This window comes from Actinomycetota bacterium (genome assembly GCA_030018275.1).
GTDB lineage: Bacteria > Actinomycetota > Aquicultoria > Subteraquimicrobiales > Subteraquimicrobiaceae > Subteraquimicrobium.
This window is the reverse complement of the sequence record JASEGB010000006.1, coordinates 1-93,129: the sequence shown is the minus strand read 5'-3', so window position 1 is coordinate 93,129 and position 93,129 is coordinate 1. Positions and strand designations below refer to the sequence as shown.

General features: G+C 47.5%; 97 protein-coding genes, 10 tRNA genes and 2 pseudogenes. 12 read left to right on the top strand and 97 right to left on the bottom strand.

Going from position 1 to position 93,129, the window contains the following annotated elements:
* Positions 1–197: 197 nt before the first annotated feature.
* From coaBC to pyrF, 6 genes are all read right to left on the bottom strand, one after another.
* Positions 198–1,400 (bottom strand): bifunctional phosphopantothenoylcysteine decarboxylase/phosphopantothenate--cysteine ligase CoaBC, encoded by a 1,203-nt coding sequence (coaBC, locus tag QMD66_03905; protein MDI6821998.1) that lies wholly within the window; start codon positions 1,398–1,400, stop codon positions 198–200.
* A 113-nt stretch (positions 1,401–1,513) separates the two neighbouring features.
* Positions 1,514–1,762, bottom strand: a complete 249-nt coding sequence (gene rpoZ / locus QMD66_03900; protein ID MDI6821997.1) for a DNA-directed RNA polymerase subunit omega — start codon at positions 1,760–1,762, stop codon at positions 1,514–1,516.
* The gene (gene gmk / locus QMD66_03895) at positions 1,737–2,330 is read right to left on the bottom strand and encodes a guanylate kinase (GenBank protein MDI6821996.1); all 594 of its coding nucleotides are present in this window, start codon (positions 2,328–2,330) and stop codon (positions 1,737–1,739) included. The genes rpoZ and gmk overlap by 26 nt, the downstream gene beginning before the upstream one ends.
* Positions 2,331–2,342: 12 nt before the next feature.
* A complete protein-coding gene (gene mihF, locus QMD66_03890; GenBank protein ID MDI6821995.1) occupies positions 2,343–2,651 on the bottom strand; it encodes an integration host factor, actinobacterial type in 309 nt (102 codons plus the stop codon).
* 97 nt (positions 2,652–2,748) lie between these two features.
* On the bottom strand, positions 2,749–3,324 hold the full coding sequence (gene pyrE, locus QMD66_03885; GenBank protein MDI6821994.1) for an orotate phosphoribosyltransferase: 576 nt from the start codon (positions 3,322–3,324) through the stop codon (positions 2,749–2,751).
* Positions 3,321–4,061, bottom strand: coding sequence for an orotidine-5'-phosphate decarboxylase (gene pyrF, locus QMD66_03880; GenBank protein ID MDI6821993.1), 741 nt, complete (start codon positions 4,059–4,061; stop codon positions 3,321–3,323). The genes pyrE and pyrF overlap by 4 nt, the downstream gene beginning before the upstream one ends.
* A gap of 422 nt (positions 4,062–4,483) precedes the next feature.
* On the opposite strand from pyrF, the gene rodA reads away from it, so the two are divergent.
* The 6 genes from rodA to pknB all read left to right on the top strand — a co-directional run bounded on the left by rodA (position 4,484) and on the right by pknB (position 13,209).
* Positions 4,484–5,584, top strand: coding sequence for a rod shape-determining protein RodA (gene rodA / locus QMD66_03875; protein MDI6821992.1), 1,101 nt, complete (start codon positions 4,484–4,486; stop codon positions 5,582–5,584).
* Between the two features lie 23 nt (positions 5,585–5,607).
* Positions 5,608–6,462, top strand: a complete 855-nt coding sequence (locus tag QMD66_03870; protein MDI6821991.1) for a hypothetical protein — start codon at positions 5,608–5,610, stop codon at positions 6,460–6,462.
* Complete coding sequence (locus QMD66_03865; GenBank protein ID MDI6821990.1) at positions 6,459–8,372, top strand: TIGR03960 family B12-binding radical SAM protein; 1,914 nt, start codon at positions 6,459–6,461, stop codon at positions 8,370–8,372. The genes QMD66_03870 and QMD66_03865 overlap by 4 nt, the downstream gene beginning before the upstream one ends.
* On the top strand, positions 8,339–9,616 hold the full coding sequence (locus tag QMD66_03860; GenBank protein MDI6821989.1) for an FtsW/RodA/SpoVE family cell cycle protein: 1,278 nt from the start codon (positions 8,339–8,341) through the stop codon (positions 9,614–9,616). The genes QMD66_03865 and QMD66_03860 overlap by 34 nt, the downstream gene beginning before the upstream one ends.
* Positions 9,609–11,069 (top strand): penicillin-binding transpeptidase domain-containing protein, encoded by a 1,461-nt coding sequence (locus tag QMD66_03855; protein MDI6821988.1) that lies wholly within the window; start codon positions 9,609–9,611, stop codon positions 11,067–11,069. The genes QMD66_03860 and QMD66_03855 overlap by 8 nt, the downstream gene beginning before the upstream one ends.
* Before the next feature lie 337 nt (positions 11,070–11,406).
* Positions 11,407–13,209 (top strand): Stk1 family PASTA domain-containing Ser/Thr kinase, encoded by a 1,803-nt coding sequence (pknB, locus tag QMD66_03850; GenBank protein ID MDI6821987.1) that lies wholly within the window; start codon positions 11,407–11,409, stop codon positions 13,207–13,209.
* A gap of 6 nt (positions 13,210–13,215) precedes the next feature.
* On the opposite strand, the gene QMD66_03845 is transcribed toward pknB, so the two are convergent.
* Complete coding sequence (locus QMD66_03845) at positions 13,216–13,866, bottom strand: hypothetical protein (GenBank protein ID MDI6821986.1); 651 nt, start codon at positions 13,864–13,866, stop codon at positions 13,216–13,218.
* A gap of 164 nt (positions 13,867–14,030) precedes the next feature.
* Between QMD66_03845 and QMD66_03840 the strand changes: the two genes are divergently transcribed.
* Positions 14,031–15,386 carry an MBL fold metallo-hydrolase gene (locus QMD66_03840; GenBank protein MDI6821985.1) on the top strand — a complete coding sequence of 452 codons (1,356 nt, stop codon included), beginning with the start codon at positions 14,031–14,033 and terminating at the stop codon, positions 15,384–15,386.
* Positions 15,387–15,450: 64 nt separating this feature from the next.
* Here the strand turns inward: QMD66_03840 and QMD66_03835 are convergent.
* The 12 genes from QMD66_03835 to QMD66_03780 form a co-directional block, all read right to left on the bottom strand.
* Positions 15,451–15,525, bottom strand: a tRNA-Ala gene (locus QMD66_03835).
* A gap of 557 nt (positions 15,526–16,082) precedes the next feature.
* Complete coding sequence (locus QMD66_03830; GenBank protein MDI6821984.1) at positions 16,083–16,505, bottom strand: hypothetical protein; 423 nt, start codon at positions 16,503–16,505, stop codon at positions 16,083–16,085.
* 425 nt (positions 16,506–16,930) lie between these two features.
* Positions 16,931–17,374 carry a type II toxin-antitoxin system VapC family toxin gene (locus QMD66_03825; protein ID MDI6821983.1) on the bottom strand — a complete coding sequence of 148 codons (444 nt, stop codon included), beginning with the start codon at positions 17,372–17,374 and terminating at the stop codon, positions 16,931–16,933.
* Complete coding sequence (locus QMD66_03820) at positions 17,374–17,634, bottom strand: type II toxin-antitoxin system HicB family antitoxin (protein MDI6821982.1); 261 nt, start codon at positions 17,632–17,634, stop codon at positions 17,374–17,376. Before QMD66_03820 ends, QMD66_03825 begins: the two co-directional genes overlap by 1 nt.
* Before the next feature lie 99 nt (positions 17,635–17,733).
* Positions 17,734–18,033 (bottom strand): MTH1187 family thiamine-binding protein, encoded by a 300-nt coding sequence (locus QMD66_03815; protein ID MDI6821981.1) that lies wholly within the window; start codon positions 18,031–18,033, stop codon positions 17,734–17,736.
* Positions 18,034–18,100: 67 nt separating this feature from the next.
* Positions 18,101–18,544 carry a hypothetical protein gene (locus QMD66_03810; GenBank protein ID MDI6821980.1) on the bottom strand — a complete coding sequence of 148 codons (444 nt, stop codon included), beginning with the start codon at positions 18,542–18,544 and terminating at the stop codon, positions 18,101–18,103.
* 176 nt (positions 18,545–18,720) lie between these two features.
* Positions 18,721–19,002 carry an HD domain-containing phosphohydrolase gene (locus QMD66_03805; protein ID MDI6821979.1) on the bottom strand — a complete coding sequence of 94 codons (282 nt, stop codon included), beginning with the start codon at positions 19,000–19,002 and terminating at the stop codon, positions 18,721–18,723.
* A 247-nt stretch (positions 19,003–19,249) separates the two neighbouring features.
* Positions 19,250–19,627, bottom strand: a complete 378-nt coding sequence (gene rsfS / locus QMD66_03800) for a ribosome silencing factor (protein ID MDI6821978.1) — start codon at positions 19,625–19,627, stop codon at positions 19,250–19,252.
* A gap of 58 nt (positions 19,628–19,685) precedes the next feature.
* Positions 19,686–20,720, bottom strand: coding sequence for an LCP family protein (locus QMD66_03795; GenBank protein MDI6821977.1), 1,035 nt, complete (start codon positions 20,718–20,720; stop codon positions 19,686–19,688).
* Between the two features lie 19 nt (positions 20,721–20,739).
* The gene (gene nadD, locus QMD66_03790) at positions 20,740–21,396 is read right to left on the bottom strand and encodes a nicotinate-nucleotide adenylyltransferase (GenBank protein MDI6821976.1); all 657 of its coding nucleotides are present in this window, start codon (positions 21,394–21,396) and stop codon (positions 20,740–20,742) included.
* Entirely contained in the window at positions 21,389–21,754 is a 366-nt protein-coding gene (locus QMD66_03785; protein MDI6821975.1) for a hypothetical protein, read from the bottom strand. The genes nadD and QMD66_03785 overlap by 8 nt, the downstream gene beginning before the upstream one ends.
* A gap of 36 nt (positions 21,755–21,790) precedes the next feature.
* Positions 21,791–22,093, bottom strand: a complete 303-nt coding sequence (locus QMD66_03780) for a hypothetical protein (GenBank protein MDI6821974.1) — start codon at positions 22,091–22,093, stop codon at positions 21,791–21,793.
* Positions 22,094–22,156: 63 nt separating this feature from the next.
* Between QMD66_03780 and QMD66_03775 the strand changes: the two genes are divergently transcribed.
* Positions 22,157–22,360, top strand: a complete 204-nt coding sequence (locus tag QMD66_03775) for a M28 family peptidase (GenBank protein ID MDI6821973.1) — start codon at positions 22,157–22,159, stop codon at positions 22,358–22,360.
* A 5-nt stretch (positions 22,361–22,365) separates the two neighbouring features.
* Here the strand turns inward: QMD66_03775 and QMD66_03770 are convergent, their stop codons facing one another.
* The 62 genes and pseudogenes from QMD66_03770 to QMD66_03465 form a co-directional block, all read right to left on the bottom strand.
* Complete coding sequence (locus tag QMD66_03770; GenBank protein MDI6821972.1) at positions 22,366–23,613, bottom strand: glutamate-5-semialdehyde dehydrogenase; 1,248 nt, start codon at positions 23,611–23,613, stop codon at positions 22,366–22,368.
* Positions 23,614–23,702: 89 nt separating this feature from the next.
* Positions 23,703–24,818, bottom strand: coding sequence for a glutamate 5-kinase (gene proB, locus QMD66_03765; protein ID MDI6821971.1), 1,116 nt, complete (start codon positions 24,816–24,818; stop codon positions 23,703–23,705).
* Positions 24,819–24,924: 106 nt separating this feature from the next.
* Complete coding sequence (gene obgE / locus QMD66_03760) at positions 24,925–26,205, bottom strand: GTPase ObgE (GenBank protein ID MDI6821970.1); 1,281 nt, start codon at positions 26,203–26,205, stop codon at positions 24,925–24,927.
* Positions 26,206–26,326: 121 nt separating this feature from the next.
* Positions 26,327–26,581 (bottom strand): 50S ribosomal protein L27, encoded by a 255-nt coding sequence (gene rpmA, locus QMD66_03755; GenBank protein MDI6821969.1) that lies wholly within the window; start codon positions 26,579–26,581, stop codon positions 26,327–26,329.
* A 30-nt stretch (positions 26,582–26,611) separates the two neighbouring features.
* Entirely contained in the window at positions 26,612–26,932 is a 321-nt protein-coding gene (rplU, locus tag QMD66_03750) for a 50S ribosomal protein L21 (GenBank protein MDI6821968.1), read from the bottom strand.
* Positions 26,933–27,108: 176 nt separating this feature from the next.
* Positions 27,109–28,617, bottom strand: coding sequence for an Rne/Rng family ribonuclease (locus QMD66_03745; protein ID MDI6821967.1), 1,509 nt, complete (start codon positions 28,615–28,617; stop codon positions 27,109–27,111).
* A 381-nt stretch (positions 28,618–28,998) separates the two neighbouring features.
* Positions 28,999–29,697, bottom strand: coding sequence for a TIGR03936 family radical SAM-associated protein (locus QMD66_03740; protein ID MDI6821966.1), 699 nt, complete (start codon positions 29,695–29,697; stop codon positions 28,999–29,001).
* 380 nt (positions 29,698–30,077) lie between these two features.
* A complete protein-coding gene (gene mreD / locus QMD66_03735; GenBank protein MDI6821965.1) occupies positions 30,078–30,557 on the bottom strand; it encodes a rod shape-determining protein MreD in 480 nt (159 codons plus the stop codon).
* A 2-nt stretch (positions 30,558–30,559) separates the two neighbouring features.
* A complete protein-coding gene (mreC, locus tag QMD66_03730; protein ID MDI6821964.1) occupies positions 30,560–31,408 on the bottom strand; it encodes a rod shape-determining protein MreC in 849 nt (282 codons plus the stop codon).
* Positions 31,409–31,508: 100 nt separating this feature from the next.
* Complete coding sequence (locus tag QMD66_03725; GenBank protein ID MDI6821963.1) at positions 31,509–32,525, bottom strand: rod shape-determining protein; 1,017 nt, start codon at positions 32,523–32,525, stop codon at positions 31,509–31,511.
* A gap of 49 nt (positions 32,526–32,574) precedes the next feature.
* Positions 32,575–33,270 (bottom strand): DNA repair protein RadC, encoded by a 696-nt coding sequence (radC, locus tag QMD66_03720; protein MDI6821962.1) that lies wholly within the window; start codon positions 33,268–33,270, stop codon positions 32,575–32,577.
* A 7-nt stretch (positions 33,271–33,277) separates the two neighbouring features.
* Positions 33,278–33,844 carry a Gx transporter family protein gene (locus QMD66_03715; protein ID MDI6821961.1) on the bottom strand — a complete coding sequence of 189 codons (567 nt, stop codon included), beginning with the start codon at positions 33,842–33,844 and terminating at the stop codon, positions 33,278–33,280.
* A complete protein-coding gene (locus QMD66_03710) occupies positions 33,828–34,202 on the bottom strand; it encodes a NusG domain II-containing protein (GenBank protein MDI6821960.1) in 375 nt (124 codons plus the stop codon). The genes QMD66_03715 and QMD66_03710 overlap by 17 nt, the downstream gene beginning before the upstream one ends.
* Positions 34,203–34,326: 124 nt before the next feature.
* A complete protein-coding gene (locus QMD66_03705; GenBank protein ID MDI6821959.1) occupies positions 34,327–35,133 on the bottom strand; it encodes an RnfABCDGE type electron transport complex subunit B in 807 nt (268 codons plus the stop codon).
* Between the two features lie 120 nt (positions 35,134–35,253).
* Positions 35,254–35,874 carry an Rnf-Nqr domain containing protein gene (locus tag QMD66_03700; GenBank protein ID MDI6821958.1) on the bottom strand — a complete coding sequence of 207 codons (621 nt, stop codon included), beginning with the start codon at positions 35,872–35,874 and terminating at the stop codon, positions 35,254–35,256.
* Entirely contained in the window at positions 35,874–36,485 is a 612-nt protein-coding gene (gene rsxE, locus QMD66_03695; GenBank protein MDI6821957.1) for an electron transport complex subunit RsxE, read from the bottom strand. The genes QMD66_03700 and rsxE overlap by 1 nt, the downstream gene beginning before the upstream one ends.
* Before the next feature lie 219 nt (positions 36,486–36,704).
* The gene (locus QMD66_03690) at positions 36,705–37,262 is read right to left on the bottom strand and encodes an RnfABCDGE type electron transport complex subunit G (protein MDI6821956.1); all 558 of its coding nucleotides are present in this window, start codon (positions 37,260–37,262) and stop codon (positions 36,705–36,707) included.
* Complete coding sequence (locus QMD66_03685) at positions 37,259–38,218, bottom strand: RnfABCDGE type electron transport complex subunit D (protein ID MDI6821955.1); 960 nt, start codon at positions 38,216–38,218, stop codon at positions 37,259–37,261. The genes QMD66_03690 and QMD66_03685 overlap by 4 nt, the downstream gene beginning before the upstream one ends.
* Positions 38,219–38,234: 16 nt before the next feature.
* Positions 38,235–39,548 carry an electron transport complex subunit RsxC gene (gene rsxC, locus QMD66_03680; GenBank protein ID MDI6821954.1) on the bottom strand — a complete coding sequence of 438 codons (1,314 nt, stop codon included), beginning with the start codon at positions 39,546–39,548 and terminating at the stop codon, positions 38,235–38,237.
* A 92-nt stretch (positions 39,549–39,640) separates the two neighbouring features.
* On the bottom strand, positions 39,641–40,705 hold the full coding sequence (locus QMD66_03675; protein MDI6821953.1) for a radical SAM protein: 1,065 nt from the start codon (positions 40,703–40,705) through the stop codon (positions 39,641–39,643).
* A gap of 93 nt (positions 40,706–40,798) precedes the next feature.
* Positions 40,799–41,728: a radical SAM protein gene (locus QMD66_03670; GenBank protein MDI6821952.1), complete on the bottom strand. Its 930-nt coding sequence runs from the start codon at positions 41,726–41,728 to the stop codon at positions 40,799–40,801.
* Positions 41,718–42,878, bottom strand: a complete 1,161-nt coding sequence (locus QMD66_03665; GenBank protein MDI6821951.1) for a geranylgeranyl reductase family protein — start codon at positions 42,876–42,878, stop codon at positions 41,718–41,720. The genes QMD66_03670 and QMD66_03665 overlap by 11 nt, the downstream gene beginning before the upstream one ends.
* A gap of 4 nt (positions 42,879–42,882) precedes the next feature.
* A complete protein-coding gene (locus QMD66_03660) occupies positions 42,883–44,457 on the bottom strand; it encodes a DUF116 domain-containing protein (GenBank protein ID MDI6821950.1) in 1,575 nt (524 codons plus the stop codon).
* Positions 44,458–44,592: 135 nt separating this feature from the next.
* The gene (locus QMD66_03655; protein MDI6821949.1) at positions 44,593–45,396 is read right to left on the bottom strand and encodes a hypothetical protein; all 804 of its coding nucleotides are present in this window, start codon (positions 45,394–45,396) and stop codon (positions 44,593–44,595) included.
* A gap of 2 nt (positions 45,397–45,398) precedes the next feature.
* The gene (locus QMD66_03650) at positions 45,399–46,505 is read right to left on the bottom strand and encodes a (Fe-S)-binding protein (protein MDI6821948.1); all 1,107 of its coding nucleotides are present in this window, start codon (positions 46,503–46,505) and stop codon (positions 45,399–45,401) included.
* A complete protein-coding gene (locus QMD66_03645) occupies positions 46,502–47,974 on the bottom strand; it encodes an FAD-binding oxidoreductase (GenBank protein MDI6821947.1) in 1,473 nt (490 codons plus the stop codon). The genes QMD66_03650 and QMD66_03645 overlap by 4 nt, the downstream gene beginning before the upstream one ends.
* 15 nt (positions 47,975–47,989) lie before the next feature.
* Entirely contained in the window at positions 47,990–48,445 is a 456-nt protein-coding gene (gene gcvH / locus QMD66_03640) for a glycine cleavage system protein GcvH (protein MDI6821946.1), read from the bottom strand.
* A gap of 75 nt (positions 48,446–48,520) precedes the next feature.
* Positions 48,521–48,778 (bottom strand): hypothetical protein, encoded by a 258-nt coding sequence (locus tag QMD66_03635; protein MDI6821945.1) that lies wholly within the window; start codon positions 48,776–48,778, stop codon positions 48,521–48,523.
* Between the two features lie 21 nt (positions 48,779–48,799).
* Positions 48,800–49,750: a Coenzyme F420 hydrogenase/dehydrogenase, beta subunit C-terminal domain gene (locus QMD66_03630; protein ID MDI6821944.1), complete on the bottom strand. Its 951-nt coding sequence runs from the start codon at positions 49,748–49,750 to the stop codon at positions 48,800–48,802.
* A gap of 31 nt (positions 49,751–49,781) precedes the next feature.
* Positions 49,782–50,072 (bottom strand): annotated as a pseudogene (locus tag QMD66_03625) (hydrogenase iron-sulfur subunit).
* 10 nt (positions 50,073–50,082) lie between these two features.
* Positions 50,083–50,415, bottom strand: a pseudogene (locus QMD66_03620) (disulfide reductase).
* Positions 50,416–50,429: 14 nt separating this feature from the next.
* Positions 50,430–51,011, bottom strand: a complete 582-nt coding sequence (locus QMD66_03615; GenBank protein MDI6821943.1) for a CoB--CoM heterodisulfide reductase iron-sulfur subunit B family protein — start codon at positions 51,009–51,011, stop codon at positions 50,430–50,432.
* Positions 50,999–51,328, bottom strand: coding sequence for a heterodisulfide reductase-related iron-sulfur binding cluster (locus QMD66_03610; protein MDI6821942.1), 330 nt, complete (start codon positions 51,326–51,328; stop codon positions 50,999–51,001). The genes QMD66_03615 and QMD66_03610 overlap by 13 nt, the downstream gene beginning before the upstream one ends.
* A 9-nt stretch (positions 51,329–51,337) precedes the next feature.
* Positions 51,338–51,685: a hypothetical protein gene (locus QMD66_03605; protein MDI6821941.1), complete on the bottom strand. Its 348-nt coding sequence runs from the start codon at positions 51,683–51,685 to the stop codon at positions 51,338–51,340.
* Between the two features lie 5 nt (positions 51,686–51,690).
* Positions 51,691–51,867: a hypothetical protein gene (locus tag QMD66_03600; protein MDI6821940.1), complete on the bottom strand. Its 177-nt coding sequence runs from the start codon at positions 51,865–51,867 to the stop codon at positions 51,691–51,693.
* Positions 51,868–52,059: 192 nt separating this feature from the next.
* Entirely contained in the window at positions 52,060–52,488 is a 429-nt protein-coding gene (gene ndk, locus QMD66_03595; GenBank protein ID MDI6821939.1) for a nucleoside-diphosphate kinase, read from the bottom strand.
* An 86-nt stretch (positions 52,489–52,574) separates the two neighbouring features.
* Positions 52,575–53,015 (bottom strand): zinc ribbon domain-containing protein, encoded by a 441-nt coding sequence (locus QMD66_03590; protein ID MDI6821938.1) that lies wholly within the window; start codon positions 53,013–53,015, stop codon positions 52,575–52,577.
* A gap of 48 nt (positions 53,016–53,063) precedes the next feature.
* Entirely contained in the window at positions 53,064–54,374 is a 1,311-nt protein-coding gene (locus QMD66_03585; protein MDI6821937.1) for a folylpolyglutamate synthase/dihydrofolate synthase family protein, read from the bottom strand.
* 51 nt (positions 54,375–54,425) lie between these two features.
* Positions 54,426–57,095, bottom strand: coding sequence for a valine--tRNA ligase (locus QMD66_03580; GenBank protein MDI6821936.1), 2,670 nt, complete (start codon positions 57,093–57,095; stop codon positions 54,426–54,428).
* A 527-nt stretch (positions 57,096–57,622) separates the two neighbouring features.
* A complete protein-coding gene (locus tag QMD66_03575) occupies positions 57,623–59,299 on the bottom strand; it encodes a carbamoyltransferase (GenBank protein MDI6821935.1) in 1,677 nt (558 codons plus the stop codon).
* Between the two features lie 84 nt (positions 59,300–59,383).
* Positions 59,384–59,623: a hypothetical protein gene (locus tag QMD66_03570; protein MDI6821934.1), complete on the bottom strand. Its 240-nt coding sequence runs from the start codon at positions 59,621–59,623 to the stop codon at positions 59,384–59,386.
* Between the two features lie 194 nt (positions 59,624–59,817).
* The gene (clpX, locus tag QMD66_03565; protein ID MDI6821933.1) at positions 59,818–61,083 is read right to left on the bottom strand and encodes an ATP-dependent Clp protease ATP-binding subunit ClpX; all 1,266 of its coding nucleotides are present in this window, start codon (positions 61,081–61,083) and stop codon (positions 59,818–59,820) included.
* 11 nt (positions 61,084–61,094) lie between these two features.
* A complete protein-coding gene (gene clpP / locus QMD66_03560; GenBank protein MDI6821932.1) occupies positions 61,095–61,691 on the bottom strand; it encodes an ATP-dependent Clp endopeptidase proteolytic subunit ClpP in 597 nt (198 codons plus the stop codon).
* On the bottom strand, positions 61,651–62,997 hold the full coding sequence (gene tig / locus QMD66_03555; GenBank protein MDI6821931.1) for a trigger factor: 1,347 nt from the start codon (positions 62,995–62,997) through the stop codon (positions 61,651–61,653). The genes clpP and tig overlap by 41 nt, the downstream gene beginning before the upstream one ends.
* A gap of 109 nt (positions 62,998–63,106) precedes the next feature.
* A tRNA-Leu gene (locus QMD66_03550) sits at positions 63,107–63,188 on the bottom strand.
* Between the two features lie 66 nt (positions 63,189–63,254).
* A tRNA-Lys gene (locus QMD66_03545) sits at positions 63,255–63,327 on the bottom strand.
* Between the two features lie 44 nt (positions 63,328–63,371).
* A tRNA-Arg gene (locus QMD66_03540) sits at positions 63,372–63,447 on the bottom strand.
* 108 nt (positions 63,448–63,555) lie between these two features.
* A tRNA-His gene (locus tag QMD66_03535) sits at positions 63,556–63,632 on the bottom strand.
* Between the two features lie 46 nt (positions 63,633–63,678).
* A tRNA-Arg gene (locus QMD66_03530) sits at positions 63,679–63,752 on the bottom strand.
* A gap of 143 nt (positions 63,753–63,895) precedes the next feature.
* Positions 63,896–63,971: transfer RNA gene (locus tag QMD66_03525), tRNA-Gly, on the bottom strand.
* A gap of 270 nt (positions 63,972–64,241) precedes the next feature.
* Positions 64,242–64,319, bottom strand: a tRNA-Pro gene (locus QMD66_03520).
* Between the two features lie 54 nt (positions 64,320–64,373).
* A complete protein-coding gene (locus QMD66_03515) occupies positions 64,374–64,979 on the bottom strand; it encodes an XTP/dITP diphosphatase (GenBank protein ID MDI6821930.1) in 606 nt (201 codons plus the stop codon).
* Complete coding sequence (gene rph / locus QMD66_03510) at positions 64,972–65,709, bottom strand: ribonuclease PH (protein ID MDI6821929.1); 738 nt, start codon at positions 65,707–65,709, stop codon at positions 64,972–64,974. The genes QMD66_03515 and rph overlap by 8 nt, the downstream gene beginning before the upstream one ends.
* Before the next feature lie 119 nt (positions 65,710–65,828).
* Entirely contained in the window at positions 65,829–66,572 is a 744-nt protein-coding gene (locus QMD66_03505; GenBank protein MDI6821928.1) for an MBL fold metallo-hydrolase, read from the bottom strand.
* A gap of 10 nt (positions 66,573–66,582) precedes the next feature.
* On the bottom strand, positions 66,583–67,122 hold the full coding sequence (locus QMD66_03500; protein MDI6821927.1) for a QueT transporter family protein: 540 nt from the start codon (positions 67,120–67,122) through the stop codon (positions 66,583–66,585).
* Positions 67,123–67,126: 4 nt separating this feature from the next.
* Positions 67,127–67,954 (bottom strand): glutamate racemase, encoded by an 828-nt coding sequence (gene murI, locus QMD66_03495; GenBank protein MDI6821926.1) that lies wholly within the window; start codon positions 67,952–67,954, stop codon positions 67,127–67,129.
* 45 nt (positions 67,955–67,999) lie between these two features.
* Positions 68,000–69,412: a protoporphyrinogen oxidase gene (hemG, locus tag QMD66_03490; GenBank protein MDI6821925.1), complete on the bottom strand. Its 1,413-nt coding sequence runs from the start codon at positions 69,410–69,412 to the stop codon at positions 68,000–68,002.
* A 46-nt stretch (positions 69,413–69,458) separates the two neighbouring features.
* Complete coding sequence (locus QMD66_03485) at positions 69,459–70,394, bottom strand: radical SAM protein (protein MDI6821924.1); 936 nt, start codon at positions 70,392–70,394, stop codon at positions 69,459–69,461.
* A 7-nt stretch (positions 70,395–70,401) separates the two neighbouring features.
* Positions 70,402–71,364, bottom strand: a complete 963-nt coding sequence (hemH, locus tag QMD66_03480; protein MDI6821923.1) for a ferrochelatase — start codon at positions 71,362–71,364, stop codon at positions 70,402–70,404.
* Between the two features lie 9 nt (positions 71,365–71,373).
* Positions 71,374–72,417: a uroporphyrinogen decarboxylase gene (gene hemE, locus QMD66_03475; protein MDI6821922.1), complete on the bottom strand. Its 1,044-nt coding sequence runs from the start codon at positions 72,415–72,417 to the stop codon at positions 71,374–71,376.
* 522 nt (positions 72,418–72,939) lie between these two features.
* Positions 72,940–74,670: an S-layer homology domain-containing protein gene (locus tag QMD66_03470; protein MDI6821921.1), complete on the bottom strand. Its 1,731-nt coding sequence runs from the start codon at positions 74,668–74,670 to the stop codon at positions 72,940–72,942.
* Positions 74,671–74,831: 161 nt separating this feature from the next.
* Positions 74,832–75,008, bottom strand: a complete 177-nt coding sequence (locus QMD66_03465) for a hypothetical protein (GenBank protein MDI6821920.1) — start codon at positions 75,006–75,008, stop codon at positions 74,832–74,834.
* 566 nt (positions 75,009–75,574) lie between these two features.
* Here QMD66_03465 and QMD66_03460 point away from each other — a divergent pair.
* Together QMD66_03460 and QMD66_03455 are read left to right on the top strand one after the other, a co-directional pair.
* Entirely contained in the window at positions 75,575–76,111 is a 537-nt protein-coding gene (locus QMD66_03460; GenBank protein ID MDI6821919.1) for a site-specific integrase, read from the top strand.
* Positions 76,074–76,562, top strand: a complete 489-nt coding sequence (locus tag QMD66_03455) for a site-specific integrase (protein MDI6821918.1) — start codon at positions 76,074–76,076, stop codon at positions 76,560–76,562. Before QMD66_03460 ends, QMD66_03455 begins: the two co-directional genes overlap by 38 nt.
* Positions 76,563–76,565: 3 nt before the next feature.
* Here the strand turns inward: QMD66_03455 and QMD66_03450 are convergent.
* The 5 genes from QMD66_03450 to QMD66_03430 all read right to left on the bottom strand — a co-directional run bounded on the left by QMD66_03450 (position 76,566) and on the right by QMD66_03430 (position 78,716).
* Positions 76,566–76,638, bottom strand: a tRNA-Ala gene (locus tag QMD66_03450).
* A 211-nt stretch (positions 76,639–76,849) separates the two neighbouring features.
* On the bottom strand, positions 76,850–77,407 hold the full coding sequence (locus QMD66_03445) for a hypothetical protein (protein MDI6821917.1): 558 nt from the start codon (positions 77,405–77,407) through the stop codon (positions 76,850–76,852).
* A gap of 295 nt (positions 77,408–77,702) precedes the next feature.
* Positions 77,703–78,128, bottom strand: coding sequence for a phosphate-starvation-inducible PsiE family protein (locus QMD66_03440; GenBank protein ID MDI6821916.1), 426 nt, complete (start codon positions 78,126–78,128; stop codon positions 77,703–77,705).
* 134 nt (positions 78,129–78,262) lie between these two features.
* Positions 78,263–78,523, bottom strand: a complete 261-nt coding sequence (locus QMD66_03435; protein MDI6821915.1) for a stage V sporulation protein S — start codon at positions 78,521–78,523, stop codon at positions 78,263–78,265.
* 119 nt (positions 78,524–78,642) lie between these two features.
* Positions 78,643–78,716, bottom strand: a tRNA-Ile gene (locus tag QMD66_03430).
* Positions 78,717–78,925: 209 nt separating this feature from the next.
* On the opposite strand from QMD66_03430, the gene QMD66_03425 reads away from it, so the two are divergent.
* Together QMD66_03425 and nfi are read left to right on the top strand one after the other, a co-directional pair.
* Positions 78,926–79,390 carry a bifunctional nuclease family protein gene (locus tag QMD66_03425; GenBank protein MDI6821914.1) on the top strand — a complete coding sequence of 155 codons (465 nt, stop codon included), beginning with the start codon at positions 78,926–78,928 and terminating at the stop codon, positions 79,388–79,390.
* 74 nt (positions 79,391–79,464) lie between these two features.
* Positions 79,465–80,172, top strand: a complete 708-nt coding sequence (gene nfi / locus QMD66_03420) for a deoxyribonuclease V (protein ID MDI6821913.1) — start codon at positions 79,465–79,467, stop codon at positions 80,170–80,172.
* Here the strand turns inward: nfi and QMD66_03415 are convergent.
* From QMD66_03415 to QMD66_03365, 11 genes are all read right to left on the bottom strand, one after another.
* Entirely contained in the window at positions 80,164–80,673 is a 510-nt protein-coding gene (locus QMD66_03415; GenBank protein ID MDI6821912.1) for a hypothetical protein, read from the bottom strand. The genes nfi and QMD66_03415 overlap by 9 nt on opposite strands.
* Positions 80,674–80,692: 19 nt before the next feature.
* The gene (locus QMD66_03410; GenBank protein MDI6821911.1) at positions 80,693–82,138 is read right to left on the bottom strand and encodes an RtcB family protein; all 1,446 of its coding nucleotides are present in this window, start codon (positions 82,136–82,138) and stop codon (positions 80,693–80,695) included.
* 42 nt (positions 82,139–82,180) lie between these two features.
* Entirely contained in the window at positions 82,181–82,597 is a 417-nt protein-coding gene (locus tag QMD66_03405; GenBank protein ID MDI6821910.1) for an archease, read from the bottom strand.
* A complete protein-coding gene (gyrA, locus tag QMD66_03400) occupies positions 82,597–85,056 on the bottom strand; it encodes a DNA gyrase subunit A (protein MDI6821909.1) in 2,460 nt (819 codons plus the stop codon). The genes QMD66_03405 and gyrA overlap by 1 nt, the downstream gene beginning before the upstream one ends.
* Positions 85,057–85,265: 209 nt before the next feature.
* Positions 85,266–87,185: a DNA topoisomerase (ATP-hydrolyzing) subunit B gene (gene gyrB / locus QMD66_03395; protein MDI6821908.1), complete on the bottom strand. Its 1,920-nt coding sequence runs from the start codon at positions 87,183–87,185 to the stop codon at positions 85,266–85,268.
* 64 nt (positions 87,186–87,249) lie between these two features.
* Positions 87,250–87,759, bottom strand: a complete 510-nt coding sequence (locus QMD66_03390) for a DUF721 domain-containing protein (GenBank protein MDI6821907.1) — start codon at positions 87,757–87,759, stop codon at positions 87,250–87,252.
* Entirely contained in the window at positions 87,752–88,873 is a 1,122-nt protein-coding gene (gene recF / locus QMD66_03385; GenBank protein MDI6821906.1) for a DNA replication/repair protein RecF, read from the bottom strand. Before recF ends, QMD66_03390 begins: the two co-directional genes overlap by 8 nt.
* Before the next feature lie 13 nt (positions 88,874–88,886).
* Positions 88,887–89,105, bottom strand: a complete 219-nt coding sequence (locus tag QMD66_03380) for an RNA-binding S4 domain-containing protein (GenBank protein MDI6821905.1) — start codon at positions 89,103–89,105, stop codon at positions 88,887–88,889.
* A gap of 5 nt (positions 89,106–89,110) precedes the next feature.
* Positions 89,111–90,304 carry a DNA polymerase III subunit beta gene (gene dnaN / locus QMD66_03375; GenBank protein MDI6821904.1) on the bottom strand — a complete coding sequence of 398 codons (1,194 nt, stop codon included), beginning with the start codon at positions 90,302–90,304 and terminating at the stop codon, positions 89,111–89,113.
* Positions 90,305–90,511: 207 nt separating this feature from the next.
* Positions 90,512–91,876, bottom strand: coding sequence for a chromosomal replication initiator protein DnaA (gene dnaA / locus QMD66_03370; protein MDI6821903.1), 1,365 nt, complete (start codon positions 91,874–91,876; stop codon positions 90,512–90,514).
* Positions 91,877–91,900: 24 nt separating this feature from the next.
* A complete protein-coding gene (locus QMD66_03365; protein ID MDI6821902.1) occupies positions 91,901–92,692 on the bottom strand; it encodes an ATP-binding protein in 792 nt (263 codons plus the stop codon).
* Between the last annotated feature and the right edge of the window lie 437 nt (positions 92,693–93,129).

Here is a 93,129-nt window from a genome sequence, read left to right as displayed (position 1 = left end):
AAACCGAAAGTGTCAGAAGTGTCAGAAAGTGTCAACTTGACTTGTTAATAGTCCAGTTTAAATTTACATTTTTATTTGTGATTTTTATTTTTGATTTTTGCATTTACCACGGAAGACAAGTACTTATGCAGATAAAACTGTTATCTAGAAATTTGCCAAACTAATACACATTACATTTAATGCTTATGAAGAGGTTTTTAAGCTCTACTCTTGAGGAGGGTTATCAATCTATCTATGACCATTTCGGCTATCTTCCCTTTGAAAAGAGGCGGGAATGATTCTACTTTTCCCTCAGCGTCTATGATGATGACCTCGTTAACATCCTCTTCAAAACCTGATCCAACCTTGGTGATATCATTTGCCACGATGAAGTCCAGATTTTTCTTTTTCAACTTTTGTTTGGCATTTTCCACCAAATTCTCGGATTCGGCGGCAAACCCTATAAGAATTTGATTCCTCTTTCGTTTACCCAATTCTTCAAGGATGTCAGGATTCCCTTCCAATTCCAGAGTTATCCTTTGTCGATCCCTCTTGATTTTATGGGGATGGAAAACAGTTGGTCTAAAGTCTGTAACCGCGGCGGTTTTGATCACAGCATCCGCTCGGTCAAAATATTTCAGAACGGCTTCCTGCATCTCCATGGCGGTTCTAATATGAATCGTCTCGATTCCGCGAGGGGGTTCAAGCTGAGCAGGAGCACTAATCAGGATCACATGGGCTCCTCTCCCCCAAGCGGCTTCGGCAATGGCATAACCCATCTTACCCGAGGAACGATTTCCAATGTATCGGATGGGATCAAAGGGTTCCTGGGTCCCGCCCGCGGTCACGATAATGATTTTCCCTTGCAGATCCATCTCCTTTATCAGCTCAGACTTAACGGTATCCACGATCTTATCAATGCTGGCAAGTCTCCCGAGATCCTCTTCACCACAGGCAAGCCCTCCCCTTTCCGGTTCAATGATCCGAAACCCCCTTTTCTTAAGCAATTTTATATTCTCCTGAGTTACCGGATTGAGATACATCCTAGTATTCATGGCCGGGGCAAAAATGATGGTACAAGTGGCGGATAACAAGGTTGTGGACAACATATCATCGGCGATTCCATGGGCGGCTTTTGCCAGGATATTGGCGGTGGCAGGAGCGACCAAGATTAAATCGGCTTCCTCAGCAAGGGAAATATGATGGATCTTCCCCCTGAACTCAGGACGAAAGAGAGAGGTTATTACAGGTTGCCCGGTGATGGTTTCGAAGGTCAAGGGGTTAACGAAATGGGTAGCCGCATCGGTCATGATGACTTTAACCCTTGCTTCCTGCTTGATGAGTTCCCTTGCAATCTCAACCGATTTGTAGGCAGCAATGGAACCGGTCACGCCCAAAACAACTGTTTTGCCCTTTAACATCTTTTCCCCTAGAAATTAATGAATGTACCAACATCTGTCTCTAGTCCGCTGGGAAAATCCCATGTCTGCCGACAGGCAGGGAATCTGATTTTACCGGCGACCGGGAACGGTGACTATTTAATACCATTTACAGCGCGTTCGTAGCTGATCTTTCCTTCGGCTATTTCTCGGAGGGCAACGCTAAGGGGTTTATTGGTGATGGCTTCAATTTGAGGAGGTCTTACCCTAGTCAATTCCTGTCTGCGGATGGCATTTAGATATTCATTTATCTGCCGCGCTCTTTTGGCAGCAGTTATGGTCAGTGTGTACTTGTTATCAACCTTCTTTAATAAATCATCAATTTTGGGATAAACAAGTACCATTTGTCCCTCCCCTCTCAGACTGAATGATTTTTATCAATTCCCCTGTGGCTTTGTCCACCTCGTCATTGATTACCTCATAATCATATTTTTTAGCCTGCTTCAGCTCGCGTAAGGCATCCTGGATTCGAACTTCCATCGCTTTTTCCGTTTCCGTCTTCCTCCCTTGGAGTCTGGTTTTCAGCTCCTCAACGGAGGGAGGAGAGATGAAGATGAGAATTGAATCCGGTACCTTCTTCTTTACCTGCAAAGCTCCTTGAACATCGATCTCAAGAATCACATCTTTGCCCGCCTTTAAATTTCTTTTAATGGGTTCATATAATGTCCCGTAATAATGATCATGAACTTTAGCCCATTCTAGAAACTCATTAGATTCTATTTTCTTGAGGAATTCTTCCTCAGAGACGAAATGATAATCGATTCCAGGTAATTCACCTGAACGGGGTTTTCGCGTAGTTAAAGAAATTGAGAAATGAAGATCAGGGAGCCGTTTAAGGAGCTTCGTTACCAAAGTTCCCTTCCCGGCTCCCGATGGCCCAGAGATAACAAATAATTTACTCTTTATTTCCATTAACACCTCTAATTAGGTGAGCATATTGATCAAACGCTCACGCTGCTTAGAACCCAAACCTTGTACCCTGCGAGAAGCGCTTATACCTATCTCCTTCATGATCTTCTGGCTGCGGGCCTTTCCCACTTTGGGAAGCGACTCGATCAAACTACTAACTTTCATCCTTGCTACGACGGGATCTGAAGATTTGTTCAAAATTTCAACTAGCGTGGTTTCTCCCTGCTTCAGTTTTCTTTTGAGTTGCGCTCTTTGCTGCCTTATCACACCGGCTTTTCTCAAAGCGGCTCTTCTCTCGGCGTCGGAAAGTCTCGGTAGTGGCATTTTACTCCCCCTTTTCCAAAAAGGCTTGCAGTTCAGAAGTCATTATACAAAAGAAGACAGGTAAATGGCAACAAAAACTTCAACAAAATTTCAATTTTTATTTAATTATTCCACAGCTACCAGGTATGGAGATGGGAATTCCCCTCTTACACAGGGGACAATCTTCAGAAGAATAAGATTCAATTTTTATTCTAACGAGAGAGTGAAGGGGTTTTTCGAACACCTCGTCCTCACTTCGATCGATTAAGCTTGCCACACCTACGACTTCCCCCCCATATCCTTTGACTACATCAATTATCTCTTTAATGGTTCCTCCCGTGGTCACTACATCCTCAACCACAAGTACTTTTTCACCCGCTTTAATCGAAAAACCACGCCGAAGAGACAACTTTCTCCCCTCTCTTTCAGCGAATACCATTCGACAACCCAAAATTTGAGCCATGGCGTAACCCAGGATGATTCCACCGATGGCGGGTGTTATTACCACATCCACTTCACTCCTTTGATAGGGAATGGCGAGCTCCCTTGCAAGGGCGTTGGTTACATCGGGATATTGACATACCATGGCACACTGAAGATAAGTATCACTGTGGCGCCCCGAGGATAGTTGAAAATGACCCCTCAGGATGGCATCCTTCTCCCCCAAGATTTTGAGCACTTCTTCCGGGATCAAGAGGACAATCCCCCTATCTCCATTAGGATTTGAGATGCTGCCTGCACCGGATCGCTCGATTGAATGATTGGCCTACCCACTACGATATAGGAGGCTCCCAACTCCATGGCTTCCATGGGTGTTAGAACGCGCTTTTGGTCACCATAAACAGCCCATTTCGGACGTACACCCGGAGTTACGATGATAATATCTTCCCCAAGAGCTTTCCGAATTGCGGATATCTCAAGGGGGGATGCGACAACTCCATCAAGTCCCGCATCCTTAGCTAAGGATGCTAAACGCACGACTTGAGATGTGATTTTGTCCGATGTTCCCAGTGCTTGTAGCTCTCGCTGGTCAAGGCTCGTTAGAATGGTGACTCCTAAGATGATGGGAGCTTTTACCTCTAATTCCGTTGCCATTTTCCTGGTAACCGTGGCGGCTTCCCTCATCATTTTAAATCCGCCGAGGGTATGGAGGGTAAACATCTCCACACCCATCCGCACAATCTCTCGACAGGAGTTCGATACCTGGTTAGGGACATCAAAGAACTTAAGATCTAGGAATACCTTCCCACCCAAAGCATGGACGATGTGCACGATACCCGGTCCACAAGCTAGGAATAACTGTAAACCAACTTTAAAGATATCAACCTTATCGCTTAAAGCGTGGCAAAGTCGAATGGCCTCTTCTCTGCTGGAAACGTCAAGGGCTAATATCAATGGGTTCCTCGTTCCTCGTCCCTCGTCCCTCGTCATTGAAACCATAACCCACCTTAACCTGGTTCACCGTTCACAGTAATATATATCGAGATTAAGCTCATCTCAAATTCAAAATTCAAAGTTAAAGATGCAAAATGACAATCCAAAATTCAAAATGTTTAAACTAGTTTGGCAAAAAACTTTATTGGTTCTTTGACCAGCCTATTCTCAAATTCTTAAGAATTTGAGAACAACTCAGTTGACTAACTTAACTGACACATATATTCCAATAAAGAATAAATTTGAAAACTAAATTTGCCAAAATTTGGAGGTTTTAAAATATTTGCATTTTGATTTGTGTATTTTATTTTTTATTTTTGCATTTTGCATTGACCTGGATAAACAGCACGAAATGCTGAAGAAACTCCTGTGAACGAATTATGTCCAGGGTTAGTATTGTTATAAGAAGGTGTTTGCAGGTGGATTTGGTCAAGCTCGTGCGACGAGTCGACTTCATTTTAATACTTGCGGTAATTGCTCTGGTTTGCTATGGAACCCTCATGGTTTATAGTGCCACTTATCCCCAAGAGACACAGGATCCATATTACTATCTAAAAAGGCAGATCACCTGGGTTATCTTGGGTATTTTAGTCGTGGTGACTATATCCTGCCTGGACTATAATTGGCTACGCCCTTATACTATACCCATTTATATTCTCAACATAATTTTGCTGACCTCCCTTTTCTTCGTGGGACGTTCACCGTTGGGAGCCCAGAGGTGGATACCCATTGGTTTCTTTCTCTTCCAACCTTCGGAATTCGCCAAAGCCATGCTCATCATCACCCTATCTGCCTTCCTGGCCAGCAGAAGGGGAGAGATAACCTCAGCAAAAGACCTATCCCTGGCCTTTGCCCATATTGCACTACCACTTATCCTAATTTTTAAGCAGCCTGATTTGGGGACTGCTCTCGTTTTGGTGGCCATACTTATGGGGATGCTCCTGGTGGCGGGGACTTCACTCAGGAACTATGTGATCATTATCGCCATCGGCGTTCTCATTTGCTTCCTCATAATACACTTCAACTTACTCAAAGATTACCAAATGAAGCGTCTGATCGTATACTTGAACCCGGATATAGATCCTTTAGGCGCCGGTTATCACCTCCTCCAATCGAAAATCGCCATCGGTTCTGGGGGGTTCTTCGGTAAGGGGTTATTCTCGGGGAGTCAAACCAATTTGAGATTCGTTCCGGCACACCACACCGATTTCATCTTCGCCGTGATCGGGGAGGAACTGGGATTCCTAGGTGCGGCTATCCTTCTCGGTTTATATTCCGTCATAATCGCCAGGGGGATAAGGATCGCCACCACGGCCAGGAATCTATTTGGAACGTTGATGGCCATCGGTGTCGTTTCCATGTGGCTCTTTCAAATTCTGGTCAATGTGGGAATGAACTTGGGAATCATGCCCATCACCGGTATCCCCCTTCCCTTCATCAGTTACGGAGGGAGCTCGATGATCACCAATTTGATCGCCACCGGTCTACTTCTCAATATCTATGCCCGAAGGTTCAAGTAGCCAAAATGTTCAAGGAGGTTACTTTGGTCAAGTTACCCACCAAAACGAGAAAAATCGCCAAAGCCCTAAGGCAGGTGAGGAAGGAGGCCTCCAGGGACGTAAACATCCTTGTCGCCGGAAGGGAGGGGGTCGATGCCACCGGGCTCATCGAAGAGCTTGCACCCACCAATGAACAGAGGGCAATCTTTAAAACCTTAACACTTGATAGAAAATCGACCGAGGAACTGATAGAAGAGGCATGTGCGATAGATTTTGCCCTGATTTTGCTGGATATGACCCAGCAATTTGATGTAGATACCCTGGCTTTTGTCGTCTGCCTGGCAGAACTCAAGAAACCTTTCCTCATTGTCGTAGACGATTTCGATGCATCTGGCTTTGAAGAATTCCATGAGCGAATCAAACAATTTTTGGAAATATCACCGACGAGAATCGTCTCCATATCCATCAAAAGGGGTCTAGGGATACGAACCTTGATACAGAAGATTCTGGATCGATGCAACAAAGAAATCGCCCTGGCATCAAGACTGCCTTCCTTCAGAAAAGCGGCTATAGAGAAGGTGATCAGGGAAACAGCCGCAAAAAATGCCCTCATTGGAGGGATAACCATACTCCCGGGCTCCGATATGCCCATCCTCACCGCAAATCAGATAAGGATGGTCCTCAAAATCGCGGCCATTCATGGTGAGAAACTTACATTGGCTCGATGTAAGGAGCTGCTGGCGGTTGTGGGGGCGGGGTTTACCTTTAGAGCCTTGGCTCGACAACTCCTCGACCTCCTACCAGGTCCGGGATGGATAATCAAGGGTGGAGTGGCCTACGGAGGCACGGTGGCATTGGGGAGGCTAGCAAAGAAATATTTCGAAGGTGATCGTGGGTGAAAAGTGATTCCCTGGAGAAGATACTCCCGCTGGTTCAAAGGCCCGCAAGATATATAGATGGCGAATGGAATGCAGTGCACAAACCACACCATGAGGTCGATCTCAAGATCGCACTAATCTATCCCGACACCTATGAGGTAGGCCTACCCAACCTGGGTCTACAAATCCTTTACGAGATTTTAAATGACGAAAACGATGTGGTCGCGGAGAGAGCTTATGCACCTTGGATAGATATGGAAGAGGTTCTGCGAAAAAAGAGGATTCCCCTCTTTGCCCTTGAATCTCGCACACCTCTAATTTCCCTCGACATCCTGGGTTTCTCTCTTCAATATGAGATGACCTACACAAACATCCTCAATGTCCTCGATTTGGCGGGAATTCCCCCTTACGCAACCGATCGTGATGAAAGATATCCTCTGGTCATTGCGGGAGGTCCTTGTGCCTTCAACCCGGAACCTCTTGCTCCCTTCTTCGACCTGTTCGTGATCGGGGATGGCGAGGAGGTCATCCTTGAGCTCGTGGAGGAATATAAGAAAGGTCAAGGGTCGAGGGTCGAGGGTCGAAAGGGACAGTTGGCAGAGCGCAGGGAACTTTTGAAAAGATTGGCGGGAATTGAAGGGATTTATGTCCCCCGGTTTTATGATGTGGAATACTACCCCTCCGGTCAGGTAAAAAAAATCCAGCCCAACTGCAGAGGCATCCCCAAAAGAGTCTCAAAGCGGACGGTCAAGGATCTGAACGATGTCAAATTTCCCATGCTCCCCCTTGTCCCCTATGTGGATGTCGTCCACGATAGATGCTCCCTGGAGGTGATGAGGGGCTGCACCAGGGGATGCCGCTTCTGCCAAGCGGGCATAATCTACCGACCGGTGAGGGAGCGTTCACATAAACTCATCCTCAGGGCGGCGAATGATCTGCTGCGGGAGACGGGTTATGAGGAGATATCCTTGGTCTCCCTAAGCTCCAGCGACTATAGTCTCATCCAACCACTTTTAAGGAAGCTCATGGACAACCACTCACAAAAGGGAATCTCCATCTCCCTCCCCTCCCTTCGGTTGGATACCTTCTCCGTGGAACTAGCGAGTCAGATTCAAAGGGTAAAGAAGACGGGACTCACATTCGCCCCTGAGGCGGGAACCCAACGCCTCCGGGATGCGATAAATAAGTGCCTCACCGAGGAAGATCTCTTAGCCACCGTGAAAGATGTCTTTGAATCGGGCTGGAGGAAGTTAAAACTCTATTTCATGATAGGTCTACCCACCGAAACCCAAGGAGATCTTCAGGGAATAGTCGATCTCACCCATAAGATAGTGGACATCGGGCTCTCTGTGGTTCCCAAAAGGGAATGGAATAGGATTAAGGTCGCCTTGAGCGTAGCCTCCTTCGTTCCAAAATCGCACACGCCCTTTCAATGGGTTGCCCAGAATCCCCTCCCTGAACTCGAGAAAAAGATCGAATTCTTAAGGAAAAACCTCCAAAGCAGATACATCCTCCTGAAATGGCAGGATCCCAAATTGAGTGTTCTGGAGGCCGCTTTGGCCAGAGGTGATAGAAGATTATCCAAGGTCATCGAAAGGGCCTTTAAGATAGGCTGCAGATTTGATGCCTGGACTGAGCAATTCAACTTCGATAAATGGCTAAAAGCCTTTGAAGAGAGTGGTGTCTCCCTCAATTTTTACGCCCATAGAGAGCGCTCCCGTGACGAGGTCTTCCCCTGGGATCACATAAATTCCGTGGTGAACAAGGAATACTTATGGAATGAATATCAAAGGGCCTTGAGCCAAACTCCCACTGAGGATTGTCGAACAGGTCCGTGCTCCGAATGCGGAGTTTGCCAAACATTCAAGCTAAAACCGGTGCTCGAAAGGGAGAAATTATGCACCTTGCACAGAGAAGAAATCAAGAAATAGGCGCACTCCTCCTAACCTTTCTCCTGGTACTCGCGGGTTTCGCCTCGCTTCTCCTCTCTTGCGGAGCCGCCCCTCGAGAGGCGTTCACATTCGCCGGTGCTCTAGCCTTCATCTTCATCGCAATCCACCTGTCCGCAAGGAAATTGGTGCCCTTTGCCGATCCCATCCTCATTCCCATCATGGCGCTGTTGACCTTCACCGGGGTGACCATGATTTATAGATTGAAGCCTGGGCTTGCGGGCTTCCAATCCTTATGGGTTTTGCTTTCCGCATTCGTCTTAATTAACCTCCTCATTCTCCTCAAAGATTATAAAATGCTCAAAAATTACAAGTACTCCTGCGCTCTGTTGGGGCTAATGTTGCTCCTTTCCCCAATCTTCTTCGGATATGAGAGATATGGAGCCAGATTATGGCTTAAATTCGGTCCCCTATCCTTCCAGCCTTCAGAAATAGCCAAGATACTTTTGGCCGTCTTCTTTGCGGCTTATCTCGAGGAGAAAAGAGAGCTACTCTCGACGGGCGCCCGTCGATTTCTTCGAATGAATGTACCCGGATTCAGACATTTCGGTCCTCTGCTCATCATGTGGATAATCTCCTTGAGTATCTTGGTCTTTGAGAAGGATTTGGGCTCATCCCTTCTATTCTTGGGACTATTTTTGGGCATGCTTTATGCGGCCACGGGAAGAAAAGCCTATGTGGTCGTGGGCATACTGCTATTCATGTTGGGTGCAACGAGCTGTTACTACCTCTTCGGCCACGTACAGACAAGGATAGATATATGGCTCAATCCCTGGAAAGATATCGAGGGAAAGGGGTACCAGATAGTCCAGTCTCTCTTCGCCATCGCCAGTGGTGGAGTCTTCGGCTCTGGATTGGGATTGGGTTATCCCACCCGCATCCCCGCAGTCCACACCGATTTTATCTTCTCCGCCCTCTGTGAGGAGTTGGGGCTTGCAGGGGGATTCGGGATTATCCTGGCTTACCTCCTGTTCATCCCCAGAGGATTTAAGATCGCTTTAACCTGTGAGGATGAATTCGGTAAACTCATGGCGGCGGGATTAACACTGGTTCTTGCCCTTCAGACCCTCGTGATCATCGGAGGGGTAACGAGACTCATCCCCCTAACGGGGGTTACCCTTCCCTTCGTGAGCTATGGAGGGAGCTCCATCCTCTCAAACTTCATCTTGGTGGGACTGCTCCTCTCTATCTCCAACGAATCCAGTCGAGGGAAGAGATATGAATAAATACATTCGCCACCTCATCTTGCTTTTTTCATTGGCTTTCATAGTTCTATGTATGAACCTCACCTATCTCCAGGTCTTTGCGGCTCAGAGGATAGCCTCCCATCCCAGAAACATCCGGGGGATGGAAAGAGAGTTGGCCATAGCCAGGGGAGCAATTTTGAGCTCAGACGGTCAAGTCCTGGCGGAGAGCAAAAAGGCCCGCGTGAATCGAAGATATCAACGCATCTATCCCCAGGGGAAAATCTTCGCTCCGTTAACCGGGTATTACAGCCTGCGTTACGGAAGGAGCGGTTTGGAGGCAGCCTTCAACGACCATCTCTTGGGTAAGAAGGAAATCTCCTCCTTCCAGGATTATCTGAGCTATCTCATGGGGGAGGAAAAAGCGGGACATACGCTGATCTTGACCATCGATTCTCGCCTTCAGAATGTGACCGCCAAAGCCATGGGTGACCAAAGGGGAGCGGTGGTCGTCTTAAATCCAAAAACAGGTGAGATCCTGGCGATGGTCTCAAATCCCTCATACGATCCAAATCCCCTTGCCAGCCTAAATATTGAGAGGGAAACCCAAGCCTGGAACGAACTCATTCAAGACGAGGCAAAGCCCCTCCTCAATCGAGCTCTGCAGGAGTTGTACCCCCCAGGTTCTGCTTTTAAGCTCGTCACAGCCTCCGCGGCTCTTGAAACGGGACTGGTCGAACCATCAACCCAGTTTACGTGCACGGGTAGACTCACGCTTCCCTTGACCAGACACACCCTGCGCGACTTTGGTGGGAAATCTCATGGGAAGATCGACTTCGCCCACGCACTCGAATTATCCTGCAATAATACCTTCGGAGAGATCGGCTTGAAGCTGGGAGCAAAAAAGCTGGTGAATTACGCCGAAGGATTTGGGATAAACCTCAAGGTTCCCTTCGAATTGCCGGTGGTAGAAAGCAAAATCCCTCAGTCCGCCGAAATTGACCCGCCGGGGACGGCAATGAGCGCCATAGGTCAGAAGGATGTCCGCCTGACTCCTCTTCAAATGACCTTGGTCGCCGGGGGCATCGCCAACCAAGGTGTGATCATGAGACCATATGTCGTCAAAGAGATCAGGGACTACAGCGGAAAGATTTTGCGGCGTTTCCACGGCGAGGAGTGGCTTCGACCGATATCACCAAAGACTGCATCGACCTTGACCGAACTCATGAAGCAGGTCGTGGAATCGGGTACGGGAAGGGGAGCCAGACTTAAGGACATCTCCGTGGCGGGTAAAACAGGGACGGCACAGGTGGCTAAGGGGGCACCTCACGCTTGGTTCGTTTGCTTCGCCCCAGCCGATGATCCGCAGATCGCCGTAGCGGTGATAGTTGAAAATGGAGGGAGTTTGGGCAGTGAGGCAACCGGCGGTCGAGTCGCTGCACCCATAGCAAAGCAGATCATATCCGCAGCCCTTAAGAATAAATATGATAGATAAATAGGGTAGACATAAATGCCTGAGGCAGCTCTTTTTGCCAAAAAACGGGCGAGAGTTACGGTGAGCGGTGAACGGTGAACGAACTAACGGTGAACGGTGAACCTAATGTTTTGAAAATTTGGATTTTGAATTTGTTTAGGATTTCGAATTTAGGATTTGGGCTTAAGGTTTCAAACTACTTTCTGAAATTATACAGGGTATATACAGTATTTATTTTTATCAACGGAGTGATTATAGTGTTATCATTGAAACATAGAATTTGAACACCAAAGTAGAAACAGACCTTTAGGTCTGTAACCTTTCTCGAAAAGGCCGGATTTGCTGGGAGAGCCAGGAAATGAAGAAAGTATTCGGAGGACGATACGAGATCATCGAGAAGATTGGCAGCGGCGGGATGGCCGATGTGTACAAGGCTTATGATGGGGTACTCCACCGCACCGTTGCCTTAAAAGTCCTACACCCCCAATTCGCTCAGGAAGAAAACTTCGTGGCTCGCTTTCGAAGGGAAGCGCAAGCGGCGGCGGGTCTGAATCATCCCAACATCGTCAATGTCCATGATTGGGGAAGCGAAGACGGTACCTACTTCATCGTCATGGAGTACCTTGAGGGAAGGAGTCTCAAACAGATAATCACAGATAGAGGAGCTCTTCCCTTCGATATTGCCGTCGACATCGCCCGCCAGGTCTGCTCAGCACTCCGATTTGCCCACAAACACGATATAATCCACAGGGATATAAAGCCTCACAACATCATCATTACAACCGAGGGAGAGGTCAAGGTGACCGATTTTGGGATCGCTCGGGCGGGAACCTCCACCATGACTCAAACCGGAACCATCCTGGGAACAGCGCATTATATCTCCCCAGAGCAAGCGCATGGTGCCCCGGCCACCATAGCTTCAGATATCTACTCCCTTGGGATAGTTTTATTTGAGATGCTCACGGGCAGTGTCCCCTTCGAGGGAGAAAGCCCAGTTGCCATCGCCTTAAAACATACCCACGAGTCGCCACCCTCCCCCCGAAGTATAAATTCCGATATTCCCGAGTCCCTCGAAGCCGTGGTATTGAAAGCGTTATCGAAACATCCCAGCGATCGCTACCAGTCCGCTCAGGAGATGCGAGAGGATTTGGCGCGATGTGCCCAGGGTTTGCCGGTCAAGGCAACCGTTACCTCATCTGAAGGGGAGACCATAGTGCTGCCCCGTCCCGTCTCTCCTCCCGTGGAAAAAGAAGTGCGTAGGAGGAGATGGATCGCCTGGGCTGTCTGGATATTGGCCATATTATTGGCATTTTCCCTCGCTGCAGCCTGGGGTTTTTATGCCCTTGCGCCCAGGATCCCCGTTCCAGATCTGGAGGGCAAAACCATCTCCCAGGCCAAACAAATATTGACGAGGGAGGGTCTCAAGTTGAAGGTCGCGGAGTGGAGGTATAGCGATACCATAGCTAACGGAGGCATAATCGATCAGTATCCCCGTCCCGGTCGGAAAGTAAGGGAGGGGGAGACCATTAAGGTAATCGCGAGCAAAGGTAAAAGACTAATCTCCGTGCCCGAAGTAGTGGGGCGCACGGAGGCTCAGGCAACCTATCTTCTGGCAAAAGCGGGTTTGGAAGTTGGCAAAATCCAGAGAAGACACCATAACAAGATACCCGAAGATAAGGTCATCGATCAGGACCCCAAGGGAGATAAAAAGGTGACCAAGGGCACGAAGGTAAACCTGGTGGTGAGTCTGGGGATAGAAGAAGTCGAAGTCCCCGATGTGATAAATAGAACACAGGAGGAAGCCGCTGTACTTATAAGTCAGGCAAAATTGAAAATGACAAAGACCGAAGAATCGAGCGATGAGGTTGAAAGGGGGAGAATAATAAGACAATCGCCCCAGCCCGGAAGCGAGGTCAAAAGGGGATCGGTAGTCAAAGTGGTGGTGAGCACCGGCCCGATGATGGTTACCGTTCCCGATGTGGTGGGAAAGGATGAAAGCATCGCTGAAAGCGAGTTGGAAAACCTCGGTTTTATAGTCCTGGTCAAAGAAGGCGTCTCCAGCCCAGAGGGTTGGGGTAAGGTGGTAGCTCAAAGTCCGAAAGGTGGTGAGCGGGCGAGAAAGAGATCGACGGTCACCATCTGGGTAGGAGAGGAACCATAGGGATAATTACTCCCAATAGTCGTTATGGTCTATGTCCCCATCCTCTCGCCAGTCTATGATATGCATGCATTCATGCTGAATTATATCAGAAAGTGAAGCATGGTGGTTTGGATCGACCCAAATCTCTCCCCTTTTATACCAGCAACATCCCTGCCAACCATTGGGGCAGGGTCGGATGTGCACCGTCGAACCTTGCAAAATGGGATATTTTGCGATTAACGAAGCAAGAATGCGATTCGCTTGAGCCTGTTTCATTGCGATGGGATCGGTGACTGTACTTTGAACTGTTCGCGCACTTGCCTTTTGTCCCGAAGCTTTGGGCCCCGTCTTCCCGATAATTTTGCTCGAAGTTTTGGTAATTTCCCGCTCTTTCGCTTCTTCCGCCGTTCGTGCCTCTTCCGCCCTTCTTGCCTCTTCTGCCCTTCGGGCCTCTTCAGCTTTTCTCGCCAGATATCTCTCCACCGCCAATTCCATATCGGTTTTATAGTTTCTTTCCCTGGGAGGCTCGAAGAATGAATTTACGAGCGGATTTTGAGATGGAGAGTCGAATTTTGATTCCAGATGCTGCCCGGGGTTGGCCAGGGCAAGACTCATCCCGGTTAAAAGAACGAGTGTTAAGAACAAGGTGAACGGTCTACTCTTTCTCAGTTTCCCCATTTTTGCACCTGGGGGCGAAAAATCGTCCCCTTCAATCTCATCGACAGATGGGGCAAAAGCTTTAGGAGCAACGGGATCGATGCCCAAAATTTTGGAGCGGATTGGAAAGGCCAAATGATTTATAATGAAGAGGGCATAAAAGCTAGCTTTCAGAGGTGATTGGAGTGACCATCCTCAAATTCTATGGTGGAATTGGCGAGGTCGGGGGAAATAAAATTTTGCTCAAGGATCAAGACACGGAGATATTCTTAGACTTCGGAAAGAATTTTGAACGGGAAAGGCAATATTATGACGCACCTTACTTGGAGCCCAGGGAGGAAAAGCACCTTTTAGCCCTGGGGATTTTGCCATCCATTGAAGGTCTGTACAAAAACGATGAAGGGATGAGAGATACCGCCGGGATTCTCCTCTCCCATCCCCACATTGACCACATGGACTACACCCGATACATAAAAGACGAGATTCCCATTTATTGCGGAGAGACCACAAAGACCATCATCGTGACCAGGGAATTCACTAGTCGGACGGGGTCGAGTAATTATTGCATCGCCAATCTCACCGCGCAACGAGGAGAGGAGATTTTCAAGAAATTTGAGACCTTCAGAACCGGGGACATCGTAAATATAGGTTCCATCGAAATTGAGCCAATTCACGTCGATCACTCCGTGCCGGGTGCCTATGGCTTCATAATCCGAACCAGTGGAGGCACCATCGTGTATACCGGCGATTTTCGACTTCACGGCACGAGAGCTGATATGAGCTTCGAGTTCATAGAAAAGGCAAAGGTTTCAAAAGCCGATGCCTTGATCATCGAGGGAACCAATGTGGGTGAGGGGAAAGTTTCCTCCGAGGAAGAAGTAAAGGATAAAACCGCAGGAATAGTAGCCCAGACGAAGGCCCTGGTCATAGCAAGTTTTTCTCCTGTGGATATCGATAGATTGAGAACCTTTTACGAGGTTGCGAAGGCAAATGGGAGAAAGCTCGCCCTGTCCACAAAACAGGCATATCTCATCGAAGCCCTAAAGCACGACAGGGGTTTATCCATCTTCAATCTACACGATCCCGATATCCTCATCTTCGCCAGACAGAAAAAGAGTCCACGATTCTGGGAGAAAAGACTCCTGGAAACCTATTCAAGCGTGGTTGAAAGTGCGGATTTAAGCCAAGCTCAGGATGAAATAGTCCTCTCGGCGACCTTTTACGATATGAACGAGATGTGCGACATCCAGCCGGAGTCGGGAACCATTTTTATCCTCTCTCAGAGCGAACCCTTCAATGAGGAAATGGAGATCGATTTCAAAAAGCTCTTGAATTGGATGGAATACTACGGAATCCCCCTGTACAACATCCATGCTTCAGGGCACGCTGCACCTCTCGAGCTCAAGGAGACGATATCCCAAATAGCTCCGAAGAAGGTCTATCTCATCCACACCGAAAGACCGAAGCTTTATCAGCAGTTCATAAGGGATCTGAACATTAAGACCTTGTGCCCCGAACCCGCCCAAGAATACCAAATTTAACCAAAAATTAAGAGGAGCCCAGCAATTCTGGACTCATCTTGGAAAATAACTGTTATTATCTTATTGGTGGAGATGGCGGGACTTGAACCCGCGACCTCCTCCACGCCAAGGAGGCGCTCTCCCTCTGAGCTACATCCCCAAATATATATTGCAGCATAAATTATATAAACGACCTCGAATAAAGTCAAATTGGGGTCCATGTGATTTCCCAGCGGAATGTAGTCTGATAAAATTGTGGAGTGGCCCGAATCATCACCCCCGACTAGCCTTGTGGCTGCGAAGTAAAAATTGGAATTAAGATGTATTATTAACAAGATGGGTTAACACCATGGTCGGGGTGAAGTGCTCCGAAAATACCCCGAAGAACGCTGTCGCGTCTACGGGGCAGGCGCGGTTACGGCCGTTTACCCCGTTGGCGAGTGAAACGAGTCCTTCGGGGCCGTTCGGGTCTCGCCTCGCTACAAAAGTGTGAGTATGTTTTAAAGTTTTCATGAGCGAGGCTCCGACACTTTCTTAACACTTACCCCTCCCTTAAATATATGTGTAAACCAAACTCGTTAATAGTCCAATTAAGGATTTATCATGGCTGGTAAATTAGGGTATCAAGGTCTGACCCCAATTTGATATCGGAGTTGTGGATGTGGAAACTATGGAGCAAATCTTCACCGTGGTCATTTACGAGTAAGCCGCTCAGCTCTAGTCCTTCGCCTCGCGCTTTGCTCCCCACATTCCCAATCCCTTGCTAATCACTATCAACATAATTACTATCATGCCCAAGAGGAAAATATCTGAGAAGGATAATAACCATCCGGTGGGGGTGGCTTCATGTTCTCCCCCGTGTTCAGCTGTTCCATGTCCCGCTGTTTCGTGTTCTTCTGCTCCCTGTTCTCCGGCTTCTGGTTGTCCATGTGCCTCCTTTTTGTGTGTTTCCTCATGTTCTTCATGTGCTTCTTTTGCTTCCGGTTCATGTGTTGTTCCGGGTCCACCCTCCGTAGCACTGGCAAGAACATGTTCACGTGTGACAGCATCGATTTGCGTCTGAGCCAGCGCCCATGAGGTCGCAGCATAAATCATCACCGCGATAAGAACGATGACTAAAAAGGTATTCCTGGAGCCCATTTCTTTATTTCCTCCCTTTCAGTTTCCCTTCTAAAAAATTATAACATAACTTTCTCCGGCTCTTTTACCCAAAACCTACAAAATATACCATTCAAGCTGGGATAAAAATCGGACGATATTACCTCTAGAATACACCATCTGAAGGAGGTTAATCTTTCTCGGTGATGAAAAACTCACCATAGAATGCAACGTGTATGGAAATCCGCTTGAAAATCGGGAAACGCTGGTCTAAAGCGACTCATTCAAACGGCTTTAGAATAAATGGGGGAGGTAAAATGAAGAAATTTCTGATCATGGTCTTCATTTTGGTCATCTTTGTTGGAGTCGGAGTGGCCTGCTATTCCCCCAAAGAAGGACCCAAAGGGCCACTAAAAATACAATAAAGTAGGTCGAAACCGAAGTGGCTAGTTGGGTTCCTTCGAATTTTATTCCAGGCTTAAATCCTTCAATAAAATGGCTTGAGGCAAATCCTGAATCTTTGTAAAAAACTTGCCATCGGCTGTAATGAGTAAGCACCCTTTCTTTTGCGCTAAAGCAATATAAGAAGCATCGTAAATAGTGGTGTCTTTATTATAAGCTAATTTAATCGCTCTCTTGAGTAAATCCTCATCTGGCTTTATTAACTCAAGTTCCATCTTTAGTAGACTCAAAAGAGCGAGATTCGTATCATCCTGTTCAAAATTGGGATTATACCTTAAAGCATTTATTATCTCATAAACCAGAATATCCGGGGCGATGAGCAAGCATTCTTTCCAGAGATGAAGTTCCTGCAGTTTAAGTGCCTGTTCTATGTCCGCTTCATTTACATGGGAAAACCACTTGATCGCAACCGAGGCATCGATTACATAAAGAGTTGAGGAGGTATACATTAGTGTGCCTCTCTCCACCTTCGAATCTCGGCTACGCCATCCCACTTACCCGCTTTCTTGCGCAAGCGGCTTTGAATCTCCATGGCTTCCCTTATGTTCTGAGTTCGCTTCTTTTCGGCCTGCTTTGTCCTTTGGGATTCCCAGTATGCTTCAACAGCTTTTCTTAAAAACTCGCTTCGGCTTAGATGCTCCTCCTTGGCTGTCCTGTCTATTTTCTTTAAGAAACCAGCGGGTATGGTAATGTTTATCTTCAACATCATTTTTCGCCTCCACACACATTCTATATTTAATCCACACCATAGTCAATACTTAAATCTCTACTTAAGTAAGTATCACATTGTATCCTGTATCCTCTATCCCTATTTTATCCTCGCCATGACCGATCTTACCTTATCGCCCATTCCAACCTTCTTGTCCCTGCGATCGTCGATCTCGATGGTCGTTACCACCCTTTGGATTCCCTTCGTGAATGGTACCTCATGGAGTTCCCTGGCCAGTGTGAAGAGCTCATCCGTTCCCGCCTCGATTATCGTTCCCATATCGGTGAGTTCATACCTTGCCCCTTCTCGATCGAGTACCTTGACCACTTCCGCGATGTAATCACCGATACTTGGGGTCGGCGTCCCGATGGGAATCACACTTATCTGCATCAAAGCCATATCGCTTCCCTCCCAATGAGTTTTTTAAGAAATTTTATCCCAGATATCTTCCTCCTCGCTTCAATTCTTATTTCTTTTTGAGTGGACCAGTTCCGCGGACGGCCTCGGTCGCAGCGAGCAGGAGTGGGAAATGCCTTCGCATCATCTTACGCACCTGCTCCTCGGCCTTCCAGCCAGTCCCGGGAACGAGGAATAGAAGAAGCCGACTTAAAAAAGCACCTTCCACAAATAAGCGGTGAATTTGTGGCGGCTCACCTTTCAAAAGCTCGACGAAGAGAGAGGGACAGGCACCGACAATTTTCTCCTCTCGCAGGGCCAATACGGGCTCCTTGAATTCAGCCTCGAAATTCTCGTACCATCCGAGTTGGATCTCCTCCTGAACCTGGGGTATGGTCCTCGCCCAGAGAAGATAGCTCTTCCGACTGAAGAAGCGCAGTGAGACTTGGGGTAGCACCGAACGAAAAACATCCATCTTTCGCAGAATGAGGCGCTTGATCTCCAGTTCGTTCATCTTCTCCCCGCCCTGTAATCTAATTCTAATAACTGATCCAAAAGGATTTCTCGAAAAATATATCGGTAAAAAGTTAACTTCTTATTTATATGATAAAGCTCGGAGGAATCCTGGCTGAAAATTTAATTTGCACAAAAGAAAGGTTTTGCTGGAAGAAACTGGCTTAGGTATGGACCTTAGCCTTCAATTGTTTTCTTGATTTTCTCAATCCTTTTGCTAGACTTATCACTCTTGATTAAGTCGATGAAAGCCTCTATTATGCGTGGATCAAATTGACTACCAGCGTTATTTTTTAGCTCGGTTATAGCTCTCTCAAAGCCTAAAGCCTCTCTGTAAGGACGATCGGCGGTCATAGCCTCAAAAGCATCGGCTACAGCAAGTATCCTAGAGCCTAAGGGAATGTTATCTCCCCTCAGTCCCATGGGATAACCACTTCCATCATAATGTTCGTGGTGCACTATGGAATGCGAGAAGGCTTACTATCAGCGCTTATTTCATCCATAATGCTATCGACAATTTACTGGTTTGATTCCGAAAAACAGCAAGAAGGGCTAGTGAACAAGCAGTGGCGCTCGCCACAGCGTTTAGCCACAGGATTACCCCCATTATTAACCTTTTGTTGTTGATTGGACAAGAGGAAGAAAGGTGGTAAGTTATTGCATTGGCCATTCTTGAATTCGCGAGAATTTGAGAATGATGAGGTACTTAGGGTTTGGATGTTCTTCTTTTGGGGGATTCGTCCCAGTTGAGTTGGGGGGCGTCCTTCCACAACCTCTCCAGTTGATAATAATCCCTCTCTTTCTGGGTGAAGATATGGGCGACAACATCGCCACAGTCCAAAAGTATCCAGTAGGCTTCGCCCTGTCCTTCCACTCCCAAGGGTCTTACCGCTTTCTCATCCAATTTCCTCTGGATGTTTTCGAAGATGGTCTTCACGTGGCGCGTGGTTTTCCCACTACATATGACGAAATAATCCGTGATTATCAGGAGCTTGCCGATGTCTAAAACGATGATATCTTCAGCCTTTTTCTCTGCAGCTGCTCTTGCGATAAGTCTCGCTAACTCCCTGGATTTCAAAGGCATACCCCCGTTAGTCTGTAGTCGGGAATGGGAGCCGGTAAGTCATAATATTAAAAACTGGTTATGGACCATCGACGGGTTGCTGCTTATAATCTTTACCCACGATTATGGCTATATCCGCGAGATCCTGTGGGAGCCTTTTGGATACGATGACTCCGACACCAAGCAAATCCTTTACCCTCTCCGCGGAACTTTTATCCCCTCGATAGATTATTATCTGGGTTTTCTTGAAATCAAAGCTCTCGGCATTCTTGGTCTGAACGACCTTATACCCGTTCTCGATTAACTTCTGAGCCACCTCACCAGCCACCCCTGGCTCTCCGCATCCATTGAGGACTATGACCCTTATCGCTCTCCTTCTCTTCTCCCTTCCAAAGAGTACCTTCACCAAATGTTCTATTTCATCCTTCTGGGGCTCAAAGTAGGTTTCCTGACCAACGGAGATCGGTTTCACAGGAAGGGGAACGATGTTTATCTTGGAGCGTGGGACTTTAGCCAAAATCTTGGACCACCTTGAACACTCCATTTGATTTAAATCGCTCTCCTTCACCCTGTCAAAAGCCTTGTTAAGTCTCCCCGCCTTTACAATTCTCTCAAAATCCAGATGATCCAATTTCAGATAGTGATCAGCGCTTATGCCCAGGAAATTCCCGACCGACGCCGAAAGGATGGGGATTCCAGAGGTCAATGCCTCGGATATCTTTTCAAATCCATGACCCGGGACCTCGACGAAGGTTTCAGGTGGAATAGAAAAACCGCTTATCTTCTTTTCCTTGGGATCGAAGGACATCAATATCAAACCGAGAACCTGCTCCCCAGAATCGGTCTTTTGCGCCCCGATGATCAGAAAGGTGACCCTCACAGGTTTGGGCAAGGGAGAGACCCGAACTTTTTCTTTCCCTCGGAATAAAAGAGATAAAATGGCGGGACCCTTTAGCCAAAAGAGGGCTCCAAAGGAAATCAGAGCGAGAAAGAGGAAAATTCCAAGGACTATCTTAATCCGTCGTCTTCTTCGCCAGCCCCTCAAAAGTCTCTGGCGCGTCCTGTAGCCCATGGATTCCTCGGATTTCCTTCTGCTTCTGTAACCTATGGACATAATGGCCTCTTTGCTAAGATTACGGCTCTTTTGCCTTTCGTCCTCTATAAAATCCGCATTTTTGGATGTACCTGGCTACTCCATCGGGAACAAGGTATTTTATGGGTTTTCCTTCCCTGACCCTTCTGCGGATATCCGTAGAGGAGATGGCCAGGGCGGGAATTTCCATGAAATAGACTTTGGGCTTTTCCCTCTCCTTCTTTCCCTCCGGGATTACGTGTATCTCCTTGAATTTCTCGAGACAATAACCGGGGCGGGTGGCGGCGATGAAGCTACACAGATCGTAAAGTTTCTCCGCATCTTTCCAGGTCAATATCTCCAGGATGGCATCGGCTCCGGTGATGAAGAAGATCTCGGTATCCTCCCCATAAATCGTCCTTAACTCCTTGATGGTATCGATGGTGTAGGAGGGACCCTTCCTCTCGATTTCCATCCTGGACACGGTGAAGCGGGGGTTCGAGGCGGTGGCAATGACCGTCATCAAATATCTCTCCTCCGCGGGAATTATCTCCTCATCCCTCTTGTGGGGAGGCTGACCACAGGGCATGAAAATGATCTCATCCAATTTAAACTGCTCGAGAGCTTCCTGAGCCGTGACCAGATGTCCATGATGGATGGGGTTGAAGGTGCCACCCATAATCCCAATGTGGAGCTTCTTCCCTTTCCCCTTATTCATCCCCCACACCTTTCACGATTCTTTCCAAATTTTCCTTCAAAGATATTGAAATCCTTCCAATAAAACGATTATCTGAAAAATCCGACGAAGGACGAGACTCTACTTCGACCTCTTTCTGATAGTCTTGGCCCCGTTCGAGATAAATCTCACTGTCGCTCAAGAAATTGCCGGGATAAAGGATGCTGTGCATGTATTTTCTGCTCATGCGGATGTAGTTGTCCCCTATCCTTAGATAGTTACGTGCGATTTCTAAATGATTGCCCCCCACTCGTAGCCATTTTACCTCAAATCGGGCATAAAATAGCATCGAAAGCAGAAACAAAGCACCTATGGCCACACCTAGCCACTTTCTATCCATTCATATCTCCTGCGGTTGCTTCGCCTAAATGTCATTTTAATCTTTTCCCATCGAAAGAAAAAGTTCAATGAAATTTAATTCCCACTTTACTAAAATGCCTCGAAGAAAATATACTAGACTGGACAAAATGAAAGAGGATATCCATGTTAAATGAGTCAAACCCGAATAAAAAATCGCAAAAATTGGCTTAGTATTGGTCTTAATCCTGTGTCTGATCACCTCTTGCGGACCTAAGCCCGCCGAGAAAGTAAAACCAGCGATTAAATCGACTTCGTTGCCTTCGGCGCTGAGGAGATGATCGATCGAAATATAGATCATCATCACTATGAATCCCGCCACTTCGTAAATTTCCTCTCCCCACCGAAAGAGGTCAAATTGTGGGAATGATCTCAATAGATATGGTTGGAGTGGGACAAAAGCAAAGGGTTAAGCGATCATAAACCCTTCGAGAAGAAGGGAATTCCTTCCGCAATAGTGGAATGGGGGAAGGATCCATATTATCACACACCAAAGGATACCTTCGACAGGATAAAATCGGAAAATATCGAGATCACGGGGAAAACGCTCTTGGAATTCCTGCTAAATCTGGAGGAAGGCAAACTGTGAACCAATTATTGTCGTACTTGACCAGTACCGTAGACCACGAACTTTGTGGAGGTAAGGGCCTCTAAAGCCATGGGACCCCTGGCGTGTAGCTTTTGAGTGCTAATTCCGATCTCGGCACCCATGCCGAATTGCCCGCCGTCGGTAAATCGGGTGGAGGCATTGACGTAAACGGCAGCGGCATCTATTTCCTCGGTAAATCTCCTGGCGGCATCGTAATTTCTGGTGATGATGGCCTCAGAATGCTTGGTGCCATATTTCTGGATGTGGGCGATGGCTTCATCCAAGGAGTCCACGATCTTCACCGCGAGCTTCAGATCGAGGTACTCGGTGTGCCAATCCTCCTCGCTTGCCGCTTCCACGTCTCGGCACAGGGACTGCGTTTTAGGACAGCCATAGATAATGACTTCTCGACCTCGCAGCTCGTCGACAATTTTAGGTAGAAATTCTTCGGCTACATCCTTGTGTACCAAGAGGGTTTCCGCAGCATTGCAAACGCCTGGACGCTGACACTTGGCATTTATTACTATCTTCATGGCCATGGATAAATCGGCATCGGCATCCACGTAGATGTGGCAATTTCCCACGCCGGTTTCGATCACGGGAACGGTTGCCGTCTCGATAACCGTCCGGATGAGGGAGGCTCCACCCCTGGGAATCAACACATCCACATATTCATTGAGCTTCATGAGCTCGGTTGCCGCCTCCCGAGCGGTTGTGGATACTGATTGGATGGAATTTTCGGGCAATCCCGCAGAGGTGGAAGCGTCGGATATGATCCTCGTCAAAGCCAGATTGGAATTTATGGCCAGAGAACCGCCCCTTAAGATGACCGCATTGCCCGTTTTAATGCACAAACCCGCGGCATCCACGGTGACGTTTGGACGAGCTTCGTAGATCATGGCCACGACACCAAGTGGTACCCTAACTTGCGTTATCAAAAGACCATTGGGGACGCGCCAGCCTCGAACTATCTCTCCCACAGGATCCTTTAGCGCGGCGACATCTCTTAAGCCCTGAGCCATCTCCTCTATTCGGGATGTATTCAAAAGAAGACGATCCATCAAAGCGGAGCTGATTTTCTTCTCCTTCCCAACCTCGATATCCTTTTGGTTGGCTTCCAGAATTTTTGAGCTCTCTTTGAGTAAAGCATCAGCCATTGCGTGCAGTGCCCCATTTTTTACCTCTGTGGAAATGGAGGCGAGCTTGAAGGCGGCTTCCTTCGCCTTCTCGCCCAGTTCCTGAACCTCACTCATTAGTTAACCTCCTTACCAGTCGGGAGTTTATTAGTTGGGAGTTAGGAGTTTATGAATTTTACTACCAACTCCAAACTCCTTACTCCGAACTATTTGAGGATGACGAGGCAGTCTCGGTGGACTACCTCCTCGCTGGCATCAGGTAGTATCGCCGAGACCTCTTTGCTCTTTAGTCCTTTTATTCGATTGAGCTCCTGTAGGCTAAAATTGGTCAAACCCTTAGCGAAGACGGTTCCCTCTTTATCCACGATGTTTACAGCGTCTCCCACGCCGAAATCCCCGTCACATTTTGTGATACCGGCGGGGAGAAGGCTTTTACCCCTTTTGAGCAGGGCATCCTTCGCTCCCTCATCCACCATCACCGTGCCCCTGGCTATCCTGCCGAATGCTATCCAGAGCTTGCGGCTCTCGACCTTTTTCTTTCCCGGGACGAAGAATGTTCCCACGGGTTTATAATCCATGATATCCAGGAGCACGCGGGGTCTTTTGCCATGAGCGATTATCATTCCGCTTTGAGCGAAGGTCACTATCTTGGCTGCCTGGATTTTGGTGACCATTCCCCCGGAGCCAAACCTCGTTCCCGCTCCACCAGCAAGAGCTTCTACTTCGGGGGTGATTTCCTCAACCTCCTGCAAGAGCTTGGCCTCCGTTGTCTTATGGGGATCCCTCGTATATAGACCTTCAGTATCGGTGAGAGCTATCAGCAGATCGGCCTCGACCAAATTGGAGACGAGAGCCGCCAAGGTATCGTTATCTCCGAATTTAATCTCATCCACGGCGGTGGTGTCGTTCTCATTGATGATGGGAATGGTCTCCAGCTCCAGGAGTTTTTGCAGAGTATTTCGGGCATTAAGATAATGACGACGCTGGGTGGTATCGTACTGGGTTAAAAGGACCTGCCCCACCTTTATCCCATGTTTATCGAATAGATTGGTATATTGCTGAAGCAGGAGACCCTGCCCCACTGAAGCCGCCGCCTGGAGCTCGGGGATGGTTGTTGGTCGTGCGTCCAGACCCAAACCCTCAACGCCGGCGGCAATGGCACCGGAGGAAACCAGAAGAAGCTCATATCCCCTTTTCTTCAATTCCGCCATCTGGTCGACGAGATTCGATAGCTGAATGAAATCGAGTCTTCCCGATGGCGTGGTTATTACACTGGTCCCGACCTTGACCACGATCCTGTGAACCCTACGGAAGGTAATCATTCCTTTTCATGGTATCCACCTCATTTAGATTTGATTAGCTCCGTGGCTCAGAAGCTGAGTGTTGAATTTTTCATTAAAAAGTGTTGCTTTCCCACTAATTTATATGTTAGGAGGGACGGAAGTCAAACACCATGGAGCCGATCTTTATGGCATCGCCTTCCTTCGCCCCCGCCTTTTTGAGTGCATCCTCCAACCCGATTTCCCTGAATCTTTGCTGCAGATAAGCGACTGCTTCTTCGTTATCGAAATCGGTCATGGCCACCTGTCGCTCTATGGCCTTCCCCCTCACCAGGAAGACTCCTTCCTCCCTTGAGATCAAGAGTTCCCTTTCATCCTCTTGGAAACTCAAAACCCTATGTACAGCTGCTTTTCTTCGACGCTTGGTTCGTTTCACTTCTTCAAGCTTCTCGGCGATTGCATATAGCAGCTCCTTTATCCCTTCTCCAGTGGCGGCTGAGATGGGAAAGAATTGATATTTCTCCTTAAAATATTGGATGGCGCGGGGTAAATTTCCTTTAGCGGATGGAAGATCGAGTTTGTTTCCGGTGACTATTTGTGGACGCTTCGCGAGAGATGGCTTGTATAGTTTAAGCTCCCTTTGAACGGTTTCAAAATCCGAAATGGGATCCCTCCCCTCGATTCCCGAGAGGTCGAGAACGTGGACGAGGATTGCACTCCTGTCGATGTGCCTCAAAAATGCATGACCGAGTCCGGCACCTTTATGTGCCCCTTCAATCAATCCAGGAATGTCGGCCACAACGAAGTCCCTTCCATCGGATAAACTGACGACTCCCAGATGGGGAACCCGTGTGGTGAATGGATAGTCCGCTACCTTTGGTTTTGCAGCGGATACCCTGCCGATGATGGTGGATTTGCCCACATTGGGATAGCCAATTAACCCCACGTCAGCGAGGAGTTTTAGCTCCAAGGAAATCCAGCGTTCTCCCCCCGGTTCCCCCTTCTCGGCAAAGGATGGAGCTTGTCTTACAGAGGTTACAAATCTGGCATTGCCCCGTCCTCCCTGACCGCCCCTGGCGATGATGAACTCCTCTCCATCTTCAACCAGGTCACAAAGGACTTTCCCTTCTTCATCCTTGATCATTGTGCCTGGGGGAACCCTTAAGATTAAATCCTTCCCGCTTCGGCCATGTTTATTACTTCCTCGACCATGCCTTCCGTCCTCGGCTTTAAAATAGTGCTGGTAGTGGAAATCCATGAGCGTGCGCAGGGATCTGACGACTCTTAAAATGACATCGCCACCCCGGCCCCCATCGCCACCATCGGGACCGCCTTTGGGAGCAAACTTTTCCCTCCTGAAACTCACGCAACCATTTCCACCCTTACCACCTTTGACGAAAATTCGAGCTTCGTCGATGAAGGTCGCCACGCCTTTGAATGCCCCCTATTTTTCAGCATAAAAAATAACGACCCAGGTTATAAGAAATCAGAATGACCTTATAAAGAACCGATGGTCATACCCTGGGTCAATTCGAGATTCGTTTCTAGGCTTAAGCCTGCGCGAGCACGCTTACCTTACGCGAGTTATTGCGAGATTCGTACATCACATAGCCATCGATCAAAGCGAAAAGCGTATAATCGCGCCCAAGCCCTACATTGAGACCGGGTTTTATCCTCGTACCTCGCTGGCGAACGAGGATGCTCCCCGCCGTCACGAACTGACCACCATAACGCTTAACTCCCAAGCGCTTGGATCGACTATCTCTTCCATTTCTGGAACTTCCCATTCCCTTTTTATGAGCCATTTTATCAACCTCCGGATAGTTGGGAGTTTGTTAGCTGGGGACCTTTATATCATCTATCCTCACTTTGGTTAGGATTTGTCTGTGTCCCCTCATCCGCTTATATCCCTTCTTCGGTTCATATTTGAATACGATTATCTTTTCGCCCTTTAACTGCTCGACGATAGTGCCCTTCACCTTTACCTTGGAAAGCACCTCTTTTTGATGAATCTTTTGATCGCCATGGCTTAAGAAAATTATCTTATCGAACTTTACCTTATCACCGGGCTTGCCCTCTATTTTCTCGATGAGAACTTCTTCTCCCTTCCGAACCTTATATTGTTTGCCCCCAGATTCAATAATAGCATACGGCATGCAATAATTCCTCCCTTAACCAGCACTCTATCCTAACAAAGAAGGACTTTAGTTGTCAATTTACATAAATTATAGGTGGGTCATAAAACGCATAAACTTGCTGCTCAGGGCCTTGCAAAAGCGAGTGTGGGCTGTAAAAATTTAACTCAGCTGGGTTTTAGAACTTTCGTTTAATCTCAGGTGAGGTGAAGGATGGCATATTCCTTGCACAGCTCTTTATAGGCACGCTTTATCTTTCTGTGGGAACCCTCGCTCACGAGTTCATAGCCCTCCGGTGAGTACGTGGGGTCGCCATAAAGGTAAACATCTCTTCCCATTCTCTTGCGCAATTTGGCCCTCCTCGCCGCAAGAAAGTTGATCACCCTGGGATGAACTTTAAACAGCAAAGCCTCCGAAGATTTGGCTCGACAAAACCCTTTTATCCCTCGCCAGGCTTCAATTCCCGCCGCGGTATCGGAAAGCATCACACCCGATCCTTCGCAGCTTAAACAGGGAGCACATAAGCTTTCCAATAGTCCCTGCCAGAATTTTTTCCTGGTCATCTCCACTACACCAAATTCCGAAAATTCCCCCACATTAGTCTTTGCCCTATCCATGGCCAGGGCTTCATTTAGGGCTGAAAAAACCTTCTCCCTGTCTTTTTGATCCTCCATGTCGATGAAGTCTATCACTATGATTCCACCGATATCCCTCAAACGAATTTGATCCGCGATCTCTCGAGCCGCCTCAAGATTCGTTTTGAGGATGGTTCGTTGCAAGCTGGTCTTCCCGACATACTTGCCCGTGTTGACGTCGATGGCGGTGAGGGCTTCCGTGGTGTCAATGGTGATATATCCTCCTGACCTTAGCCAAATTCTTCTCCTGAGGGCCTTTCTCAGTTGGGAATCAACGTTGTACTTTTCGAATAGGGGGATGCTTCCCGAATAAAGCTTCACGCGGTCTTTGAGTCCCGGAGAAGTTTCACTTAAGAATGTTTGGATCTTTTTGTATTCCTTGGGAGAATCGATGACCAATTGTATAAAATCGGAAGTGAATATGTCTCTTGCGGCACGCAGTGCGAGTCCCTCTTCCCTGTAGATGGCCTTCGGTGCTTTACTCTTTTCGGCCTGGCGCTGAAGATTTCTCCAAGTCCTAATGAGATACTTGAGATCTGATTTTAACCACTCAAGTCCCACACCTTGAGCGGCCGTTCTGGCGATGAGGCCCATATCATCGGGCTTGATGCCCTCGCAAAGAATTCGCAATCTTTCCCTCTCGTCTTCGGAAAGACGGCGGGATACTCCAACGGAATCCCCGAAGGGAAGGAGGACCAGATGTCTGCCGGGTAAAGCGATCTGAGCGGTTACCCTGGCACCCTTTGTGCCCATGGGTCCCTTGGCAACCTGAACCAATATATCCTGACCCGGTTTTAAAAAGTAATGTATCTTTTGGGGTAAGGAATCCACCTCCTCGGGAAAGACGACTTCCCCTACGCACAAAAAGGCACTTTTCTCCTGGCCGATATCCACAAAGGCTGCATCCATGCCGGGCAATATGCTGCTAACGCGCCCCAGATAGATGTTGCCCATGATGGATGGAGCATCGTTTCGCTCCACGTAAATCTCGGCCAATCTCTCCTTCTCCAAAATGGCTACCCGAGCCTCAAAATCATCCACCGAGATCATTATCTCTTTTAGTTCAGCCATATTATCCCTCCATGACGAGTTGGGAGTTGGTAGTTAGGAGTCGGGAGTGAAAGATTTTACAAGATTTCTTACTTCCAATCAACAACTTCTGTATTAATCGCAGACATTGGTTACACTCTTACATGGTTCACCGTTCACGGTTCACAGTTCACAGTAATTATATCAAGATTAAGCTCATTTTTTGTGCGATGGGGTATCCTGGAGAGTGCATCTTAAGAGAACCGTTAAGCGAGCAAGGCTCGAACAGCGGCGGCAACAGTCCGACCCGGACTTATGGAGGGCGTTGCCCTTAAGAGAGTAGCGAGTAGGCTCGCAGCAGCTAGCACTCGGAGGGATGCCATCGAGCAATATAAGTGTTACCAATGTGCGCAAACATTACAACTACCCACCATATTTGAGGGGATCGATGAATTCATCGCCCACCTTTACATAAAGACCCATTCTCGTAATTTCAATTATTTCAAATGACAAGGATTTTGGAAACCGCTCAAATAGCGCTTTTATGAGATTCTCCGCTCTGATACTCTCCTTGCCCCCGACCTGAAGAGAGAACCTCAGAGTAACCTCGCCATTTTTAACTTCTTTAACCTCAAAATCCAAGAGTGATCGCCGTAAATCCACTGCTCTTTCGCGATCTTTCTTGAAAACCGAAATTCTTCCCCGAGTCAAAAGCCCATCCATGCCATCCTTGAGCTCCTCGCGGGACAGACCGGGATCAACTTTGATCAACGTTTTGTAGCTGGCTACATTGATTATGCTCATCAAAGAGGCAGAATGTAACGGAACATATTTTGCTTCCAAGATACGAATATCATGGGGCAAGGCTTTATTTAAGGAATCAATGATACTCTCAGGATTCAGGTAGTCGGTGAGGAAGAAATCAGAATACTCTGCGCAGCTACTAAAACCAACGGGAAGGGGCGGACCCCAGGAAATCTTGAGTTTGGGGCTAAAGCCCTTGGTTAAAGTGAAGGGGAGGTTTGCTCGCCTCACCGCCCTTTCAAATGCACGTACGGTTTCAAGATGCGAAAGGAATCTTAAAATGCCAGATTTTCGATATTTTACCCTAAATTTATACATTATTTCAAAAGTTATAGTGGTTCACCGGTTCACGGTATAAATAAATTATAGCCTAGACATAATTCACGCTTAATAATTCGATAAGAGTATCCTGGAAGGCGCATCTTAAGAGAACCGTTAAGCGAGCAAGGCTCGAACAGCAGCGGCAACGGCCCACCCGAACTTATGGAGGGCGTTCGCCCTGAGAGAGCCGCAGCCCCGACTTGTCGGGGCAGCAGCTAGCACCTGTAAGGATGGCTCTTAGAGATCACTCTATTTATGTCTAGGGCACAAATAAATTAGTTCCGAGCTTCCGAGCTACAGAGCTATGAGCTTTATGTAGGAGTATTTTTGACCTAAATATAGAAAAGTATTTCCTTTTCACAACGTAAAACCTTTTCTTAAGGAGTCGCCAATCTGCAAACCACCGGATAAACAAGGGGCGTGAGCAAGCTGTTATAAAAGGCAGAGGGAATAACTATGGTCATCAATACCATTAGAAATGGAACCTCATAGCCTAACAAAAAGATGACTACAGCATAAATCAGTTGATTCAATAGCGAAGCCAGGAAGATGGCAGCCATGGGTAAGAAGATGCTTTCGGCGAAGATGGTTCTCTCCACCAAGCCAGCGACGTAGCCCACAATGGTTTTACACAGGGCATGAATCCCCACGATCTGGGTTAAAACCAGATCATGTAACAAGCCTCCAAAAAAACCCGCTACTGAACCTATCGCGGGACCCTCTATGAAGGCGCAAGTGACCACCACGATGAGGATAAAATCCGGTTGAACACCCCTAATATCTATATGCGGAGCAATCGTCGTTTGTAGGATGAACGCGGCCAACAAGACCAAAAAACCCAAAAGATAGGAGGGCATATTTAACCTTCCTCCGTGGGAAAGGACGTTTTTGGTGGAGGACTGGTGATGATTAAAACTTCCTCCAACTTCGAGAAATCCACGGAAGATTTCACCTTGACCTCTTTATATAGCCCATAGGGATTGACCTTAATCTCACTTACTGTGCCCACAAAAATTCCGGGAGGGAAAACGCCTCCCAATCCCGATGTTATAACCGCATCCGCCTTCCTCACCTTGGAATCCTTAGGGATAAAGTTCAGCTTTAGCTCCCCACCTGTCTCGCCCTGTAAGATTCCACGCTCACCCGTGCTCAAGATTTGGCAAGAAACACCGCTTTTGGGATCGGTTATTAGTTGGATTTGTGCGGCATGGGAGGAGACATCGACCACCTGACCCACTAAACCCTCATCGACCACCACGGGCATGTATTTCCTCACTCCATCCGCAGATCCCTTATCCAAAATGATGATCGCCTGCCAACCGGTGGGAGATTTTCCGATGATCCGTGCCGGAAGAACCTCAAAAGTGGTTTTCTCCTTAAACCCAATGAGCCTTCGGAGGCGTTGATTTTCCTTGGCTACCACTTTGAGCGAAATCAAATCCCTCTTGAGTTCCGCCACCTCCCTTTTCAGTCTCTCATTTTCCCGCTTAAGATCGCGAATCTCCGCGAGGAAATGGATGCCATGTCGGAAGGGATCCACCATCCTGGAGACCCCAGCTTGAAGGGGGGCCATGAGACCCACCGTTATCCTCTGAACCCTATGAACCAAGCCTTCCTCGCTTTCCTTAAAGTGAAGGGTAAGGATTACTATGCTCATCATTATTAAAGCCGCGAGAATTATCCGATCACGTCTCCAGCGAAGGTACAAGGATACCCCTCCCTCAAAAATTTAAGTCGCACGACTTTAGGATGCATGTCAAAGGGTCTTAAGACATGCGGCTTGTCCTGCGACGATCTCTATCACCGCTTCAGCGTTGCGAACCGATGAGTACCTTCTTTAATACGTTTATCTCTTCCAGAGCCTTTCCAGATCCGATCACCACGCAGGTAAGAGGATTCTCGGTGATGTGCACGGGCATGCCCGTCTCTTGTCTTAATCTTTCATCCACTCCCCTGAGGAGGGCGCCTCCACCGGTGAGGACTATTCCTCTGTCCATGACATCGCTGGAAAGCTCGGGAGGGGTTTTTTCCAAAGTGCTTTTGATGGCTAAAACTAAGGCACCAATGGGTTCCTCCATAGCCGCTCGAATTTCCTCGGAGGAGAGGATGATATTCTTGGGGAGGCCGGTCAATATATCTCGACCACGGACCTCCACATCCTCCTCTTCGGGAAGCGGATAAGCCGAGCCGATTTCTATCTTGATCTCTTCGGCGGTTCTTTCTCCTATCATCACATTATATTCCCTCTTGACATGGGCGATGATCGTCTCGTCGCACTCGTCGCCGCCCACGCGGATGGACTCGCTGCATACGATCCCTCCCAGAGAGATCACAGCCACTTCGGTGGTCCCCCCGCCGATATCCACGACCATATTCCCCGTGGGGTCCTGTATAGGAAGACCCGCACCGATGGCTGCAGCCATCGGCTCTTCGATCAGATATGCGGCTCTAGCGCCCGCCTGAATGGTCGCTTCAAAAACGGCGCGCTTTTCCACCTCCGTGACCCCGGAGGGCACGCAAACCACCACCTTGGGTCGCACCGCAAACCTGCGCTTATGGACTCTCTGGATGAAATACCGGAGCATGCTTTCGGTCACATCGAAGTCGGCAATGACTCCGTCCTTGAGCGGTCTTATGGCAACGATGTTGCCGGGTGTCCTTCCCAACATCCTCTTTGCTTCCGAGCCCACGGCGAGAATCCTGCCAGCGTCCTTTTCTATGGCCACCACTGAAGGCTCCATGAGAACGAGTCCTCGTCCCTTCACATGAACCTTGGTATTCGCCGTCCCCAGATCAACCGCCATATCCCTTCCGAAAGGACCTATGAGGAAATCAAACATTTCCCTTATTCCCCTTTCCCACCATCCTTATTAATTATAGCAATCCTCGCTCTTTAAAGCTGGTAAATCTTCCATCTCCGAGAATTATGTGGTCCAGCACATCAATTCCCAAAATCTCACCCGATTTGACCAACCGCTTCGTGAGGGCAATGTCTTCGGAACTTGGAGACGCGTCTCCGCTTGGATGATTGTGGACCACGATCAGAGCTGAACCACTGTGCTTAATGGCGGTCTTAAATAACTCACGAGGATGGACGATGGATGAATTGAGGCTCCCTATGGAAATATCGACGATCCTTAGGATCTCATTTTTGGTGTTCAGTATCAACGCCTTGAAGTGTTCTTTATCCAAGTAACGCATATCGGGCATGAGCAAATCCACCACATCCTCGGGAGTGGAGATCAGCACCCTTTTGAACGGTAAAGCTAGCACCAATCTCTTTCCCAACTCGAGGGAGGCTAAAACCTTTGCCGCCTTGGCAAGGCCTACCCCATCTATCTTCGAAAGTTCCTCCAAACTGGCGCCACTTAAATTCCCCAAGCTTTCGAAGTCACTTAAAATCCTTTGGCTGAGTTGAAGGGCTGTCTGCCCCTTGCTGCCAGTCCCGATGATGATCGCCAAAAGCTCTATATTTGAGAGACTACTTGCGCTGGAGCGAAAGAGCCTCTCCCTTGGTCTGACCTCGGGGGGCAATTCTTTGATTGTAAGGTGATATCTTAACTTACTCAACTCTTCCTCACAAAATCATGTTCCCAGCGGACAATCTTTTCACCAGGTATGTAGCGATGATTCCATTGAAAGCTCCCGCCGGTATGGCGATCAGTATCAAAAATGGGGCCTGAAATAAAACACCCCAATGATGGGCAATTAAAGCACCGGCGAGGGTTAATTGTACCATATTGTGGGTGGTCGATCCGGTGAGACTCACCCCAACCAAGCTAAATTTCCCATAAAACCTGTTGAAAATAAAGATCATGATGAAGGTACTCATCAATGCACCGCCAAAACTGAGATAAAATGCTGGGGTAAGAAAGGTTCCCACAATTAAAGAGCCCAAAATGGTGCGGGCTAAAACATTGTATAAACATTCGCGCCAAGAATAAAAAATGAGGAGCACCAGTGTGACCACATTCGTTAGGCCAAGCTTGGCACCGGGTAGGGGAAAGGGGGGAAGAAAAAGCGTTTCGACCACATAGAGAACGATGCCCAAGGCCAAAAAGAGGGATAGTAGCACCAACCTTCGAGTGCATATCTCCACCGAATCCGCGGTTAAAACTTCTTTCGCCCTATTTTGATACGGCATCGATCGGTTTCCCCTCATCGCTTCCCACGATTTTCACGACAACCTCGTTGGGTGCACAGACGATGACCTCACCCGGTTTGCTTATCCACCCCCGTGCCATGCATTCCTTCCTGGGACACGGGGAAGAGAGTATCCGAACTCTGCTCCCTGAAATCTCGACCACGCTTGTCCCCAGGCATCCTTGAACCTTGACCTTTCGGCTTTGATATAAAGAATAGTGTCCCACCTCACGACCACAAGCCGAGATGGCGAATTCTGCAGCTCTTCCAATATTGGCAAAATTCACGCTCACCACGAAGGTCAAAGATGCCAAAAGGAGCAAAAAATAAATCAATGCTTTATCGTAGCGGGTAAGCATCGATTTCCCCTTACCTGCTTCAAAGTTAGCATAAGTTTAACACCCATGATATGAGTGATTCAAGTGAGGGAGTTCTTGCCTGTGCCCGATTAGAAGCTATGAATTCTGAGAGGCGCTCAGCTGCTTAAGCTTTAAGCTTAAGAAAATTGAGGCAACCTCTGGGACATTTTTCGACACATTTTCCACAACCGTTGCACTCTTCGTAATTCACAACGGCCAAATTATTCTGGACTACCACGGCATCAACCTCGCAGACCTTCTCGCAAGCCTTACAGCCGATACAACTCACGGTGCAGATATTTCGCTTGATTCTCGGTTTATCCTTCGAATTGCAAAATACAATTACTGGAACATCCTTGGGTACCAAGGAAATGATATCTCTGGGGCATGTTTTGGCACAGAGCCCGCATCCCGTGCATTTGTCCACATCCACCTGGGGCATCGAATTCCCATCCAAAGATAGGGCATCGAAGGGACAAGCCTCCACGCAATCGCCGAATCCGAGACAGCCATAGGAACACATTAGGGGTCCTGAAGCCACTTGCTGGGCCATGTTGCAGCTGGGAATACCATCATATCTATAACGATGGGAGACCTTCGATTTGCCGCCTTTGCAATGAACGAGCGATACTGTGGGCTTGTGCTTCCTTTGTACATCCTTCCCCAGGATGTGAGCTACCTGCTCTGCAATCTCGTGTCCACCGGCGACACAGGCTTCAACGGGAGCCTCTCCTTTGGCTATGGCTTCCGCTGCCCCCTCGCATCCCGCGTAACCACAGGCTCCGCAGTTCGCTCCGGGTAAAACATCCAGTATCTTTTCAACATTTGGGTCAACTTCCACAGCGAATTTCTTGTGAGCTATACCCAGTATAATTCCCAGCCCCAATCCCAATCCGGCCATGGAAAGGGCTGCCTTTAAGATAATTTCCATTGTCTCTTCTCCCCAAATTTCTATTTATTGGGTATGGCAAAATAATGTATTGTACAAACAGGTCTTTAACTGTTACCCTAACAGACCTAAAGGTCTGTTTCTACGGTTTGTTTCTGCATTTTACAATCCAAACAATCCCGCAAATCCCATGAAAGCCAGGGACATCAGGGCAGCTACAATGAAGGCGATGGGAAAGCCTCTAAAGGAGGATGGAATCGGCGCTCCCTCGATTCTCTCCCTAATCGCCGTGAACATTATGATGACAATGGTATAACCAAGGGCGACACCCAAAGTATAAATGATGGATTCAATAAAGGAAAACCCGTAGGGGATATGTAATTTCAGAAATCCGGGTTTTACGCTCTCCGTCGCCGCAGCCAAAACGGCACAATTGGTGGTGATCAGGGGAAGATAAATCCCCATGGCTCGAAAGAGCGCGGGGCTTATCTTCCTTATGACCATCTCCTCAAACTGGACCAAACTGGCGATGACCAAAATGAAAGCTGGAATATACAGGAACTCGCCCACGTGAAGGGGGACCAAAACATAATTCCAGACAACCCAGCTCACCGCACTTGCCATGGTCATCACGAAGATAACTGCCAACCCCATCCCGATGGATGTGGTCATCCGGGTTGAGACCCCGAAAAAGGAGCACAGAGCGATGAAGCGGATGAGTAGGATGTTGTAAATGAGTAAGGCTCCTAAGAATAGAAAGAATAGACGTTGCGCTTCGCCCATTAGCTTCTCCCCCTACTTTGCACGATATTGAGCAATGCCATGAGAAAACCGAAGGTCAAAAAGGCTCCCGGGAACAGAATCATGATGGATGGAGGCTCAAAGCCAGCGCCCAAATTCACCAAGATCTGCCCGAAGAGTATAATCTTGCCCGTGCCCGATAACTCCCTGATGAAGCCCATTACCAGGAGCACTAGCGTGTAGCCCGCGCCCATCCCCAGTCCATCGGCAGCGGAGCGAATGATGCTATGTTTGTAGGCAAAGGCTTCGGCTCGCCCCAAAATGATGCAATTGACTACGATTAAAGGTATCCACACTCCTAATACTTTATATACAGGATAAAAATAGGCTCTCATGACTAGATCGACGATGGTCACAAAGGAGGCGATTACCGTAATGAATATGGGAATCCTTATCTGATCGGCCGTCCATCTCCGAATGGCGGAGATGATGATATTCGAGGAAAAAAGCACAAAGCTCGCTGCGATGCCCATGAAGATACCATATTCCACACGCGTGGACACGGCTAGGGCTGAGCACAAACCGATCATCAATCGCAAGAGGGGATTTTCGGCGACGATACCGCTCTTAAAATCGTGCCAAACTTGATTCATATTCCCACACCCCTCTCGCAATTGACCTGGGCTGGCAAATTCTCCACCAGAGTTTTCCTATACGAAATTTAAAATGCAAAGATCAAAAATCAAAATTACATCTCTCAAAAGTGCTAGCCAGAACCTGCTTCAAAATAAAGCGGTAAACTCTCTCCTTGAATTCCTTTTTGAATTTTACTTTGTCATTTTGCATTTTGGTTTTTAAATTTTGAATTTGGGTTATTTTATCTTCTCGCATAACTCAAGGGCTTCTTTGACCGCATTTGTAACTGCTTTTGACGACGTGGTGGCGCCACTGATGGCATCTATATCCTCTCCCACCTCGATTGGATCACTTAGGGATTTCCCCCTGAATTGCTTTTGGAATGAGGCTTCCTCTATTTTAGCACCCAAACCCGGAGTCTCACTGTGTTCTATGACGGCGATTCCACTCGCTTTTCCGTTTAAGGTTATTCCCACGGCCAGTTTTATTGGTCCCTTATAGCCCTTTGGTATCTTTTGAGCGATGAAACCAACCCTTTCCCCCTCCACATAGCCCTCGAAGACCTTGTCCAAATCCTTGTACTCCTTCTTAAATTTGGGATACAAATCCTTTCTCTCCTTGAAATCTTTGGCGCTCGTTATCCCAGGGAGGAGCTCCATGTACGCCTTGAATTGCTCTTCCATCTTCTGCAAGGCAATTCTTTCCTTTGTAAGGCTATAAGTAGCAGCTAAACTGCCAGCCGCTATAAAGCAAACCATCATTAAAGTTATCCCCAATCTTATAATATTCCTCATTTCCCTTTCGAAACTCCAAATCTTCGCGGTTGGATATATTTATCGATCAAGGGTGTGCAGGCATTCATGAATAAAATGGCGTAGGTCACACCCTCCAGTAATATAGAGTAAGACCTCAACAATATGGTGATGACACCACAGCCTATACCGAAAAGCAATCTTCCATTTGGGGTGATGGGTGAGGTCACGTAATCGGTGGCCATGAAGAAGGCTCCCAGGATCAAGCCCCCGGCGAGAACATGAAAGATCGGATCCATCCCCAAAAGCGGACAAAGGACGGCGACACTTCCAATAAAACCCGCGGGAATGCGCCAATCGATGATCTCTCGCCAGAGGAGAATACCGCCCCCAATTAAAAGGAGCAATACCGAAACTTCGCCGATGCAACCACTGGGATTACCGAATAAGCAAATTTTGTAGAAACGAGTCAGATCCAACTGAAATAAACCCATTTTTACCTGCTTGGCAAGGAACAAGGGGCTTGCCCTGGCGATGGCGTCGACCTTCAAAGCGGTATACCAATCCTTGGTCATATGTTCAGCCCATGATAAAAGGAGCACAGCTCTAGCGACAAGGGCGGGATTGAAAATATTATAGCCCAGACCTCCGAATATCTGCTTGCCCAGAAAGATGGCGATGAACCCACCGACCACGGGAATCCACCATGGAACCTTTGGAGGCAGACATAAAGCCAGAAGAAGACCAGTAACAATGGCGCTGCCATCGTTTATGGTTACGGGCAACCTTCGGGCTTTTTGGAATAAAGCCTCCGTTGCAACCGCAGCTAAAATGGAGAGTACGATGACCTTTATTGCATAAAAGTGGAAGAAGTAAATGCCTCCAAGGGTTGCAGGCAACAAGCCTAAGATAACCCAGAACATGATCTGGAAAACTTCTTCCCTTTCACGGATATGGGGTGGAACGGATACAACAAGTTCGAGTTCTTCCGGAGCCATGTTGGACTTTCTCTCCTTAGGTTTTTCTCTCCTTAAGCAAGATGTTCTTGGCAAATCTTATATATTGAATGAAGGGTATCTCCGCTGGACAGATGAGACCACAGGCTCCACACTCTATACATTCCAGCACCCCCGCGGCATTTGCCTCATCGATCTTGTCCTCCATCACATAAGTAACGATGAAGGCGGGTATCAAAGACATCGGACACACTTTCACGCACCTACCACATCTAATGCAGGGGCGCGGGGATGAAATTTCAGCCATCTCTTTGGGCAGCACTACTATGCCCTGTGACCCCTTGACCACGGGCACATCCAAACTGAATTGGGCCTCCCCTCGCATTACCCCTCCGAAGATTATCTTCCCGGGCTCACCTTCGAAGCCTCCGCATCGCTCGATGAGATACCTGGCCACGGTGCCGATTTTCACCCTCAAATTTTTTGGATTTTTTATTCCCGGCCCGGTTACGGTGAGCACCCGTTCCATGAGAGGTTTTCCTTCCCTCACAGCTTGTGTGATGGCGATGGTGGTGGCGACGTTTTGGACCAGGACTCCAATATCCATGGGCACTCCATCCCTCGGAACCTCCCTTCCCAAAATTGCTTTGATTAAATGCCTCTCCGAACCCTGGGGATATTTGGTGTCCAGCGGCACCACTTCGATGTTTTGTTCGCGAGCCGTTAAATCCTCAATCCTCTTTATGGCCTCGGCTTTATCGACCCCGATCCCAAAGTAGCCCTTCTTTGCCCCCACAGTCATCAGGATTATTTTCAATCCAACGATCAAGGATTCCGTTGATTCGAGCATACTTCTGTAGTCGCCGGTGAGGTAGGGTTCACATTCACAGCCGTTTATGATCACACTATCGATGGGTCTCTCCTTCGGGGGCAAGAGCTTGACGTGTGTGGGAAAGACCGTTCCGCTTAAGCCCACGATGCCCGCCTCTCTAACTATGGATCGTACCCGATCTGGGGTGAGTTTATCTTGATCTGGTACTTCAAGTCTTACTTCTTCCTGCTCACCATCGGGGACTACAACCACGCTCAAAACCTCTGTGCCCATGAAATAGGGATGGGGTTCGATGGCCTTGACTTCTCCAGAGACACTGGCATGGATTGGTGCGGAAATAAAGGTATCGGTATCCCCTATTTTCTGTCCGACTAGAACCCTATTCCCCTTTTGGACCAAGGGATCACAGGGAGCACCAACGTGCTGGTGCAGGGGGATGACCACCTCCGGTGGCAAGGGGATATCCTCAATGGGCTTGTTTTGTGTAGCCTCTTTCCTCCCTAAAAGATAGATGCCTCTCTCAAAAGTCCTTGGTCTCATCTTCCTCCTTACTTCTTTAAAATAGGTGATTTATGACTTATAAACATTTATATAACGAAAATACAGATTTTGACAATTATTAAATTGGTCAATCATTTCCACAATTCCATTTTTACTCGCTCGATGTCTTCCCTCTCCAACCTAAATGGATAATTCCTTATTTCGGGACCAGGTAGTTCATTTCCATACGGCCGATTGCAAGCCACCTCTCCATCGTCACTTGGGCATCCGCTGGTCATAAAGGGAAAAGCCGTATCGATGATGCCCATCAAACTATCCTCCGATATCCCAAAATCCTTGAGTCCCTCTTCTTGATCGAAGATAAAATCCTCGAAGGTGGCTATGTCCTCATCTATGAGATATCTCGCAAGCTGGATTCTCCTGTACTGACCCATGGGTGGAGGAGATTGATTCTCAAGCCTGGAACCTGCCTCGGGATAAAAGGAGAATAAGTGGGTGCTTCCACCCAGATCATGTACCCTTTGAATGGTGGCGGTCATCTCCTTCTCGGTTTCACCCAGCCCAACGATGAGATGGACTCCCACCCTGCGGAGACCGAATATTTCCACAGCCTTCCTGAACACCTCCCAATAGGTCTCCCACCTGTGTGGACCGCGGACACCTCTTCCCCTATGCTTCTCGAAGAGCTCCGGTGTAGCGGCATCCACAGCTACACCTATCATATCCGCCCCCACTTCCTTAAATTCCACAAGGTCCTTTACCTTGAGAATTGTAGGGGTAATGAGCAAAGAGATTGGGATATCTAAATGGGCCTTGATCCTTTCTACGATTGTGATCAAATCCCTTGTGGCCCTGGGATTTGTGATCATGGAGACACAGATCCTCTTAATCCTATCCCTCCGTTCCTCGATTCGAGTTATTATCTCATCCAGCCCATAAACCGGCCAATCCACCCTGATGAAACTCTTTTGGTCAAATTCCCCTGAGCGTCCCTTAGAAAGGCCACAATATGCGCAATTGGCCGCGCATCCCTCCGAATAGGTCATCAGCAAATTGATGCAGGGTAACTTGGCGTCTCTATAGAAACGTCCGGGACGGAAACCGAGGGTTATGGCCGCAGCCATGCTCGTCCTCAAGTATTCTGGACTCTCCCTCAAGCCCTCTTCTTTTTGTTGGAGGGAACCTTGAATCTCCATGCTTCACCATTCCCTTTTCGATTAGCGATGAGCGATCAGCGGTTTGAAGATTTTTCCGAGGACCGCTAATCGTAAGTGGCTTATCGTCTTTTCTCACTCAATTGAGCAGCAGGTCTTGCGAAATTCGATTTTTAGATTATACCGCTTTGCCCTCTCCATCGCCTCTCCCGACCATAAAGCCATTCTGTTTACCCCAGCATCGATGGCCATAATCTCGATCTGGCTGCCATCCTTTCCCCTCAAACGTGCACAGCCAAGAGAAATTGGGATATTGGGCATTTTCAAGCGGGCGGTAGCTAAAATTTCGGCGATCTTTTGAGAATCGGGAGGGGAGACATCCCGCATCGGCGTCCCCGGCAATGGCATCAAAGACACTATCACCAGAGCAGATGGGTTGTAATCGGAAATCATACCTAAGGCAACGAACTCCCCTTTTACTCTGCCATAGTACAATCCAACGACGATATGGGGGGCGATGGGAATCCCCGCTGTAGTCAGGGCATCCAATGAGTCCTTTATGGCTTCAATCCCCACATCCAGATGGTATACGCGCTTGAGAGTTTCATCATCTCCTATGACATCTATAAGAGCTTGATCCACACCCGCTTCCTTGAGTCTCTGAGCGGTATCAAAATTTATCAATCCGGTATGTACGGAGATTTTTAAATTCGTTTCCTCCTTTATCCTGGCCAGGGCATCGACAAATCTAAGCCAGGGTAGGGTTCCATCCCTTAAGCTGCCTCCACTTATTAGGCAGCCGATATATCCTTGCTCCTCTAGCTTTAGGCACCTCTCCACCAATACCTCGGGCGTTGTGGCGTGGATCATGGGCCCCAATATCCGGGCACGACAGTGATCGCAATTGAGTTCGCATTCATTTCCGGTTATGGAGATCGCTGGGTACCTGCCTCGGTCTCCATTTAAGATAAACATCCCCGGCAGATAGAAGGTGATTTTCCTACCGAAATTTCGCCAGGACAGTTCCCTCGAATTTTCCAGCAGTTCCCTTATCTTAGGTTTCACGATAATAACTCCTAAATGCGGCCCAGTTCTCCCTCAAAAGTTGCGATAGTTCTTTCTCGCCGTTATCCGTCGATGAGTTAAGCGATGGCGGGCAGGGCCAATGGGTATCTAGGAATCTACGTCTTCTGAGGGCCCTATTCAGTGGTTTCTGCAGAATATCCTTCCATTCCACCTCATATTCCCCTAAAATTTCCAAATCATTCCGCTTTATGGACATGGCAGCGATTCTCCCGGCGATCTTTCCGCAAAGGATGGCAGAGAGGATTCCCGTTCCGGAGATGGGATCCGTTTGCCCCGCAGCATCTCCCACCAGAAGGATATTTCCACCCCAGGTTCTTCGCAAATACCCTCCCACGGGAACGAGCCCACCGCTCACCCTTAAAATGCTCCTCTCGATATTTCCATCCCTCTCTAGCCTCGAAACAAGATGCTCGAGTGCCTCCTTCAATGCTCGTCCCTCGTCCTTCGTCCCTCCACTCCTGACTCCTGACTTTTGACTTTTGACTCTAATGCCCACTCCCACATTTGCCCTCTCACCTTTTGGGAAAAGCCAACCGTAGCCTGCTCTATACCTGAGATCGAAGTAGACCCCCGTGGTTTCGATGCCCCGGGTTAAGGGAATCTCATATTGCAGGCAACGAACGAACTCTCGATTGACTTGACCGATCCAGCCACCAACGGTGGAGATGGGACCATCGGCACCGATTACCACCTTGGTTTCTATATTTATCTCCTCACCATCGCATCCTGCCTGTCGCCAGACAGGTCTTGCGATGACCTTTCTCCCATAGATGGAGATGGCCTTGGTTCGGAGCAGGATGTGAGCCCCCGCTTTTGCGGCTTCAAGGACCAATTGCTCATCAAAGAGGGCTCTATCCAATATGAACCCCGGAGAACTCGTCTCAATGATTTCCCCGTCGGGCATATATGTCCTCATTATGTCGACTTCCTGGGCAATACATCGCTCATCAATGTCCACTTCCCTGCAAAGGGCTTTGGGAACGAACTCGCCACATTGAACGGGTCTCCCGATACTTGCCTTTTTCTCCAACACGAGGACGCTTATACCTTCCTCAGAAGCGGCTTTTGCCGCTGAACTACCAGCTGGTCCAGCCCCAACAATGACTAAGTCGTATTTCAAGGTGGACACGCTATCACATCCTTGCCGGGGGTGAGATATTTGAAAAGATTTTCCTAAGTAAATCCAACCTCAACTGCGTTTGATTCTCAAATGTCCCAGCATAAGCTTGCTGCTCTTTGCCGAGGCCATAACAGGTATTATTATCGATGTTGATCAATATTCCGGGCAGTCCCGCCCTCTCAAAGTCCTCTCGATGTTTGGCATAAAATGCTTCACAACAGCTACCCATGAAGGCCTCGATGCCTTGAGTTTTACACATCTCAAGGGTATCCATCAGATCTTCAAAGTTGACAATGGTAGTGGGCACAATCTCTTTCCCCCTAGCGATCCCGTAAGCCTCGCCAACGCTACATTTTCCGCATTCGGTGCAATCCTTTTCGTATCTAAACTTGCAGCCCTTAAGTTTGGCACAATAGGGGAGGAGCAGGATGGGAATGTTTTTCTTAAGGATCTCCTCAAGGGTGCCGTTCACCGTGAAGATTCTGTTTGCTTCAGATAAGGATATACCATATCTCGGGTATTCTATCTTACTCAACGCTTCGGTAATTGCCTCAATGAAATCCTCCGGTGAAACGTCGAGGACTTTATGTCCTTCATTCTCGAAGAAGTGGAGAACCTTTTCTCTGACGCACTCCTCGCTGGCCTCGATGTCCTTCAAAGTCGCCTCGAGGTCAAAGATGGTCCTCCTGGGAAAGGCGAAGAAATCTCCTGTGATTAAGGCGCTCTGTATCCGCCTGGGTCTGGTGTTTACTGCCAGCGTGACCCGAATCAATCCACCCTTCACCCTACGGGTTGATTTGAGGATTTGCCTCTCGTGGATGGGATACCTCACCTTGTGAATCCACTCGTCCGAGCAGAATTCATCCATTCTCCCCCCGAATAAATTCCTTTCTTCCGCGGTTAAATCTCCCTCGAAGAATTCAACTTGGAATACCTCCTCAAAGCCTTCCCTTATGGACCTTTTGACCTCTCCCAAGCTGGGCAGGTAACCCAACTCCCGTTTTAACCAGGTGACTCTGTCCTTCACGGATTCTATCTCCTTCTCTTTAAGCTTTTCCACCGGTATTTTGAGGGTTTTTAGCATCATCTCCACATCGAAGTCCATGAGTAAGGTCCCTTGGAAGAGAAAAGCACCCCCTTCTTCAGTCCCTCCGGTACCGGAAATCTTCCTTCCATCGATTTCTATATCGTTTTTCGGGCGAAAGGAAGCATTAAGACCCAATTTTCTTAAGGCACAAATAACGGCGGAGCATACCTTCCTAAAAAATGTCTCCGAGGCAACCGAGAAATTTAAACTCTCCTTGGATCCGATGAGCTCCCAGCCCAGCTGAGAACGGTCAAAGAATATCGCTCCCCCACCGGTTATTCGTCTATTTATGTCGATGCCATTTTGGCGACAGAAATCGACTCTAACCTCCCGCTCTATGCTCTGATGATAGCCAACCAAAACGGCAGGAGGGGAGAATCGTAAAAAGCGCAAGGTGTTAGGGATGAGTTCCTTGGCTTTAGCCTCCAGTATCGCCGCATCCAGTGCCATATTTTCAGCCGCTGTGCGTATCCCTGTGTCCAGCACTCGCCACTTATTCATTGCAGGTTAAATTCTCCATCGTCGTTGAACAATTTAAAATGCAAAGATCAAAAATCAAAATTACAGATCAAAATCCAAAATTATTTTAAGTCCGAAGTCAAAAATTATAAGACCTCGACCTCGGACCCTCGGAGCTTAATTTTTGAATTTTGAATTTAATCTCGTTCGCATCGAAACTTTGGAGATCTTACCCTCAATATCTTTGAGCTTTGCCTCCTTCCCCGACATTTTTATAAACACACCCTTCTTGGTAACCAAAGCGAGGAAGAGACCCTCCACGCCCTCAAAGGACCTGAAGATCACCCCCAAACCACTGCGAAGGGTGAATACACTCAAAATCCCATGATCCTTCGGTAATCGATCCAAGAGAAATCTCTTCTCCCAAATTTCGTTCTTCAACTCCCCCTCACCCGGAAAATCTTTGGGATAAGTGGCTATCCAACCAGGGCTGTCGAGCCCGATCAATTTCGCACCAAAATCATTGAGAAAAAGGAGATTTGTCGCCGTCCTCGGGGTGAAGATTTCATCTACATCCTTGGCGATGTAACGGACTTCAATCTCTTCTCTCAAGCGAATGGGCACGGTAACTTGAATGATTTTGCCGAATTCCCTGTTGTAGATGTGGTGAGGAGATCCCTCTATAATCCTGTGAAGGGGAAAGCCCATATTATAAAGGGTCATATAGTCCATCCCATATTCAAAACTTTTAACCGGAGATGAGACCTTAAGACCGAAGACTTTCGAGCCAAAGGTGCCCTCGTTGAGGGAATTGAAACCCAATCCACCGCCCAAGATGAAATCACTAATCGCCTGCTTGGCACTCAATGGCTCCACGAAAAGCTCATGACCCTCGATTTCCCGATAGATGTCTTCAAGGGTCGTTTCCCCTTTTATCCTGATTATGTCGGTTTCCACGAACTCCACCATCTTTTGGGTCATATCTATCCCCTCTTTAAAAATTTGGGAAGGAGCATGGGGATATCCTGGATCTCCATCTCAATCTGGGCCAGTTTTGCTCCTTCCTTGAGATTAACCATGCACGTCGGGCAAGCGGTGGCGATGATCTCCGCTCCAAGTTCCTTGGCCTCTTTTGCTCGACTGGAGGCGATCTTATGTGCAAGCTCGGGGTGACTCGAGACTAAGGGTCCGCCACAACAGAGGGCTTCCTCACGAGAGTATTCGTAATCGATGAGCTTCACCCCAGGGATGGAGCGAAGAATATTCCTTGGCTCCTCATAGATGCCGCAGTGTCTCCCGATATCGCATCCATCGAAGTAAACGACCTTTTTATCGAGCTCCTTTTCAAACCCAAGTCGTCCTTCCCTCATCAACTGATCGAATAATTGGGTGACGTGGAGTACTTTAAAGTCCTTGGGATAGGAATGTGTGAGGGTCTTTAAGCACCCGGCACAGGAGACGATAACCGTTTTGACCCCCAATTCCCTGAACCTTTGCACATTCTTTTCCATCAACTCTCTAGCCCTTACAGTCTCTCCCATCCGCTCCAATGGACTGCCACAACAGGACTCCTCCTTGCCCAGAACGGTGAAATCGAATTCGATTTGATCCAGAATTTTAACGATGGACTTGGCGATCCTCGTGGATGCATAAGAAGCGGAGCAACCCGCGAAATAAAGGTATTCGCTGGATTTAGGAGTCCGATATTTACCCGGTAACCACTCTCCCCTTTCCTCAACATCCCTCCCAAAGGGGTTACCCTTCTCAATTACGTTATCTCTCAATGGAAAGAGGTAGAAAGGTAGCTTGCCTTCCCGAATGAACATCTCCTTAAGGATGGCTATATCTTCCCCAAAGTCTATGCCCGTTGGGCAAAGTTGCTTACAATTCTGGCACTGAGCACACATATAAAATGAATCCACTACTCTTTCGGTGTAGCCCAATTCCCCTTCAAGAACCCTCTTCAAGAGATACATCTTGCCACGAGCCGTGGCGCTTTCGAAGCCGATCTCCTTGTACACGGGGCAACCAAAGCGGCAGAACCCACAACTGGCGCAGGTGTAGGCATCCTCAACCAAACGCTCTCTCATCTCAATTTCCCTCCCATGAGTCTTAAGCCCGTTCGGATCAGACTCTTGGGAAGAAGATTGACCACCTTGAGAAAAGCTGAGACGAGTCTCGGAGCTGAGCCCATCACCTTGGGAACGGCGTTAAAGAGAAAAGCTGGGATCCTCATTTGGGTGGTCTTAGAGGGGTTGAGGATTCGCTTGGGATCAAAGGCATGCTTTATGTCTCGCATAACATTCAGAGAACGCCCATGTATTCTAGGCAAATAGGAAGTGTTGTAGAGCCCAATCCCGTAAATAGAACCGTGATATTTGTATCCGATCTCGGCGATATGGGAGGCAAGGGAGAATGTCCTGAAAAACTCACTCTCCTTCCTCTCATCCGTCATTATTACGGGAAGGAGGTTTATGGAGCCAAAATCGCCTCCAACCCCCTCAATGAGATATCTCTCGTTCTTGAGGAGCTCTTTCAATTCAACCAGGATATCACCTAAGAATCTTATGGGGATTCGTATCTCCTGAGAGAAAAGGGTGGGTCCCAAGCTCTTGAGGCTCAAGACGACTTTGAACCTCTCCTCCCATTCTTCGACCGCAAGAGGCTCAAGATATTTTTCACCCTGGCAGGCTTCATCGATCTTTTTTTCATACATGGCTATCTCTTCCGGAGTTCCCGAGAGGGTTACCGTCACCGTTATCTCTTTTTCCAGCAGGTCTTTCCCCTTTTGATTTAAAAATCTTATGAATTCTTTATCCAAAAAGGAATAGAAATAGGGTCTTATCCCGTTCAAAAACTGTAGGAAGTCCAGACCCTGATCCAGAGCATCGAATCCATACATTAGGTGCTTCATTTCACCCCTCGGATATATCTTCAGTACGACCTCGCAGATTACGCCGAGGGTGCCTTCGCTTCCCACGAAGAACCAAGAATCCCATGGATCGGTATCGATGATCCGGCCATCAGCCAGAACCACTTTTAGGGAGAGCAATTGGTCTCCCAATGGACCATATCGAGTTACACCAACACCTGAACCTCCTCCGGTGGCGATGAAGCCACCTATGGTCGCCGAAGGGGCACTCGTGGGATGCACGCCCACTTCAAATCCTCTGGCTTCCAGGAAATCCATCAATCTCTTCCAGACGAGTCCCGCTCCCACTCGTACATATTCATCCCCCGGGCTAAACTCGTAAATTTCATCGAGACCCGATAGATCGAGCACTATTCCTCCCTCAATGGGCAGGACTCCGCCGAGTGACCAAGTCGCCGCTCCCCAGGGAGTGATGGGGAGATTTTTCCCATTTGCATACTCAACCACTTTGGAGACCTCCGAGGTGCTCCTGGGTCTAACCACGACTTCCGGATTCAACATCCCAAAACCTTTGAGGAGCTCCTTGGGCAAGGGAGCCAAATCATGAGAATAACAAAGGAGATCGAGCACATTCCTAGAGACGTTATCTTTCCCCACAATTTGACAGAGAGCCTCATAAAGTGACACTTGATACCCCTCAGTTTACTCGGCTTGTTCCGCCTTTTCCCGGTAGCCCTCTTTCTCTGCCTTCTCTGCTTCGAGTCTCATCCAGTCCTTCACGGCATCTCCGGAGATCAAATTCCTTAATTCCGATTCCAGATTTGTGGCCTTAATTACGGCTACCCATCCCTTACCATAGGGATCTTTATTTAAAAGGGTGGCGTCGCGGTCGAGATCCTCATTTACCTCAATAATCTCGCCGCTCACGGGAGCCGCTAACTTCCCCACCCACTTACTGGATTGCACCTTTGCAAGGGTTTCTCCCTGTTCCACCTCGTCCCCCTCAAAGGGCAGATCTACATAGGTAAATTCCCCCGCTGTCTTACCCGTATAATCGTCGGCTCCTACCCTTACGTTTTCACCCTCAACCTTAGCCCAGACATGATCCCTCGTGTAGTAAAGCTCTTCATCCACCCGATAGCCTTTAATATCGATCATCTCCACCCCTCCTTGCTTTTAATATATTACACATGGTTAAGATGGATATTAACAAGTTAGGTTTGTCTTAGACATTCAAGGGAGGGGGAGAACCTCTCTCACCTTGACTTCCTCATCTTGAACATATTCCAGTATTTTCTCCGATCTCGGGAAGAAAATCTCCTTGGGAGGGATCTTACAGTTAAAATGACCAAGGGTCATCTCCCCACCGGATTGAATGGCATCGAAAAGGACATCTTGATCTCTCTTTACGGGGGCGAATACCTTATAAGCCTTGAGGAGTTCATTTAAGAAATCTACCATTTTATTTTTCTGGATCGCCTTTTCGCTCACGGTACACCTTTTTGAATCGGATTATTTTATGAAATCTTGTGGATCTTCCTCCTTAAAGGTCGCCAGAGGTGGTACCTCCTCCACGCTAAGACCCGCTTCGTAACCAAAGAGCTCCTTTACATCCTTTTCCATTTTCTTGAGCAACCACCGGTGATCGATATTCATGGGACAAGCCCTGCTGCATGCCCCACAATCGACACAACGTCCAGCCACATGGAATACTCTGAAGAGATGGAAAATCCCAACATCGGAGGGATTGTCCGTAATGCCGATCCACCTGGGTTGAGATTGATCGACAAAACACTGCTCGCAATAGCACAAGGGGCAAGCGCTCCTGCAAGCATAACACCTGATACACTCGCTGATTTCCTTCTGAAAATAGAGCCATCGCTCATCGGGAGATTCGGCTTCGAATTTCCTAACTTCAGCATACTCATCGATTTTCTCCAACTCCGGCACCCTATCTCCGATCAACAGATCGAAAACAATGGGGTTTCTGTATTTACAAACTTTACAGGAATCATAGAGAAAATCGCCTTTCTTCAATATTTCTTGGAAATCCTCCCCGCGGAGAAGAATTTCCCCATTTTCACAGGTGGCTTCCAATATCTCCTTTTCGCCCAACCTGGATTCAATTTTTCTCCCATCGATCATCCCCTCGCAGGGGATACCGATTATAAATCTCTGCTCTCTGGTAATCTGCCCCTCTTGAATCAAGCCCACGATTGAACGAACATCGCATCCTTTGGCAACGATGGCTACCTTTTCCTTTCTTCCGGGCAGATACTTGGCAAGATTGTTTTCACAGAACTCATTCCAAACGAGTCTGTCGACATCATCCACACTGGCAAGGAAGCAAGGGGTCGTTCGAAGGGCAAGGGTGCCCTTCTCATAGCCAATTACCAGCTCGACTTGCTTCCCACTGAGTAACTTTTTAACCTCTTCTTTTAGCAATTTCTCCCTTTTTTGCATGGATATACACGCCTTTCGAGAATTTTTAAAACTAATGGGGGTCGGCTTTCCTCTTCACCAGTCTCTTTGCCGGACCCAAAGCTTTAACCTGCTCCACCACATCCTCGGCAACCCTGGCGAACTTTTCACCTTCAGAGGCGGAGACCCATGAGAACTGCACTCTCCCCGGTTCAATACCCACATATTCTAGGAGATTTTTGAGGATGGCGAATCTCCTCCTGGCGATATAATTTCCGCTGATGTAATGGCAATCACCGGGGTGGCATCCCGAAACAAGGACTCCATCAGCGCCGTTCTGCAAACTCCTCATGATGAACAGGGGGCGCCTTTTCAGGCTCATCATAGTGAACCCAGGAGCATTGATCGCGGATGTTCGCCATCTCCAAGAGGTATGGATTCAGACCATTCTCCCTTAAAACTCGTTGGAAGGTTGACTCATGAAGCCTAGGGGTACAAGAAGCTACGACCACTCCCTCGAGTTTATGCCGTTTTATGTCCTCGGCTATGACTCTTTGCCCCACCTCACTACAGGTATACCTGTTATCTCGAGCGACCACGACTCCCGGTAATGTTTTTGCGTAGTCGCGAACGGCGGCGACATCGACGACACCGGCGATATTCAAACCACAGTGGCATACATATACTCCTATCCTGGGGTTCACCAATTTTTTATTGTTGTTCACGATTCGGTCTTCCCCTTTTGTAGTTTATTGATGATTTCAGTGGCTTTAACCCGATTCATTTGCAATCCCAATTCATTAGAGTCAAAACCAAGGGCTAGGCCCAAAACCTGAGGATAGTAAAGCACGGGCAAATTGTAAGAGACCCCGAATTGTGATTCGATCTTTCTTTGGTTGTCGTCATACATTATGCTGCAAAATGGGCAGATGAGACTGATTGCATCGGCACCTCGATCGCTTACATGATCCAATTTTTTCTTGGCCATGGTTAGAGAAATATCTTCGTCCACACCCAGAATGGCTCCGCCACAACAAAGCTTTTTATCCTCGTAATCGATGACCTCCGCCCCAGTGACCTTGATTAATTCATCTAACGATTTGGGATTCTCTGGGTCATCGAAATTCCCGTAGATTTCCGAGGGTTTTAAATAATGGCAGCCATAGTGGGGAGCAAATTTGATGCTTTTAAGGTTTTTCTTGACGCTACTCTTTATCTGCTCGATACCAATATCCTCGTAAAGGATTCTCGCAAAATGTTTGACCTCAACACTATCCCTGTACTTCCTCTTTATTTTGGCCAATTTCTATTCACTTTCTCCTTTAACTCACCATTCTCCTTGAGCTCTTTATTGGCCTCGGTGAGGATAGATGTACAAGCGCTACATATTGTGCATATATTGAGATTTTTCTCCTCCGCCAAACTTAAATTTCTGGCCGCCAGAAGCATGGTGGTTTCGATATCCACGGATTTTACGGGAAATCCACAGCAGGAAAAGCCCATTATATCCGCAAACTCTATCCCCAGTGCTTGTGCAACTTTCCTTGTGGAGAGTTCATAGTTTCTGGCCCTTGCCGGTACTGTACACCCCAAGAATAAAGCATATTTCATCGCTCTCACCTTCAATTTTTACTCCTTGGACTTGGATTTGCTGACGACTTTGAGTATTCTAGTAATATTGAATATCTCGCTGGCCTCGGGACATTTTGTGGCCACGGGAGGCAAGCCCACCCTCTCGCGCTTTTTGTTATCAAACTCGTCCATCTCATAAAGCCTTCCATGTGCAGCGATGAGTTCGACCTGCCGGGTGAAGGATGGGTGGATGTATCCTTCCCTTACAGCCATATTTTTCAGGACGTTCATTACCTCCGTTATTTTCACACCCTGAGGACAACGCTCATGGCAGGTATAACAGGTGGAGCAGAGCCAAATTAAGTCGCTGGATAAAACGCGATCTTTGATACCGAGAAGCGCCATTCTTATTATCCTCTCGGATTATATTTCTCATCTATCTCTCTCACCGGACATCCAGCACTACACGTACCACAAGCAAAGCAATACTTTATATTCTCTCCACCTGGTAGCCTCGAAATTTCGTATTTAAACTGGGGATCGAGTTCACCGAAACTTATATAGGCTTCGGTGCTTTTACTAAGCATCGGTTCACCTCTATTCTTTCCTGTAAATTTGATTTTTTGAGCATCGCCATTATTAATGAAAAAATTAAAGTGAAAAAGAAATCGTTGGCATTTAAGAATAAAACTTTCTAAATCCTTGTGAAAGAACTTCTTGGTGAACTGCTCCTTTCGTTTGACATAAGGTTAAAAAGAAGAGCGAGCGGGTGGAGAATTTTAACAACATTGGGATTGTACAAGTTCTTCCTCATTGAAAAAAAGTGATATCTCAAATTCGGCTCTTTCCTCGGAGTCCGCTGCATGGATGATGTTCTCCGTTATCTCCAAAGCGAAGTCACCGCGTATGGTTCCCGGCTGAGATTTGATGGGATCGGTTGCCCCCATCATCGTTCTCACAACCTCAATGGCTCGTGGCCCACTTAAGACCATGACCACCACCGGACCCGAAATCACGAAATCTACCAGCGTCCCAAAGAAGGGTTTTCCCCTATGGATAGAGTAAAGTTCCTCCGCCTTCTTCCTAGAAAGGTGAATGAGCTTTAAGCCATGTATATTGAGCCCTCTCGCCTCAAAACGTCCGATAATTTCGCCAATGAGTTTCCTTCTGACACCATCGGGTTTGATCATCACCAATGTTTTCTGCAAAAACCTCCCCCCTCCTATTTGGTTACTGGGTTATTGAGTTAATGGGTATTACCAACCAAGTTACCAAATTACCAAATTATCCTCATCTAGAGTGATGTTCTACAATATGGACACACGGTCCAGCCCATTTTGAGCGGACGACCGCAAGAGGGACAGGGCTTCTTGAGTTTCTTCATGCAGTAAGGACAGATCAGAAAATCACCTTCTATGGGCTTAAAACAAGCGGGGCACACGGTGCTAGTTGTGCCCAGAAGGGCTTCCTTCGTCTTTATATCCAGTTCCCTGTCCTTGACCTCGTCAAGAAATTCAGGGGGTCTCACGATGAGGTAGATAATCCACCCGAATACGTTGAAAAATAGGACTACAACCGCCCAATAAAAGGCAAAGGCGCCCCTCTTTTTGGCATCCCTATAGGTCCAATAGACCAAACTCACCCAGAGCATCATCAAAAACAAGAAGAAGAGGTTGGCGAGCAAACGAAATATTGGTGAACCAAGAAAATCTGAAAAGACCGCGAATAAATCCATCGCTCACTCCTTGACCTCTTGAGTCACGATTCTCTTTTCAGTCGACGATCACATGGATTGAATAATCTCTTGCCTTTGTAAAAGATGCTCTCTCGCTTCGCCAACCGTATACAACGAACCGGTGATGCATATAAGATCCTGGGGCTTCGCCATTTTCAAAGCGAGCTCTATGGCGTCTCCGAGGTTTGGCTGGCGTATGAAACAGCTACTATAGTTGGAAATTTTTTCCTCAAGAAGCTGAGCTGGAGCACAGCGAGAGGACTGGTTTTGAGATAAAATTACAAAGGAAGCCATATCAACCAACCCTTTTAAAATCCCGTCGATGTCCTTATCCTTTAAAATAGCCAGCACCAAAATCAAACGCTCGAAGGCGAACTCCGATTGAAGCGACCGGGCAAGCTCTATTGCCGCAGCGGGGTTATGGGCTCCATCTAAGACCACGAAGGGATGTTTCGCCATTATCTCCAATCGACCTGGGCAATCAACCTTGGAAAATCCCTTCTTCAACTTGGAAAGAGAAAGGGGTTTTTCATAAAAACTTTCGGTGGCAACCATGGCTATCGCTCCATTTTGAGCTTGATGCTTTCCAAATAAAGGAAGGTTCAAGTCCGTATAGTTATCATATAACCCCTGTATGGATAATTTTTGTGCATCGACGAGCAGCTCGCGGGAAAGCAGTGAAAAATCCCTTCCCAATACCCTCATGTTTGCTCCCTGTTCAATGCATTTCTTCTCAACGACTTGAAAGGCATCTTGGGGCAACGAGCCCACAACCGCTTTGCATTGATCCTTAATGATCTGCGCCTTTTCCGTGGCGATTTGATGGATGGAGGTCCCCAATCTGTCTGTGTGCTCCAGAGCCACACTGATGAGTACGGCAACCTTTGATGGAATAATGTTCGTGGCATCCCACCTTCCTCCCATACCAACCTCGATAACACCGCAATCGATATTTTCGTGGTGGAAGTAGAAGAAGGCCAGAGCCGTGAGGATCTCAAAGTGGGTGAGCCTTTCGGGATGAAATTTCAGATTAACCTTTTCAATTGTGCCAGCTATATCCGTTAAGACGGAGGCGAATTCCTCCTCGGCGATATTCCTCCCATCCACGGAAATCCTCTCGGTGTACGAGGATAGATGCGGGGAGATATACGCGCCAGTTTTAAGGCCATGGGCGGAAAGAATGGAGGCGATCATCTTCGTTACTGAAGTCTTGCCATTGGTGCCGGTAATATGAATAGTGGGATAAGAAAAGTGAGGGTCACCCAGCTCTTTGCATAGGGCTTTAATCCTTTGCAAACCGGGGTTGATGCCCAGATGGATCGTGGATTCAAGATAATCGATGGCCTTTTGATAATCCATTCCACCCCTCACCATTTCTTGGTTCATCACCCGCAACCCTGGTCTCACCGATTACCCAATTTGCTTTAATTGGAGTTCGAGCTTTTTCTTCTTATCCACGAGGGCGGCAAATTTTCGTTTCTCTTTCTCAACCACTTCAGGAGAGGCCTTTTCCAGAAACTTCTTCCTTGAGAGTTTCCTTTCCACCCCTTGTAATTCCTTCTTGACATCCATTAATTTCTTTCCCAATCTTGAGCGCTCTTTCTCTATGTCGATCAGCCCAGCGAGGGGAATGAATATCTCTATCCCATGCTCAACTGCCGCTGCGGAATGTTCGGGTCTTGAGATTTCTCTATCCATGGTGAGCTCTGAAACACCTGCTAATTGGGAAATATAATTGGAGTTGGCTTGAAGAATCTCCAGAACATCTTGGGAGGGGGGTTTGAGGAAAACATGGATTTTCCCACGTGGATGGAGTCTGAAAGTTGACCTGATGGAGCGGATCGCCACCGTCACATCCTTGAGAATCCCCATTTCCCTCTCGGGCGTGGCGTCGATTAGGGAGGGATCGGATTTGGGCCAAGGGGCAATCACAATGCTCTTCCTGGTAGGGAGGGCAGGGAGTCTTTGCCAGATCTCCTCGGTCACAAAGGGCATGAATGGATGCAATAGTCGGAGGGTTCCCCCCAAAACCCATAGCAATACATGCTGAGCGGTCAACCTTTCCAAGCCGCTCGTCGCTCGTTGCTCGTCGCTCGTTGGGTAAAGGCGGGGTTTGGTGAGCTCTATATACCAATCGCAGAATTCGCCCCAGAAGAAATCGTACAGGATTCTACAGGCCTCACTAAAGTTGTAGGAGTTCATATTTTCCTCGACCAGGGAAACCGTCCTCGTATATCTACTCAGGATCCACCTATCCGCCAGGGTATATTCGAGCTCTTGGGATTGCGCTTCTTCTGGAGAGTATCCCTCCAAATTCATGAGAACGAATCTCGAAGCATTCCATATCTTGTTGACAAAATTTCTATTGCCCTCGATTTTCTCCTCCGAAAGGAAGATGTCTCTGCCCGGGGTAGCCAGAGCGGCTAGGGTGAACCGCAAGGCATCAGTACCATATTTCCCGATCATATCGATGGGATCTATCACGTTGCCCAGGGATTTGCTCATCTTCCGACCTAAAGCATCTCGGATGAGGGCATGGATATAAACCTCCCTGAAGGGGACGTCATGCATGAAGTGTAGACCCATTATGATCATCCGCGCTACCCAGAAGTAAATGATGTCAAATCCCGTGGAAAGGAGAGAGGTGGGATAAAAATAGCTTAAATCCTCGGTTTTTTCAGGCCAACCGAAGACGGCGAAGGGCCATAGGGCTGAACTGAACCAGGTATCCAAAACATCCGTGTCCTGTCTTAAGCTTAAGTTCCCACACTTAGTGCAGGAGGTGGGTTCCTCCATCTCCACGATGATTTCACCACACCGGTCACAATACCACACCGGAATCTGGTGGCCCCACCAAATTTGCCTGGAAATGCACCAATCCTTTATGTTATACATCCAGTCAAAATAAACTTTCTCCCAGCGCTTTGGGGTGAATTTAACCTTACCCTCCTTCACGGCCTTAATGGCCGATTCAGCCAGTGGCTTCATCTTAATGAACCATTGCTCGGAAAGATAGGGTTCCACGACGGTTTCACAGCGATAACAGTGGCCCACGGCGTGGAGATGAGGCTCCACTTTCTCCAGCAATCCTTCCCTCTCCAAATCCTTGAGGATCGCCTCACGGCATTCGTATCTATCCATCCCGTTATAAGGTCCACCATTTTCATTAATCTTAGCATCGGGTGTGAGGACAACCACCTGTGGTAGCTTGTGGCGTTGACCTATTTCAAAGTCATTGGGGTCGTGGGCTGGGGTGACCTTAACCGCTCCCGTTCCAAATTCCGGATCGACGTATTCATCGGCTATTATGGAAATCTTTCTTCTTAAGAACGGAAGGATTAAAGTCTTTCCCACGTATTTTTGATATCTTTCGTCATTGGGGTGGACGGCTACGGCGGTATCGCCCAATAATGTCTCCGGGCGAGTTGTAGCTATGGTCAAATACTCCTGGGAATCCTCAAAGGGATATTTTATATACCACAGGCTCCCTTCTCTCTCCTCGTGATCCACCTCAAGATCGGAAAGAGCGGTGTAACATCTGGGACACCAATTTATGATGTAATTTCCCCTATAGATCAAACCTTCCTTGAATAGCCCGACGAAGACGGTTTTAACCGCCCGTGAGTAGCCCTCATCCATGGTGAATCTTTCCCGGTCCCAGTCGCAGGAGCAACCCAGGCGCTTCAACTGATTTATAATGGTACTGCCATATTTTTCCTTCCACTCCCAAACCTTCTCCAGAAATTTCTCACGCCCTAAGTCCCGGCGAGTAAGGCCTTCCCTGGCCAGTTCCTGCTCCACCACATTTTGAGTAGCTATGCCCGCGTGGTCCGTCCCAGGAAGCCATAGGGTAACACAGCCCTCCATGCGCTTCTTTCGAACGATGATATCTTGGAGGATATTATTCAAAGCATGTCCCATGTGCAGTGAGCCCGTGATGTTGGGAGGAGGAATGACGATGGTAAAGGGCTCTCTGCTCCTATCAATTGGAGCGTGAAAATATCCCTTGGAAAACCAGTGGGAATACCATTTGTCTTCCACATCTTTCGGATTGTATGCGGGAGAAATTTCTCTCTTCAATTTCTCACCTTTTCCTCAAATTTAAGCTCTGGGGCTCAGGAACTCGGTAGCTCAGTTCACATTTCAGGATTTAGCCGCTTGAGTTTTGTTTTATATGGTTATGAGCCTATAGAAATATTTTACAGTCTTTGGTTACCTTTGCAAGCAAAAAGCTCTCTTCTCCAAGTCCAACATCCAGGTCATAAATTACTGAATTTTTCTAAAAGGTCCTATAATCTTTTGACTTCGGACAAGAGGCTTCGGGCTTATAAATGATTTTTGGATTTTAATCTGCAATTTTGATTTTTGATCTTTACATTTTGAATTATCTTTGACCTACTGGGAAGTAGATGGTAGGATATATCGAAGAAAAAGGTGGGTTCCATGGGGGAAAGAAAGACAAATTTTGTGGCCATATTCATCCTCATAATACTGATCCTCTTCTGCCAATGGTTTTATTATATGAGGAAGGCTAATCTATTTTATTACCCACACCACTCCGCAAATCAAACTCAATGCGGAGAATGCCACCTGCGTCAAATAAAATCTTAATCCTTCTCTAAAAGGTAGTTCCCCATAATCAAGCAATCCAGCTGCGTGGAAAGGTAACACTCCAAGGCGTCCTGGGGTGACATAACGATGGGTTGTCCCCTCACATTAAAAGAGGTATTTACAACCAAGGGGATGCCCGTGATCTTTTTAAACTCATTGATCAGCTCCCAATAAAGTGGATTTTCTTCACCGGTGACCGTTTGGAGTCTACCCGTCCCATCCACGTGACACACAGCGGGAATCATTCCCTTTCTATCCCCCTTGATGGGCAAGACTAAGAGCATAAAGGGGGAGGGATAGTAATCGTCGAAATAATCCTCGGCGTATTCTTCCAGCACAGAAGGGGCAAACGGGCGAAAACTTTCCCTGTGCTTTACCTTTCTATTTAGAATATCCTTCATATTTGGATCGCGGGGGTCGGCGAGGATACTCCGGTTGCCCAAAGCCCTCGGTCCAACCTCCATCCTTCCCTGGAACCAACCCACAATTTTGCCCCGGGCCACGAGTTCTGCGCCGGCCTTAGCTGGATTTTCAACATAACTATAGGGCACCCCGTGATTTTCCAAAGTCCTTTCGATCTCATCGTTGGAAAATTCGGGACCATAATAAGCGTGTTCCATCGCGTAATTTCTCTCCCTTCCCAGTAGCATGTGCCATATATACAGGGCACAACCCAGGGATGTTCCCGCATCGTTTGCCGCTGGTTGGATGAAGATATGCTCAAAAGGACTCTCCCTTAGGAAAGCTGCATTCATGACGCTATTTAATCCCACGCCACCGGCTACGCACAAATTTTTTTCACCGGTGATTGAATGGAGATGGTTCGCCAGGTGAAGAGCTGCTTCTTCCGTCACCTTCTGAAGAGCCCAGGCTATATCCTCGTGCCTTTCGTGAATCTCGCTCTCCGGCTCTCGAGCCTGCCCAAAGAGCTTAAGGAATTTCGGGGAGACTCCATAGCCCCCGAGTATGTGATAAGTGAAATAGCTCAAATCTATCTTGAATTCGCCACCCTCATTCAGCCTTACGATTTCTCGGAAATTTTGAAGATAGGTTGGTCTACCATAGGGGGCCAGACCCATGACCTTCCCCTCATCACTATTGGGTTTAAACCCGAGGTATGCCGTGACCACTGTGTATAGAGAGCCAAGCGAATGGGGATTTTTTATTCGCTTGAGGACTTCGGTTCGGTTTCCTTCCCCACGGGCAAGCAATGTGGAGAGGTAATCGCCTCCCCTGTCGATGGACAGGATAGCCGCCTTATCAAAGGGAGAGACATAGAAACTGCTTGCGGCGTGAGCCTCGTGATGCCCCACGAAGAGGATCTTATTCCTGTAGCCATATCTCTTTTTGAAATCGACGACCTTTTTTATGAGGGAATAATCGAAGTAGGTCTGTCCCGCAAATCTCCGTGAGGAAAGGGGAATGCCCTTCAGAAAATCGATGAAGCCCCGCCAATAGTCCAGCCCAGGCTTGAAAGGGAAGCCAACGTAGTCAAGATCATTGATGCTGGTATTTCCCTCGCTTAAACAAAAATCAATAGCATTATAGGGAAAAGCTCTTGTGTGCTTCTCCTTGTTGAATCTTTCCTCCTCAGCAAAGGCGATGACTTCGCCATCCACCAGGAGACAAGCCGATGTATCATGAGAAAAGCAATTTATGCCCAATATGTTCACGGCTTTACCCCTTTCGAGAAGCATTTTGAGAAGCCTTGCTTATTATATTAAATTTTGCTTAAATTTTCGCGAGAGAAAATGAATTTATCGTCTTCGCTTAAGGAGAGCGTCCATCTCACGGAGCCATTTTGTGAAGGTCGGAGTGAGTTCTACCGGGGGATACTCCCTGATGCCAACGAGGGATGAGTTCTTAAAATGGGAAAAAATGAGGTCAAGGATATCGGATTTTAGAAGAATTGCCTTCTCTGGGCTAGCATATAATTCCAGTCCTAAAAATATACAAACTAGCTCCCTGTCCTTTTTGGCCTTACCTTTTTTGCCCATTTCTGACACTATCTTTAATATCGGGATTAAATTGCTAATTCTTTAATGAGGATGGACTGGGTGAAGGTGAAGGGACAAAGTTAAAAACCATATATTACCAGCTGAATCTTAATTTATCCGTGATTCATGACGCTTTGCCGAGATTTTTACCCGTCAAAAAAACAAAAGCCCCGATATCGGGCTTTTGTCATTGACTAAGCCAGAATCCCCTCATCCGAGGAGAATTCCGCGCTTTCAGTCACCAAGGTGGGTTCCAGGTTCTTCTCAATGGTTTCCCTAGTGATCATACATTTGGTAACGTTGGGTTTAGAGGGTAATTCGTACATCACATTGAGCAGGGTGCCTTCAAGTATGGACCTTAGACCCCTTGCCCCACTGGCTCTCTTGAGAGCTCTCTCAGCGATGGCATACAAAGCATCTTCGGTGAAGACGAGCTCCACTCCATCATACTCGAAGAATCTCCTGTACTGTTTAACCAGAGCATTTCTGGGTTCAGTCAAGATTTTTACCAGGTCTTCCTTGGCAAGATTGTGAACCGCGCAGACCACGGGAAGCCTTCCCACGAATTCCGGAATGAGGCCGTACTTTATGAGATCCTCGGGAAGCACCTGGGATAAGATCTCTCCGATCTCCTTTTCCTCACGCTTCCTAACATCGGCACCGAACCCGATTTCCTTCTTTCCGATGCGAGCCTCTATTATCTTTTCAAGACCGTTGAAGGCTCCCCCACAGATGAACAAAATATTCGCCGTGTTTATCTGTATGAACTCTTGATGCGGGTGCTTGCGCCCCCCATGGGGAGGCACATTCGCCTCGGTGCCCTCCAGTATCTTGAGCAAAGCCTGTTGGACGCCTTCCCCGGAAACATCCCTGGTGATAGAGGGACTTTCAGACTTGCGAGCTATCTTATCTATTTCGTCGATATAGACTATGCCCGTTTCTGCCCTTCTCACATCGTAGTCAGCTGCCTGAATCAACCTGAGCAGAATATTCTCGACATCCTCACCGACGTATCCCGCCTCGGTGAGGGTTGTGGCATCAGCAATGGCGAAGGGTACATTCAGTATCTTGGCCAGGGTTTGAGCGAGCAAAGTCTTACCACACCCAGTGGGACCCAGGAGAAGAACGTTGCTCTTTTGAAGCTCCACCTCCTTTTCGCCTTGCGGCTCCGCCTGAATCCTCTTATAGTGATTGTATACGGCAACAGAGAGAATTTTTTTGGCCATATCCTGGCCGATCACATATTCATTGAGCGCATTATATATCTCTTTGGGCTTTGGGAGATGTTCGAATTTGAACTCGGTCTCTCGCTCCACTTCCTCCTCGATGATTTCATTGCACAGATCTATGCACTCATCACAGATATAAACACCAGGACCAGCAATGAGTTTCCTCACCTGTCGCTGGCTCTTGCCGCAAAAGGAACACTTCAAATGATCCATATCGCCGAATTTTGCCACGATCGCACCTCCTATGCTTTCTTCCTTTGAACGACAACCTCATCGATCATCCCATATTCTTTGGCCTGTTCGGCGGTCATGATGAAATCTCTGTCGGTATCCTTTTGGATTTTCTCAAGAGGCTGCCGCGTATGTTTGGCCAAAATCTCATTGAGCAGCTGACGTAGGCGCAACATTTCTCTGGCCTGAATGTCGACATCAACTGCCTGTCCAGTAACTGCACCGTGAGGTTGATGAATTAATATTCGTGCATTGGGCAGAGCGAATCTCTTTCCCTTTGTTCCAGCCGCCAAAAGGACAGCAGCAGCACTCGCGGCTTGACCTATGCAGATCGTTGAGATAGAGGGTCTTATATATTGCATGGTATCATAGATGGCTAAGGTTGAAGTGATGAGTCCCCCTGAGCTATTGATGTACAGATGAATGTCCTTCTCCGGATCATCCGATTCTAGATGAAGCATCTGGGCTATGACCACGTTGGCCACTTGATCATTTATCTCATTACCCAAAAATATTATGCGCTCATTGAGCAATCTTGAATAGATATCAAACGACCTTTCTCCTCTATTAGTCTGCTCCACCACTATTGGGATTAACAGGTTGGTCATTTTTCTTTCCCTTCCTTTCCCTCTTGATCTCAGCTTGATTGACCAGCCAATCTAAGGTCTTCCGCAATAGGATATCTTCTCTTAAAAGTTCCAAATTCCCTCTCTCCTCTAACCGCTTTTTGACCTCACTCGCTTCCACATTCATCCTTTGGGCTAACTTCTCAATTTCATTATCAACTTCTTCCTCTTTAACTTCAAGTCCTTCTTTCTCTCCGATAGCCCCCAAGACGAGCTCATTTTTTAAGGTTCTTAAGGCATCCTTTTTAAAACGCCCCCTTAAACTTTCCATGTTGGTATTGGTGGTCTTCAAATAATCATTCAAATCGAGCCCCCTGCTTTTGAGATTAAAGGAAAATTCGCTTATCATCTCATTTACCCTACGCTCCGCCATTATCTCGGGAATTTCCACTTCAGCACCTTCTGAAACAGCTTCAAGAACCTTGCCACGGAGAGCGTACTGGTCTTGGGCCCGCTTTGCCTCCTCCAACCTCCCCCTAACATCATCTTTAAGCTCCTTCAAGGTTTCGAATTCGCCAACCTCCTTGGCGAATTCATCATTCACTTTGGGAAGTTTCTTTTGCTTTATCTCCTTTACAAAAACTTTGAATTTTACCTTTTTCCCCGCAATTTCGGCGATGGGGTGCTCTTGGGGCATATCGATGAAGATTTCCCTTATTTCCCCCCTACGAGCCCCAATGAGTTTGTCCTCGAAACCAGGGGCGAAAGTGCCTGAACCGACCTGGAGTAGGTAATCGTTGGCCGAACCTCCTTCAAAGGGCTTGCCATCCACAAAGCCCTCAAAGTCAATCAAAGCAAAGTCATCCTTGTGGAGATTCCTCGTCACTGGCTCAAGCTGGGCGAATCTATCCTTTAACAGCTCTATATGGCCATTAATCTCCTTATCGGAGACCTCGATGGAGGGCATTTTTACCTTTACACCCTTATATTTACCCAACTTAACCTTTGGCTTGACCTGCACCTTGGCATTGAATAAAAGGGGTTGACCCTCCTCTAACCGGACAACTTCGATTTCCGGTTTATCGATGGGTTTTATCCCACTCTTTTCAACCGCCTGCAAATAGTAGACCGGGAGCATCTCACTGAGCACCTCCTGCAATACCGATTCCTTCCCGATCCGAGCATCGATGATCTTCCTTGGGATCCTTCCCTTTCGAAACCCCGGAATGCTCACTTTGTTGGATATGCTCTTATATGCCTTCTTTATGGCTTGATCCACGTCGCCCGCGGGGACTTCTACCTTTAATAAGACTTTGTTCTTTTCGAGTTCCTCGACCGTTGTCTTCAAAAATATCTTCTCCTTATAATTAAGTGCCTCGGCAAAGCCGAGGCTCAGTTATTAGCGGTTTCGGACTGAACCACGGTTATAAATACTCGTTAAGATTATAATGCAAATGTGCGAGAGAGGGGACTCGAACCCCTACGGGTTTCCCCACTGGATCCTAAGTCCAGCGCGTCTACCAATTCCGCCACTCTCGCCCAAATTCAGTTATTGGTTAGCAGTTGATGGTTAACTTTTGACTCTTCACTCTTGACTGGTTTTTGTGGGTCGTGCAGGACTCGAACCTGCGACCAACGGATTAAGAGTCCGCCGCTCTACCAACTGAGCTAACGACCCTAATTTTTCTAAGAAAAATTTGATCTCCAAAAGTGATTTTGGAATGGTGCGCCTGGAGGGACTTGAACCCCCGACCTTCGGATTCGAAGTCCGGCGCTCTGTCCACTGAGCTACAGGCGCACAACAAAATCAAGTGAAGAGTCAATCGCTCACTTCGTTCGCTAGTCAAGAGTCATTAAACTCCATTCCTCTTTTGACCTCTGACTTACGACTCTTGACTGTTTTTAATGGGGTGACCGAGGGGACTTGAACCCCCAACCTTTGGAGCCACAGTCCAATGCTCTGACCACTTGAGCTACGGTCACCATGAAAAATTTGCTTCGCAAATTAGTTCGTAGTTCACAGTCTATGTGCCCTCGGCCCGACTCGAACGGGCAACCTTCGGATTAGAAGTCCGATGCTCTATCCAGTTGAGCTACGAGGGCAAAAAATAGTCAAGAGTTTATTCTCCCCCTCTTGACTGCTTGGGAGAAATCCTTCCCCCAAACCCCTTGTCGCGGTTTCAAGTCCGCACCAGGTTTACAAAATTTGCAAACTACTTGGAACGAAGCCATCAATTAACACTACTTGGAGCGGATGACGGGACTTGAACCCGCGACCCTCAGCTTGGAAGGCTGATGCTCTACCAACTGAGCTACATCCGCCTATAAATTCGCTCCGCGAATTGTTCACCTTTGACCGTTCACCGATTTTTGGTCGGGGTGAGAGGATTTGAACCTCCTCACGCTCGCTTTTCAAGCTCGCTTTCGGAACGAGAAACCTCACGGTCTCCCGCCGATTCCACCCTTCCCTACGAATGATTCGGGGGAATCCTTCCCCCGAAAAATATACCCCCTTCGGAGCTTCAAATCCACTTCGCTCCGCATCATCCTCGCTAAGCTCAGAATGCTATCAAGCGATTGCTTGCCAAAGGTTGGTCGGGGTGAGAGGATTTGAACCTCCGACCTCTTGCTCCCAAAGCAAGCGCGCTAACCAAGCTGCGCCACACCCCGTTTGACCAATTGTAAGTATAAAATAAATATATGAATGTAGCAAGCTAACAGCGGTTAAAGCCATTTGCCGATTCTCTCCTCCAATATTTGTCGCATCCTTGTAAAAGCTTGTCCCCTATGACTAATCTTGTTCTTTTCCTGAGTTGACAGTTCCGCCAATGTTTTATCGCGCCCCAAGGGGATGAAAATGGGGTCGTATCCAAAACCTCCAGATCCCACTGGTTCAAAGGCGATGTACCCCTCGCAAGTCCCCTCGGTCACAAATATCTTCCCTTCCAGCGTAGCCAGTGCCGCATAACATCTAAAACGAGCTCTCCTTTGCGGCGTTGGGTGATCTCTGAGTTCCCGAAGCAATTTGGCATTGTTTTCCTCGCTTGAACAACGAGAGCCAGCGTAATGAGCGGATAATATACCCGGTGCACCCCCTAGTGCGTCGACCTCAAGCCCGGAATCATCGGCCAGGGCAGCCATTTTAAATCGGTCGACCAACGTCTTCGCCTTAAGGATCGCGTTCTCAGCAAAGGATTTTCCGGTCTCCCTCATTTCCGGCCAATCATTAAGATCCTTATAAGTCAGGAATTTCACATGAGGCAAATTGAGGATCTCTTTGATTTCCCTTATTTTGCCCTCATTTTTGCTGGCAATTATGATCTTAAACATCCTTCGAAAATTCCACCCCTATAAGCGACTTTTGAATCTTAATGAGCTCTCTTATCCCCTTTTCTGCCAGGTCAAGGAGTTGTTGAAATTCCTTCCTCGTGAAGGGATATCTTTCGGCCGTGCCTTGTATTTCGATAATTTTCCCCGTATCGGTCATCACCACATTCATATCAACCTGAGCCCCGGCATCCTCCTGGAAACATAGGTCCAAACGGAGTTCGCCATCCACTATCCCCACACTTGTGGCTGCAACATATTCGGATAAGGGTATTTCCGATATTCTTTTCTGCTTTAATAAGAAATACAGAGCGTCATAGAGAGCGATGAATGAACCCGTGATTGCGGCCGTTCGGGTCCCTCCATCGGCCTGTATGACATCGCAATCGATCCAGATTGTGAGCTCCCCCAAAGCCTTCAAGTCCACCACTGACCTCAGGGAACGCCCGATCATCCGTTGAATTTCCTGGGTTCGTCCGGCGACCCTACCCATTGTGGATTCTCTAGGAGTTCGGATCTCCGTAGCCCTGGGAAGCATGGAATATTCCGCAGTAACCCACCCTTGCCCTGTATCCTTGAGGAAACTTGGTACCTTCTCCTCGATGCTCGCGGTACAGACAACTCTGGTATCCCCGAGCTCAAAAAGGACCGAACCCTCTGCATAAGGAATGAAATTTCTAACGATATTGACCTTGCGAATTTCGTCGGGTTTTCTTCCATCCACTCTGGTCATTTATCCTCCCTCACATCTCAAATTCAAAATTCAAAGTTATTTTGCATTGACCTGGGATAAACAGCACGAAATGCTGGAAGAAAATCCTGTGAACGAATTATATCCAGGGTTAAATTTAATTATACTTCATACCTTCTATTTTCCTCAGCCAAGATTACTTCGCCATCGAAAGCTTCCTGGGCTTCAGCTTTGGAGATGAGTGGGTCGTAAGCGGGCCAAATGTGAGTCAAGAGGAGCCTTTTTACTTTCGCTTGTTGAGCAATTTCGCCTGCCTGCCTTGCCGTTAAATGTCCTATCTGTAAAGAGGCATCCTTTTGCTGAAGGGTGGCCTCACAAATAAACATATCCGCCCCTCGCGCCAGATTTACCAGGCTTGAATGATAGGAGCAATCGGATGAATAAGCGAGTTTTCTTTCCCCCTCCACCCTCACGCCAAAGGTAGGAATGAGATGAGGGACTGGATGGAAATAGAGCTTTAAATGTCCGATTTCAAATTTTATCTTCTCATTTATGCTTAAGAATGCAAAGAGCTCTAAAAATTGTTCTTTCCCCTTTTTCGAAATGAGTTGACAGATGAAATCGGAAGCCCCAGGTGGGGCAAGCACTTTAAGGGGCAAAGATGGTATGGAATCGTATTGAAGAAAATAGCGCAATGGGTAAATGTCCAAAAAATGATCGGTATGGAGATGGGTGATCACGATGACGTTAAGGTCCATGGGATTGAGCCAGCGAAAAAGATTACTCAAAACCCCCGTCCCACAATCCAACAAAAGATTGGTTTTCTCTTCTTTTATGAGATAACCACTGCAAGCTTTTCCCTTATAGGGATAAGCCGCCGATGTTCCAAGGACTATTAACTCCAATTTTTCTCGCCTACGATTTTAATTTTCGTATTTTCCTTCCCTCAAGTCTAGACAGACCCGTAGGGAAACCTCCCTTTAGGAGGATCAACAACAATGGATAACCCAGAATGTATACGGCGATGCTTTGACCGATACCAACATATAGCGCGGTTATCCAATATGGAACTTTGAGAACGACCATGAGGATGCAAGCCACACCAAAGGCGTTGATGATCACCGGTGGGAGCAAGGCGAGCAGCGGGCCAAAATAATAATGGATAACCGGCGAGGCACTTTTACGAAATATCCTGCCAATTTGCCAAGTGAGAAAGGCAGCTATCAATGTCAGAAGGGAGCCTCCAAATATATCCCAGGGTCCAAGCCCACCATAGATATTTGCAAAGATGCACCCCACAAAGAGACCAGGTACTGCTGCGGGTTCTAAATAAGGTAAGACGGTTAAGGCCTCCGAGACGCGCACCTGCAAAGGCCCATAACTTATGGGGGCTAGAAGTATGGTAATAGCCGCATAAAGTGCAGCTATTATCGCTCCTCTGGTGAGAAAGGTCATCCCTTCACCCTCCGCCTCCGGGAAGGATTATTTCTTTCAAAGAAACCCTCTCCACAGCGTTTATCTCTCGACCCAAAAATCTTTCGCCTAATTCAAGAAAACGAGTTTGGTCACCACTGGAAATGAAGCGATAAAAGGGGATAGATTCCCCCTCCCTAAAGCTCCCCTTCATTGCCAAGAGCTCCTTCAATTCCCTGGCGGCTTCTTTAGCTGAGCTTATGAGCCTTACCTCATCACCCACAACCTTTTGGATTGCCCCAGTTAACAAGGGATAATGGGTGCAACCCAAAATTAAACTGTCAACACCGGCTGAGATCAATGGAGAGAGATACCAACGCACCACCCGCTCGACATTCGGCCCCGATATCTCCCCACGCTCAACGAAATCGGCGAGTTCCGGACAGGCTTGAGAATATACTTGCACACCCGCATCGAATAAGCGCACAGCTCGAGCATAAGCTCCGCTGGAGATGGTGGCTTGTGTTCCTATCACACCGACCTTACGAGTGCGCGTGGCCAAAACCGCGGCTCTTGCCCCTGGTTCTATCACGCCCACTATGGGAATATCAAAACGCTTCTGGGCCGCTTCCAAGGCAGCGGAAGAGGCGCTATTGCAGGCGATGACCACAAGTTTGATGCCTTCCTCTCGAAGAAAATCGATTATTTCAAAGGTAAATCTCTGTAAGTCATCTGAATTCTTAGAGCCATAGGGGAAACGGGCGGTATCCCCAAAATAAATTATGCTCTCGTTGGGAAGGCCTTTGATTATTTCAGATACAACGGTGAGACCTCCCACACCCGAATCGAAAACCCCAAGGGGTCGACTATCCATTCTCCCCTCCATTCCCGAATAAGGACTTGCATAGTATCCGCCAAATCACTTTCCTAGAAATTCTATTGTTCCTTCGGCCGCCTGAGTGGCATTGTAGATACAATCGTTGATGCCGATACCATGATAAGCGTTGCCGATGAGATAAAGTCCTGGATATTTATGAGTGAGCCTTTGCTCAATGAATCTAACTCTTTCCCCGTGTCCTAAAAGATACTGGGGCATGGAATTTTCCCAGCGATAAATTTTTGTGAGGATGGGCTCGCTATTGATTCCCATAATTTTTTTCAGTTCTTCCTTTACTACCTTTAAAATTTCTTCATCGCTTTGGTAAACTATTCCTTCACCCTGGGCAGTGCCAATAAAACACCTGATCAATACATATCCTTCAGGTGCTCGATAAGCAAACTTAGTTGAAGACCAAGAAATCGCTTTAATCTGCAGTTTTTCCTGCCTTGACACAAGGACGCCAAAGCCTTGAAGTGGATGTGAAAGTTTTTCTCTTTCATAGCCAAGGGAAATTGTCGCCGAAGAGACGTAGGGTATTTTGAGCAATATATCCGCTAGACTAGGGTCAATATTTCGGACTATTTGCGCAGTTGCATAAGAGGGTGCAGTTGCCAAAATACAGGCATCGGCGGTTATTGTCCCTCCATCATCTAGAAGAAGTGTAAAACCTTTCCCCGAATTTTGTTTTAAGCTCACCGGTTTTCTCCCGGTAATGAAATTTTCGCTTCCGATATGTTCCGCAAGAGTATTTGTGAGCTCACTCATGCCCTCTTTGAAAGTCATAAAAACCGGCTTCTGTTTTGCCTTTTTCTTCGCCATTTTTCTTCTCGCTAGCATGCCCCGAAGGAGACTGCCATATTCTTTTTCCAGAATAAGCGCTCTCGGCCAACAACTTTTTATGCTGATTATCTCAGGTATACAAGCATATATACTACCCAAAAGAGGTTCGACGACACGGTCAAACACCTCTTTGCCAAAGCGACGTTTGTAAAATTCGGCTAAACTTATCTCCTCATCTTTGTTTCCCAAAGGTGGAATCATAAAGTCAAGAAGGGCACGCATCTTGCCGGACCAGGAAAGAAGGGGGCAGAGAAAAATTGAAGAAATTCTCGTCGGAGCGAGAGCCAAGAGTCCCCGAGGCAACGACCATAATTTATTATTCCAGAAGATGAAGGTGAGATGTGCCTCCTCATTACATCCAATCACTCGTTCAGCGATGCCCAATTCTTCAGCTAAAGCCAGGGTATGCGGTTTTTCCGATTCAAAGGAATCCGGTCCCCCTTCGATGAGGAAATCATTTGCTTTCTCAGTGAGGAATATGCCCCCCAGCCTTTTCTTCTCCTCAATGAGTAAAACTTCAATCGGCAGGTTAGCCTCAGAGGACTTCTTCCTGATTTTATATGCGGCGGTAAGTCCGCTAATCCCGCCGCCGACGATTACGACCCTTTTCATTATCTTTTGCCCCTGCTTTCACCTCTGAAAAAGTTTGACTTTCATCTTAAATTTTCTTAAGGGTTTTAAGGTACTTCCCTATTTCCTTCCTTAACTTTGGGTTTCTCCATTCTTTTTTTATCTTCTCATAAATGGAGAAGAGGCTTTCTTTTCTTATATCTCCGATGTAAAAGGGGAGAGAGCCTTTTATTTTTCCTCTTCCGTCTGCGGAAAGAAAGAGCGTTTTTGGCTCTTGGGAAAGAAGCTTTTTAAGCTCCTCTTTAAAGGAAAAGAAGAAAATTTTCATTTTAGGGGAAAACCGGGAACTGTTGTTAGAAATCAATTTCACCAAGTCCTCCTGCTCTTGAGGAGAAAGCGAAAGAAGAGTCCAGTTTTTTGTGGCTCTTCCAAAGGGAAGAAGTTCGCCAACGAAGAATTCCGAAACGGCAAGTGAATAGGCGAGCCCAATCGTCTCTTCAATTTCACGGCAATTTATCCGAGTTGGGATGAACAAGACCTGCACTTTTATCCCTGCCTCGCTCAACAATTTTATGGCCTTTACCGCCTTAGTCCAACTTGAGCCAGGTCTTAATCCCTCATGACTTTCCGCCCCTGAACCGTCCAAACTGATTTCTATGGAAGCAAGATTTAAGTTTACCAAAAAGTTCACAAGATTTTCATCGATGAGACTTCCATTTGTTTCAATCTTCATTGAAACCCCATTTTCGCTCAAAAGCTGAAGAACTTCTGGGAAATCGGAGCGGAGAAAAGGTTCTCCTCCGGTGAAGATGACCCTGGGGATGCCCGCTCTAATCACTTCTTGGGCAACCATAAGGGCTTCCTGGTTGCTGAGTTCGGCGGGAAGTGCCTTGCCCGCATTAGCGTAACAGTGAAGGCATCTTGAGTTGCAAGCTAAGGTAAATTGCCAAATAAGGGCAGAGGGAATATTTAGGCCCGGTTTATCAATGAAATTTTTCTTGGAAAAGAGAGGGTTTTCCACCATGAAATTTTTATCCTTTCTTTGAGAGATGCTCCAGAACGATCTGGGCCAGGGCCTCAATGAACCTTGGGGAGGCATTAAGTGAGGGCGCACGGTGAAATTTCGTGATTCCCTTCGACTCCGCTCGTTTGCGCAACTCGATGTCGATATCGTAGAGGATCTCGACATTGTCAGATATAAAACTTATGGGCACTATCAGGACCTCACGCTTTCCCTCCTTTGCCAGTCTGTCCAGGATGGAATCGATTTCCGGTTCCAAACATTCACCCGGACCGCCTCGGCTCTGAAACGCCAGATGCCATGGTATGGGACCGATGCGCTCCAAAACCCCAGCAATTGTGGCCTTCAAGTGTCTTAAATAAGGATCTCCACATTCGATGAGCCTCCTGGGCAAGCTGTGAGCACTGAAAATCACCTGGGCTTTTTCGCGGTGCTCCTCGGCAAACAAAGCCAATCCCTCCTCGACTTTCTCCGCCAGAGCATCGAGATAAAAAGGTGAATCATGCCAGCTCTCAATGTAAGTGACTTCAAGATCGGCTTTGAGATCAGACAGCACCCGCTTCAATTCCTCAATGCCTGAGCCCGTGGTCATCCTGGTGTACTGGGGAGAGAGACTGAGAACGACAACGCGTTTGATCCCATCCCCGATGATGTCTCTAACCGTATCCCGGATATAGGGATGCCAATGGCGCATGGCAATATAAACCTTAAAGCCACGGTCCCCCATGTTTAGCAGCTTCTCGATTGCCTGCGCCTGCTCCTTCGTGATATCAAGAAGGGGCGAGCGCCCGCCAATCTCCCTATAACGTTGGATGACCTTCTCCAATCGCCTCTTGAAATCGAGCGGAAAAATCTCCCCATGACAGGAAAGGATGTTATATAAAAAGGGCTCAACCGCTTCAAGGCTGTCCGGGGCCCCGAAACCCAGGAGAAGAACGCCTATTTTAGGTCCTCGACTTTCGACTTTCGACATTCGAGTTCTTCACCGCCTTTTGCTGTGCTTGTGGACAGCCTCCACCATGAAGATGACGTGCTCTACCGGTGTCTGGGGCAAAACACCATGACCGAGATTGAAAATATGCCCGGGTCTATTGCCTACCCGATTCAGAATATCCTTCACTCGCCTTTCGATTTCCTCCGGTGGAGCAAAAAGAACGGTTGGGTCGAGGTTTCCTTGGATGGCAACATCGTAACCCAGGCGTTCCCAGGCCACATCCAGATCGATGCGCCAATCGATGCCGATCACATCTCCACCGGCTTCCTTCATCGATTCGAGGAGCATCGCTCCTCCCCTGGCATAATGGATCAGGGGGACATATTCATTCCCCGTCCCAGGGTTTAATCCATCGATAACCCGTTTGGTATAGGGCATCACATACTCTCTGTAATCGCCGGGGCTTAAACACTCGACCCAGGTATCGAAGATTTGAATCGCCTGGACTCCCGCCCGTATCTGTGCATTCAAATAGGAGATCACAACCTTGGTGAGCTTATCCATGAGGGCGTGATACGTTAAGGGCTCCTGGAATATCATGCTCTTGGTGTAGATGTAATTTCGGGAATGTCCCCCTTCCACCAGATAGCTGGCCAAAGTAAAGGGTGCCCCCGAAAAACCTATGAGGGGAACCCTTCCCTCCAAATGGCGGCGAACTATTCGGATGGTCTCCATCACGAAGGGGACTTCCTCCTCGGGTTCCATGACGACCAGAGCATCAACGCTTAATCGATCGCGAATGGGGTTATGAATGATCGGTCCCTTCCCCTCGGCGAACTCTAATTCTATTCCCATGGCTTCCACGGGGAGAAGTATATCCGAGAACAGAATTGCGGCATCCACCCCAAGTTTGTCTACGGGCAAGATGGTGACTTCCGCGGCTAATTCGGGGGTTCTGCACATGGTCAAAAATGTGGTTTTGCTTCGTATTTTACTGTATTCCCTGAGGTACCTGCCGGCTTGGCGCATAAGCCACACCGGGGTACAGTCGACGGGTTGACGCCGGCAAGCTTTTAGGAAACGGTCGGGCATATTGTTCCCCTTCAATAGGAAATTTACAATTCACCTTATGATAGCAGAAACAAAAGCGAGTTAAAAAGGTGGAATTATAAAGGAGACCAAGATGTCCAGAAGTATCCGTAGAAGATAGAAATAAAAAAGTGGAGATGAGCGGATTCGAACCGCCGACCTCCGCCTTGCAAGTTAAAATTGGGCACATTATCTTGGGTTGCGTTAGTTTATGATACATTACCTGAGCTGGGAAGATTCGCAACTCATAGTTACCTAAGATTACTTTAAATTACCATGTTTTGGCTAAATTTTATACTCAATTAATCATAAAACTGAATCCGGAGGCGGGTGATTTGGAAGTACTAAATAAATATCCAATGGGGTAGTTTGGAAAGACCCGCCTACAAAGACTTGATATTGAGTTATCTCCTCAGCCGTCGAGCTCATACGAACCAGCATCCAAGCGACCACATCCTCCTGGCGATCTAGCCGTCACGGCTGGGGAGAAATCATATATTCACCTAGACCCATGGAATATATGTATTAAGGTCCGAATATTGCCCTATAGATCATCACGGCGGTCTGATCCCTTCTCACAATCTGTTCCGGCCCAAAGCTTCCATCACCATAACCCCTGACTATGCCCTCCTCATAGGCTGTCTCTATGTACTGCCACGCCCAGTGATCTTCTGGCACATCGGGGAAGTATCCTTGGTATTGCATGTTTGGAGCTATTTCCAGTCCCCTGACCAGCATTGTGGCAAGATGAGCCCTGGTTGCCAAATCCTCGGGACCGAATCTTCCATCTCCGTAACCCTGTACTATCCCATTGTTGTAGGCGGTCTCTATGAAATCATAAGCCCAATGATCCGGAGGGACATCGGTGAAATGTGGCCCTCCACTAGTATCCGTGGGAAATCCCAGGGAGTTCACGAGCATCTTTGTGAACTGGGACCTGAACACTGGATCAGCCGGGCGGAAGAGCCCATCGGCATAGCCGGAGATTATTCCCTGATATACCATGAATTCTATCTCAAAATAGGACCAGAAGTCGCTGGGAACATCGGGGAATGTGGGTTCCGCAGGTGGAATGAACCCAGAGTATTCATATGCACCCATATCCACGGTGGCAACACCATCGCCATCTCCATCATAGGGGCGAGGGTTACCCTCCAAATCAACACCCGGCGCTCTAGCATTTGTTCCCGCATCAATGCAAGGGGAGCCGAACCGAAGGTGATAATCTCCAAACCCCGCATCCACAAATTGAGGATCGGCTGAGATATCTCCGTAACCGGGCGAACAACCATCGTAATCATAACCGTTGCCCCAGACATCATTAAAGCCGATGGTGGAGGGGAAGGAAGTAGCATAGCAATAAATTCCCCCCCAATCATTTCCGGTAATAATATTATTTACTATATATGGAAAAGCGTAATATGTGCACCAGATGCCACTATTGGAGTTGTCGGCGATGGTGTTATTGACGATGCCTGGAGATGAATAGCTGCAGCCGATGCCGTACCCATTGCCAACTATCTCGTTGTTTATAATCGTGGCATCGGAGTTGAATGATAGATCGATGCCGGAGGAATCGTTATCTGAGATGATGTTTCCTTCAATCAATGGTTCAGCTTCCATACAGCTGATGCCGAAACCGCGGTTTGTAGTAATCATATTGCCAGTGATGGTTGGGCTGGAATAAGAGCAATCGATGCCGCCTCTATTGTCAAAAATCACGTTGTCCGTGATCTTTGGGGAAGCCCCATCGCAACAAACACCATAATATTTGGTCTTCATAAGGAGATTATTGCTAATGGTTGGAGAAGAGCGATCACAGTGGATGCCATGCGAGGCATATTCAATTATACAGTTATCCACAATGCACTTCGCGTCCACGCTTGAATCGCCAAAAAAGATACAATCCCAATCCCCTGGTACTGGATAGGGTCGGTTTGAGGTAAATATGATGGGGTCATCCCAAGTACCATCGGCGATGAGAGTTCCTCCTCCTACTGAACCAATCCGTAGAGAAAATAGCTTTTCACCTGCCCCTCTATTGAACTTAACCTCTACCCCAGGCTCGATGGTTAGGGTGGCTCCGTTTTCCACGAATACATCATCCGTCACGATGTAAGGACTACCAGCTACGGTCCAAGTGGTATCCTTGGTGATTTCTCCACTTACCTCCGTGGCAGCGGCAGGCGAGATGGGGATTAAAGTGAGCATAAGGGTGCTGATGACAAGCAAAGCTAGATACCTTTTCCCTCCCAAAATCGATTTTCTCATTTTGATTGGAATTAGATTTCGACACGGCGCTTCATTTTCCTTCTAGCAATCCGCTCTCTAATCCTTACCTGAGTGTTTTTAGAGTTTGCCCAGGTAGATGAATCATCAATGAGCCATCTGAGCTGATTTCTGAAAAGACCAATGGTTTAGCGCCTATCCACATATTTCAAGAGCTTAGGGAGCAAATCTGGGCTTCGATTTTCCCTGGGTCGGTGCTGAAGCCGAGGGGTACCACCGGCGGTGCCGGAGATACTCACATTCTCCTTGGAGATAAGATTACAGCGCTGTCCCCCCACTCCCCAATGGGGTGGGTATAAAACCATTAACCCACCCATTTTCTCGTCTCTAAAAGCTTTGGATGCGCCCTAGCGAGGTATTTACACACTGATCTTATTTATCTCTGAGACGTGGACGTAAATGCGTGCACCTCTTGGGGAAATAATCACAAAACCACGGGATAAGAATCCTATCCCAAGGAGTAGGCGCCCCCTCCGAGATGTTGACGTAATCCCCAAGGAAGGCGATCTCAACTCTGCTGAGAGCCCATCTAAAACTGCGAAATATAATGCAAATAAGGGAGTCCCACCTGGAAATTTTCCGTTCGAGACCCGCAAATTTCCAGGGGAGGGGGCGGGGGAGGGGATTGAGCTGCGAGAACGTGGTTGCGGGTAGAGTCCCAGGTAAGAGGGGAAGGCCCCCAAAACATAGAAAGAAGGAAGAGAGGAGGTGAAGAGATGGCCAGGGGATGTATTATCAAGCGTGGTAAGAATTACTACATCGTCTATCGCGTGGCTGGAAAGCCATAGGCCCCAGGAAGAAGGATGCCGAACGTGTCCTCATCCAGGTCTTAGGTGAAGTAAGTAGGGGAACCTATCAAGACTTAAATGAGATAACCTTCAAGGCGTTTGCGGAGAAGTGGCTGAGGGATTATGCGGAACACAGGGTGCGAGAATCAACCTACAGACGCTACTCCGATATCATTAGGCTCCACCTAAATCCTCACTTTGGTGAATTCAACCTAACGGAGATAAATCCGCGACTGATAGAAGAGTATTTGAGTGCTAAAGGAAAGTGGACAAGGCTTAAACCGGCGTCCATTCTCAAGCATTTCCGGTTGCTCAAAAGCTTGCTCAAAAGGGCGGTTATTTGGGGGTACCTCGCTCAGAATCCGGCTGATCGCGTTGATGCTCCCCCAGCAGAGGAAGAGGAGATGGATTACCTTACCATAGAGGAGCTTCAGGCATTTTTAAAGGCTGTGGACAAAAAGTATTATCCGTTCTTTTTAACAGCGGCTTTAACAGGTATGAGATTAGGGGAACTTCTGGCACTGAAGTGGAGTGACATTAATTGGGGAAACGGGCCACATCCACGTTCGACGGCAGGTCTCTTTGGGACGCTTAGCGGAACCAAAATCCAGAGCCTCTAAGAGAGCCTTAGTTGCATCACCGACCCTCCTAAAGGTGCTTAAGAAGCATAAACTCTCCTGTCCGCTTTCTGAGCTCGACCTGGTATTTCCAAACGAGGAAGGTAAGTTAGCTGATCCCAGGAATGTCATAAACCGCCACTTCCTGCCCGCCTTAAGACAGGCTGGTTTGAGGAGGATCAGATTCCACGACCTCAGGCATACTTATGCTTCCATCCTTATTGCCCAAGGGGAAAACCTTAAATTCATCCAAAGCCAGCTTGGCCACTCATCGGCCAAGACGACTTTGGATAGGTACGGACATCTGATGCCTGAGGTGCAATGTGGAGCCGGAGAAAGGCTTGAAAGTGCAGTTTTTGGGACACCTGTTAGCAAAATATTAGCAAATCATAAAAAATGGAAACTCCAAAACAACCTTCCGACTCAAAATATACCACCTAACCTGCCAAAATAGAAGTGGAGATGAGCGGATTCGAACCGCCGACCTCCGCCTTGCAAGGGCGGCGCTCTCCCAACTGAGCTACATCCCCATATTTAATATTACTATTATTAGTTAGCAGTTAGAAGTTTTTAACTCCTTTATCTTTGAATACTCACTCTTTACTGTTCTCGGCTCACTGGAAAGAACTGGTGGAAATGATCCGCCTGAGGCGACCTGTACCGTGCAAAGGTAGCCCCCCGCCTGTGACCTCCTTTAGAAAAATTACCATTGGTAGAGACTATACCATTTACCCGCAACTTTTATAGCAAGAATTGGGTCTGGGTGTTTTTTACAACCTCAAAGAGAGCTATGCGCTCAATAATACCTGTGTCCGGAACTTCTTTTACGAGCTCTAAAATTTCAAGCGCCTGAGTAGGCATTGGTTCGGTAAAAGTTTCAAGAGGCATATATTGATAACAGGAGGTAAGGCGTGATCCAATAGCTACAGAGTAAAAAATTCCCAAAACACTACAGGAAATAACCGTCTTTAGCCAATTTGGTATCTGCCCCCAGAATTTGTACTCCCATATTGCTTTATCAAAATCTTCAGCTACTTTTTTATCGCAGGCGACATATTTAACTTTATTAGCTCTTAAGAACCGCTCAAATTTTTCTTGCGTAAGAAGTCTGCTATTCTCTTCTACGATTCTCTTAATTTCCTTCTTTGCCAAGTATGCTTGCCTTTTTAATCCCTGCTCTCTTGCTCTTTTTCCAACTTCTTCCCAATAAAGAAATCCTGCTTCCAAATCAAGATCAGCCCATTTTTGTTCTCCTTTTTCTACGTCAGCGGGAGATTTTCGCTTCAAAACAACTCTCACTTTTGCCCATCCTTTCTCTGAAAACTTAATCAAAAATAGAGATGATTTTCAAGAATCATGAGAGCTCACATTGTGCAAACCAAGAATAGCGCTCCAAATTCCTCTCGTCAAGCTTTCGAATTGCCTCACCTAAAATATCAATAATTTTCACATAGAAGTTCATAATATGTCCGAGGATATCCACAGGCTGGGCACTTCTCGGGGTCCCATTGCAACCCTCCTTTTTTAGAGGCTGCCTGTCGATCCTTTCGGCAACGGGACGGGACACGGTGCCAAATGTCGCGCTTTAATCGGTTCAATGTTCCTTGTGCTCTCTCTTCCATAATAGAAAATAAGCCAGAACTACTGGGATGAGCAAAAGAGCCAAAGCGATTGCCCCAACAAGCTTTTCGGTCTTAAATTCATACAATACCACCTTTCGGGCAACGACCACAAAGACAGCCTCAAGTACAGTTGGCAATACTTCCCTTTCATCTGCATAGGCTATCGTGATTCGGAACAGCTCTATTACTATGAAGATTGCTAGAACCACATCGAGCATGGAATGGATTTCAAAAGAAGTCAAATAGAAATGGGTTCCAAAGTATTCCGTCAGTTTGACCACTAAGTAGCTTAAGCCAAGAAGAATCATCAAAATCAAAAGGCATGCAACCAATAACTCCATGATTCTTACTATAGTTTTGGTCTTCTCGATAACTTTATTGTAAAATTTTTCCTGCAAAGGAACCACCCACTCCAAAGGTTAATTGCCTTATTTTTCCTCGCTCAAGCCTTAAGCCCTTCTTAAAAATAAAAAAGAGTCACACCGTATGCTTTGCCTTGGCTTGCTTTTGAATTAAAATCCATGGAATATTTTTAGCGGGATTCAATGCGGATTTTAATGGCGGTTCGCTCTTCTCCGTCTATTTCAACATCAGCGAAGGCGGGAAGAAAAATGAGATCGAGTCCACTTGGGGCAACAAAACCCCTGGCGATAGCGACGGCTTTTATTGCCTGATTGAGTGCCCCTGCCCCAATAACCTGAATCTCAGCTACTCCGTTCTTTCGCAACACTGCAGCTAAGGCCCCTGCTACAGAATTTGGATTCGATTTTGATGAGACCCTTAGTACCTCCACTTTTGACTCCTTTAGCATGACAGCTATCTGCTATTCATATATCGTTTTTACCCTTTTAAAAACCCCGTGGGAAATTCGTAGGATTTAGATGAATAATTTTTCCTCAATTTAAATTAATGTGGGCCTACCTGGATTCGAACCAGGGACCTCACCCTTATCAGGGGTGCGCTCTAACCTACTGAGCTATAGGCCCAAAACCTCAACAACCGATGGCAAGAGATTCATTTGTACTTCTTTGGCGATTTTTATTGTACATGGTGAAAAGGAAGATATCAATACCGTGTGCTGATGCGAACCGAGTTTCCAAGATAGGGTTTTAAAAAACCATTTTTTCTGCTATGCTTTGATTTATAACGAGGCGATTTGGGTATATAAAATTTTGGAGTGGTCATTATGTTGGAGATGCAGGTGCATAGAGTGAATTTAGATGTTATAACGAACCAGCCGGTAATAATCCTAAAAGATATAGAGGCGAAGAAATTCCTCCCCATCTGGATTGGCCAGTTCGAAGCCACTTCCATACTCATGGAAATTCAAGGAATAAAACCCTCCCGCCCCCTCACTCACGACCTTTTAAAGTCGGTAATTGAAAGTTTGGATGCCAAGGTAATTCGCATCGTCATTAACGATCTTAAAGAAGGAACATTCTATGCGCGCATACATTTAATCAGGGATTCTTGCTGTTTTGAAATTGATGCCCGACCTAGCGATGCCATCGCTTTAGCGGTACGAGTGAAAGTACCCATTTTCGCCGCCGAAAAGGTGATACAAAAAGCCTCCATAGTCAGTGAGGCCGGGGAAGAAGAGGAGATCCAAAGATTTAGAGAATTCTTGGATCACGTCAGTCCCGAGGATTTTAAAGAATAGCCGCCCCAAGCATTCCTGCAGATCTATCCCCTTCACTTTCAAGGAAATTTTGAATTCGAATTTGAGGAAGGGATATGAAAGTTCTTAAGCTCCACCCCTGGAATGTGAGTCCCAAGGAAGCCATGCAGATTCAAAATCATCTGCGAAGCAGGATCGTAACGGAAAATGTCCCCGAAATATCAAACGTTAAAAGGATCGCCGGAGCAGATGTTTCCTATTCTAAACGGGAAAATATGATTTACGCAGCGGTTATCATCTTCTCCTTTCCGGAGCTTCAAATATTGGAAGAGAAAGAAGCAATCCTCCCCGCAACTTTCCCCTACGTCCCTGGTCTTTTAATCTTCCGAGAAGGTCCAGCACTAATAAAGGCTTTCGAACAAATAGAACGGGAGCCCGATTTGGTGATGTTCGATGGACAGGGGATTGCCCATCCCAGAGGAATAGGAATTGCCACGCATATGGGCATGCTTCTGGATAAACCCTCCATCGGCGTGGCCAAAACAGTTTTGGTGGGAGAGTATGATGAGCCAGGGCGGGAGAGGGGGTCTGTCTTCCCTCTGATAAAGAATGGGAGAGAAATAGGGGCCGTGGTTCGAACGAGAGAGGACGTGGAACCAGTCTTCGTTTCCATAGGATTCAAAATAGACCTACCCACAGCCGTGGATTTCGTGCTCAAGTGTTGTCAAGGATATCGGCTTCCGGAGCCCGCTCGCAAAGCCCACCATTTCTCAAACCAGCTCAGGGGTAAAACTGAAGAATTCCATCAACCCACCCTATTTTAGGCTTCTCCCAAGAGCGAACCAGCTCGAAATCAGAGAAATAATGGATAAAGCAACTAACACTATCAGCCACCAGCGAATATGACGCGAGGTTAATTTGAGGTTATAGCCATGTCCTGGGTTCAGACCCCAAATGGCGGTGTTGCCTTCGATCCTTTGTGCATTTGAGGAAGTAATTTTCCCCGGAACCTTAACCGCCAGAAATATCGGGGCTTTTTGCTGCACCGGGAAGGGAGTTAAATCGACCTCTACATTGCACTCATAAAAGGTTACAAAGGCCCAGTCCTTCCTAATGAAATCTTGGAGGAAGAGTTCGCTACGAATTCTTTTCTGCAAATTCGGCTGGATAGATTGATCGGCAGTTAAATTTATGGAGAGATTCCCCTTTAAATCGAATTCGGCATTTCCCTTGACCGTTGAGCATCCACGAGGCGCCAGCAAGATTAAAAGTGCCAGGGTAATTAGGGAGATCCAGAAAATGATGGTCCGTCTATCAGCACTCATTACACTACTTGAAATGGTTTTAACCCTTCAAAACTCCAAGCGGTTTTAACTTTACCACTTTCTTGGACAGACCGGCTCCGTGGCAAATTTCCACCACTTTGCTCACATCCTTGTAGGCTTGAGGGGCCTCTTCCGCGAGAAGGGGAATGTGCCCAGCCACTATCACAATTCCCCTTTCCTCCAGTTCTCGTTTGAGCTCATCCCCTCGAATCTGCCTCTTTGCCTTGCTCCTGCTCATAACACGCCCAGCCCCATGGCACGTGGATCCGAAGGCTTCCTTCATCGCCCTTGTAGTGCCCACCAGTACGTAGGAGCAAGTCCCCATATCCCCGGGGATGATCACGGGTTGTCCAATATCTCGGTAAACCTTGGGTATGTCCGGATGGCCCGGCCCAAAGGCTCTGGTGGCTCCCTTTCTGTGCACGCAGAGCTTCATCCTTCTGCCATTGACTTCGTGCTCCTCAAACTTGGCGATGTTGTGAGAGACATCGTAAACCACACCCATCCCCAAGACTTCAGCGCTTTTCCTGAAGATGTATTCGAAGGATTGTCTGACCCAGTGGGCCAGGCAATGTCTGTTCGCCAGTGCATAATTGACGGCACAGGCCATGGCAGCATAGTAGTCCTTCCCCTCCTGGGATGTGATGGGAGCGCAACCGAGCTGTCTGTCGGGTAAATCGATTCCAAATTCTCTAACTGCCCTATCCATGACCTTGATGTAGTCGGTGCAAATTTGATGTCCCACTCCCCGGGAACCGGAATGGATCATCACCGTAAGTTGACCCTTATGCAAGCCGAGGGCATCGGCTAACCTCTCGTCGTAGACCTCGACGACCTCCTGAGCCTCTAAGAAGTGATTTCCCGCCCCCAGAGTACCAGGTTGATCGAAGCCTCTTTGAAAGGCTCGACTGCTAACCTTGCTCGGATCAGCCCCCTGAAGGCATCCTCCCTCTTCAGTGAACTCTGCATCCTCCTCCCAACCATAGCCCTTCCTTATGGCCCACCTAACACCCTTGGTCATGAGCTCTTCCATCTCCCTCCGGCTAACCTTAATCTTGCCTCTGCTTCCCACGCCCTTGGGGATATTCCTGGAAAGTTCGTGCATCAAGGGTCCCATCATAGGCAAAACATCCTTGGCGATCAGGTTGGTTCTTAAGAGCCTGACACCACAGCTGATATCATAACCTACGCCGCCTGGGGAGATCACGCCCCTTTCAACGTCCATGGCCGCCACTCCTCCGATGGGAAATCCATAGCCCCAATGAATGTCGGGCATGGCATAGGAGGCCCTTACGATGCCCGGAAGGAAAGCCACGTTTATGACTTGCTCTAAAGCCCTGTCTCTCTCCGCCATTTGGATCAGTTCATCGTCGGCATAAATGATGCCGGGAACTCGCATTCCCTTGCGGTAGGTCTGTGATATCTTGTAACAATACGGGTTAAGCTTTTCCCACACTCCAGCCATTAATTGCCCTCCCAACTTTGTCAATAGCTGATTGTCATCCAATCAGACGTCGAAGATTACCTGTACCATCCAGGTTTCGTTCCTCTCCACTTTCAACATATGATAAGTGCAGGCCTTAATTTGAATTTCGATATCATGGCGGTCCAGGTCTATTCGCTCGCCCTGAAGCGTGGCCTTGAGAAAATATCGCTCATCCCAATCGGTTATCTCGAATCGACTGAAGAGGACCCGTTCGGCATCGAAAAGATAGAGGAGTTCATTCAACCACTCCACGAGAAGGGTCTCCCTGTCCTCCGCAGTTATATCCACCTCAAAGGTTTCCTTCGGTTGCACCTTATCGAGGTCGGTCATGATGGAAAACATACCCATTGCTGCATTCTCGAAGGCTTCTTTGAGGGTTGTGCCATAGGCTTTAAGACCGATGTCTGCCGTGTGATCTAGAACTTCAAAGTGCTTCACTATTTCCCCCTCTTCTTCTCCTTGCTTACCACTACCTTTGCTAGAGCGCTTACCTTATCCTCGCCTCCCAAGTTCATGATCTTTACTCCCTGTGTGTTCCTTCCCCGTCTTGGAATTCCCCTCGTGGGAACCCTAATCACGTTACCCTCACTTGATACCAGCATCAGTTCATGATCCTCTTTGACCACCTTGACTCCAGCCAGCTTCCCCCGCGTGGAAACGGTTTTTAAGGTCTTTGTCCCCTTCCCTCCTCTGCCTTGTCGGGGATATTTAAAGATAGGGGTTCTCTTTCCGAAGCCTGCCTCTGTGACCACGAATAAATCTGCATCCTTGATCGCGATATCCATGCCCAAAACCTCATCACCGGGCTTAAGTCTTATTCCCCTCACCCCGCTTGACGCACGTCCCATGGGCCTTACATCTTTCTCGCTGAACCTTATGGCCTGCCCGTGCCTGGTCACCAAGATGGCGTCTTCCTCCCCCTTTGTGAGCTTTACGCTGCTGAGTTCATCTTCGCCCCTTAAAATAATAGCAATAATTCCATCCCTTCGGGTAGTATCGTACTCCTTCAAGCGAGTTTTTTTCACAAGTCCCCTCTTGGTGGCCATGATCACATATCTATTCTCATCGAATTCCCTGGTGGCAATGACGGCGGCTATCATTTCATCGGTGCGGAAGGGAAGGATGTTCACGATCGCCTGTCCTTTTGAGGTACGCGAGCCTAGGGGAAGCTCATGAACTTTGAGCCGATAGACCTTCCCTTTATTTGAAAAGAATAGGACATAGTGATGGGTTGAGGAGATGAAGAGGTGTTCAACGAAGTCGCCCTCCTTTAAATTCATCCCCAAGACTCCCTTTCCGCCACGGTGTTGTTTTCTATAGGTGGCCACGGGGAGGCGCTTCACGTATCCGGAATGGGTGATGGTTACGGCCATCTCCTCCTCCGCGATGAGATCTTCGATGCTCAACTGAGGAGCAACGCTGCTGATTTGGGTCCGCCGCTCATCGCTATGGCTCTTCCTTATCTCTTGGAGCTCTTTTTTTATGAGTTCGAGCACCCCCCTCTCGTCGGCCAGAATGCCCTTCAAATGTTCTATCTTGGCCAGAAGTTCTTTGTGCTCGGTTTCGATCTTCTCCCGTTCCAAAGCGACCAATCGCTGAAGCCTCATATCCAAGATGGCCTGGGATTGCTCCGGACTTAACTTGAACTTTTGGATTAATCTCTTCTTGGCTTGTTCAGCGGTTTTGGATCGGCGAATGATCCTTATTACCTCATCCAAATTTTTGAGGGCTACGAGCAAGCCTTCGAGGATATGGGCTCTGGTTTCCGCCTTGTCCAATTCGAACCTAGTGCGTCGGATCACAACCTCCCTTTGATGCTCGATATAGTGCCTGATGATTTCCACCAGGTTTAAAGTCCTTGGAACCCCATTTACCAAGGCGAGCATGATTACCCCAAAGGTGACCTCGAGTTGGGTATGTTTATGCAGTCTATTCAAGACGACCTGGGGAATGGCTTCGCGTTTGAGCTCCAGAACTAAGCGCATACCACTTCTATCCGATTCGTCCCTGAGATCGATTACCTCCTGTAGTTTTCTCTCCCTGACCAACTCGGCGATCTTCTCCGCGAGCCGAGCTTTATTGACCTGGAAGGGGATTTCGGTGATGACTATGCGCGTCCTTTCCCCTTTAACCTGTTCCACGTGCGCCTTTCCCCTCACCCTTATGCTCCCGCGTCCGGTCTCATAGGCGTCCCTTATCCCCTTTCTGCCCATGATCACTCCCCCCGTGGGGAAGTCCGGTCCCTTTATCGCCCTCATTAGCTCACCGGTGGTTACCCCCGGTTTATCGATGGTCATGATTATCCCATCTATGACCTCTCTTAAGTTGTGGGGGGGAATGTTTGTGGCCATGCCAACGGCGATGCCCGAAGATCCATTCACCAACAAATTTGGAAATCGAGAGGGCAAAACGGCGGGTTCTGTTAGGGTGTCATCGAAGTTGGGGGTGAAGTCCACGGTGTTCTTATCAATATCTCGGAGGAGCTCCATGGCCAGGGAGGATAGTCTGGCCTCTGTGTAGCGCATGGCAGCTGGGCTATCCCCATCGACCGATCCAAAGTTGCCATGCCCGTCAATGAGTTCGTATCGACAGGAAAAATCCTGAGCCATTCGAACCAGGCTATCGTAAACGGCCATATCTCCATGGGGATGGTATTTACCCAAGACCTCCCCGACGATGCGAGCGCATTTTTTATGAGGCCTACCAGGGGTCATTCCCATATCGTACATGGCATATAGGATACGGCGATGCACCGGTTTGAGCCCATCGCGGACATCAGGTAGAGCTCTACCCACGATTACGCTCATGGCATAATCTATGTACGAGCTCTTCATCTCCTCTTCAATTTCCTTGGGAATGACCTTCTTGGCCAAAAATGGGTTTCGGTTTTCCGGCATGCGAAAATCATCTCCTAAAAATGAAATCCAAAATGAAAAGTGCAAAATGACAATCCAAAAATAAAAAATGTTTGAAATCTTCTGACCAGCCTATTCTCAAGAATTTGAGAACAACTCAGTCGACTAACTTAAGTGACTATATATCCCAATAAAGAATGAATTTGAAAACTAAAAATTTGCCAAAATTTGGAGGTTTTAAAATATTTGGTTTATATATCCAAAAACTTTACATCTTTGGCGTATTTCTGGATGAATTCCCTTCTGGGTTCGACCTTATCGCCCATGAGGGTGGTGAAAATCTCATCCGCAAGAATGGCGTCCTCGAGGGTTACCTTAAGAAGGGTACGGGTCTTGGGATTCATGGTTGTCTCCCAGAGCTGCTGTGGGTTCATCTCTCCCAATCCCTTATATCGCTGAACGCTGGCTCCCCTCCCCACTTTCTTAAGCAATTTATTTAGCTCAACTTCGCTATGGGTGTAATAATCCGTATCGTTATAGCAGACCTTGTAAAGAGGAGGTTGGGCAATATAAACGTAGCCCGCTTCAATGAGCGGAAGCATGTAGCGGTAGAAAAAGGTCAAAATCAACGTCCTGATGTGGGCACCATCAACGTCAGCATCGGCTAGGATTATGGCCTTGTGATACCTGGCATTGTTGATATCGAAATCCTCTCCAATTCCCGTTCCCAGAGCGGTGATTATGGCCTGAATCTCGTCATTATTCAGGATTTTGTTCAAGCGAGCTTTTTCCACGTTGAGGATTTTCCCTTTCAGAGGAAGGATCGCCTGGAAGCTCTTATCCCTAGCCTGTTTTGCCGAACCTCCCGCGGAATCCCCTTCCACGAGGAATATTTCGGTTAGGGCGGGGTCTCTCAAGGAACAGTCGGCCAGCTTCCCGGGAAGCGAAGTGGTCTCCAAAAAACTCTTACGGCGGGTGAGTTCCCTCGCCTTTCTTGCCGCCTCCCTGGCCCGAGCAGCAGCGATGGCTTTGCTCACGATGGCTTTGGCTTCCTTCGGGTTCTCCCCTAAAAACTCCCCCAGCTTTGTGGCCACGGTATTTTCCACAAAACTTCTGATCTCCGTATTCCCCAACTTGGTTTTAGTTTGTCCCTCAAACTGTGGTTCCAAGAGCTTGACGCTGACGATCGCCGTGAGCCCCTCGCGGATATCTTCCCCGGATAGATTCTCCTCCTTCTCTTTAAGAAAGCCCTTCGCTCTGGCATAATCATTTATCGTCCTAGTCAGGGCATTTTTAAAACCGATGAGATGTGTCCCGCCCTCATGGGTGTTGATATTATTGGCGAAGGTGAAGATGCTTTCGGTATATCCCATATTGTATTGCATGGCCACCTCGACGTGAGCGCCATCTCCCTCGGACTCAAAGTAAATTACCTTTTTGTGGAGAGGATCTTTATTGGCGTTGAGGTGTTTCACGAAGTCGATTACCCCTCCGTGATAAATGTATAGGGCTCGCTCTGGAGGCTCCATGCGCTCATCGATGAGCTCGATTTTAAGTCCCTTGGTCAGGAAGGCCGTTTCCTTCATCCTCTGGGCTATTGTGTCGAATTTAAAATCGGTTTCTTCAAAAATCTCATCGTCCGGAAGGAAGGTTATGGTCGTCCCGGTGCTTCTACACTTACCACAGGCCTTGAGGTCAGTTACCGGTTTTCCGCGCTCATATCTTTGCTGGAAGATTTTGCCGCGTCTTCTGACTTCAACGAGTAGCCACTTTGAGAGGGCATTGACCACGGAAAGCCCGATACCATGAAGCCCTCCGGAGACCCTATAGCCTTTGCCTCCAAATTTTCCTCCAGCATGGAGGTAGGTGAGGACTATCTCCACGGCGGGTCGATTATATTTTGGGAGATTCTCTACGGGGATACCCCTCCCGTCATCGGTGACCTCCACCGAATTGTCGGGGTGAATGGTCGCCTTAATGTTTCGGCAGAAACCCGCCAGGGCTTCGTCTATGCTGTTGTCGACGACCTCGTAGACCAGGTGGTGAAGCCCCCGCGGTCCCGTACTCCCGATATACATACTTGGGCGCTTGCGCACCGCTTCCAGACCCTCGAGTACGGTGATATCCTTGGCGGTATAAGTGAATTTTCTTGACGGGTTTTCTTCTTTCACCGATATCTCCTTTCCGCCTTTGAACTTTAAAATGGCCCGTTGGGCACAAGCTGTCCTTATTATATCAGGTTTGGGCTGGTCTTTGCCATTTTTCGTTTTTGAACTTTTTATCCAAAATTAAGATTTTTGTGAGCTCCTCTCTTAGCCCTTCGTCGGATACGGCTTTAACGGCTGCCTCAATCTCCTTAATATCGCTTTCGGAGAGCTCTATCTCCCCAGGGGTTCCGCCCCGTCCCAGGGGCGGGTCTGAAGGACGTAGGGGGTCCGTAAAACCTCCCGCCTCATCCACCCCCTTGGGTTGGAATCTAATGTCCTTAACTATCTCCTTTCCCAGGTAATTATTGAGGGCTCTGAGTAGCTCCGGCTTGATGAAGCTCAGCTCATGAGCCCACATGGGGGATGTTGTGGAAACGAATAAAATTCCATTTTTGATGAGGTAGGGTCGGGCATTATGGGAAATCTCCTCTCCAACAACCTTGCTCCAAATGGTTAAGCTTAAGGTTTGCTCTACCTTCTTCTTTATTTTTAAGTTGTCCATGGTTTCGTTTAAAATTTCCCGGATGGATTTAAACATCGTGACTTACCTGTCCCCCCTCTATTCTGAAGAGGTTGGCATCTTTGAGATGCTGTGGTGCGAAATAAACCGGGTTTGTGCTGGTTATTATGGTTTGTGCATCCTCTTCGATCATCTCCATAAGAAATGTTCGCCTCTTCTCGTCGAGCTCGGATAAGGCGTCGTCGAGGAGAAGGACCGGAAAATCCTTGGTCTCCTCCTTAATGAGCTCCCATTGACCGAGCCTTAGGGCCAGGGAGGATGTTCTCTGCTCCCCTTGAGATCCAAAGGTTCTCATATCAACCCCGTTTACCTGGATTAAGAGGTCATCTCGGTGGGGTCCAACTAGGGTCATCCCTCTCTCGATTTCCAAATCTCTCTTCCCCTCAAGCTCCAATTCGAAGCGGCTTTCTATCTTCCCCGGAGTCGGATCATCCTCGATCAATTCGCAAAGATAGGTTAGGTGTAGATTGTCCCCTCCCTTTCCCCCGGTCATCCTCCTGTATGCTTCGTCGCTATATTTGCATAGCCTTCTTATTATCCTCTCTCTTTGAATTATGATCCGTGTCCCGGTCTCAATTAAATGTTTATCCCACATATCGAGAGCAGAAGGCTCTCGCTGTTGCACGGCAATTTGTTTGAGAAGCGCATTTCTTTGCCTTAAGCACCTCAAATACCGCTGCCTCCAAAAGTAGTATTGTGAATGGACTTGGCTGATGACATCGTCAATGAAGCCTCTCCGCCCCTCCGGACCCTCCTTGACGATTTTTAAGTCTTCGGGGCAGAAGAGAACGGCATTTATGTATCCGATCAAATCGCCTACTCTCCTCTTGAGCGCCCCATTTATCTTTATCCTGCTTAAACCATCCTCTCCGATCATCAATTCCACGCAGGTTTCCTTTCCCCCTCTTATCGCCTTTCCCCTGATACAGGAAAAGGTCGCCTCCCAGCTGATTAGCTCCCTACTTAAGTGGGTTCTGTGCGATTTACCCAAAGATAAAAGATGAATGGCCTCTAAAATATTCGTCTTCCCTTGGGCATTGTCCCCCAGGATGATATTGAGAGAGGGTGAAAAATTCAAACCAAGCTTTGTGTAATTCCTGTAATTCAAGAGATCTATCGATTTTAAATGCATCCCATTCACTTCTCTAGTCAAGACAAATAAAAAAGGAGCCAACTCCTTCGACTTCTACTACATCTCCCTGTTTGAGTTTGTAGCCCCTTCTCAGCTCCACATAACCATTGACTTTAACCCGTCCGCTTTTGACCAAGATCTTGGCCTCTCCGCCCGTAGAGGCCACATTAGAGAATTTTAAAAATTGATGAAGCTTCGTGCCCTTCTTTAAGAATACCTTTTCCCTTTCCACTGAATTTAACTTAATCGAACGGGCATGATTAAATACAGGAAATTCTCGGGTCCGGAGGGCTTCAAAAGAGCGGGTTTTATGGGACTTGTCATCTCAAAGGCTATCTTTTCCTCACCAACACTCACCAGACCATCGAGAAGAAATTGGGGATTGAAGGCGATTTCCATTCCGCCACCACTGTTCCTGCCTGTCGGCAGACATGGTTTAACCTCGATCTCCTCCATGGCTTCCCCAACATCGTACGTTATGGCCGAAATCTTCATTTGCTCATCATCTATTTTTAACTTGACCGGATTGTTCTGCGCTAGAAGAGAAACTCGTCTCAAAGCATTGATAAACTGGTCTCTTTCTATTTCCAGCCGTAGCTCGTAACCCTCTGGTAGGAGTTGCTGGTAGTTGGGAAACTGTCCCTCTATTAAGCGGGAAATTAAAGTTATCTTCCGGTCCGTAGCGGCTTCAGTGGATAAATTTAAATTGAATATTATTTGATTTTCTGTGGCTTCGATGCCTACTTCACTTACTTCATCCTGATGGGAGGAGATTATCTTGGTTAGCTCCTCGAGAGTTCTCGCCGGAATGATCACATCTAGTTTCTTTTTATTTTCTGCATCATCAGATCCGTATGGAAATCCCGTTTCAGCAACTCTTACCGCCAATCTATAACCATCGGTGGCCACCATTTTGAGTTTGTTTCCTTCAATATTTACCAAGACTCCAGTGAGCACCGGCCTGGTCTCATCGCGTGATACGCTCTTAATAACCTGCCTTATTACATTCAACAATATGCCCGGTTCGGTGGTGAAACCATCCTTTGGTATGATTTCGGGAAATCTTGGAAAATCCTCGGGTGATAAAACTCTGATTAGAAATTTGGATTTTCCACAAATTATATTTAGTTGGTTAGAAGAGTCTAAATACATCTCGATTGTAGCCTCGGGTAGATTTCTTATAATATCATTGAGTAGTCTGGCGGGAATGACAATCGAGCCTGGGGATTGCACAGTAACATCGACTTCGCACTTTATGGAAATTTCAAGATCTGTTGAGCACAAAAGAAGCTTATTCTCCTGCTTCTCGGATCCATAGGAAGTTCGGAGAAATATACCACTCAAAATAGGTAATGTACTTCTGGCCGAGACTGCTCTTGAAGCTGTTTGTACAGCTTCAAGAAAATTGCTCTTTGCAGTTCTGATCCTCAATTTTGAATTCCCCCCCATAATACAGATTTTCTATTATTACTTAGTATATCTCAAAATATCTTATTAATTATAATCCCTGTGGATATGTTGAATTATGCTTTTTATAAGAGGTCTCCATGGGATGTAGCTTGTTGATAAAACTCTGAAAACATTCTTAAGAGATTTGAAGAAGAAAATGATTTCCCCATCTTTCACCACTGGTGGATGTTAAGTCTTCTGTTTAATCCTATTTGTTAGCTCTTGTATCTGGTTATACACCTCTCTTTGTTCGTTGATGAGTTTTTCAATTTTCAAAATTGCATGTAATACCGTAGTGTGATCTCTCCCACCAAATTTCTCCCCGATTTTTGATAGGGACAAATCAGTCAATTCCCGAGCTAAATACATCGCGATTTGTCTAGGATAGACAATCGATTGCGACCTTTTATTACTTATCAATTCAGTCCTTGAGATATTATAGTATTTACATACCTCCTCTTGAATGGTTCGAATGGTTATTGGCCTGCTTTCACCACTGGGAAAAATATCCTTCAATACTTCTTGGGCAAGACTCAAGCTTATCTCGCTCTTGGTTAGAGATGAGTAAGCGATGATTCTAATCAATGCCCCCTCCAACTCCCTGATATTGGATTGTATCTTTGAAGCTATGTACTCCAAAACATCGTCGCGAATCTCCAAACTTTGTATCTCTGCCTTTTTGCGGAGGATGGCTATCCTTGTCTCCAAGTCTGGTGGCTGAATGTCTGTTATAAGACCCCATTCGAACCGGGATCTTAACCTGTCCTCAAGTGTAGCTATGTCTTTAGGGGGGCGATCACTGGAGATTACAATCTGCTTCCCTGCCTCGTATAGAGTGTTAAAGGTGTGGAAGAACTCTTCCTGGGTGGCCTCTTTGTTCTCTAAAAATTGAATATCGTCGACCAAAAGGACATCGTTATCCCTGTACCTTTTTTGGAATCCCACTATTTTACCCTTGTCCCTGATCGAATTGATGAAGTCATTGGTGAACTTCTCGGATGAGACATATTTCACTTTCAAATCCGGATAGTGGCGCATGACATAATGGCCGATGGCCTGAAGAAGATGGGTTTTCCCAAGCCCAACTCCACCATAGATAAAAAGTGGGTTATAAGCCTGGGATGGTTTTTCGGCGACGGCTAGAGCGGCAGCATGGGCAAATCTATTGCTTGCCCCAATAACGAAGGAATCGAAGGTATACTTGGGATTAAGAAAGTTATGGGATTGTTCCTGCCTGTCGGCAGACATGGCGGGCAGGTGCTTGAGTCTTGGAACATCTTTGGTCCCGATGTGTTCCTGTCTTTCGCCCTGAATGGCGAACTTGACGTTCATTCTCTCTCCCACCACCTGGGATAATGCGTCGGAGAGCAGTGTAGTATAGCGGGACTCTAGCCATTCCTTGGCAAAGGCATTAGGAGCTGAGACGATTAAGGTATCCTCGAATATGGTGAGAGGGGTGGTATTTTCAAACCATGTTTTAAAGGTTGGAACATTGAGCCTTTGTTTCAAGATATTTAACGTCTCTCTCCAGACGGCCTCGATTTTTTCATGCACGTTAAACCCCCCAGAAATGTATCTTTAAGAGTTTAAGATGAGATCAAGATATTTTATCCCATCCGAGGTCAAACTCCTCTTTCCTTGATCATCGGCTTTTATCAGTTTTAATTCTTCTAAATATTTTAAGTCACGGTAAGCCGTGCTTAAGCTGACCTCTAATTCCGAAGCGACTCTGGAAGGCCCCACCACCCCGATCTCTGTAACCAAGAACAATACCTTCTTCTGTCGCTTGTTGACGGTAAATTGGGGGATATCGGCTTCCTGAACCGCTGCTTCCTGTTTGGGGCTTTCTCGTCGGTGGGGGACGCGTAGGGTGACCACAGTTCCCTTTTCAAGATTATCTTCCAAGGTAATAATGCCCCCGAGGTGGGCTAAAGCCTCCTTCGCTATGGGGAGACCGGACCCAACTCCCTTGATTAGGTCCTTCATTTCCCGATTAGCCGTGGAAAAACCGGGTTCAAAAGCCTTTTCTTTATCTCTTATGCCCGGTCCCTGATCGGAAATGCGAATGGTGTTTCCGTTATCCAAGATGCTTATCACGGCCTCCCTGAAATAGGCGTGGACGAGATTCTCTATGACCTCTTTTATGACTGTGAAGGGGATATCTCCCCCTTTTTCCTGCGAAAACCGATATGTTTTTGTGGCGAGCAAATTTATGAATTCCTCATGGTCTTGAGAGGAAAGATCGATAACTCTTGGAGTGGAAGTGAGGGAGTCATAGATGGCGACCCTGACGAAGGGAACCTCTCTCCGGTCCTCTCTCTTTTCATCACGTTTTTCTTCTTCCAAAAGTTTCTGAAGAAAATTCTTCATAGCCCCTGAGAATCCATGAAAAAGTCTGCCATCCACAAAAATTTATCAACAAGCTGTGAAACAAGCTGCTGACACGTTGAACCAATATCCTTTGGCAAAATTTGTCTTACAAGCTAGAGATTTGAAAGGGCGCAACCTGCAAAAAGGGAACTTTATCCACAGAACTTTCCACAGTTGTGGAAAAGATGGGGAAAGTGGCGGCTTTCTCCCTTAAAGAGAAAATCTGGACAGCTCCAAAGAATGGCCCTGATGGATGGGTTTTATGAAAAACCGGGGACTTTTGCTGCGATCAAGAGAGGTATTTAGCTGTCCAGACCTGAAGAGCGGAAGGCATTTTGATTATAGCAAAGCGGGATAAATTCATCAATAAGAAAATTCCATTGGTAGTGTCAAGATAATTGTGTAAATTCCTTCAAGGGTTTCTTCTCCCACTTAGA

Bases quoted from the DNA above. Each gene is read 5' to 3' on its own strand.
- coaBC (MDI6821998.1), bottom strand. From the start codon at position 1,400: ATGTTAAAGGGCAAAACAGTTGTTTTGGGCGTGACCGGTTCCATTGCT.
- rpoZ (MDI6821997.1), bottom strand. From the start codon at position 1,762: ATGGTACTTGTTTATCCCAAAATTGATGATTTATTAAAGAAGGTTGAT.
- gmk (MDI6821996.1), bottom strand. From the start codon at position 2,330: ATGGAAATAAAGAGTAAATTATTTGTTATCTCTGGGCCATCGGGAGCC.
- mihF (MDI6821995.1), bottom strand. From the start codon at position 2,651: ATGCCACTACCGAGACTTTCCGACGCCGAGAGAAGAGCCGCTTTGAGA.
- pyrF (MDI6821993.1), bottom strand. From the start codon at position 4,061: ATGACGAGGGACGAGGGACGAGGAACGAGGAACCCATTGATATTAGCC.
- QMD66_03860 (MDI6821989.1), top strand. From the start codon at position 8,339: ATGCACCTTGCACAGAGAAGAAATCAAGAAATAGGCGCACTCCTCCTA.
- QMD66_03855 (MDI6821988.1), top strand. From the start codon at position 9,609: ATGAATAAATACATTCGCCACCTCATCTTGCTTTTTTCATTGGCTTTC.
- pknB (MDI6821987.1), top strand. From the start codon at position 11,407: ATGAAGAAAGTATTCGGAGGACGATACGAGATCATCGAGAAGATTGGC.
- QMD66_03845 (MDI6821986.1), bottom strand. From the start codon at position 13,866: ATGGGGAAACTGAGAAAGAGTAGACCGTTCACCTTGTTCTTAACACTC.
- QMD66_03830 (MDI6821984.1), bottom strand. From the start codon at position 16,505: ATGGGCTCCAGGAATACCTTTTTAGTCATCGTTCTTATCGCGGTGATG.
- QMD66_03825 (MDI6821983.1), bottom strand. From the start codon at position 17,374: ATGTATACCTCCTCAACTCTTTATGTAATCGATGCCTCGGTTGCGATC.
- QMD66_03820 (MDI6821982.1), bottom strand. From the start codon at position 17,634: ATGATGTTGAAGATAAACATTACCATACCCGCTGGTTTCTTAAAGAAA.
- QMD66_03815 (MDI6821981.1), bottom strand. From the start codon at position 18,033: ATGGCTTTGATGCAGATAAGTGTGATTCCCATCGGGACGCCGACCCCA.
- QMD66_03810 (MDI6821980.1), bottom strand. From the start codon at position 18,544: ATGAACGAACTGGAGATCAAGCGCCTCATTCTGCGAAAGATGGATGTT.
- rsfS (MDI6821978.1), bottom strand. From the start codon at position 19,627: ATGCCTTTGAAATCCAGGGAGTTAGCGAGACTTATCGCAAGAGCAGCT.
- QMD66_03795 (MDI6821977.1), bottom strand. From the start codon at position 20,720: ATGTCCATAGGTTACAGAAGCAGAAGGAAATCCGAGGAATCCATGGGC.
- nadD (MDI6821976.1), bottom strand. From the start codon at position 21,396: ATGAATAAGGGGAAAGGGAAGAAGCTCCACATTGGGATTATGGGTGGC.
- QMD66_03785 (MDI6821975.1), bottom strand. From the start codon at position 21,754: ATGGATAGAAAGTGGCTAGGTGTGGCCATAGGTGCTTTGTTTCTGCTT.
- QMD66_03770 (MDI6821972.1), bottom strand. From the start codon at position 23,613: ATGAGTGAGGTTCAGGAACTGGGCGAGAAGGCGAAGGAAGCCGCCTTC.
- proB (MDI6821971.1), bottom strand. From the start codon at position 24,818: ATGATTACCTTCCGTAGGGTTCACAGGATCGTGGTCAAGGTCGGGACC.
- rpmA (MDI6821969.1), bottom strand. From the start codon at position 26,581: ATGGCTCATAAAAAGGGAATGGGAAGTTCCAGAAATGGAAGAGATAGT.
- rplU (MDI6821968.1), bottom strand. From the start codon at position 26,932: ATGCCGTATGCTATTATTGAATCTGGGGGCAAACAATATAAGGTTCGG.
- QMD66_03745 (MDI6821967.1), bottom strand. From the start codon at position 28,617: ATGGCTGAACTAAAAGAGATAATGATCTCGGTGGATGATTTTGAGGCT.
- QMD66_03740 (MDI6821966.1), bottom strand. From the start codon at position 29,697: ATGTATAAATTTAGGGTAAAATATCGAAAATCTGGCATTTTAAGATTC.
- mreD (MDI6821965.1), bottom strand. From the start codon at position 30,557: ATGCCCTCCTATCTTTTGGGTTTTTTGGTCTTGTTGGCCGCGTTCATC.
- QMD66_03715 (MDI6821961.1), bottom strand. From the start codon at position 33,844: ATGCCGTATCAAAATAGGGCGAAAGAAGTTTTAACCGCGGATTCGGTG.
- QMD66_03710 (MDI6821960.1), bottom strand. From the start codon at position 34,202: ATGCTTACCCGCTACGATAAAGCATTGATTTATTTTTTGCTCCTTTTG.
- QMD66_03705 (MDI6821959.1), bottom strand. From the start codon at position 35,133: ATGGAAATTATCTTAAAGGCAGCCCTTTCCATGGCCGGATTGGGATTG.
- QMD66_03700 (MDI6821958.1), bottom strand. From the start codon at position 35,874: ATGGGCGAAGCGCAACGTCTATTCTTTCTATTCTTAGGAGCCTTACTC.
- rsxE (MDI6821957.1), bottom strand. From the start codon at position 36,485: ATGAATCAAGTTTGGCACGATTTTAAGAGCGGTATCGTCGCCGAAAAT.
- QMD66_03690 (MDI6821956.1), bottom strand. From the start codon at position 37,262: ATGAGGAATATTATAAGATTGGGGATAACTTTAATGATGGTTTGCTTT.
- QMD66_03685 (MDI6821955.1), bottom strand. From the start codon at position 38,218: ATGGCTCCGGAAGAACTCGAACTTGTTGTATCCGTTCCACCCCATATC.
- rsxC (MDI6821954.1), bottom strand. From the start codon at position 39,548: ATGAGACCAAGGACTTTTGAGAGAGGCATCTATCTTTTAGGGAGGAAA.
- QMD66_03675 (MDI6821953.1), bottom strand. From the start codon at position 40,705: ATGGAGATTCAAGGTTCCCTCCAACAAAAAGAAGAGGGCTTGAGGGAG.
- QMD66_03660 (MDI6821950.1), bottom strand. From the start codon at position 44,457: ATGAATAAGTGGCGAGTGCTGGACACAGGGATACGCACAGCGGCTGAA.
- QMD66_03655 (MDI6821949.1), bottom strand. From the start codon at position 45,396: ATGACCCAAAAGATGGTGGAGTTCGTGGAAACCGACATAATCAGGATA.
- QMD66_03650 (MDI6821948.1), bottom strand. From the start codon at position 46,505: ATGAGAGAGCGTTTGGTTGAGGATGCCTACACCTGCGCCAGTTGTGGG.
- gcvH (MDI6821946.1), bottom strand. From the start codon at position 48,445: ATGATCGATATTAAAGGCTATCGGGTGGATGAAGAGCTTTACTACACG.
- QMD66_03630 (MDI6821944.1), bottom strand. From the start codon at position 49,750: ATGCAAAAAAGGGAGAAATTGCTAAAAGAAGAGGTTAAAAAGTTACTC.
- QMD66_03605 (MDI6821941.1), bottom strand. From the start codon at position 51,685: ATGGCGCTTCTCGGTATCAAAGATCGCGTTTTATCCAGCGACTTAATT.
- QMD66_03600 (MDI6821940.1), bottom strand. From the start codon at position 51,867: ATGCTTAGTAAAAGCACCGAAGCCTATATAAGTTTCGGTGAACTCGAT.
- QMD66_03590 (MDI6821938.1), bottom strand. From the start codon at position 53,015: ATGGATTTATTCGCGGTCTTTTCAGATTTTCTTGGTTCACCAATATTT.
- QMD66_03585 (MDI6821937.1), bottom strand. From the start codon at position 54,374: ATGGATTATCAAAAGGCCATCGATTATCTTGAATCCACGATCCATCTG.
- QMD66_03570 (MDI6821934.1), bottom strand. From the start codon at position 59,623: ATGGGCAAAAAAGGTAAGGCCAAAAAGGACAGGGAGCTAGTTTGTATA.
- clpP (MDI6821932.1), bottom strand. From the start codon at position 61,691: ATGACCAACCTGTTAATCCCAATAGTGGTGGAGCAGACTAATAGAGGA.
- QMD66_03515 (MDI6821930.1), bottom strand. From the start codon at position 64,979: ATGTTTAAGATCATAATTGCCAGCAAAAATGAGGGCAAAATAAGGGAA.
- rph (MDI6821929.1), bottom strand. From the start codon at position 65,709: ATGACCAGAGTGGATGGAAGAAAACCCGACGAAATTCGCAAGGTCAAT.
- QMD66_03500 (MDI6821927.1), bottom strand. From the start codon at position 67,122: ATGACCTTTCTCACCAGAGGAGCGATAATAGCTGCACTTTATGCGGCT.
- murI (MDI6821926.1), bottom strand. From the start codon at position 67,954: ATGGATAGTCGACCCCTTGGGGTTTTCGATTCGGGTGTGGGAGGTCTC.
- hemG (MDI6821925.1), bottom strand. From the start codon at position 69,412: ATGAAAAGGGTCGTAATCGTCGGCGGCGGGATTAGCGGACTTACCGCC.
- QMD66_03485 (MDI6821924.1), bottom strand. From the start codon at position 70,394: ATGGTGGAAAACCCTCTCTTTTCCAAGAAAAATTTCATTGATAAACCG.
- hemH (MDI6821923.1), bottom strand. From the start codon at position 71,364: ATGTCGAAAGTCGAAAGTCGAGGACCTAAAATAGGCGTTCTTCTCCTG.
- hemE (MDI6821922.1), bottom strand. From the start codon at position 72,417: ATGCCCGACCGTTTCCTAAAAGCTTGCCGGCGTCAACCCGTCGACTGT.
- QMD66_03465 (MDI6821920.1), bottom strand. From the start codon at position 75,008: ATGGTTTTATACCCACCCCATTGGGGAGTGGGGGGACAGCGCTGTAAT.
- QMD66_03425 (MDI6821914.1), top strand. From the start codon at position 78,926: ATGCAGGTGCATAGAGTGAATTTAGATGTTATAACGAACCAGCCGGTA.
- nfi (MDI6821913.1), top strand. From the start codon at position 79,465: ATGAAAGTTCTTAAGCTCCACCCCTGGAATGTGAGTCCCAAGGAAGCC.
- QMD66_03415 (MDI6821912.1), bottom strand. From the start codon at position 80,673: ATGAGTGCTGATAGACGGACCATCATTTTCTGGATCTCCCTAATTACC.
- QMD66_03410 (MDI6821911.1), bottom strand. From the start codon at position 82,138: ATGGCTGGAGTGTGGGAAAAGCTTAACCCGTATTGTTACAAGATATCA.
- gyrA (MDI6821909.1), bottom strand. From the start codon at position 85,056: ATGCCGGAAAACCGAAACCCATTTTTGGCCAAGAAGGTCATTCCCAAG.
- QMD66_03390 (MDI6821907.1), bottom strand. From the start codon at position 87,759: ATGTTTAAATCCATCCGGGAAATTTTAAACGAAACCATGGACAACTTA.
- recF (MDI6821906.1), bottom strand. From the start codon at position 88,873: ATGCATTTAAAATCGATAGATCTCTTGAATTACAGGAATTACACAAAG.
- QMD66_03365 (MDI6821902.1), bottom strand. From the start codon at position 92,692: ATGAAGAATTTTCTTCAGAAACTTTTGGAAGAAGAAAAACGTGATGAA.